The organism is Actinoplanes sp. NPDC051405 (assembly GCF_055586185.1).
Genome location: NZ_JBVJIR010000012.1, coordinates 1 through 112,919 on the forward strand (window position 1 = coordinate 1; position 112,919 = coordinate 112,919).

Here is a 112,919-nt window from a genome sequence, read left to right on the forward strand (position 1 = left end):
GGACCAGGTCGTCGGTGGGCTCACCGCGGCCGGAGTAGCGGTGGGCGAGGTGGCGGGCCAGCGGCAGCCAGGCCTCGATGGCCCGGTCGCGCAGGCGGGCCCGGCGGCGGTCCCCGCGTGGGGTCGCGGCCAGCCGGATCAGGAGCTCGGCGGCGGTTTCGGTACCCAGGGGCTCGGCGGGGCTGGCCGCGGGGTGCGCGTCACTGAGTGTGGTCGATGGGATCGTGACAGCGGTCATCGAGGAGGTCCTCCATCAAGCGGGCAGAGAGCCGTGCCCGCACGCGGCGACCGTTCATTTCTCCTTACGCTAGCTGCTCGGACGAGCCCTGACTAGCCGAAAGTATGAGTGACGTTGCGTGAGTGAATGTGAAGCCAGGCGGTGAACTCCTCGGCCGGCAACGGGCGGGACAGCAGGTAGCCCTGGACCACGTCACAGCCCTCGGCGGCCAGGTAGGCGTACGTGTCGGCGTCCTCCACCCCCTCGGCGACCACCCGCAGGTCGAGCGCGTGGCCGAGCTGCACCGCCGAGCGCACGACCGCCCGGTCCCGGTGGTCCGCGGCGACCCGCTGCACGAACGACTTGTCGATCTTCACCTCGTGCAGCGGCAGCTCCCGCAGCCGGCCCAGCGACGAGTAGCCGGTGCCGAAGTCGTCGATCGAGATCTCCACCCCCAGCGCGTGCAGCCGTTCGAGGGTGGCCAGGCTGCCGGCCGGGTCGGTCAGGATGGTGCTCTCGGTGATCTCCAGCGTCAGCGCCCGCGCCGGGTTGCCGGTCGCCTCCAGCAGCCGGGCCACCAGGTCGGGCAGCGCGGCGTCGAGCAGGCTGTTCGGTGACAGGTTGACCGCGACGTGCAGGTCGTGCCCGGCCCGGGCCCACTCGGCTCGGCTGCGCAGCGCCCGGTCCAGCACGTGCAGGGTCAGCGGCCAGACAAGGCCGCTGTGCTCGGCCAGCGGGATGAACACGTCCGGCGGGATCGGCCCCTGCTCGGGATGGTGCCAGCGGGCCAGGGCCTCGGCGCCGACCACCCGGCCGGTCCGCGGGTCGACCTTGGGCTGGTACGCGACCGCCAGCTCCCCCCGCTCCACGGCCCGGCGCAGGTCGGCGATGAGCGCCAGCCGCTGCGGGCTGTTGCGGTCCAGCTCGCTGTCGTAAAGACGCAGGCCGTGGCTCTCCTTGGCGGCGTACATGGCGACGTCGGCGTGCCGGATCAGGATCTCGGCGTCGTCACCGTGCAGCGGCGCCACCGCGACTCCGACACTGGCGCGCGGTGACAGCACCAGCGGCCCGATCCGGATCGGCTGGTCCACCACCCCGGCCAGTTCCGCGGCGGCGGCCAGGCCCGCCCCCGGGCTGCCGTCGGTGGGCAGCAGCACGGCGAACTCGTCGCCGCCGAAGCGGGCCACCCGGCCACGTCCGTCGAGGTGGGCGCGCAGCCGCTCGCCGACCTCGCACAGCAGCGCGTCACCGGTCTCATGGCCCAGCGCGTCGTTGATCTCCTTGAACCGGTCCAGGTCGAGCACCAGCACCGCCAGCCCCGGTCCGCCGGCGCGCTGGGCCCGCAGCCCGGCGTCGAGCAGGTCGTGGAAGTGCCGGCGGTTGGGCAGCCCGGAGAGCGGGTCGTGCAGCGCCAGGTGTTGCTTCTCGTCGGCCTCGCGGCGCAGCCGGTCGACCAGGTCGGCCCGGCCCAGCGCCGCGCCGGCGTGGTTCGCCAGCGCGCCGAGCAGCCGCAGCTTGGCCTCGGTGAAGCCGCCCGCGTCGGTGAGGCTGTCCGCGACGAGCAGGACCGCCCGGTGTTCGCCGAAGACCAGCGGCACGGCCATCGCGTCGCCCGCCGGGCCGGCCGGGCGCAGCACCGGGGTGCCCAGCAGCGCCGGCCCGAGCCAGGCGTCGGCGCCGGGGCTGCCCAGGCGTACCGCCGGGCGGCGGGACTGCCCGGCCAGCCGGGTGTGCCGCAGCTCGTCACCGTGCGCGACCACCAGTTCCGCCGTGCCCGCCCGCAGCACGTCGCGGGCCCGGTCCAGCACCACCGCGACGAGCTCGTCGATGCCGCCGGCCCCGTCGAGCGCGCGGGTGAAGTTGTAGAGCTGCTCCACCTCGGCGTTGCCGTCGCCCAGCGCGATGTAGGCGCGGTAGGCCAGCAGCAGCACAACGGCCACGATGCCGATGAGTGCCGGCGCCCACTGCGGTTCGGTGGCGGCCAGGAAGCTGATCAGGGCCCCCGTCGTGGTGACGACGACGAGCCAGGTGCTGCGCAGCGCGGCCGGCAGCCGGCGCCACTCCCCCGGGTCGTCGTGCACCGCGATCACGGCGGTGACCAGCACGGCGGCCACCGCGTCGGCGGCGATCATGGCCAGGTAGGCGGCCAGCACGGTCCGCAGCCCGACGCCCTCGGCGGAGATGCCGAGCACGTGCGGCGTGACGGCGTGAAAGACCAGGACGCCGACGCTCGCCTGGACGGCGAGCAGGGCGACGTTGAAGGCCAGCTTGGTGCCGCGCTGACCGCGTACGGCGACCAGCCCGGCCCCGCCGGCCAGGGCCCGGACCAGGATCACCGTGACCGGGTCGAAGCCGAGCAGCCCGAACACCATCGGGAACTCGGAGACGTTGATGCCGTGCGCGCCGCGACGGACCCGGACGTGCACGGTGAAGCCCTCGGTGAGGAAGAACAGCACCGCGAGCCCGGCCAGCCACCACAGCCCGCCGGGCAGCGCGGGCGCGGCGATGCCGTCGGCGGCGAGGACCAGCGCCACGGCGGCGGAGGCCGCGCCCATGCTCGCGGTGAGCAGACCCACCAGGAGCTGAGGACGCGGCCGCCGCCGGCGACGCTCTAGTGCCATGGCTCCCCGGTCCAGCCGGCCGCCGACCAGCTGCGCCCGCTCCAGGACCGGCCCGTCCAGGTCTGTGACGACCAGCTCCGTCCGCTCCAGAGGGCGCTCGACCAGCTGCGCCCCGACCACAGGGCGCCCGACCAGGACCGGCCGGTCCAGATGACCGGGGACCAGGTCTTCGGGCCGGTGTACGTCGAGGCCCAGGTGGTGCCGGTCCAGACGGAGCCGTTCCAGGAGCCGCCGATCCAGCTGCGCTGCGTGGCCGAGGCCTGCGTCCAGACCGGGGCGTTCCAGGGCTGGCCGAAGATGTCGCGTTCGCCGGTCAGCGGGGTGCCGGTGACGGAGTCGTAGACGTAGGCGCCGGCCCGCGAGGCCTCCAGCGAGCCCAGGCCGGTGGCGGCGACGTTGACCTGCCGGGTGTAGGTGGTCCGGGCCCGGGCGGCGCGGGCCACGTTGATCTGGCCCGCCCCGGCCGCGTACGGGTCGCCGCCGATGATCGGGTCGGCGGTGCTGGTCAGCAGCTTCTTGACGTCGTCGGGTCGCAGGCCGGGACGCTGCTGGAGCAGCAGAGCCACCGAGCCGGAGACCACCGCGGCCGCCTGGGACGTGCCACTGCCGCGCAGGAACCGCTGGTCGGGGTCGTCCAGCAGGCTGAGCCGGGCCCCCGGGTAGGTCCGGTCGATGTACGAGCCCGGGCTGCGCAGCGACACCACGGAACGCCCGGCGGCCAGCACGTCGGGGTGGCGCGCCGCGTTGCCCCGGTTGCTGAAGTCCGCGACGACGTCGTCGGTCCGCGGGTCGGTGCCCCGCGGATCGGCCCCGCCGACGGCGATGACGTCCGGGTCGGCGGCCGGCATGGTCAGGTTGTCGGCCGTGAAGCCGTCGTTGCCGGCGGCGACCACGACGACGATCCCGGCCTCCCAGGCCTTCTCGACGGCGAAGGCCAGCGGGTCCAGCGACGCGGGCTGGGTGGACTGGGTGCCGTACGACAGGTTCAGGACTTTGATGTTGAGCCCGGGGTCGTTGCGGTGCGCGACGACCCAGTCGATGCCGGCGATGACCTGGGAGACGTCGCTGGCCCCGTCGGCCGAGGCGACCTTGACGCTGACGATGTGCGCGCCCGGCGCCACGCCGGTGAAGCGGGTGCCGACCGTGAAAGTGGGGTCCTGGCCGGCGATGATGCCGGCCATGTGGGTGCCGTGCCCGAACGTGTCGAGGTGGCGCAGGTTGGCCGCCTGCGACTCGAAGGACAGGTCCGGTCCGTTGATGACCTTCCCGGCCCCGTCGAGGCCTTTGACCGGCGAGACCCCGGAGTCGATGAGCGCCACGCCGACGCCGGCCCCGGTCAGCGCGATGCCGGTGGCGGCGTCACCGTCGTCCGGATTGTCTTTGTCCGCCTTGTCGGCGCCTGCACCCCTGATGACGGTGCTCAGCTTGGTCGTGCCGGTCTGCACCAGCCAGTTCTGGCTCAGCCAGGGCGTGTCCGCGGCCGCGTGGGCGGGGGCGGCGACCGCGAGGGTGCCGGTCACGGTGACAGCGGTGACGGCCAGGGCCGCGAGTTTCCGCATGGATGCTCCTTCGGTGACACCGCTGCCCACGGGTCGGGGAGTCGCCCCTGGGCGCAGTGCCGGTACAGCCGCCCTATCGACCACGACCGCCGGGACTTGAACGGAATCGGCATGGCACCCGTCACGAGCGGGCAGATCCCCGGATGGCACGATTCGACACCGGGTGTGCGTGGGTACACAGACGTCAAACGCACCGGAGACGGAGTACTGGCATGGCCATTCTGGGTATCGACATCGGCGGTTCCGGCGTGAAGGGGGCGCCGGTCGACACCGTGCGGGGTGAGCTGCTCGAGGAGCGGTTCCGGGTCCCGACCCCGCAGCCCTCGGACGTCGGCAGCGTCGTGGAGGCGGTCGCCGAGGTCGCCGCCAAGTTCTCCGGTTACGACCGGGTGGGTGTCACCTTCCCCGGTGTGGTGGTCGACGGGGTCACCCGTACCGCCGCCAACGTCGACAAGTCGTGGCTCGACGCGCCCGCCGCGCAGCTGTTCACCGAGCGGCTCGGCAAGCCCGTGTCCGTGCTCAACGACGCCGACGCCGCGGGCGTCGCCGAGGTTGCCTTCGGCGCCGGGCACGACCAGCGCGGCCTGACGATGATGCTCACCTTCGGTACGGGCATCGGCAGCGCCCTGTTCCTGGACGGCACGCTCATCCCGAACACCGAGTTCGGCCACCTGGAGCTGGACGGCAAGGACGCCGAGCTGCGCGCCTCCGACCGGGCCCGCGAGCAGGAGGACCTGAGCTGGGAGAAGTGGGCCGGCCGGGTCCAGGAGTATCTGCGGCACGTGGAGATGCTGCTGTCGCCGCGGCTGTTCATCGTCGGTGGCGGCGTGAGCAAGAAGGCCGACAAGTGGCTGCCGCTGATCGAGATCCGTACCCCGATCGTGCCGGCCACCCTGCTCAACAACGCCGGCATCATCGGCGCCGCGGTCACCGCCGAGCAGGCCGACGGGCACCCCGGCGCGTTCCCCGTCGACGCCGACCAGCCGAGCTGAGGAGTCCCATGCCGCGCACCATCGCCACCAACACCGAGGTCGGCCGCGAGGAGCTCCTCGAGTTCGTCCGGCCCCGGCATCACGCGATCCTGATGACCACCCGCCGGGACGGGCGCCCGCAGGCGTCGCCGAACACCTGCGGGGTGGACGCCGAGGGCCGCATCGTGATCTCGACGTACCCGGAGCGGGCCAAGGCGATGAACATCCGCCGCGACCCGCGGGTCAGCGTCTGCGTGCTCTCCGACGACTTCGGCGGCCCGTGGGTGCAGGTCGACGGCACAGCAGAGGTCATCGACCTGCCGGAGTCGGTCGAGCCCCTGGTCGAGTACTTCCGGAGCATCTCCGGTGAGCACCCGGACTGGGACGAGTACCGCCAGGCCATGCGTGACCAGGGCAAGTCCCTGATCCGGATCACCGTCGAGCGGTGGGGGCCGATCGCCACCGGCGGCTTCCCGGCCCGCCTGGCCTGACGGCGTCCTCCCGATCGGTCCGGGCCGGTTCTGGTTCGGTGCGACCCCGGCGGGTACGCCTGCCGGGGACACCCCGCCCGACAACCGGCAAAGGAGCCGAGCATGACGGACGTCGCAAGCAAGGGTTCCGCCCCCGACGACCGCCGGGACGTGCTGACCACCCGGCAGGGCCATCCGGTCTTCGACAACCAGAACCAGCGCACGGTCGGCGCGCGCGGGCCGGCGACGCTGGAGAACTACCACTTCCTGGAGAAGATCAGCCACTTCGACCGCGAGCGCATCCCCGAGCGGGTCGTGCACGCGCGCGGCGTCACCGCCTTCGGCCACTTCGAGGCGTACGGCCAGTGGGGTGACGAACCGATCGACCGGTTCACCCGGGCCAAGCTGTTCCAGGAGCCCGGCAAGCGCACCGACGTGGCGCTGCGCTTCTCCACGGTGATCGGCGGGCGCGACTCCAGCGAGGCGGCCCGGGACCCGCGCGGCTTCGCGGTGAAGTTCTACACCGAGGACGGCAACTGGGACCTCGTCGGCAACAACCTGGGAGTCTTCTTCATCCGGGACGCCGTCAAGTTCCCCGACGTGATCCACGCGCTCAAGCCGGACCCGGTGGACTTCGAGCAGAAGCCGAACCGGATCTTCGACTTCATGTCGCAGACGCCTGAGTCGATGCACATGCTGGTCAACCTGTTCAGCCCGCGCGGCATCCCGGCCGACTACCGGCACATGCAGGGCTTCGGGGTGAACACCTACAAGTGGGTCAACGAGGCCGGCGAGAGCGTGCTGGTCAAATACCACTGGATGCCCAAGCTGGGCGTGCGCAGCATGACCGAGGAGGACGCCGCGAACGTGCAGGCGGGCGGGCTCGGGCACGCCACCAAGGACCTGTACGCGGCGATCGGTGCCGGCGACCTCCCCGAATGGGAGCTGCTGGTGCAGATGATGAGCGACGACGAGCACCCGGAGCTGGACTTCGACCCGCTGGACGACACCAAGGTGTGGCCGGAGAACGAGTTCCCGCCGCGGCCGGTGGGGCGCCTGGTGCTCGACCGGATGCCGGAGAACTACTTCGCCGAGAACGAGCAGATCGCGTTCGGCACCGGCGTGCTGGTCGACGGACTCGACTTCTCCGACGACAAGATGCTCATCGGGCGCACGTTCTCGTACTCGGACACGCAGCGCTACCGGGTCGGCCCGAACTACCTGCAGCTGCCGGTCAACCAGGCCCGCAACGCGTCCGTCCGGACCAACCAGCGTGACGGCCAGATGGCCTTCCACCAGGACCTGGCCGGGCAGAACCCGCACGTCAACTACGAGCCGTCGATCACCGGCGGGCTGCGCGAGGCGCAGTACCCGAGCCACGACGAGCAGGGTCCGGTGATCACCGGGCGGCTGACCCGCAAGCGGCTGCCGCGCACGAACGACTACGCCCAGGCGGGCCAGCGCTACCTGCTGATGGAGCAGTGGGAGCGCGACGACCTGGTGCGCAACTTCGTCGATCTGCTGGCCCAGTGCGACCGGCCGATCCAGGAGCGGATGGTCTGGCACTTCCTGCTGGTGGAGAACGAGCTGGGCCTGCGGGTCGGCGAGGGTCTCAAGATCAGCCCGGAGGACGTCCGCGGCCTGCGACCGCTGAACGGCCAGACGCTCACCGACGAGGACCGGGAGCGCCTGGCCCACCTGGGCACCAACCCGCCCCGGGACGTGGCCGGCCTGAAGATGACCCACTGCGTCCCCGACGAACGCGCCAAAGTGATCCGCTAAGCGGCGACGGCTCCCAGCAGATACAGCAGGGTCTCGCGGTGCAGGTCCGCCACCGGTTCGAGCAGGTCCGGGTGGCGGAGCAGGGCCGCGGCCTCCAGGTCGCGGGGGTCCGGGGCGGTCAGCCGGCGGAACTCGCTGGGCAGGTCGCCCGCCTTGCGCGGCCGCGGCCGGGGCCGGCCGTCCGCGACCGGCACCGCCGCGGCCACCGAGTCCACCGCCCGTGCGGCCAGCACCGGGTCGGCCAGCAGGCAGGCGGCCCAGCTGACCGCGACCTCGTCGACCCAGGTGCGCCAGCCCTCGTCCTCGGCCAGCTCGTCGTCGGGCTCGCTGCCGACCCGCCAGTCCAGCACCGCCGAGCCGCCCGGCCCGGCCATGGCGACCAGCTCGGCGTCCACCGGGGTCGGGTAGCGCAGCCACGCGGCGACCGTCACGGCCTGACGGGCCTGGAGCTCGGCCAGGGTGTCCGCGGCCCGGTCGGCGCCGCTGGACGGGTACGCCCGGACCAGCCAGTGCGTGCTCGCCGCGATGACCGGCGACAGCGCGGTGGACGGTCCGGCCATGTGTGCCCCCAAGAGTTGGCGCACACCCCGTCGCGGGGTGCGTCACGCTACCTCTCGGCGGTGGGCGGTCCCGCTTGAGTAGCCTCGCCCCGATGGCAACCCACGGCAACCGACGCGCAACGAGCTTCACGCGGGTCGCCTCCGGCACGGCCTCGCTGGAGCCGGACCGCCACCGGGAGCGGGGCTGGACGCTGCTGGTCGACGGGGTGCCGCAGTCGTACGTCGATCTGGCCGATCCCACCTACCTGGGCTTCGCATACGTGCGCCGGCTGGCCACGGTGCTGCGGTTGGCGGCCCCTGCGGCCGTACCGTTGACCGTCCTGCATCTCGGCGGCGGTGCACTCACGCTGCCCCGCTGGGTGGCCGCGACGCGACCCGGGTCCGCGCAGACGGTGGTGGAACGCGACGGCCTGCTGCTCGCGCTGGTCTCCCGGTCGCTGCCCTGGCCATCCGCCGTCGAGGTCGTGGTGGGTGATGCCCGCGAGTTCGTCGACGACGGCCCGGTCCGGGGGTACGACGTGATCGTGGTCGACGTGTTCGAGGGCGCGGCGATGCCGGCGAGCGTGGCCGGGGTGGGCTTCGCGACGGCCGCCGCCCGGCTGCTGCGCCCGGCCGGGGTGCTGGCGATGAACCTCACCGACGTGCCGCCGCTGTCCTACTCACGCATCCAGGCGGCGACGCTGCGCGCGGCGTTCGGCGACGTGGCCCTGATCGCCCCGCCGGGCATGCTGCGTGGCCGCAAGGCGGGCAACGTGGTGCTCGCGGCGACCCATGGGCCGGGAGTGCTGGACGTCGAGCGGCTCACCCGTTCCGTGGCCCGCGACCCCGAGCCGGCCCGGGTCTGGCACGGCGCGGAATTGAGCGGTTTCCTGGCCGGCGCGATGGCGCGCCTCGACGGGCCGCGCTAATTGCTCTCCGGTAGGTTGGACGCACCGGGTGCGCGGCTGTTTGCGGTTGCTCCATAGCGGAGAAACCTGTCCTGACGGCTGCCCAATTCGCCCGTCGCCGTGCCCGCCCCCGCGCTCGAAGATTACGGTGGAGATCATGACCGGTCGCTTTCCCATCGAAGATGTGACGCCATCGGTGTCCTGTGGCCGCTACCCCGCGAAAGCGGTGGTCGGCGAGCTCGTCCCCATCTCGGCGGTGTCCTATCGGGAAGGCCACCACGCCCTCGGCGTGAACGTGGTATGGCAGGGCCCCGAGGGCGAGGCCGAGCCGTTCACCCGGCTCACCCCGGGCGAGCCCGGCCTGGACAGATGGCACGGCGTGATCAAGCCGGACCGGGTGGGCCGGTGGACGTTCACCATCGAGGCGTTCGACGACCCCTACCAGACCTGGCGCAACGCCGTGACCAAGAAGATCGGCGCCGGGCAGGGGCTCGAGGACCTGGCCAACGACCTCGCCGAGGGCGCCGAACTGCTGGACCTGGCGGCCAAGATCGTGCCCCACGACGAGGAGGAGCGGGTCCGCGACGCGGCCGCCGCCCTGCGCGACCCGCAGCGCTCGCTGTTCTCCCGGGTCTCCCCCGGCCTGGAGCTGGAGGAGCTGCTCTGGCAGCACCCGGTCCGCCAGCTGGTGACCACCACCCGCTCGTACGCGATCTGGGTCGACCGTCAGCGGGCCCTGTTCTCGTCGTGGTACGAGTTCTTCCCGCGCTCCGAGGGCGCCGAGATCGGGCCGGACGCGACCCCGGTCAAGCACGGCACCTTCGCGACCGCCGCCGAGCGCATCCCGGCCGTCGCCGCGATGGGCTTCGACGTGCTCTACCTGCCCCCGATCCACCCGATCGGCAAGATCAACCGTAAGGGCCGCAACAACACGCTGGTGGCCCGCGAGGGCATCGACGTGGGCTCGCCCTGGGCGATCGGCTCCGACGAGGGCGGCCACGACGCGATCCACCCGCAGCTGGGCACGCTGGACGACTTCCGGGCGTTCATCGGCACGGCCCACGAGCACGGCCTCGAGGTCGCGATGGACCTGGCGCTGCAGTGCGCTCCGGACCACCCGTGGGTCACCGAGCACCCGGAGTGGTTCACCACCCGCGCCGACGGCACGATCGCGTACGCGGAGAACCCGCCCAAGAAATACCAGGACATCTACCCGCTGAACTTCGACAACGACCCCAAGGGACTGCGCGAGGAGGTCCTGCGCGTCGTCCTGCACTGGGTGTCCAACGGGGTCAAGATCTTCCGGGTCGACAACCCGCACACCAAGACGCTGAACTTCTGGCAGTGGGTCATCGCCAAGATCAAGGACGTCGACCCGGACGTGCTGTTCCTGGCCGAGGCGTTCACCCGGCCGGCCATGATGAACGGGCTCGGCAAGATCGGCTTCACCCAGTCGTACACGTACTTCACCTGGCGCACCACGGCCTGGGAGATGCGGGAGTACCTCGGCCAGCTCAAGGCCTCGATCGACTGGATGCGGCCCAACTTCTGGCCCAACACCCCGGACATCCTGCACGAGTCGCTGCAGCACGGCGGCCCGCCGATGTTCAAGATCCGCACCGTGCTGGCCAGCATGCTCTCGCCGTCCTGGGGCATGTACTCAGGGCTGGAGCTCTTCGAGCACGTGGCCCGGCCGGGCGCGGAGGAGTACATCGACAACGAGAAGTTCGAGCTGAAGCCGCGGGACTGGGCGGCGGCCGAGCGGGCCGGGCGCAGCCTGGCGCCGTACATCACCAAGCTGAACACGATCCGGCGGGAGAACCCGGCGCTGCACTGGTTGCGGAACCTGGAATTCCACGAGATCGACAACGCCTCTCTGCTGTGCTGGTCGAAGCGGGATCCGGAGTCGGGCAACACCGTTCTGGTGATCTGCTCGTTCGACTCGGCGAACGTGCAGTGGGGCAACACGACACTCGACATGCCCGCGCTGGGCCTGGACTGGCACGAGCAGTTCACCGTGACGGACCAGCTCACCGGGGCGACGTACGAGTGGGGACAGCACAACCCGGTCCGGATCGACCCGTACGTCGAGCCCGCACATGTGTTCGTGGTGCACCCGCGCCGATAGGCAGTACAAGCGATTCAGTTCCTGCGGGGTGGGGTAGGTGAACGTCTGATGGACCTGACGAGCGAACTCGGCGAGAACGTCGAGCACGATCCCGCGGAGGGCAGCCACGTCGAGGACGGTGTGGTCGAGCACCCGACCGCCGACGACTTCGGGCATGCCCGCGCATTGCCGGCCGACCGGACCTGGTTCAAACGCGCCGTCTTCTACGAGGTGCTGGTCCGGGCCTTCTACGACTCCAGCTCGGACGGCTCCGGCGACCTGCGCGGGCTGATCGAGCGCCTGGACTACCTGCAGTGGCTCGGCGTCGACTGCCTGTGGCTGCCGCCGTTCTACGACTCACCGCTGCGCGACGGCGGGTACGACATCCGCGACTTCTACCGGGTGCTGCCGGAGTTCGGCACGGTCGAGGACTTCGTCGCCCTGCTCGACGCGGCGCACAAGCGCGGCATCCGGGTCATCACCGACCTGGTCATGAACCACACCTCGGACTCGCACGCGTGGTTCCAGGAGTCGCGCCGCGACCCTGACGGCCCGTACGGCGACTACTACGTGTGGAGCGACACCAGCGAGCCGTACTCCGACGCCCGGATCATCTTCGTCGACACCGAGGAGTCGAACTGGACGTTCGACCCGGTCCGCCGGCAGTTCTACTGGCACCGGTTCTTCTCGCACCAGCCCGACCTCAACTACGACAACCCGGCCGTGCAGGAAGCGATGATCGACGTCCTGCGCTTCTGGCTGGACCTCGGCATCGACGGCTTCCGGTTGGACGCGGTGCCGTACCTGTTCGAGCGCGAGGGCACCAACTGCGAGAACCTGCCGGAGACGCACGCGTTCCTCAAGCACTGCCGCAAGGTCATCGACGACGAGTTCCCCGGCCGGGTGCTGCTCGCCGAGGCCAACCAGTGGCCCGCCGACGTGGTCGAATACTTCGGTGACGCCGACACCGGCGGCGACGAGTGCCACATGGCGTTCCACTTCCCGCTGATGCCGCGCATCTTCATGGCGGTGCGCCGCGAGTCCCGCTTCCCCATCTCCGAGATCCTGGCCCAGACGCCGGCCATCCCGGACATGGCCCAGTGGGGCATCTTCCTGCGCAACCACGACGAGCTGACCCTCGAGATGGTCACCGACGAAGAGCGCGACTACATGTTCACCGAGTACGCGAAAGACCCGCGGATGAAGGCCAACGTGGGCATCCGCCGGCGGCTCGCCCCGCTGCTGGAGAACGACCGCAACCAGATCGAGCTGTTCACCGCCCTGCTGCTGTCGCTGCCCGGCTCGCCGGTGCTGTACTACGGCGACGAGATCGGCATGGGCGACAACATCTGGCTCGGTGACCGCGACGGCGTGCGTACCCCGATGCAGTGGACGCCCGACCGCAACGCGGGCTTCTCCACCGCCAACCCCGGCCGGCTCTACCTGCCGGCCAACCAGGATCCGATCTACGGCTACCAGTCGGTGAACGTGGAGGCCCAGCGGGACAGCTCGACGTCGCTGCTCAACTGGACCCGCACCATGCTGGCGGTCCGCCGCCGCCACGAGGCGTTCGCCACCGGCTCCTTCCGTGAGCTCGGCGGCTCCAACCCGTCGGTGCTCGCGTTCCTGCGCGAGGACGGCGACGACGTGGTCCTCTGCGTCAACAACCTCTCGCGGTTCCCCCAGCCCATCGAGCTGAACCTGCAGCACTGGAACGGGTACACGCCGGTCGAGCTGACCGGGCACGTGAACTTCCCGCGCATCGGCCAGCTGCCGTACCTGCTGACCCTGCCGGGACACGGGTTCTACTGGTTCCAGCTGTGCGGGTCCGAGGAGAAGCAATGACGCTGCCCTACGCCGAATGGCTCCCCCAGCAACGCTGGTACGCGGGTCGCAGCCGCACCCTCGCCGACGTCAAGCAGGCGTCGTCCACGCCGTTGAAGGACGACCTGGACCTGGTGCTGCTGGACGTCTCGTACACCGACGGCAGCTCCGAGCGCTATCAGGTGCTGGTCGCCTGGGACTCCGGGCCGATCTCGGAATACAGCACCGTGGCGACCATCGGCACGGACGGCGACCGCACCGGCTACGACGGCCTGTACGACCCGGAGGCCGCGACCTACCTGCTGTCGCTGATCTCCTCCGACGCCACGGCCGGGGACATCGTGTTCTCCTCCGAGCCCGGGGCGACCTTCCCGCTGGAGCACGCGTCGCGGGTCTTCGACGCCGAGCAGAGCAACACCAGCGTGATCTTCGAGCAGGAGGCCATCCTCAAGGTCTTCCGCCGGGTCGACTGCGGCATCAACCCCGACATCGAGCTCAACCGGGTGCTCGGCCGGGCCGGCAACCCGCACGTGGCCAAGCTGCTCGGCTCGTTCGAGACCACCGAGGGCGGCGAGCCGTGCCCGCTGGGCATGGTGACCGCGTACGCGCTCAACTCCGCCGAGGGCTGGGCGATGGCCACCGCCAGCGCCCGCGACCTGTTCGCCGACGCGGAGATGGGCGCCGACGAGGTGGGCGGCGACTTCGCCGGTGAGTCGTACCGCCTCGGTGAAGCGGTGGCCTCGGTGCACAAGACACTCGCCGACGAGCTGGGCGCGGGCCCGTCGCCGTTCCCGGTGGACGCGGTCATCGCCCGGCTGGCGACCGCGACCGCGGCCGTGCCCGAGCTGAACGAGTACGTCCCGGCCATCGAGGAACGCTTCCGCAAGCTCACCGGCGAGCAGGTCACGGTCCAGCGGGTGCACGGCGACCTGCACCTGGGCCAGGTGCTGCGGGTGCCGGAGGCCTGGCTGCTCATCGACTTCGAGGGCGAGCCGGGCCAGCCGCTCGACGAGCGGCGGCTGCCCGACTCGCCGCTGCGCGACATCGCCGGCGTGCTGCGCAGCTACGAGTACGCCGCCTACCAGCTGCTGGTGGACCAGGACGACAACGAGCACCTCGCCGCCCGGGCCCGCGAATGGGTCGACCGCAACCGCACCGCCTTCTGCGACGGGTACGCGGCCGCCTCCGGCCACGACCCGCGGGAGCAGGGTGCGCTGCTGGCGGCGTACGAGCTCGACAAGGCGGTCTACGAGGCCGCGTACGAATCCCGGCACCGGCCCGGCTGGCTGCGCATCCCGCTGCGGTCGATCGCGCGGCTCGCCGGCTGATGACCCCGTCCGACCGCCCCGCCACCGCCCTTGACCGGACTGAAGATTTTCTTCTAGGAGTTCCGATGCAGACCACCCCGTCGCCGTCCCTGGCCGGCGATCAGCGCGCGATGAACGCCGTGATGGCCGGCGACACGCACGACCCGCACAGCCTGCTCGGCACGCACCCGAGCGGCGACCACACGGTGATCCGCACGCTGCGCAAGGGCGCCAAGGAGGTCAGCCTCGTCATCGGTGACGAACGCGTCCCGATGACGGCGGTGCACCCCGACGGCATCTTCGCCGCCTCGGTGCCCGGCACGGTGCTCGACTACCGGATCGACGTCGAGGGCACCGTCTGCGACGACCCGTACCGGCATCTGCCCACCCTCGGTGAGCTCGACCTGCACCTGATCGGTGAGGGCCGGCACGAGAAGCTGTGGAAGGTGCTCGGCGCCCAGGCCAAGGGCGACGGCGTCGCCTTCGCCGTGTGGGCGCCCGGCGCCCGCGGCGTGCAGCTGATCGGCGACTTCGCCGGCTGGGGGCCGTTCGACGGCCTGCCGATGCGGTCGCTGGGCAGCAGCGGCGTCTGGGAGCTGTACGTGCCCGGCGCCTCCTCCGGCACCAAGTACAAGTTCAAGATCCTCGGCCGGGACGGCGTCTGGCGCGAGAAGGCCGACCCGCTGGCCCAGCACACCGAGGTGCCGCCGCGCACGGCGTCGGTCGTGTACGAGTCGTCGTACGAGTGGCAGGACGCCGACTGGATGACCCAGCGCGCGACCAAGCAGTGGCACCAGGAACCGATGAGCGCGTACGAGGTGCACCTCGGCTCGTGGCGCCCCGGCCTGTCCTACACGGAGCTCGCCGAGCAGCTGGTCGACTACGTGGTCGAGACCGGCTTCACGCACGTCGAGCTGATGCCGGTCATGGAGCACCCGTTCGGCGGCTCGTGGGGTTACCAGGTCACCGGCTACTTCGCACCGACGTCGCGCTTCGGCTCTCCCGACGAGTTCCGCTACCTGGTCGACAAGCTGCACCAGGCCGGCATCGGCGTCATCCTCGACTGGGTGCCCGCGCACTTCCCCAAGGACGAATGGGCGCTGGCCCGCTTCGACGGCACCCCGCTCTACGAGCACGGCGACTGGCGGCGCGGCGAGCACCCGGACTGGGGCACGTACGTCTTCGACTTCGGCCGGCGCGAGGTCCGCAACTTCCTGGTCGCCAACGCCAACTACTGGTGCGAGGAGTTCCACGCCGACGGGCTGCGGGTCGACGCGGTCGCCTCGATGCTCTACCTGGACTACTCCCGCAAGGACGGCGAGTGGACCCCGAACCAGTACGGCGGCCGGGAGAACCTCGACGCGATCAGCTTCCTGCAGGAGATGAACGCGACCGTCTACCGCAACAACCCCGGCGTGGTCACCATCGCCGAGGAGTCGACGGCCTGGCCGGGCGTCACCCGCCCCACCCACCTCGGCGGCCTGGGCTTCGGCTTCAAGTGGAACATGGGCTGGATGAACGACACCCTCTCGTACATGGAGAAGGAGCCGATCTACCGGCAGTGGCACCACCACCAGATGACCTTCGCCACCGTGTACGCGTGGAGCGAGAACTACATCCTGCCGATCAGCCACGACGAGGTCGTGCACGGCAAGGGCTCGCTCACCGGCAAGATGCCCGGCGACCAGTGGCAGCAGCTGGCCAACACCCGGGCGCTGCTGGGCTTCATGTGGGCCTTCACCGGCAAGCAGCTGATCTTCATGGGCGCCGAGATGGGCGACCAGCGGGAGTGGAGCGAGGAACGCGGCCTCGACTGGGACCTGCTGGCCGACGAGAGCCGCGGCGGCGGCATCCACAAGCTGGTCAAGGACCTGAACAAGGCGTACCGGGACATCCCGGCGCTGTGGACGCAGGACACCACGGCGAGCGGCTTCCGCTGGATCACCAGCGAGGACTCGCAGCACAACACGTTCTCGTTCCTGCGCCTGGCCCCGAACGGCGACACGCTGGCCTGTGTGGTCAACTTCGCCGCGGTCCCGCACGACAACTACCGCATCGGCCTGCCCCGGGCCGGCGTCTGGCGCGAGGTCGTCAACACCGACAGCACCCTGTACGGCGGCTCGGGTGTGGGCAACCTCGGCGAGGTGCACGCGGAGGAGATGCCGTGGCACGGGCTGAACGCGTCGGCGTCGTTGCGCGTACCGCCGCTGGGCGCGGTCTGGCTGCACCTCGAGGGCTGAGCCGCTCTTTGCGAGGAGGCGGCCGAAACTGTCGGTGGCCGGGTCTATGGTGCGAGAAGTCGTTCATTCTCGGCAAAGGAGCCGGCCATGGCAGTGCGCCTCAACCCGTACATCGCGTTCACCGACGGCAAGGCCCGCCCCGCGATGGAGTTCTACCACTCCGTCCTCGGCGGCAACCTCACCATCAACACGTTCGGTGATTTCGGCGCGCCCGATCCGGCGCTGGCCGACAAGGTCATGCACGCCACGCTGGTCACCGACACCGGCATGGTGCTGATGGGCGCCGACGCACCGCCCGGTCTGGAGCACGTGCCGGGCAACGACATCGCGATCAGCCTCAGCGGCGACGAGGCCGACGTGATGCGCGAGTGGTGGGCCAAGCTGGCTGACGGTGGCACGGTCAGCACCCCGCTGGAGAAGCAGATGTGGGGCGACGAGTTCGGCACCTGCACCGACCGCTTCGGCGTGGAGTGGATGGTCAACATCGGCGCGCCCCAGTCCTGATGCTGGACGAGCTGCGCCGCATCTGCACGGCTCTCCCCGAGGTCACCGAGCGGCCCAGTCACGGGGCGCCCACCTGGTTCGTGCGCGACCGGCGGACCTTCGTGACCCTGTGGGAGCACGGCCATCATGACAACGAGTTCCCACACCTGTGGTGTGCGGCGCCGCCCGGAGCCCAGCAGGAGCTGATCGCCGCGGCTCCGGAGCGGTTCTTCCGCCCGCCGTACGTGGGACACCGCGGCTGGCTCGGCGTCCGCCTGGACGGCGACGTCGACTGGGCCGAGATAGCCGAGTTGTGCCAGGACGCCTACGAAACCGTCGCGACGCCGAAGAAGTCAGCCTCCAGGAGGCCGTAAAGGAGGTCGTCCGTCCACTCGCCCTTGCTCCAGGTGTGCTGCCGCAAGAGTCCTTCGCGCTGGAAGCCGGCACGCTCCAGCAACCGGTACGAAGCGACGTTGCGGGCGTCGCACTCGGCCGACACCTTGTGCAGCCCTTTGACCCGGAACAGATGCTCCAGCACCGCCCGCACAGCCTCGGTGGCATAGCCGTGCCCCTGCCGGTCGGGCGCCAGGCTGTAGCCGAGCTGGGCCTGCATCCGGTTGTCATGCAGATTGACGGCGACGTCACCGATGTGCGCCCGCTCGGCGGTGAGCTCAACGGCGTACTGGAACCAGCCGGGCTGATCGGGATCCGCGGCGGCCATGGACTCGATCGCGTAGCGGGCCTTCTCCACCGGGTACGGCGAGTTCCAGGACTGGTAGCGCGCGACCGCGGGATCCGTCCGGTAGGCGGCGAGAGTCTCGGCGTCGGCGGGGCGGAAGCGGCGGAGCACCAGCCGTTCGGTCGTCAGGAGCACGGTTCGAGCGTACGCAGGGATCAGGAGGACGGGATATGCACTCGGGCGGCCGCGAGGGGCTGCTTCGCCACCTGGCTGAGGCAGTCGGGTCGGTCTCGGTCACCCACCCGGCCCGGGTCGCCATCGACGGGCCGCCCGCCGCCGGCAAGACCACTCTCGCCGACGAGCTGGCCGGGGTCCTGCGGGAACAGGGCCGTGAGGTCGTCCGTGCGACGATCGACGATTTCCTTGTCCCTCGGGTCCAGCGCTATCGACGCGGTGAATTCTCGGCCGAAGGCTGTTACTTCGACACCCACGACTACGAAGCACTGAACCGGGTTCTGCTCGATCCGCTCGGCCCGGCCGGAGATCGACGCTTCCGGCACGGGATCTACGACCACACAACGGACGCTGTGCTGTCCCCGCCGACCACGACCGCCTCCGCCGACGCCGTGCTGGTCTTCGACGGCGTCTTCCTCCTGCGCCCGGAACTGATCGGTCAGTGGGACGTGCGCATCTTCGTGTCGACCGCGCTCGAGAAGACCGTGCATCGTGCGGTGATCCGAGAGGGCCGGGTGTCATCTCAGGCCGACATCGAACGGCGCTGGCGCGAGCGCTACATCCCCTCGCAGCAGCTCTACTTCGCGACGGCCCGGCCGACCGATCTTGCCGACATCATCGTGCACAACGACGACCCGCAGCAGCCGGTCTGGGCGGCCCGAACCCGTGAGGGACGCTGACGTGGGGGTCCTCCGGCGGCGGCTCGCCAGCTGCTGCTGGTGTCGATGGTCGCGGGCAGGGCCACCGGGCCGACCGCCGGGAATGACGGGACCGGGCCGACCGCCGGGAATGACAGGACCGGGCCGACCGCCGGGGATGACTGGGTCGGGGCGGCCGCGCGAAATGGAGTGGCCGGGGCCGTGCCGAGCAGCCGATGATGAGCCGACATGAGCAACCTGACGTCGATCGCCGCCCGGGTGGCCGCCGGCGCCACCGTCGAGTTCCGGCCGACCGGCTCGTCGATGGTGCCGCTGATCCGCAGCCGGCAGCTCGTCACGGTCGCGCCCGTCGATCCGGCCGAGGTTGTCGTCGGGGACATCGTGCTGGCCCGCGTGGCGGGCGCCGTCCATCTGCATCTCGTCTCCGCAGTCGACCCGGTCAAGGGCCGCGTGCAGATCAGCAACAACCGCGGCCGGGTCAACGGATGGACCGGCTACGCCCGGGTCTACGGCATCTGCACAGCCGTCGACGGCCGCCCCCGGCCGAGAACCCGCCGGGCGGACGCTCAACCAGGCGCAACAGCCGGCCGAGAGATCGCAGCCGACCCGGAGCGGCCTACTCCTCCTCCACGTCCGCGACGATCACCGTGACGTTGTCCGGTGCCCCGGCCTCCAACGTCCGCGCGATCAGCTCCGCCGCGCACACCTGCCGGTCCGCGTACGACCGCAGCGTAGTAGCGATCACCTCGTCCTCGACATAGTCACTCAGTCCGTCGCTGCAGAGCAGGAACCTGTCCCCCACCCGCACCGGCACCATCCGCCCCGCCGGCCGGAACGGCCCGCCCTGCACCGCCTGGGTCACCAGCGCCCGCTGCGGGTGCCGGCGCGCGTCGTCCGGGGTCAGCACCCCTTGATCCACCAGCGCCTGCACATAAGTGTCATCCCGCGTGATCTGCGTCAACTCGCCGTTGCGGCTCAGGTAGCACCGGGAGTCGCCCACGTTCAGGGCCGCCACCCGGTCTCCGGACAGCATGAGAGTCGTCACCGTGGTGCCCATGCCGTCGCGGGCGTCGTCGTCGGCGACGGCTTCCTCGATGCGCTTGTTGGCTGTTTCCAGCGCCGCGATCAGGTCCTGCAGGGGCTCCCCCGTGTCCGGTTTCGCGTCCACGTCGGCCAGAGCGGTGACCAGGATGTCGCTGGCCAGCTCTCCGGCCGGCAGGCCGCCCATGCCGTCCGCCACGACCAGCAACCGGTCGCCGACGAAGACCGCGTCCTCGTTGTTCGACCGGACCAGGCCCTGATCGGAGGCGGCGACCGCACGAAGCACGACACTCATGTCACAAGACTGCCAAAGGGCTGCGGCGGTGTCTGTAGTACGTAGTACGTAGTGTTGGGTGGTGATGCCGGTACCGATGGTGGGACGAACGGACGCGTTGGACGAGCTCCGGCGCGCCTGGGAGCGTGTCGGCGCCACCCGCAGGTGCGTGCCCGCCGTGATCACCGGGCTGCCCGGCACCGGCAAGAGCACCCTGGTCTCGGCCGCTCTGCAGCTCACGACCCCTCAGGTCGTCCTGTCCGGCTCCGCGCGGCTGCATTCGCCCGCCCCCTACGACTGGCTCGCCGCCGTGCTGGCCGGGCTGGGACCGCGCCCCGGGCTGCCGGTGCCGCCGGACGCGCTGGCCTGGCTCGCCCAGGACCCCGATGTCCCCCGGGAGCGGTACACCCCCGACGCGCTGCTGCGGCTGGCCGTCACGACCGTGCGGACGCTGGTGGGCGGTCGTCCCGCCGTACTCGTGGTCGAGGATCTGCACGCGCTCGATCCGGCCAGCCTGAACCTGATCGGTGAGCTCGCCGCCGCCGATCTTCCGGCCCTGCTGGTCGTGACCAGCCGGCCGCCCGAGGCGGCGGTCTCCCCGCTGCTCACGGCCCGGGTGCTGGCCCGGCTGTCGGGCGCCCCCGGCGCGGTGCGCCAGCATCTGGGTGCGCTGACCGCCGGGCAGGTGAGCCGCATCCTGGCCCACGTGTACGGCGCCAGCTGCCCGTCCCCGCAGGTCGCCGAGGCAGTGTGGCGCCGCACCGGCGGTAACCCGTACCGGTTGAGTGAGCTGCTCGCCACGGCAGGTGGACCGGAGGCGCTGGCCGACGCGCCGCTGCCCGCCCATCTGCGGGAGCAGCCCGAGTTGACCGCCCGGGAGCGGGAGGTGATCGGTTGCCTGGCCGAGGGCATGTCGAACAAGCAGATCGCCCGCGCGCTGGGCATCTCGGTGCGCACGGTCACCGTGCACGTGTCGAATCTGCTGCGCAAGACCGGCGCCGCCTCGCGCACCGAGGCCGCGCTGTGGGCCGTTCAGCGTGACCTCAAGGCCACAGCAGCGTCTTGATCGAGCGGCGCTCGTCCATCGCCGCATAGGCCTCGGCCACCTTCTCCATCGGCAGCTGCAGGTCGAACACCGCGCCGGCGTCCAGGGAGCCGGCCAGCACGTCGGCGAGCAGCTCCGGCAGGTACGGCCGCACCGGCGCGACGCCACCGGCGACCGCGATGTTGTCGGCGAACATCTTCTTGATCGGCAGCTCCGCCCCGCCCAGCGGCACCCCCACGTAGCCGATCCGGCCGCCGGGGCGCACGGACGCCATCGCCTGGGCCATCGACTCTTTGTTGCCCACGCATTCGAGGACGGCGTCCGCGCCCTGGTCGGCGAGCAGGTCGCGCAGTGCCGCGGCGCCGTCGTCGCCGCGTTCGGAGATGACGTCGGAGGCGCCGAACCCGGTCGCCACGTTCTGCCGGTCGGAGTACGACGAGAACGCGATCACCCGGTCGGCTCCGAGGCGGACAGCAGCCAGGACCGCGCACAGGCCGACCGCGCCGTCGCCGACCACCGCGACCGTGCGGCCCGGGCCCACGCCCGCGGAGACAGCGGCGTGGTGGCCGGTGACCAGGACGTCCGAGAGGGCCAGCAGCGCCGGGATCCGCTCGCGGTCAGGATGCTCGGGCGTGGCGACCAGGGTGCCGTCGGCCAGCGGTACGCGCACGTTCTGCCCCTGGCCGCCGTCGAGGGTGCGGCCGTCGGGGTCGGTGCCGCCGTACCACTGGGCCTGGACGCACGAGGTGGTGACGCCCTGCCGGCAGTGCCCGCAGGTGCCGTCGCTGATCGAGAACGGGGAGATGACGAAGTCACCGGCCCGCAGAGTGGCCACGCCCGCGCCGATCTCCTCGACCACGCCGACGAACTCGTGGCCGATCGGGTGCGGGTCGGCCGGCGGCCGCGCACCCCGGAACGTCCACAGGTCGGAGCCGCAGACGCAGGCGGCGACCACCCGCACGATCGCGTCCGTGGGCAGCTGGATGGTCGGGTCCGGACGCTGCTCCCAGCGGATGTCGCGGGGCGCGTACCACATCGCGGCGTGCATTCCCCCGACCTTACCCGCGCCCGGGCCGGGTGATCATCCGTGCGGGATTCGCGGGGCGGCGCGACAAGCACCGGGCGCCTCGGTCACAATCGTGGCGTGACGACCAGCATCCATCAGCGCATTGCGAGTGAGCTCGGGGTCCGCGAGGGACAGGTGACCGCGGCGGTCGACCTGCTGGACGGCGGAGCCACCGTGCCGTTCATCGCCCGTTACCGCAAGGAGGTCACCGGCACCCTCGACGACCAGCAGCTGCGCACGCTCGAGGAGCGGCTCGGCTATCTGCGGGAGCTCGAGGACCGTCGCGCGGCCGTGCTCGAGTCGATCCGCTCGCAGGGCAAGCTCGACGACGCCCTCGAGGCGCAGATCCTCGCCGCGGAGTCCAAGGCCCGGCTCGAGGACATCTACCTGCCGTTCAAGCCCAAGCGCCGGACCCGGGCCCAGATCGCCCGCGAGGCCGGCCTGGAGCCGCTGGCCGACCTGCTGCTCGGCGACGCCACCAGGGACCCGAAGGCCGAGGCGGCGGCCTACGTGGACGCCGAAAAGGGCGTGGCGGACGTGACCGCGGCGCTCGACGGTGCCCGGGCGATCCTGATCGAGCGCTTCGCCGAGGACCCCGACCTGATCGGTGAGCTGCGCGAACGCATGTGGACCAAGGGCCGGCTGATCGCCAAGGTCCGCGAGGGCAAGGAGACCGAGGGCGCGAAGTTCGCGGACTACTTCGACTTCGCCGAGCCGTTCACCAAGCTGCCCTCGCACCGCATCCTCGCCATGTTCCGCGGCGAGAAGGAGGACGTGCTCGACCTGACCATGGAGCCCGAGGAGGGCGCCGATCCCGCTTCGCCGTCGTCATTCGAGGCTTCCGTGGCCGGCCGATTCGGCATCACCGACCACGGCCGGGCCGGAGACCGCTGGCTGCTGGACACCGTGCGCTGGGCGTGGCGGACCAGGATCCTCATCCACCTGGGCGCGGACCTGCGGGTCCGGCTCTGGCAGGCGGCCGAGGACGAGGCGGTACGCGTCTTCGCGGCCAACCTGCGCGACCTGCTGCTGGCGGCCCCGGCCGGCAGCCGTACGACGATGGGCCTCGACCCCGGCTTCCGCACCGGTGTCAAGGTGGCGATCGTCGACTCGACCGGCAAGTGTGTCGCCACCTCGACGATCTACCCGCACGTCCCGCAGAACAAGTGGGACCAGTCGCTGCACACCCTGGCCACGCTGGCCCACGAGCACAAGGTCGACCTGGTGGCGATCGGCAACGGCACCGCCTCGCGGGAGACCGACCGGCTGGCGGCCGATCTGATCAAGCTGCACCCTGAGCTCGGGCTCACCAAGGTCATGGTGTCCGAGGCCGGTGCGTCGGTGTACTCCGCTTCGGCGTACGCGTCGCAGGAACTGCCCGGGATGGACGTCTCACTGCGCGGAGCAGTGTCCATCGCCCGGCGCCTGCAGGACCCGCTCGCGGAGCTCGTGAAGATCGACCCCCGGTCGATCGGCGTCGGGCAGTACCAGCACGACCTGTCCGAGGTGAAGCTGTCGAAGTCGCTGGACGCGGTGGTCGAGGACTGTGTGAACGCGGTCGGGGTGGACGTCAACACCGCGTCGGCTCCGCTGCTGACCCGGGTGTCGGGCATCGGCGCGGGCCTGGCCGAGAACATCGTCATGCACCGCGACGCCAACGGCCCGTTCAAGAACCGCTCCCAGATCAAGAAGGTCGCCCGGCTCGGCCCGAAGGCGTTCGAGCAGTGCGCGGGCTTCCTGCGCATCCCGGACGGCGACGACCCGCTGGACGCGTCCAGTGTGCACCCCGAGTCGTACCCGGTGGTCCGGACCATCCTGGCCACCGCCGGCGCCGACCTGAAGACGGTGATCGGCAACAGCCCGCTGCTGCGCGCCCTGCGCCCGGAGAAGTTCGTCACCGACACGGTCGGCCTGCCGACCGTCACGGACATCCTGCGCGAGCTGGAGAAGCCGGGACGGGACCCGCGCCCGGCGTTCACCACGGCGACGTTCGCCGACGGCGTCGAGAAGATCGCGGACCTGCGCCCCGGCATGATCCTGGAGGGCGTGGTGACCAACGTGGCGGCGTTCGGCGCGTTCGTCGACGTCGGCGTGCACCAGGACGGCCTGGTGCACGTGTCGGCGCTGTCCAACACGTACGTGAAGGACCCGCGCGAGGTGGTCAAGTCCGGCGACGTCGTGAAGGTGCGGGTGGTGGAGGTCGACGAGGCGCGCAAGCGGATCTCGCTGACCATGAAGCTCGAGGACAAGCCGGAGCAGCGCGCGCCGCGTGAGCCGCGTGAGGCCCGGCCGGGTGGTGGTCAGCCCCGGCAGGGCGGCCAGCCTCGTCAGGGCGGGCAGCCTCGGCAGGGTGGGCAGCCCCGGCAAGGCGGCCAGGGCGGCCAGAGCAGCCAGGGCGGTCGAGGTCAGGGCGGTCGAGGCCAGGGCGGTCAGCGGCAGGGCGGCGGGGCGCAGCGCTCCGGCGGCCAGGCGCCCGCCGGCGGCAACAGCTTCGGCAACAGCGCGATGGCCGACGCCCTGCGCCGCGCCGGCCTCACCAAGGACTGACCCCGCGAAAAGGGCCCGGCGCGCTTCCACCGCACCGGGCCGCTCAGCGGTCGATCGGCCAGATCTTGATGTCGTTGAAGGCGACCTGGTACGGCCCCTTCACCGGCGCGCTGCGCTCGGTGAAGATGCCGAGCACGACCCGCCCGCCGCGGATGTCCTTGTCCTGCACCGGTACGGCACCGAGCAGCTCGCCGTCGCGCAGCACCTCGAGGGTCTCGCCGACGACGCTCACCGTGATCACGGTTGCCGGTGCGCCGACGTCGATCGGGCGGTCGTCGAGCGGGAACGTCTTGTAGACCTCGGTGGTGGTCGACTTGTGGGTGCCGACGTACACGTTGCGTTCGCAGACGCGTACCTGATAGCCGCGGTTCTGCGCGAACCGCATCCAGATGGACGCGCAGCTGTCCGGGGTCAGCAGCCGGACCTTGACCTCGGCCTGCACGTCCGGGGGTTCGTAGTCCTCCGGCCCGCGGCAGCGGAAGACGCCGCGGGTCGCGCGGCTGACCACCAGGCCGCCGTCGAACGAGCACCCGGCCTGCTCGTCCTCCAGTGACGTGGCCTGCCAGAGGCGTTGCCCGGTCAGCGGGTCCGAGAGCAGCACGGTCTGCTCGGACTCCTCGACGCGCGGGTCGATCGTGGCGCCGGTGCCGGTGCCGCCCGGCCACAGCGTCGCCACCACCCCGCCGACCGCCAGCATCGCCAGGACCAGCAGGACCACCGCGGCGGGCAGCACCCACGGCCGGCGTGGCGTGGGGTCGTGGGTGAACGGCGTGTCGGGGGCGGCCGGTGAGGTCGGCACCGGCTGGGTGACGATCGAGTTCTCCGAGTAGCCGATCAGGGTGGGCGCCGCGGTGACCTCGGTGAGCAGCGCCGCGGGGTGCACGCCGGTGACCGCCTGCGCCTCCTGCGCGGCGAACCGCAGGCCGGGCTGGTGGTCGAGCGCGGCCCCGGAGGCGGCCGGGCGCTGCGGGCCGTCGACCAGCAGATCCAGCAGCTCACGGGCGCTGGGACGGTTGGCCGGGTCCTTCTCCAGCGCGTGAGCGATGAGGTCGCGCAGGGGGCCGCTGAGCCCGGACAGGTCCGGCGGCTGGGTCAGGATCCGGGCCGCGGTCGCCGGCGGGGAGTCGGCGCTGAACGGGGTGCGGCCGGTGCCCGCGTACGCCACCACGCCGCCCCAGGCGAACACGTCGGCGGCCGGGGTGAGCGGCACGTCCAGGTCGGGGCCGAACCGCTCGGGCGCCATGTACGCCACCGTGCCGACCATCTGGTCGGTGCTGGTGTGCGCGCTGGTCGCCTCCATCGCCCGGGCGATGCCGAAGTCGATGACCTTGGGGCTACCCGGAGCCAGCAGGACGTTGCGCGGCTTGAGATCGCGGTGGATGACGCCGGCGCCGTGGATGGCGGTCAGCGCGGTCGCCACCCCGATCGCCACACTGTGCAGATTGGACGCGGTGAGCGGGCCGCGCTCCTCGACCACTTCGGCCAGGCTCGGCCCGTCGACGTACTCGACGACCAGGTAGGGCTGCTCGTGGTCGGGGTCGGCGTCGAGCACCTCGGCGGTGCAGAACGGCGGCACCTGGCGGACCCGGTTGACCTCGCTGCGGAACCGGCGCCGGAACGCGTCATCCGGCGCGAGGTCGGCCCGGACCACCTTGACCGCGACGAGCACCCCGGCGGCGCTGCGGGCCAGATAGACCGTGCCCATGCCGCCCTCACCGAGCCGGCTGAGCAGTTCGTACGAACCGAGCCGGCGAGGGTCACGCGGGCGCAGCGGGCTGGTCCGCTCGTCCGACATGCCGTTTACTCCTACGCCCCCGCGGCATGACGCCGCCCCACCCCCGACAGGAAAGGTCACCCTATAGGGCCTTGTCATCGCCTGCGAAGACCTGTCCGCCGGTTGGCGCACAACCGACACAGATCACCATCGGCACCGATGCGTCAGGGCGACCGTCAGAAGGACCGGATGTCCACGTCGGCGAAGGTCACCGCGTACGGCGGGTCGGTGTCGACGGCCTCGACGCTCAGGCCCAGCAGCACCTGACCCTGCTCCGGCCCGTCCTTGGGCAGCCGCACCGCGCCGGCGAAGTCACCGCCGCGGAAGACCTGGGCCTCGCCCTCGCGGACCACCAGGTGCACGCGGACCGACTCGCGCAGGTCGATCCGCTGGTCGAGCGGGACCCGCCCGTAGACCCGGCGGTCGTCCGGCCGGTCCGCCGCCACCGACATCTCGTTCTGGCAGACGCGCAGCACCTGCCCGCCGCGCCGCGGGTCCCAGTGGAACCAGATCGCCGCGCAGCTGCCCGCCGACTGCAGCGCGGTGGTCACCTCCACGCCGAAGTCGTCCGCGATCGACTCGTCCGGGCCGACGCACTGGTACGTGCCGCGGTCCACCCGGGCGGCGCGCATCACGCCGCGGGTGAAGCAGTTGGCGTTCTGTTCCCGGATCTCGCTGTCCAGCCACTGGCCGGGCCGGTTCAGCGCGTCCTGGATGATCGGCTCGCCGCCGTCCGGCTCCACCGGGGTCCGGTCCGCGCCGTCGTCGTCCTCGTAGTCGGCCGGCTCGGTGGGCGGCGGGCTCTCCGGGGCCGCTGCCCCGTCCTGCCCGGTGGACTGCTCGACGCCGGCGGCAGCGCCACCGCGCGGGGATCCTCCCGTGATCGACGGATCGCCGGCGCCGCGCTGCGCGTTGAGGACCAGCGCCACCGTGGCCACGCCCGCGACGACCAGCAGGACGGCCAGTACGGCGAGCAGCCGATGGCCCCGCGGCCGTCGCCTACCGGCGGGCACCTCACCGCGGGAGTAGTGGTCGGTGGCGTAGGGGCGGGGCGGGTAGCTGTCGTCGGACTCGACATACCGGGGCACGACCGGCGGGGCCGCGACGACGGGGGCGCTGAACACCGTGGTGCGCTGACGGGCCGGCGGGCGCGCGCCGCGCTGGTCGTCGCCCAGCAGCATGTCGAGCAGTTCGCGGGCGGTCGGCCGCTCCTCGGGGTCCTTCGACAGGGACAGGGCGACGATGTCCCGCAGCGACTCGGGCAGCCCGTTCAGGTGCGGTGGCTGGGTGAGGATCCGGGCCGCGGTCGCCGGCGGCGAGTCTCCGTGGAACGGCGTGCGGCCGGTGCCGGCGTAGGCGACGACACAGCCCCAGGCGAAGATGTCCGCGGCGGCCGTCAGCGGCGTGCCCGGCTCGGAGGAGAAGCGCTCGGGGGCCATGTAGGCGACCGTGCCGACCATCTGGTCCGTACGGGTGTGCTGGCTGGTCGCCTCGAAGGCCCGGGCGATGCCGAAGTCGATGACCTTGGGGCTGCCCGGGGCCAGCAGCACGTTGTCCGGCTTCAGGTCACGGTGGATGACCCCGGCGCCGTGGATGCCGGTCAGCGCGGTCGCCACCCCGACCGCCAGCGAGTGCAGGGCCGCCGCGCGCAGCGGGCCGCGTTCCTCCACCACCTCGCCCAGGCTCGGGCCGTCGACGTACTCGACCACCAGGTACGGCGGGTTGTGGTCCAGGTCCGCGTCGAGCACCTCGGCCGTGCAGAACGACGGCACCTGCCGGGCCCGTTCCACCTCGCTGCGGAAGCGCCCGCGGAACTCCGGGTCGTTGACCAGGGCCGCGTGCACCAGCTTGATGGCCACGTAGTTGTCGTCGCGGTCGGTCGCCAGGTAGACCACGCCCATGCCGCCCGAGCCGAGCCGGCCGGTGAGCCAGTACTCGCCCAGCTGCTCCGGGTCCCCACGGCGCAGCGGAGTCACGCGGTACGCGGTGTCCACGGTCAACTCCCCACTGAGGTACGACGGCGCCGCGACAGCAGGAGCGCCGTCAGGACCAGCGCGGCGAGCAGGAGCACGAACCATCCCGCGCCGAGCCGGCCGACCACACCACTCAACTCGCGCTGGAGATTCGAGGCAAGATTCACGATCGGATCCTGCCCGGAAGTCCTCAGATCCTTGACAAGGCGCAGCTCGTACCATCCGTAGTAGGCCACGTACGCTCCGGCGACGACCAGCACCGCGCCGCCGATCCGGGGCACGAAAGCCGCCGCCCGGCGCAGGCGCGACACCGCGGAGACCCGGACCAGAGCGACGGCGAGGGCGGTCACGCCGATCACGAGACCCATCCCGGCCGCGTAACTGACGAACAGGCCCACCCCCTCGACGGTGGAGCCGGCGCGCAGGCTGGAGACGACGATGGCCAGGAACGGCCCGATCGCGCAGCCGAGCGAGGCGATCGCATAGGCCATGCCGAACAGGACCATCGACGCGGCCGTCCCGGTGAGGCGCGGCGCCCGCATCCCCCGGCCGGGGGCCGGCAGGGACCGCCCGGCGAGCAACCAGCCGCCGAGGATCACCAGCCCGGCCCCGAAGACCACGGTGAGCCACGGCAGCCGGGGCATCAGCCACCCGGTCAGCGGGGCCAGCAGCAGCCCGAACACCCCGAAGACCAGGACATAACCGGTGGTCAGGGCGACCGTGCAGCGCAACGCCCGGCCCACTGCGGCCGGACCGCCGCCCGCGGGTCGCGGCTCATCGCCGGCAACCAGGACCGAGAGGTACGCGGGCAGCAACGCGAAGCCGCACGGGTTCACCGCACCGAGCATCCCGGCGGTCAGCGCGAGCAGCAACGTCGCCCGCACGGCTCACGCCACCAGCGACTTGACCTTGGTGGTCAGCTGCAGATCGTCCAGATAGTCGGTGGTGACGATCCGGCCCGCCCGGTCGAGGATCACGTAGGTGCTCTGCTGTGTGATGCCGAACTTCTTCCACAGCTTGCCCGGCTCGTCGTCCAGGTGCGGCACCGCGCCCACCTCCAGGTCGGCGACGAACTCGTGCATGTCCTTGTTGTTGCCCAGGCCCGCGATGCCGAGGATGTTGAGCCGGCCCGCGTACTCCTGCTGCAGGTCGGCGATCGACATGGCCTCGCTCGCGCAGGTCGCGCACCAGGGCGCCCAGAACCACAGGATCGTCGGCTTGCCGGCCATGGTCGCCGCGTCGAAGGCCTTGCCGTCCAGGGTCTTACCCGTGAACTTCAGCGACGCCGGCACCGTCACGGGCGCGACCGGCTCCGCGGCAGCGCTCGCCGGTGGCGCGGCCGGCGCCGGCTGCGACGCCGCGACCGGCTCGGAGGCCGCCGGGCCACACCCGGCGAGGAGCCCGAGGCAGATCCCGGCGACCAGCCCGGACAGCAGCCGGGTCACTTCTTCACCGCTTCTGTCAGCCGCAGCGCCAGCGCCGGGCACACGTTGACCGCCTTGCGCGCACCGTTCTCCAGCCACGGCGGCAGCGGCGTCTGCGGGAACGCCGGGAAGCCGTTCGCGTCCAGCCGGATGATCTCCGGGGCGACCGCCGAGCAGAGACCGTGACCGTCGCAGCGCGACCAGTCCACCGCGAGCTTCCGCGCCCCCTGATCGGTGTGGTACGGCAGCGGCAGGACGCCGCGCACCTGCTTGCCGCAGCCCTCCCCGTTGGCGTGCAGCTCCACGTCACGGGCGAAGACCTCGAGCGCCGACAGCGCGAACCGGGCCGTGCCGTCGGGGTGGCTGCAGGCACCACGGCCCTTCACCACACCGGCCGCCTGGCGGACGTTCTCCAGCGCGCTGCCGCCCAGCGCCACCAGGGTCACCGCGCGGGCCAGGTCGGGCAGGCCGAGCCGGCACGGTCCGCACTGACCGGCCGACTCCCCGGCCAGGTACTGCGTGACCTGGGCGACCTCGCCCAGCGGGCAGGTCGTCGAGCCGATCGGGATCAGCATGCCAGCGCCCAGCGTGCCGCCGACCTTGGCGAAGCCCTTACGGGAGATGGTCACCGTCTTCGCCGCCTCGGCGCTGATCCACTTGCCGTGGTAGCCGCCGACCAGCAGGCCCGGACCGATGTCGGCCCCGCACATGGTGAGCACGTCCATCAGCGGCGTGCCGGTCGGTGCCTCGATCACGGCGGGCGCGGTGGCCGAGCCCCCGACGGTCAGCATGACCGTGCCGGGCTCCTCGGGGATGCCGACCGCGTTGTACTCCCACGGGCCCAGCCGGGCCGCGATGGCCAGCTGCGAGTACGTCTCGGCGTTGGAGAGCAGGGTGGGCAGCCCGCCGACGCCGTTGTCGCTGGAGCGGACCTTGCGGCCGGGTGGGATGTGCGCCTCGCCGTTGATGCCGCGGACCAGCGCGCCGCCCTCGCCGGAGATGAACCGGTGCGGGACGGTGACGATCCGGGTCGGCACCGGCATCCGGCGCTCGGCCAGGGCCGCGGCCAGCGAATCCTGGCCGATGCCGTCGTCGGCGATGCCGATCACGATCTCCTCGGCGTCGAGCGCGGCGGCGGCCAGGGCCGCGCCGTCCAGGATCAGGTGCGGGCCGCGGGTGAGCACGGCCTTGTCCTTCCAGGACGGCGGCTCGCCCTCGGTGGCGTTGACGACGATCACCGGCGGCAGGTCCTGACGCTGGCAGGAGTCGAGCACCGCGCGCACCTTGCGGGCGAACGGGAACCCGGCCCCGCCGCGGCCGCGCAGCTCGATCCGGTCGGCCAGACCGATCAGCTCACCGCTGGACAGCGCCGCGAAGCCGCCGTGCACCTCCTGGTGCGCGATCAGGTCCAGGCGGCCGTACTCGTCGAAGCCCGCGGTGATCCGCGGTGTCCCGATGCTGGTGACCGGAGGGACCAGATCGGCGCTCAAGACGATGCCCCGCTGCGGGTGGCATCGCCGCGGCGGGCGATCCGGTCGATGGCGCGCTCAGTCACTGTGCTTCCCCTCGCAGCTGACGCCAGTACACGTCGTCAGCCGATTCGTCGGTTCTGCCCCTGCTGCCGCGGCGAGCCCCCCGGCTCGCCGCTCGGGCGGGTTCCGGCTGGGTCGCCCGGCGGGCCCGGCGCGACGCCATGTCGACCAGGGTCGGCGTCTCGTCGGGTTCCAGGTCCGGACCGGCCACCGCGCGCGGCGCCCCGGCCAGGTCCACGAACTCACTGCGGCTGTGTCGTCCCGAGTCGGCGCTGTCGACGTCGGCGCCCCGGTCGCGCCGGGTCCGGGGCGCAGTCTCGACATCGTCGGTGTAACGCGACGAGCGGGACGGCCGCGGCGGCTCGTCGTCCGGGTAGCGGGCGGACCGCCGCCGCGGTGGCGGCGCCTCCTCGTACCGGTCGTCCTCGACGTAGCGCCGCTGCCGCGGTGCCGGGACGTCGTCGTCGGCGGCGTAACGCCGGGAGCGCGGCGCTTCGTCCTCGACGACGCGCCGGGAACGTGGCGCGGGAATGTCGTCCTCGTCGGCGTAGCGCCGGCCGCGGACCGGGGCCTCGTCCTCGAACTCGGTGCCGGCGTAGCGCCGGGACCGGGCCGGGGCCTCGTCCTCGAACTCGGTGCCGGCGTAGCGGCGCGAGCGGGCCGGGGGCTCCTCGGCGTACGGGCCACCGGCCCGGCGGCGGCCCCGCGGCTCGGGCACCTCGTCCTCGTCGGCGTAGCTGCGCAAACCCTCGTCGAGGGCCCGGCGCGACATGGCGCTGGTCGGCTCGTCGAAGCTCTCGGCGGCGCGGCGCTGACGGGGCGCCGGGGCGTCCTCCTCGGCGTAGCGGCGTGAGCGCGGCGCCGGCAGGTCGTCCTCCTCGAACTCCCACCGCTGGGTGGGGGCGTCGTCGAAGTCACGGCGGCGGCGGACCCGCTCCTCGTCGTCGACGCCGCGGCGCGGGCGGCGCCCCGGCTCCGGCGGGACGCTGATCGGCGCGCTCGCGGGGGCACTGACGGGCTTGGCGGCGGTCTCGGCCGGCGGCGGCGCGCCCGTGGCGCGAGCGGCGGGCGTCCAGGTGGCCAGTGCGGCCGACCCGTCGACGACGACCGCGTCGTCGCGGCGGCTCTTGCCCCGGCCCTTGATGCTCGGGGTGGTGGTGGGGACCAGCTTGCCGACCGGCTGGATCTTGCCGGTGCCGGTGCCGGCCTGCGACGCGAAGTCCTTGCGGCGGTTCAGCCGCACGGAGAGGCGCACGGCCAGGCCGACCAGCACCATCAGGATGCAGATGATGTAGGAGACGATCACCCACGGCTTGGCCTCGCGCCCGGCGCCGAGGCCGTGCAGCAGGGCGATCGGCCACATCAGGTACGAGATCGCGTGGATGCCCCGCCACATCCAGGGCTTGCCCTTGCCGACGAAGCGGGACCGGGCGATGCCGGTCCACATCACCATCACCATGATGTAACCGGAGAGGGTGCCGAAGCCGATGAGCATCGTCTTGTTCGGCGCCAGGAACGGGACGAACACGTCCATCACGCCGATGTAGTTCATCGCCACCTTCGTCCACACGTGGAAGAAGAGGGCCACGACCGCGATCACGCCGGTGGTGCGGTGCGCGGACTGCAGCAGCACCCGCTGGCGGATCGACAGGACCAGCCGGTCGGTGGCGACCAGTCCCACCATGATGGTGATCGAGAGCGAGACGAGGGCGACGACACCCACGTAGAACTCGGTGTAGGCGAAGACGTACACGTAGGCCTTCTGGCCGGCCGGGGTCAGCATCGCGGCGGCCCAGAGCGCGGCAAGGACGGAGACGCCGAGCACCGCGTAGGTGATCATCGACGGCGGTGTCCGGCCGCCGGTAGCGCTCATCGGGACGTCCACACGACTGGCGGATCGCTGGTTCATCTTCGTCCGGGCCATAACTCCTCGTTCTCCGCAGCGGTACGGCGTCCGTCCTGGGCGGTCGGGACGCCGGCATCCGTGGGGGATGCCCCGCGCTCATTACTGTCGGGCCGGTCTACCGGCGGCCTGCCCTTCCTCACCCTGTGTGAAAGCCGGTCTCCTGCCCTCCCCCATCTACGTGTGCGGCCTGGGTTCGGATGAACGTTCGGGAAGTTCTTTGCCGCGAAGTTTGCGCGAGCATGCTAGCGATCTCCCTCGGAAGTGCCTTGACCAGGCAAGACACCGTCCAGAAACCCGGGGCTAAGGCAAAAATAAAGTGTTATCGAGGTGGGAATCACCGGTCCGGGGTGAACCTTTCGCGCGGCCCTCCCGAACTACCTCACGTGCGTGCAAGTTGACGCCATAGCGTGAGGAGATGATTGCTGTGCGGCATCGCGCTGCTCTGCTGTGCGCCATCCTGGCCGCCACGGCCGCGACCCTGATCATGCCCGGTCGGGCTTCCGCGGTCGAGCCGGGCTTCCAGGTCGAGATCACCGAGCTGCCCCGCACCTTCACCGCGGGGGCCGACGCACGACAGGTCACCGTGGTCGCCACCAGCGAGCAGAACCGGTGCCTGAAGGTGCGCTGGTCGCTGCTCATCGAGGTGGACGGGCCGGGCCTGGACGAGGTGGAGGTGGCCCGCGACGAGGACGGCGACTTCCCCGTCCAGGTGCAGAACGTGGCCGCCGGCACCGCCCGGATCACCGACGTGCAGCTCGACCCGGGCCAGCTCTGCCGGGGCCGTACGGTGACCGCCCGCTACCAGATCGCCTTCGACGACGAGGCCGAGCCGGGCCGGGTCACCTTCCGCGCGCAGGCCTTCAACGCGGGCCGCACCCTGCTGCAGGAGACGAGCTCGCGCAGCGAGGTCAAGGGCGAGCAGGAGGAGCCGGAGGAGAGCGAGTCGCCCAGTCCCTCGGCCAGCCCGTCACCGAGCGAGTCCGCCGAACCGGAGGAGGCGGACGACGAGGCCACCGCCGAGCCGGAACCCACCGACACGGACGTGGACGTCGCCGCGGTGCCGACCGGCAGCAACAGCGGCACCCCCAGCCTGCTGGGCGCCGGCCTGATCGTCGGCGGGATCCTGGTCTTCCTCGGGGTCGGGCTGCTGCTGCGGCTGCGCATGCGCGGCCGGGCACCGAAACACGGCAGCGATCTGCCGACCGGCTTCTACCCCACCAACTGATCTTCCTCCACAACTTCCTGGGGTAAACCTGCGGAAGACTTCAACCGCAGTTAAGACACCGTCGCGGACAGTAGCCCTAGGGTGGGTCGGGCGCTACGCCCTACTGTGGAGGATTCTTGAAGACCAAGTCTGTCCGTATCTCGGCCGGGGTCGGCGCGGCCGCTCTGGCGCTCGTCGGAATTTCCGCCGGTGTCTCCTTCGCCGACGACAAGCCCGCCCCCGTCTCCGCGGCGAGCGCGGCGGACCGTTTCCTCGGCGGCGCCATCACCGTGCCGGCCAACCTGGTCCCTCCGGCGGGCAACACCCTGACCTCGGTCTTCCGGGCCAAGGGCGTGCAGGTCTACGGCTGCACGGACACCAAGTGGACCCTGATTGAGCCGGCCGCGTCGCTGACCGGCATCACCCTGAGCCCGGTCAAGGTGGCCTCCGCGCTGCACTTCCGCGGCCCGAGCTGGCAATCGCCCGACGACGGCTCGCTGGTCGAGGGCACCGGTCCGGTCTCGGCGCCGTCGGCGACCCCGAACAGCATCCCGCAGCTGCTCGTCACGGCGAAGGCCAGCCGCGGCCCCGGCGTCTTCGGCGACGTCACCTTCATCCAGCGCCTGTCCACGGTCGGCGGCGTCGCCCCGGCCACGGCCTGCACCACCGGCGCGACGACCTCGGTGTCGTACCAGGCGGTGTACCGCTTCTTCAAGAAGAGCTGACCACCGCGAACCACTGACCTTTCCGAGGGGCCGGATGCCGGTGCCCCGCCGATGCGGCGGTGCACCGGCATCTCTCGTCAGGGTTCGTCGAGGCGCAGGACCGTCTCCTCGATCTCCTCGCCGCGGGCGGTCGCGTACGCGACCTCCTTGCCGACCGGCCGGAAGCCCACCTTGCGCAGCACCGCCAGCGAGCCGGCGTTGTCACTGGCCGCCCGGGCGGTGATCGGCCGCACCGGCTCCAGATCGAGCAGCAGCTCCACGGCGCGGGTGGCGATGCCGCGCCCCCACTGGGCCCGGTCCAGCCAGTACGTGATCTCGGTGTCGTCACCGACCGGGAAACTGGCCACCGTGCCGGCCAGCTCGCCGTCGACGGTGATCGCGAACAGCAGGATCTCCGGATCGGTGCGTATCCGGGTGAAGTGCGCGTCGAAGGCGGCCCGGTCGTCGGGATCATCGGCGGTGAACGCAGCCATCCGCACCGCGACGGGATCACGCATCTGGTCGTAGATCAGGTCCAGATCGTCGTCGCGCACCGCACGCAGGCCGAGCTCAGCCATCCGTCGCTCCTGTCCCGGCCCGGATCACCGCGCCGTCGCGTCGTCGCCGCCGGGCCCGCTCACCACCGCACCTGGGATCCGGTGGCGGCAGCCTACCGAACGACCGGCCCTGAGCACTGTCCATCCAGCGGTGAGCAGGACGACACCGGCCGCGGCGAGCGGACCGGGCCCGGTGACCGGCAGCCCCGCCCCGGCCGGCTGCGGCGTGCCGTGGCCCAGAGCGCTGTAGGAGACCCCGCCGTGGCTGACCGCGGCGACGACCACGGTGTAGCGCTTGCCCGCGGTCAGGCCGGTGACGGTGCAGGCCCGCGCGGGGCGGGCGGTGCAGGACCGGCCGCCGTCCAGGGTCCGGCCGGTGAAAGCCACGGCGACGTACGCCGCGATCCGGTCGGCGCCCGGCGTGGCCGGTGCGGCCCAGCTGACCCGCAGACCACCGGGCCGGGCCACGGCCCGCACCCCCGTGACAACCCCAGGAGCCAGCGGTACGGCCCTGAGCACACCGTCACGGGTGCAGTAGACGGCCTGCGAGACGTCCACGGCACAGCTGCGATCGGCCCCGACCGACAGATCGGTGACGATCGGAGCCGGACGCCCGAGCAACAACCGAACCAACGTCGACGTCCGGATCCCGCTACGGTCAACCGGCGCCGCCAAGGCCCGGTCGCTGCTGCCACCGACCGCAAGCTGCCCATGATCGTTGGCGCCCCAGCAGTACGCGGCCCCGCCCCCGGTGAGCCCGCAGGTGGAATCCCCACCGGCGCGCAGCCCGGAGTAGGCACGCATACCGGCCCGCCGCGGCGCAGAGCGGTCACCACCCCGGCCGAGCTGCCCCCGGTCACCGGCACCCCAGCAGTAGGCGGCACCCTTCGGCCCGAGTGCGCAGGCATGGCGGCCCCCGACACTGATCTCCGTGTACGGCCCACCGCCGACCGCAACCGGACTCGGCGCGGGAGCACCGGCGCCGCCGCCGTCCCCGAGCTGACCGTCCGAGTCGGAACCCCAGCACCAGACCTTGCCGCTCTGCTCCAGCGCGCAGGTGCTCTCGTCCCCGGCGGCCAGATCGATGACGCCGGTCAATCCCGGCACCAGCTGCGGATTGGCCTCACTGGTGCCCAGCGTGCCGAAGCCGAGCTGGCCGACGTCGTTGCGCCCCCAGCAGGAGACGGTCAGCTCGACGTCGAGCACGCAGGTGTGCTCAGCTCCGGTGACGACCTGCACGGCGTTCCCGGCGACCTGCGCGGGCCGGCCACGGTCGGCGAAACTGCCGTCGCCCAGCTGCCCCTCGTCGTTGCCACCCCAGCAGTGGACGACCAGCCCCATGGCGGCGTACTCCAGGGTGAGCGCACACGTGTGCACCCTGCCCGAGTGGACGGCGAGGATGCGCGCGGCCTCGGCCAGCTTGCCGGACGCGGTGACCCGCACCGGCCGGGCGGAGTCGCGGGTGGTGCCGTCGCCGAGCTGGCCATGGTCGTTGCCGCCCCAGCACCAGAGATCGGAGTACTGCACGACGGCGCAGGTGTGCCGGCCACCGACGGCGGTGAGGCCGGCGCCGGGGCCGGACTCGGCGGCTGACGGCCCGGGAGCCCAGCCGGTCACCGCGCCGACCGCCGGATCAACCGGCGGCTCACTCGCCGAGCCGGCCTTTCGCTCACCCGCCCGACCGACCGCGGGGTCAGCCGCTCGCTCACCCTGCAAACCGACTGCGGGCCCGTCCGTCGGGCCGGCCGCCGAGCCACCTGCCCGAGCACCGTTCGGACCGACCTTGTGCCCGCCCGTCGGGCCAGCCGCCGGGCCAACCAATCGCTCACCCCGGGGACCCGTCGGGCCTACCGCCGGCGAGCTGACGAGCGGCTCGGGCAGCGGGCGGAGGGCCAGGCCGGCCAGCCGGAGCACCTCAGCCTGGGCCGCGTGGACAGCCTCCGGTCCGGGGTCGGCCTCCGCCCCGGCCGCGGGCCACAGTGGTACAAGGGCGACCGCCGCGACGACCCCGGCGACCCGCCGGGTGAAGATCCACATGCGGCCCAGCGAATCACACGGAATCGCGCCGGACAGCCGGAAAGTACTATTCGTCCTGCCGGGCGTGCGGAGGCCGGCCCGCGTCCCGCTCAGGGATGCAGCCGCCGACGTGTTTCGGGCGGCCAGGCCTGAGGGCGACCGGCCGCCGGGTTGGCAGCATCAGCTCCTGGTCGCGCTCGGGTAGGCCGCCGCCATATGGGGACATCAGCGAGCGACAGACCGCCGGGTCGACAGGGCCAGGCGGGTCGCGCTCAAGGCGCCCGCCGAGGTGTGCCGGATGGGGACCTCCACCGGCGACCCGCTGCCGGGGTCAAACCCGGGCAGCGCTCAGGTAGGCCGTCGCCGCCGTGTGCCGGATGGGGACCTCCATCGGCGACCGGCTGCCGGGATCAAGCCCGGGCAGCGCTCAGGTAGGCCGTCGCCGCCGTGTGCCGGGTCGGGACATCCGCCAGCGACCGGACGTGCGCGTCGAACCGGTCCCGCTCAGCCGGGGTCAGCGCCGTGTCGAGCACCTCCCCGTAGGTCGGCACCAACGGATTCGGCGCTGTGCGGCGGACGGCGGGCCAGTCCGTGATCGGCGGGCCCGGCATGTCGACCTCCGCGCGGTAGTCCAGCCGTACCCCGATGAAGCCCGCCTCCCCCGCCCAGCGCACCAGGTCGCGCTCGTCGAAGTCGAGCATCGCGTCCGCCGCCGACCCCGCCGTGGTGCAGGCGGTGCGGATCTTGGCGATCAGGTCGGCGATCGGCGCGGGGTCCAGGCCGAGCAGGGTGTCGCGGCCCATCCGGGCGGCGAAGTTGTTGATCGGCTCGAAGACGGACAGCCGGCCGCCGGGGCGCAGCACCCGGTACAGCTCGGCGAAGGCCGCCGGCTTGCGGGTCACGTAGATCAGCACCGACCGGGTCGTCACCACGTCCACCGAGGCGTCCGCGACCGGGCTCAGGTCGTCGGCTGCCGCCCGTACGAACGACGAGCGGGCCGGGTCGGCCTGCCGGCGGCACTCGTCCAGCAGGGGCTCGGAGATGTCGCTGAAGATGACCCGGCCGGCCGGTCCGACCCGGTCGAGGGCACCGAGCCCGATCAGCCCGGTGCCGGTGCCGACGTCGAGGACCGTGTCCCCGGGGGATATCGCCGCCCGGTCGAGGACGCCGTCGCGGTAGGCGGTCAGCTGGGGCGCGAACTGGGAGCGCAGGCCGGCCGAGCCGCCGTCGCGGTGCCGCAGCAGCCAGTTGGCCCATCTGTCGGTCGTCACCGGGACACGCTAGCCCCGTGGCTCGTTCGGCGGGGGGCCAGCAGCACGGCCGGTACGAGGGTCACCAGGCTGAGGGTCACCACGTTGCCGGCCTGGTCGATCGGTGCGTAGTGGGCCAGGTGACCGAGGTGGTAGATCAGGTGCGGCACGGAGAAGGCGAGCCAGGCCAGGGCGGTCAGCCGTACCAGGAAGTCGTCGGCGGGCCGGGCCGCCGCGCCCAGGGTGACCACTGCCAGGGCCAGGTAGAGGGCGCCGACGTCGCGGGCCAGGTGTTCGTTGTAGGTGCCGAGCATCGGCAGCCAGTGGTGGCCGGCGCCCGGGAAGGACCGCCACCAGAAGGCCGGCGCCGCGGCCGCCCAGGCGCCCACGAACAGGGCGGTGGCGGCTTGCAGGAGCAGGAGCGTGCGGCGCAGGTTCGCTGTCATGACCCCAGGACGAGCCGGACGGCCCGGTTGTGACAACCGGGCCGTCCGTGTTGGGAGAGGGTCAGAGTGCGGGGTACGCGTTGGCCATCAGCTCGCGGAACTGAGCCGAGAACCACGCGCCGGAGATCGGTGCGTTGGGCAGTGCGCCCGTCATGCTGTTGCCGTTGCGCTCGTTACCGGTGTAGGTCGGGTCGCACATCCGGTCGAAGCCCTTGCCCTCGTTGTTCGGGATCAGAGAGCTGGAGCCGTCCGACTCGCCCGGGGGCTTGACCCAGACGTAGGCGTCGATGCCCGTCTCCGGGGCCGCCTTCGGGCGCTCGCCCAGACCGGCACCGGACTGGTTGCACCAGTTGCCGGCGTGGATCCGGCGGTCGATGCGGGACTGGTTGACGAAGGTGTTCACGTCGGTGGACGTGCTCGCCGCGGTGGGCCGGTTGGCGCCGCCCCAGCCGTTGCGGGAGGTGTCGATCAGCATGCCGATGTTCGAGGCGAACCCGGCCGAGACCAGCTGCTGGCGGAACGCCTGGGCGAAGCTCAGCTCGTCGACGTAGAAGTTCCAGTCGACCCACTTCGACTGGCGCACGGACTGGCCGCCCACCGTCGAGTTGGCCTGGAAGAACGGCTCACGCAGGGCCGAGTAGTTCGCCGTGTTGACGATGAAGCCGGTCACGTTGTTGACGTTGCCGGAGGCGCGAGCGGCCTCGAGCAGGATCTGCGCGGTCGGGCCCGAGTTGGTGTCCCAGCCGATCCAGCCGTGGTGCGCCGCGTCCACGTAGTTGTAGACGTTGCCGATCGCGCCGAGCTTGTTCAGCGCGTAGCCGACGCCCTGCACGTAGCCACCGTTGGACTTCATGGTGGCGCAGGTCGCGACGTTGGTGTTGGTGATCAGGTTCGGCAGCGAGTCGATCTCGATGATGTTGATGATCCGCAGGCCCGCGTACTTCGGGTCGGCCTGGATCGCCGCGATCGGGTCGATGTACTCGGCCTTGTAGCGCGGCAGGTCGTTGACGCCGAGCTCACCGTTGGAGGCGAGCGCCGAGCAGTCCCGGCCGGGCAGGTTGTAGATGACGAACTGGGCGTAGCCGGCGCCCTGGGCGAGAGCCGCGTCCAGGTGGTCGCGCAGGCCCATGCTGCCGTTGGAGCTGCTGCCCGAGGTGCCGGCGATGGCCGCGATGCGGTCCAGCCAGACGGCGGTCGGGTTGCTGGAGACGCGGCTGCCGCCGGGCTCGGCGTCGGCCTTGGCCTTCCACTCCGGGTTCACGTAGCCCTTGGCCCCCGCGTACGGGTTGTCGACCTTGGTGCCGGGCGGCGGCGGGGTGCTGGGGCTGGTCGGCGTCGACGGGGTCGCCGACGGGCTGCCCGGCGTCGACGGGGTGGCCGACGGGCTGCCCGGGGTGGTCGGGTTGCCCGTGCAGGCGGTGCCGTTGAGCGAGAACGAGGCCGGGGTCGCGTTCGTGCCGGAGTAGTCGGCGTTGAAGCCGAACGTCGCCGACGCGTTCGTGCCCAGGTTGCCGGCCCAGGACGGGCTGGCCGCGGTGACCCGCTGCCCGCTCTGGGTGACGGTGGCGCTCCAGCCCTGGGTGATCCGCTGGTTGCCCGCGAAGTCCCAGGTCAGGTTCCAGCCGCCGGAGATCGCGTCGCCGAGGTTGGTCACGGAGACGTTGCCGGTGAAGCCCGTGCTCCACTGGTTTACCGAGTAAGTGACCCGGCAACCCGCGGCGGCGCTGGCCTGCTGCGCCGCGACGGCTATGCCGGCGCCGGTGAGGAGGGTGATCGCGGTGGCGGCCGTCAGGCCTCGCACCAGCGAGTGGGGACGTGGACTCATGCGCAAGCGCTCCTGGAAGACATGGCGACGCCCGGGGCAGGCGTGCCGAGGGGAACGAACTTCCGGCGCGGGGATCGATCGCTGTCGCTGACCACCGCGTGAGGCCCACACTATGGGAGCGCTCCCATGACATCAATACGTAATGGCCGCGAAACTTTTTGTGGATTTCTCGGAGCGTTGCCGATGATGATCTCCATGGAGGAGCTGACGGACCTGATCGTGGCCGCCGATCCGGTCTCCGGCGCCCGCCTGCCGGTACGCCTGGACGCGGTCATCGCCCAGCTCACGGCGGGTGGCCAGGATCGGGCGGCCCGGCTGGCGCGACGGCTGCCGGTCCGCGACGGCGTCCTGCCGGCCGAGGAGATCGACGCGTTGCAGATCCGGGTGCACTGTGAACTTCAGCGGCTCGGTGAGGAGCTGCAACTGCCCCGCCGCATCGCCGAGTGGCTGCTGCGGTGGCGCGCCACGCGGCCCGGGGAGCCGATCCGGGTGGTCGACGTGGGGTGCGGGCTGGGGCACGTGGTGCGCTGGCTGGCGGCGTACGACGCGCTGGGCCCGGGCGCCGACCTGGTGGGTGTCGACCTCAACCGGGCCCTGGTCGGGCGGGCCACCGAGCTGGCCGCCGCCGAGGGACTGCACTGCCGCTTCGTCGCCGGCGACGCGCTCGCCCCGGGGGTCGCCGGGGACGACGGCATGACCACCGTCGTCATCTCCTCGGGCCTGCTGCACCACCTGCCGGCGTCAGCCCTGCCGACATTTTTCGCCGCCCAGCGCGACCTTCAAGTCGCAGCATTCGCACACTGGGACATCGACCCCGGCCCCTGGACAACGGCCGGTGCCTGGATCTTCCACCGGGCCCGGATGCGCGAGCCGGTGTCCCGTCACGACGGTGTGCTGTCGGCCCGGCGCGCTCATCCGGCATCCGTGTTGCTGGCCGCGGCCCGGGCCGGCGCCCCGGACTACCGGCCGGCCTGCGCCGACGGACCGCGCTGGTGGCCGCGGCTGTCGGAGGTGCTGCGCCCGGTCACCGGGACGGCCCCGTGACCACGGCGTGGTGGGTGCCGGTCGCAGGCCGGGCGATGCTCGCGCTCTACCTACCCTTCGGGGCCACCGTGCTGGCCGCGCTGGCCGGTTACGCCGTGCTGGGCTGGCGCCGGCGGTTGCTGGCCAGTGCGCTGATCCTCGGCCCGTTCACCTTCGCCCGGCCGTTCGTCGCGGTGGCCGGCGTCGTGCTCGCCGCCCGGGCCGGTGCCGGCTGCACAGTGCTCGCCGCGGCCGCGGCGGCGGTGATCGCGGCCCTGGCCGTGGAACCGGTCCTGGACCGCTGGTGGGTGGCCGCCGCACGGCGGCGGCCACCCGGGCTCCCTACTGGAACAGCTTCGCCGCGGTGATCGCCGTCTGGATCACGCCGTAACCCAGCAGCACCACGACCAGCGCCCAGGACAGGGCCAGCCGTACGTTCGACGTCTTCATGCCACAGCCTCCTTCTTCTCCTCGCTGCGCGGCTCGTGGAACCGCTCCGGCACCGGCTGCACCAGCAGGTTGGCGATGAAGCCGACGGCCAGCACCCCGACCATGGTGAACAGCGCCGGCTGGTACGCCGACGCGGTCAGCGTGCCCGGCTTGCCCTGCGCGTCCAGGAAGCCGTTGACGATCAGCGGACCGGCCACGCCGGCGGCCGACCAGGCGGTCAGCAGCCGGCCGTGGATCGCGCCGACCTGGTACGTGCCGAACAGGTCCCGCAGGTAGGCCGGCACCGTGGCGAAGCCGCCGCCGTAGAACGACAGGATCACGCCGGCCAGCAGCACGAACAGGCCCACGGCGACGTGCCCGACCGAGGCCAGCAGCGCGTACAGGATCATGCCGACGCCCAGATAGACCATGTAGATCCGCTTGCGCCCGATGAGGTCGGAGGTCGACGACCAGACGAAGCGGCCGGCCATGTTGAACAGCGAGAGCACCCCGACGAACCCGGCCGCCGCGGCCACCGCGACCGCGGACTTGCCGCCGGAGTCCCGGAAGAAGTCCTGGATCATCGGGCTGGCCTGCTCCAGGATGCCGATGCCGGCCGTGACGTTGCAGAACAGCACGATCCAGAGCAGCCAGAAGGCCCGGGTCCGGATCGAGTTGGCCGCCGACACGCTGGCCGTGGTGACCAACGGCTTCTCCTTGACCGAGGCCGGGTCCCAGCCGTCGGGCACCCAGCCGTCGGCCGGTACGCGCATGTTCACGACGCCGAACATCATCACCACGAAGTAGCCGATGCCCAGGGTCAGGAACAGCGCCACGAGCGCACCACCGCCGGCCACCGAGGTCGACACGTTCGGGTCGTAGCCGGAGTCGTAGAACGACAGCAGCTGGCGCGACAGCGGGCTGGCGATCAGCGCGCCACCGCCGAAGCCCATGATCGCCAGGCCGGTGGCCAGGCCGGGGCGGTCCGGGAACCACTTGATCAGCGTCGAGACCGGCGAGATGTAGCCGATGCCGAGCCCGATGCCGCCGAGCACGCCGTACCCGAGATAGACCAGCCACAGCTGTTTGGTGCTGATGCCGAGCGCGCCGACCAGGAAACCGGCGGCCCAGAAGCAGGCCGAGACGAACATCGCCTTGCGCGGGCCGTTCGCCTCGACCCAGGTGCCGCCGACGGCCGCGGACAGGCCGAGCATGACGATGGCGATACTGAAGATGATGCCCACCGACGTCGCGCTGGCGTCGAAGTGGGAGACGAACGAGTTCTTGTAGACGCTGGTCGCGTACACCTGGCCGATGCACAGGTGCACGGAGAGCGCGGCCGGTGGGATCAGCCAGCGGCTGAACCCGGGCGGCGCCACGGAGTGTTGACGGTCGAGCGCGGACAGCATGCGGCGCCTCCCAGCCCTGGTGATGATCTATCGAGGCTCATCATCGACCCGCGGGAAAATTGCTGCAACAAATAGCGGCCCGCCGGACACAGCAGGATGTGATGACGCAGACCGGGCCGACCGACCAGGACCTCTGGACCGCGGTGGCCGCCGGCGACGAGGCCGCCTTCGGGACGCTGTTCGACCGGCACTCGCGCGCGGTCTACAACCACGCCTTCCGGCTCAGCGGCTCGTGGAGTGTCGCCGAGGACGTCACCCAGGCGACGTTCCTGGTCGCGTGGCGCAAGCGCGGGGTGGTCCGGCTGAGCCACGGGACGGCGCTGCCGTGGCTGCTGGTGGTGGCCGGCAACCACGTGCGGACCGAGTGGCGTTCGGCCCGGCGGCGGCGGGCGCTGCTCGGGCGCGTACCGGTGGAGCACGATCCGGATCCGGCCGACGACGTCGCCGGCCGCCTCGACGACGAGCGCGCGATGGGCCGGATCCTCGCCGCCGTGCGGCGGCTGCCGCGGGCGGAACGCGAGGCCGTCGCGCTGTGCCTGTGGTCCGGCGTCGGTTACGCCGAGGCCGCCGCCGCCCTGGGCGTCACCGAGGTCGCGGTCCGCTCCCGGGTGAGCCGGGCCCGGGCCCGGCTCGCCGCCCTGCTCGGCCCCGCAGTCAAGGAGGACCAGCGATGACCGACCTGATCGAACCCCCGGCCGAGCGGGACCTGCCGCCGGCCCGGGCCGTGCGGATGCGCGAGGAACTGCTCGCGGCGGCCCGCGGCCCGCGGCCGCGGATCTCCCGGCGGCTGCTGGTCGCGACCGCGGCGGTGCTCACCCTGGTCGCGGCGGTCGCCGTGACTTCGGAGGTACGGCATGAGGACCGCACCCAGATCCTGGCGATGAGCCCCGGTGAGCTCGATCCGTCGCTGCGCCGGGTGGTGGATCAGTGCCTGGAGTGGATGAAGCCTCGCGAGGGTGCCCCGGACCCCGAGTTCGTGCCGGTGTCGCCGTCGGACGTCACCATCGCCTCCCGCCACGGTTCCTGGACCGGGGTGCTCTTCCTCAACGAGACCGGCTACATGGCCTGCGACGTGCAGCTGGCTGACGGCCACGAGCGGTCGGGCAGCGTGGGCGGCGAGGCGTGGCCGCACCGCGGCTGGCTGCCGGGCCCGGTGCAGCGCCTGAGCCTGTCCTCGACGGAGGCCGACGGCGGCTCGGTCGCGGTGCTCGGGCGGGTCAGCGCCCGGGTGCACCGCCTGGTCCTCGAGCACGGCACCGGACGGACGACGACGGCCCGGCTGCGCGACGGGGCGTTCGGACTGATCTCGCGGACGGACGACGTGCGCGAGGACGCGGAGCTGGTGAGCTACGACGCCGCGGGCCGCGAGATCGACCGGCGGCGGCTCTTCGAGTATTCGGGGCAGTTCCCGCACTGCTACACCGACCCGGCCGGCAAGGTGATCTACGACGGGCCCGGCCCGCGGTGCCTGCCCGCCGATCCCTGGACCCGATAGCAGGCGGCGGGCTCCCGCTGGGAGCCCGCCGCTCGCACCGTTGCTAGTTGCCCGAGGCGTAGAGGTCCTTGATCTCCGCCGCGGACAGGGCCCGGTCGTACAGGTGCACCTGGTCGACAGTGCCGTCCAGGTAGTCGACCGGGTTGCCGCCGAACTTGCCACGGCCGATCACCGTGTTGCCGGTCGGCGCCGCCTGCGGCAGGCAGGCCCCGGTCCGGCCGGCGAGCTCACCGTCGACGTAGAGCCGCAGCTCGCCACGCACGGAGTCGCGTACGCCGGTCAGGTGGTACCAGCGGCCGACCTCCGGCTTGACCGGCCCGAGCGCCCGGACACCCGCGAAGCTCATCGCGAACCGCTGGTCGGCGCCGGAGTACTGCAGGAAGAAGTCGCTGACGCTGGCGCCGTCCTGGCTGACGATCGTCTGGAACGCGCCGTCGGCCTTGTCGAGCTTCACCCACGCGGAGGCGGTGTAGTCCGACGCGGTGTTGAGCACCGGCGCGCCGGTGTCGATGAACTGGCTGGAGCCGTTGAGCTCGACGCCCTGGCCCTTCTTGGCGTCCACATAGCCGGGGTCACCGACCAGAGTGGCGTCGTGGTCGCCCGCGGCGTCCTCGGCGTTGCCGTCCAGCGGGTAGAACGCGACGCCGGTCAGCCCGGGCGTGCCGGGACCCGGCTGCGGGGTGTCACCCGGGGTGCCGTCGGCCTTGGCGATGATCTCCCGGTTGATCGCGCGGACCTGCCGGAAGTCCATCTTGGCGACCTGCCGGTCATAGGTCCAGAAGCCGTTCAGCTCCCCCTCGACGTCGGTGATCTGGGTGTAGATCGCGGCGCTGATCCCGCACGAGCGGGCCGAGGTGAGCACGGCCCGCTGGTTCTCCACGTACTTGCGGGTCAGCGTGGCCGAGTCCGGCGTCATCTCGTACGCCTGACCGTCGCCGAACCACATGTGGTTGGAGGTCTTCAGCCCGAAACCGCCGTGCTCGCCGTCGATCGAGACCCGGTTGTCGTCCGGCGCCGGGGAGGCCGGGCCGAGGTACTGGTGGAAGTCGATGACGTCGCCGCGGCCGGAGTCACCCTTGGAGTTGCAGCAGTTCACGCCGCTGTGCGCGTTGACCAGCCGGCTCGGGTCCTGCTTCTTGACGTCGTCGGCGATGCGGCCGGTGGCGGTGCGGTCCCACTCGCCCCAGCCCTCGTTGAACGGCACCCAGGCGATCACCGAGGTCCAGCTGCGGTGCTCGCGGACCATCTCGTGCAGCTCGGCCTCGAACTGGTCCCGCCACTCCGGCGGGATCGGGCCGGTGTTGGCCGCCGGCATGTCCTGCCAGACCAGCAGGCCCAGCTTGTCGGCCCAGTAGAACCAGCGGTCGGGCTCGACCTTGATGTGCTTGCGGACGGCGTTGAAGCCCATCTCCTTGTGCTGCTGGAGGTCGAACTTGAGCCCGGCGTCGGTGGGCGCGGTGTTCAGGCCGTCAGGCCAGAAGCCCTGGTCGAGGGTGGCCATGTTGAACAGGATCTTGCCGTTGAGGGCGATCCGCAGCTTGCCGTCGGCGCCCTTCCTGGTGCCGATGGCCCGCATGCCGAAGTACGACTTGACGGTGTCGACGGTCCGGCGCCCGTTCAGCAGCGTGACCTCGAGGTCGTACAGGTACGGGTTGTCGGGCGACCACAGTTTGGCCTTGGGGACGGGCAGGCTCAGCTCCGTACCGGTGGCTCCGGTGACCCTGCCGACCACCTTGCCGCCGGCCTTCGCGACGGCCTGGACCGTCAGTCCCTCACCGCGCACGGTCTCGGCCGTCAGCTTGAGCGCCGAGGCCGCCAGGTCCGGCGTGGTGACCAGCCCGGAGATGCTGGAGTCGGCGACCGGCTCCATCCAGACCGTGCGCCAGATGCCCGAGCTGCCCTGGTAGAAGATGCCACGGTCGGAGACCCGGCGCTGCTTGCCGATGGGCTGGCCGGTGGCGTCGGTGAGGTCCTCGGCCCAGACGATGAGCTCCTGCGGGCCGGTCCCCTTGAGCGCGGCGGTGACGTCCACGTCGAACTTGTCGTAGCCGCCGCGGTGGGTGGCCACCTCGGTGCCGTTCACCCACACCTTGGCGTCGTAGTCGACGGCGCCGAAGTGCAGCACCAGCCGCTGTCCCTGCCCGACCTGCCAGCCGGCGGGCACGGTGAACGTGCGGCGGTAGAACATCCGGTCCTCGTGGCGCTGGATGCCGGACAGCGCCGACTCGATCGGGTACGGCACCAGCACCCGCTCGCTCAGCTCCTGGCCGACGGGCGGGGCCTGGCCGACCGCCGCCTTGCCGAACTGCCAGACGCCGTTGAGGTTCTGCCACTTGCTGCGGACCAGTTGCGGGCGGGGGTACTCGGGCAGGGCGTTCTGCGGGCCGACCTGGGCGGTCCAGGGGGTGGCGATCGGCGGGATGCCCTTGTGCCACTGCGGTTCGGCGGCTGCGGCGGGTGCGGCGCCGGCGGCACCCGCGGTACCGATGGCGAGAAGGGTGACGGCGGCGGCGGTGACGGCCCGCCGCGCTGTCCGGGGTGTGGTCATGCGCTGTGGTCCTCTCGGTGGGAAAGAACACGGGCAGCACCGATCCGCACTCGGCCGTCGCGTTCGGACGGACGGCAAGCGCTCGGCGGGACCGCCCAGGAGCAAACACAGTTCAACAAGATTGCTCAGATCCCGTCAAGGCTTGAATGGAAGAAGCTCGATGGTCGTGCCCGCCGGGGCAACCCGTTCAGACTGATGTGCGACGATGCCGCGGTGCCTCAATCGATCTTGGAAGTGATCGCGCTGGACGCCGCGGACGCGCGGGCGGCCAAGGCCGGCGGCGCCGACCGGATCGAGCTGGTCGCCGACATGCGGCGGCAGGGCCTCACCCCGCCGGTCGCGACCTTCGCGGCGGTCCGGGAGGCGGTCGACCTCCCGGTCCGGGTCATGCTGCGGGCCGAGGACGGGTACGCGCTGAGCGACCCCGGCGCCCTGGTCGAGGCGGCGACCGGCCTGCGCGCCGCCGGTGCCGACGAGTTCGTCCTGGGTTTCCTCGACGCGCGCGCCGCGGTGGACCTGGCCGCCGTCGAGGCGGTGCTCGGCGCCATCGAGGGCTGCCGGTGGACGTTCCACCGCGCGCTGGACCACACCGCCGACCGGCCGGCCGCCCGCCGCGCGCTGGCCGGGCTGCCCGGGCTGGACTGCGTGCTCACCGCCGGCAGCCCGGCGACCGTCGAGGAGGGCCTGGCCACGCTCACCGCCGAGGCGGCCTCACCGCCGCGGGTGCTGGCCGGCGGCGGCCTGCGCCGGCACCACCTCGCGCCGCTGCTGGCCGCCGGGGTGGACGCCTTCCACACCGGCAGCGCAGTGCGTCCCGGCGGCCGCTGGGACGCCCCCGTGGACGCCGCGCTCGTCGAGGCCTGGCGCGCTGCCCTGCCCTGAGCCGCCGATCAGCGGCCGGTGACCGACAGGTAGCGGTAGCCGAGCTTGGCCAGGCGCTCCGGGTCCAGGCAGTGCCGGCCGTCCAGCACGACCGGGGTCCGCATCAGCGAGGCGAACTTCGCCCAGTCCAGGTCGAGGTACTCCGACCACTCGGTGACCAGCACGACCGCGTCGCTGTCGTCGAAGATCTCCTCGACCTCGCCGGCCAGGTACGGCACCAGGTCGGGCTGCTCGCGGCGGAAACGCTCGGCGGCGACCGGGTCGTGCAGCCGGATCCGGGCGCCGCGGTCGAGCAGCATCCGGGCGATGTCCAGGGCCGGCGCGTCGCGCATGTCGTCGGTGTTCGGCTTGAACGCGAGCCCGAGCAGCCCGATCTTGCGGCCCTTGAGGATGCGCAGCTCGTCCAGCAGCCGGTCCACGACCAGCCGGCGCTGCATCTGGTTGACCTCGCGGGCGGCGGTGACGATCGGCATGGCGTGGTGGTACTCGGCGCTGGTGGCGATCAGCGCGGCGGTGTCCTTGCCGAAGCAGGAGCCGCCCCAGCCGATGCCCGGCTGCAGGAAGCGTGGCCCGATCCGGGTGTCCAGCCCGATGCCCCTGGTGACCTGCGAGATGTCCGCGCCGACCCGGCCGGCCAGCTGGCCGATCTCGTTGGCGAAGCTGATCTTGAGGGCCAGGAAGGCGTTGGCGGCGTACTTGATCAGCTCGGCCGAGGCCAGGTCGGTCGAGACCATCGGCACCGCGCCGAGCTCCGCCGGTCGCGGCAGATAGGTCGGCGGCGTGAACGTCTGGTTCAGGATCGTGCGGTAGAGCCGGTTGAGCACGTCCAGGCTGCGCGGGTTGTCCGAGCCGACCACGATCCGGTCCGGGTACAGGGTGTCCTGGATCGCCGCGCCCTGGCGCAGGAACTCCGGGTTCGACGCGACCGAGAACTCACCGTCGCTGCGCCGCTCGTGGGTGCGCTCGAACGACTCGCGCAGGATCGAGTCGACCCAGTTGCTGCTGCCGATCGGCACGGTCGACTTGTTGATGACGACGGTGAACTCGCCGTCGATGTGCTGCCCGACGCTCTCCGCGGCCGAGCGCAGATATTGCAGGTCGGGGTTGCCGTCCGGCAGCGACGGGGTCTGCACGGCGATGAACACCACGTCAGCACCGGGCACGGCCGCGCTGTAGTCGGTGGTGAAGGTCATCCGCTCGGCCGAGTCGGCCAGCAGGGCGTCCATGTGCGGCTCGTAGATCGGCGACCGGCCCCCACTGAGCAGGTCGACCTTGGCCTGGTCGAGGTCCAGGCAGGTGACGTCGTGCCCGAGAAACGCCAGGCTGACGCCGGTGGTGAGACCCACGTAGCCGGTTCCTACGACGCACACCTTCATGCCCGCACTTCCCTTCGGTTCGCATCGGGTCCGGGTGTACCCGATCGCTGCACGGTAATCCGTCCTGTCCCGCCGCCGGGTGTCGCGGGATCCTCAGGCGAGTCGGATCACTGCCGATCGAAGCGACTGTGACGGTCAGCAACGACGTGCGTACCCTCGGCGCAGGTAGGCCGACGGTGGCAGTGTCGTCTCCCGGCGACGAGCAGGCTCTGTTGCACAACGACCTGATCGCCGTGATGACCCGCGACATCCCCTCGGTCGCCCACATGCTCGCCATCATCGCCGCGCGCCTCACCCGGGCGTGCGGCCTGCGCGCCGCCTCCGTCTTCACCCTCGACCCCGACGACGGCAGCCTGATCCCGGGGGCAACCCACGGCGCCGCCGCGCCCGGCGACATCACCCTGGCCGGCGCCGTCTTCCGCGTCGCGGCGGGTGCCCCACCGGTCCGCGACGGCGACCGTACGGCGATACGACTGCGCATCGGCGGCCGGACCCTGGGCGTCCTGGTCCTCACCGGTGCCACCATCGCCGCGCTGCGCCCCGAGGTGGCGGCCACCATCGGCCTGCAACTGGCCACCACGCTGCAGGCCCTCGCCGCCGAGCAGGACCACCAGTACGTCGCCCGGGCCAACGCCACCATCCGCGGGCTGTTCGAGCTGGGCACCGCCGCCACCTCGGTCGAGGAGGCCGGCCGGCTGCTGGCCCGGGCCACCGGCGAGGCGTTCCGCACCGAGCGCGCGGCCGTGCACCTGATCGGCCCGGACGGGCGGATCTGCTACGCGGCGGGCGTCGGGATCACCGAGCCGGTCAGCGCCGAGCTCGTCCGCAACCTGAACGGCAAGCTGGCCGCCGACTCGCCGGTCTGGCGCACCATGGCCGCCGGCCACGGCGACCCGACACTGGTCGGTGACGTCACGCAGGCCTCGGTCCGCCCGGGCGGCTTCGTGCAGACCCTGCAGCTGCGCTCGTTCCTCGCCATCCCGCTGATGTCCGCGGCCGGGCCGGTCGGCATGGTGATGTGCGGCGACGCCAGTGGCCCGCGGCGCTGGACCGGACGCGACCACGCGCTGGCCCGCCAGGTGGCCCTGGAGGGCGCGCTGATCGTCGACAGCGCCCGCCTGCGCCAGGCCCAGCAGCGGCACCTGGCCGAGCTGACCCGGCAGGCGTACCACGACGCCCTGACCGGCCTGCCCAACCGCACCTACCTGCTGGAACGCGCCGAGCAGGAGGTCGCCGACGCGCGGGCGACCGGCGGCCGGCTCGCCCTGCTGCTGCTCGACCTGGACGGCTTCAAGCGGGTCAACGACACCGTCGGGCACCACGCCGGCGACGCCCTGCTGCACGCGGTCGGCCGGCGGCTGGAGGGCAGCCTGCGGGAGGGGGACCTGGTCGCGCGCCTGGGCGGGGACGAGTTCGCCATCCTGCTGGCCCGCGATCCGGACGCGGCCGCCGCGAGATCAGCGGCCGAGCGGCTGCACGCGCGGCTGTGCGAGCCGTACGACATCGAGGGCACCCAGGTACGGGTGGGCGCCAGCATCGGCGTCGCCCTGTTCCCCGACGACGCCGACGACATGCCCGCACTGATGCGCGGCGCGGACGCGGCGATGTACCGGGCCAAGCGCGCGGGCGGCGGCGTGCTCTTGAGCGCCCGGACCGCTCCCGGCTAGGCTCGTCCGCAGACAGTCGATACGTATCGACGGCGGGAGGTGAGCCCGGGCATGGTCACCAGCCGGGACGTGGCCCGCCTGGCCGGCGTCTCGCAGAGCACGGTCTCGTACGTGATGAGCGGCCGCCGGTCGATCTCCGCCGAGACCCGCCGCCGGGTCGAGTCCGCCATCGCGGAGCTCGCCTTCCAGCCCAACGCCGGCGCCCGCGCCCTCAAGAGCCAGCGCACCCGGGTGATCGGGCTGGTCGTGCCGTTCGGGCCGGACGCCGACACGTCCGGGCTGCTGCCGTTCATCGAGACCATCGCCCACTGCGCCCGCGAGCAGGACCACGACATCCTGCTGGTCACCCGGGACGAGGGGTCGGCCGGGCTGACCCGGCTGGCGGCCCGCTCCCTGTGCGACGCGATCGTGCTGATGGACATCGAGACGCACGACGCCCGGATCCCGGTCGCCGCCGGGCTCGCCGTACCGGTGATCCTGATCGGCCTGCCCGCCGAACCGCTCGGCCTGCCCTGCGTCGACCTGGACTTCGAGCAGGCCGGCCGGCTGGCCGTGGACCATCTGGCGGCCACCGGGCACGACCGGATCGCCCTGATCGGCCATCCGCGGCCGACCGTGGCGCGGGAGGTCAACTTCGTGGGCCGCTTCCGCCGCGGCGCGACCGCGGCGGCGGCCACCCACGGCCTGCCGTGCGCGGTCGTCGACCAGCCCGAACGGGGGCCGCGCGGCGTTTCGGCGGCCCTGGACGAGGTACTGCGCTCCGGTGACCACAGCATCGACGGCCGGCTCGGCCTCGTGGTGCACGACACCGAGGCGGTGCAGCCGGTGCTGACCGCGGTGGCCGGCCGCGGGCACCGGCCGGGCCGCGACCTGTCCGTCGTCGGCCTGTGCCCGGACGTGCTGGCCACGGGCACCACTCCCCCGGTCACCAACGTCTCCCTCGAACCGCGGGACGTGTCCCGGCGGGCCATGCGCACCCTGTTCCGGCTGCTCGACCGGGACCCCACCGCGGCCGAGCCCGTCGAGCTGATCACGCCGCGCCTCACCCGGCGCCGCACCACACCGCCCGGCTGACGCGCCGGCACCGCTTGGAGATCAGGAGGGACGCACCATGGACCAGATCCGCGTGACCGTGTGGGGCGAGAACCGCCACGAGCGCACCGAGGAACACGTCGCGAGGCTCTACCCGGACGGCATGCACGAGACGATCGCCGCCGGCATCCGGGAGAATCTCGGGGAGGTTGCGGAGGTCCGGACCGCCACCCTGGACGAGCCCGAGCACGGCCTGACCGAGCAGGTGCTGGCCGGCACCGACGTGCTGACCTGGTGGGGGCACGCCGCGCACGGCGAGGTGGCCGACGAGGTGGTCGAGCGGGTGCACCGGCACGTGCTGTCCGGGATGGGCCTGGTGGTGCTGCACTCCGGGCACTGGTCCAAGATCTTCACCAGGCTCATGGGTACGACGTGCACCCTGCGCTGGCGCAACGAGCACGACCGCGAGCTGATCTGGACCGTCGACCCGACCCACCCGATCGCCCAGGGCGTGCCGCACCCGATCGTCGTCCCCGAGGACGAGATGTACGGCGAGTACTTCGACGTCCCGCCGCCGGACGAGCTCATCTTCATCAGCTCGTTCAGCGGCGGCGAGGTGTTCCGAAGCGGCTGCACGTGGCGCCGCGGGCACGGCCGGATCTTCTATTTCAAGCCCGGCGACCAGGACTACCCGGTCTACCACCACCCGGACATCCGGCGGGTGATCGCCAACGGGGTGCGCTGGGCCCGTACCGACCGGCCCGGGCGGGAGCTGCCCGAGCTGCTGCGCTACGACACCTTCTCGGCGCCCACGCACCAAGGCTCGGCCGCATGATCCGGGTGCTGCTGGCCGGCGCCGGCGCGATGGGCCAGGCCTGGCTGGAGGCGATCTCGAACGACCCCGGCGTCGAACTGGCCGGGGTGGCCGACCTGGACCTGGCGGCGGCCCGGCGGGCGGGACCCGGACTGCCGGTCGGCACCGACGTCGCCACGCTGGCCGCCGAGACCGGGGCGGAGGCGGTGATCGATGTGACCGTACCGGTGGCCCACCACGCGGTCACCACCGCCGCACTGTTCGCCGGGTTGTCCGTGCTCGGCGAGAAGCCGGTCGCCGACACGCTGGCCCAGGCGCTGTCCCTGGTGGCGGCGGCGGACGTGAGCGGCCGGCTGTTCATGGTCAGCCAGTCCCGCAGCTGGAATCCGCAGCTGTTCGCGCTGCGGGCGATGACCGGGAAACTCGGCCCGGTCGGCTCGGTCAGCACCGGCTTCCACCGGGCGCCGCACTTCGGCGGCTTCCGCGAGCAGATGGCGCAGCCGCTGCTGGTCGACATGGCGATCCACGCCTTCGACGCCGCCCGGTTCCTGCTCGACGACGACCCGCTCGCGGTCTCGTGCCAGACCTGGAACCCGCCCTGGAGCTGGTACGCCGGCGACGCCTGCGCCGCCGCGGTCTTCGAGATGACCGGCGGCGCCCGCTACGTCTACCACGGCAGCTGGTGCAGCCCGGGCGCGGAGACGTCCTGGAACGGCGAGTGGCGGGTCAGCGCGCAGGAGGGCACGGCCCGCTGGGACGGCGACCACGATCCGGTGGGACCGCCGGTCGACGCGCCGGACGACCGGTACTCGGGCATCGGCGGGGCGCTGCGGGTGTTCACGGAGGCCCTGCGGACCGGGGTGACGCCGATGGGTGAGGTGCACAGCAACGTGCTGAGCCTGGCCATGGTGGAGGCCGCGGTGGACTCTGCGGCGCGGGGACGGCCGGTGCTGATCGACGACGTGCTGGCGCGGGCGCACGAGCAGGCCGTCCGGGACGAGAGCCGGCCGGAGGTCCGGGACGAGCTGCGGAGCTGGACCGACGTGCGGGCTGCCCTTCGCCCGGCCTGATCTTTTCCGGTCGCCGGTCGCTCGTTGCGCTGTGCGCTCGTTGCGCCGTCCGCTCGTTGCGCCGTGCGCTCGTTGCGCCGTGCGCTCGGTCCGTTGTCCACAGCCGACGGTCGTGCGCGGGTTTTCCACAGCCGGTCAGCGGCGGCCGGGGTGAGTGACTAGCGTGCCTGGAGTGAACGCTCTGTCGCGGTTCGTCGTCGCGCACCGTTGGTGGGTGCTGGTGTCCTGGTTGCTCCTCGCCGCCATGGGCGGTTTCGCCGCGCCCAAGGCGACCGCCGCACTGAGCTACGACTTCTCCCTGCCCGGCCAGGACGGCTACGAGACCAACAAGGCGATCACCGAGCGGTTCGGCTCGGGCGGTGACTTCTCGCCGATCCTGCTGGTCATCGCCGAGGCCGGCGATCCCGCCCCGGTGGTGCAGGCGGTGACCGCGGCCGTGCCGGGCGCCCGGATCCTCTCCCCCGCCGACGAGCCGGCGCTCCGGGCGCCGGACGGGCGCACCAGCGTGGTGGTCGTCTATCCCCCGCCCGCGCCCGGCCCGGAGCCGTACGTGGCCGCCCTGCCGGCCCTGCGCCAGGTCGCCGCGTCCGCCGCCGTGCCGGTGACCGTGACGGGCAAGGACGTGCTCGAGTCCGGCGAGGACGGCGAGAGCGGCGGCGCCGACGTGCTGGTCGAGACGATCGCGGGCGGCACCGGCGCGCTGCTCGTGCTGCTGCTGGTCTTCGGCTCGGTGCTGGCGCTGATGCCGCTGCTGATCGCCGCCGCCTCGATCCTGACCACGTTCCTGATCGTCTGGGGCATCACCGGGGTCACCGACGTGTCCTTCATCGTGCAGTACCTGCTGGCGCTGATCGGCCTGGGCGTGGCCATCGACTACGCGCTGCTGATCGTCACCCGCTGGCGTGAGGAGCGCGGTCACGGCCACAGCAACGCCGACGCGGTGATCCGGGCGATGGGCACGGCGGGCCGGTCGGTGTTCTTCTCCGGGGTGACCGTCGCCGTCAGCCTCGCGGCGCTGATCGCGTTGCCCGTGCCGTTCCTGCGCAGCGTCGGCTTCACCGGCCTGCTCATCCCGGTCGTCAGCGTGCTGGCGGCACTCACCCTGCTGCCGGCGCTGCTGCTGGTCATCGGCCCCCGCCTGGACTGGCCGCACCGCCGCTCGACCGACCCGGAGAGCCGGCTGTGGCGGCGGATCGGCGCCGCGGTGGTCGGGCGCCGCTGGGTGTCCATCGCCCTCGCCACGCTCGTCCTGCTGGTGCTGGCCGCGCCGGTGCTCGGGCTGCGGCTGGGCCGGCCGACCAACGAGTCGCTGGCCTCGCAGGGCGGCACGGCGGCGGCCGCGGTCCTCCGGCTCGACGCCTCCGGCATCGGCTCGGGCCTCACCACGCCGATCGAGATCCTGACCCCGGACCCGGCCCGGGTGCGCACCGCGGTGCAGGACATCGACGGGGTGGCCGCCGTGGTGACACCGGCGGCATGGACCCGCGACGGCCTGTCGGTGGTGGATGTGTGGACCCGCGCGGACAGTTCTTCCCCCGAGGGCGCGGACGCTGCCGCCACGGTCCGGGAGGCGGCCGAGCGGGCGGGCGCCCGGGTGGGCGGCACGCCGGCGCAGGACGCGGACTTCATCGACGCGGTCTACGGCAACGCGTGGTGGGTGGTGCTGGCCATCGTGGTGGTCACGTTCCTGCTGTTGCTGCGGGCGCTGCGCTCGGTGGTGCTCCCGCTCAAGGCGCTGCTGCTGAACGTGATCTCGCTCGGGGCCGCGTACGGGATCACGGTATGGATCTGGCAGGACGGCCACCTCACCGAGCTGCTGTTCGACCGCACCGCCTCGGGCGCGATCACCGTGTGGATCCCGATCGCGGTGTTCGCGTTCCTGTTCGGCCTGTCGATGGACTACGAGGTGTTCCTGCTGGCCCGCATCCGCGAGGAATACGACCAGGGCCACGACACCGACGCCGCAACCGTGCACGGCGTGGCCCGCACCGGCCGGCTGGTCACCTCGGCGGCGCTGATCCTGTTCCTGGCGTTCATCTCCCTGGCCCAGGTGCCCACAACGGAGGTGAAGATCCTGGCCACAGCCCTGGCCCTGGGCATCGTGATCGACGCGACGATCGTCCGCGGGGTGCTGGCCCCGGCTCTGGTGGCGGCCCTGGGCCCGGCCAACTGGTGGCGGCCGTCCGGCCGCCGCCCAGCCCCGGCCGCACCGGAGGTGGTGCACAGCGAGACGTAGGCCCGCCCGGACATGCAAATTGCGCCTCCGCGCAGCTCGCCGCCGCCGCGGGCCACGGTCAGGCCACCGTGGCCGTGGCAGCAGCCACAGACGCGAACGACCTTCACGGCCCCATGCCCGCCGGGTGCCCTCGGTAGCCGCGGGTCGCGGCGTGGCCGCGGACGACCATCACGGCCCCAAGCCCGCCCGGTGCCCTCGGCAGCCGCGGGTCGCGGCACGGTCGCAGACGACCCCTCGCCCCCAGCCCGCCGCGTGCCCCCGGTAGTCACGGCACGGTCGCCAGACGACCATCACGGCCCCCAAGCCCGCGGAAGTCCCCGGCGACCGCGGGTCGCGGCACGGCCACGGACGACCATCACGGCCCCAAGCCCGCCCGGTGCCCTCGGCAGCCGCGAGTCGCGGCACGGTCGCAGACGACCCTCGCCCCCCCCCCAGCCCGCCGCGTGCCCTCGGTAGTCACGGCACGGTCGCCAGACGACCATCACGGCCCCCAAACCCGCCCGGTGCCCTCCGTAGCCGCGGGTCGCGGCACGGCCGCAGACGACCCCTGGCCCCCAGCCCGCCGCGTGCCCCCGGTAATCGCGGCATGGTCGCCAGACGACCATCACGGCCCCCAAGCCCGCGGTGCACTCGGCAGCCGCGGGGTCGTGGGCCCACCGTCAGGGGGTGAGGGGCTGGGCGACGTCGTTGGCGTGGTCGGTGATGGCCGCGCCGGTCACGGTGGCTCGGATCGGCAGGAATTCCAGGCAGCGACGGACGGCCGCGCCCACCAGAGGGTTCGGCACCCGCATCGAGATCGTGCAGTGCGGCACCCACCGCCCCGGACGGTAGTGCTCCCAGACCTCGATGCCGTGCCCGGCCAGCCGGTCATGCACCGCGCGGTGCAGTTCGAGCAGTTCCAAGGTCGGGGTGACCCCCAGCCACAGCACCCGCCCGATGAACTGGCCGACGAAATCCAGCTCCAGCGTCAGCCCGCGCCCCACCGCGTACCCCGCCAGCGCCGCCGTCACCGCCTCCGGCTCCAGCCGCCGGGCGGCCGCCAGTGACACGTGCGGGCGGTGGCGTTCGTCGAGCAGGGACGCCAGCGTCTGCACTCCCTCCTCCTCGAGGGCCTGCCACAGCTTGCGCACCCGGCGGGACGCGTCGACGTCCAGATACAGCTCGATCGCCGCCACCACCCGCTCACCCTATGCGGATCACCGGACGCGCCTCGCCAGCAGGTAGGCCCGGCGGCTCGGGAACTCGGCCGGGTCCAGCGGCTCCCGCACCATCGTGGACTCGATCCGGAACCCTGCCGCCCCCAGATCCGCGCGCACCGCGTCCGGGTCCAGGAAGTGCACGTCCACATCCACCTGCGCGCCGAACCAGCTGGTCAGGTGGGTGGTACCACCGGCCGGCACGTCCGGGCCCTCGACGTGGAAGGACACCAGCAGCCGGCCGCCGCCGCGGATGGCCCGGGCCAGTTCACCGAACGCCGCCGCCCGGTCCGGCGGGCTCAGGTGGATGATCGAGTACATCGCCACGGCCCCCGCCCACGCACCGTCGGCGACCGGCAGGGACAGCATCGACGCCACCGTGAACGGGATCTCCGGCGCGCGTTCCCGGGCTATCGCGATCATCTCGGGCGACAGGTCCAGGCCGGTCACGTCCGGGTGCCGGGCCGCCAGGAAACGGGTGACGTGCCCGGGACCGCAGCCGACGTCCGCGACCCGGCCGGTCCCGGCCAGTTCCAGGAACGCGGTCAGCAGCGCCCGGTCCAGGGGTTTGTGGTCAAGCTCGCCGGCGAGCTGGGCATCGTAGGCGCGGGCGACCTTGTCGTAGGTGTCACGCAGGCGCCCGGCCTCGCCCGGACGCGGAACGCCGTCGCTCAGACCAGGACCGCCGTCGCTCGGATGTGGGCCGGCCTCGAGGAAAGGATCGCTCATGCGGCCATCGTCGCCTGCTGGGCGGTGTCGATGCGTGCCCGGGCCAGCTCGTGCGCCGCCGCCAGCGGCGTGATGCCGCGACGCCGAGCCGAGTGCAGCACCGTGGTCAGCGTTCCGGCGATGCCGCGTACCCGGGCCGTGGCCTGCGCTTCCGTCTCCCCGCGCAGTTCCACCCCGGTCGCGTGGACGACGCCGCCGGCACTGACGACGAAGTCCGGCGCCCACAGGATTCCCCGCTCGTGCAGCAGGTCTGCCGTCGCCGGCCGATCGAGCTGGTTGTTGGCCGGTCCGCAGATCTCGGCGCAGCGCAGCCGGGCCACCGTCGCCGCGGTCAGGACCCCGCCGAGGGCCGCCGGCACCAGCACGTCCGCCTCCGCGGCCAGGATGTCGTCGGTCCAGGTGGCACCGAGCTCGGCTGCGAGCTGCCGGCGGCTGTCGTCCACGTCGTTGACCACGAGTTCGGCGCCGGACGCGGCCAGTTCGCGGGCCACGTGCGCGCCGACCCGGCCCAGTCCCATGATCGCGAAACGCCGTCCGGCCACCGGGGCGAGCGCGGCCAGTGCCGACAGCACGCCCTCGGCCGTCGGTCCGGACGAGTCGCCGCTGCCGCCGGCGCCGACCGGGCGGCAGAAGACGTGGTCGGTGCGTTCGGCGATGACGGCCATGTCCTCCGGTCCGGTGCCGACGTCCGGCCCGGTCGCGTAGCCGCCGCCGAGGGACTCGATGGTGTCGCCGACGTCGTGCAGGACGGCCCGCCGCAGCCCGGCGTCGAGCGTCGTTCCCGGGGGCAGAGCCACCACGGTCTTGGCGCCGCCGTGCGGCAGGCCCGCGACGGCGCATTTGGCGGTCATCGCGGCGGAGAGCCGCAGCGCGTCGGTGAGGCCGTCGCGCCAATCCGGGTACGGGGCCAGCCGGCACCCGCCGATGGCCTGACCGAGGGCGCTGGAGTGCACAGCCACGATCACCGGCAGCCCGCTGCGGACACCTCGGCGGGCCACGACCCGTTCGAACTCGTCGAAATTTGATGCGGTAGTCATGCCCGGACCATAGGAGCTCGTTCCGTCCACCGGTCGCAGCTCCGAACTATATTCGGCGAGTGACGGGAGCAACGATCGTGGACGAACTTGATGCGGCGATCATCCGGCATCTGCAGCAGGACGCCCGGCAGACCAACCGGGAGCTGGCCCGGGCGGTGGGCATCGCGCCGTCCACCTGCCTCGAACGCGTCCGGTTGCTGCGGGCCCGCGGTGTGATCACCGGCTACCACGCGGAGATCAGCCTGGCCGCGCTGAACCGGACGGTGCAGGCGCTGCTGCACGTCCAGGTACGCCCGCTGAGCCGCGAGGTGATCGAGAGTTTCAAGACCTCGATCACCTCGCTGCCCGAGGTGCTGTCGGTGTTCGTGGTGGCCGGCGCCGACGACTTCCTGGTGCACGTGGCGGTGCCCAGCGTCGACGCGCTGCACGCGTTCCTGATGGACAAGTTCAGCAAGCGCCGGGAGATCCTCGGCTTCCGCAGCTCGGTGATCTACCAGCACGCCCGCACGATGGTCGTCGAACCCCTCGACGACTGAGACGACTGACCGGCGCGGGCCGGGGTCAGCCGCGGACCGTGGATCCGGCGGCGTCGGTGAGGGCCGCGCAGAGCCGTGGCACCGCGACGCCGATCGGCTCCCGGATCACCTCGGCGGCCAGTTCGTCGTACGGCGTCGGGTCCCGGTTGACGATCACCAGCCGGTTACCGGCGTTGAGGGCCACCGCGCACAACGACGCCACCGGCTCGACCAGCAGGGAACTGCCGATCACCAGCAGCACCTCGCTGTGCGCGGCGATCCGCTCGGCCAGTCCCGCCGTACCCGGGTCGAGGTGTTCCCCGAACAAGACCACCGCGAGCTTGAGGATCCCGCCGCACGCCGGGCACCGGGGGTCGCCGTCCCCGGCGGCGACCCGGTCGAGGGTCGGCCGGCTGGGCGAGCGCTGCCCGCAGCCGGTGCAGACGACCTCGTGCATGCTGCCGTGCAGCTCGAGCACCTTGCGGGCGCTGGAACCGGCCTGCTGGTGCAGCCCGTCGACGTTCTGGGTCAGGATCCGCACGGCCACCGGGGTGCGTTCCAGTGCGGCGAGCGCCCGGTGGGCGGCGTTCGGCTCCGCGCGCCACGCGCTGTGCCCGAGGTACGTGCGCCAGAACCGCTCGCGGACGCCCGGATCGGCCAGGAAGGAGTCGTAGGTGAACGCGTCCACCAGCGCCGGATCACGGGTCCAGACGCCGTCCGGCCCCCGGTAGTCCGGGATCCCGGAATCGGTGGAGATGCCGGCCCCGGTCAGCACCGCGACCCGCGAGATTCCGTCCGTCCAGCTCGTGTTCATGGTCGCCGATGCTAGGAGGGGCAACCCCGGAGGTCGAACGGGTTACGGGTGGCCGGCGTTCGGCTGAGATTCCTCCGTTCCGGTGGACGGTCCCGCGATCCGGGGGCCTGACCGGTTGCGGCGCATACGGTGGGCGGGTGTTCCGAGCCCTGCGCGTCACCCGTACCGGAGCAGGGCTGATCGGTCTGGCCGCCTGCGTCGCCGCCGGCGCCGGCTTCCTGACCAGCACCGGCGACCGCCCGGCGGCAGCGCCGGCACCCGCCGCGCCCTCCCCCAGCGTCGCGGCCCGGACCCCGGAGCCGACCCTGTCGGCAGCGCCGGCCCCGGCCGGCCTGCCGGTGATCGACTACTGGACGGCACCCCGCGGCTTCCCGGCCGACCCGGCGGCGATGTCCCTGACCGCAATCACCGAGGGCCTGCACCCCACCCGCTCGATCCCGGTCTACGACGCGCCCGGCGGCCGGCCCCGCGCCCGGCTCACCCCGGAGATCAGCGGCATGCCCCTGATCCTGCCGATCACCGACCGGCGTTCGGGCTGGGTCGCGGTGCTGCTGCCCACGGCGAACCGCCGGATCGGCTGGCTGCCACCGAAGGGCTGGTCGCCACGGCCGCTGCGCGACCACCTCATCGTCCAGCGCCGCACCCACAAACTGATCTGGCGCCGCGACGGCATCCGCAGGGCCGCCTGGACCGTGACAACCGGCACGGCGGCGACCCCCACCCCGCTGGGCCGAAGCTTCGTGCTGGGCCGCACCCCGACCAGCGGCTCCGCGTACGCGAACGTGGACGCGCTGGCGCTGAGCTCGGTGCCGGAGAACCGCCGGTCCCTGCCGGCGGCGCTGCGGGGCGCGCACACGGGCATCCACGGCTGGTACGACGATGGCGCCTTCGGCCGCAGTGCGTCGAACGGGTGCGTACGGATGCCGCGGGAGGCTCAGCGCACCCTGCTGAAGCACATCGGGCACGGCACCCTGGTCACGGTCGTCGACTGAGACCGGCCGACCGCCTCAGGCGGACCCCCGGATCAGCAGCTCGGTCTCCACCAGCGCCAGCCCGCCCGGCTCGCCCGCCAGCAGCCGCTGCACCTCCGCCACCGCCAGCTCCCCCATCCGCCGCTTGTCGATCGCGATGGTCGTCAGCGGCGGGTCCAGCAGCTCGCCCAGATTCAGGCCGTCGAAACCGAGCAGGGCGACGTCGTCCGGGATGGCCAGGCCCGCTCGGCGGGCGGCCCGGTACGCGCCCAGCGCGATCAGGTCGTTGAAGGCGAACATCGCCGTGAGCTCCGGGCGGGCCGCGTGCAGCTTCTCGAAGCCCGATTCGCCGCCCGCCATGGACTGCTCGACGCCGATGATCGCGTCCGGCGGCACCGTCAGGCCCTGGTCCTCGGCCTCGGCCAGGAAGATCGCCCTGCGGGCCGGGTCGGCCGCGTCCGGGCAGTCGATCATGCCGATCCGCTGGTGGCCGCGGGCGACCAGGTGCCGTACCGCCGCGCGGACGCCCGTCTCCAGGTCGATGTCGACGGCCCCGAAGGCCGCTTCGCGGGCGCGCCGGCTCATGACGACCAGCGGTACGCCCTCGACCGCGGCGGCGACCACGTCGTCCGGCTGGAAGAGGTAGCCGATCAGGGCGTCGACCTGGCCGGCGAGGGAGCGCAGCAGCTGCGGTTCGCGGCCGGGGTCGTCCTGCGTGCTCGCGACCAGGACCTGCCAGCCGCGTTGCTCGGCGGCCTCGAGGACGCCGGCGATCAGTTCGGGGAAGAACGGGTTCACCACGTCGGACACGATCAGGCCGACGGTGGTCGCGCCGGGGCGGACCAGGCCGCGGGCGAAGCGGGACGGGCGGTAGTGCAGTTGCCGGGCGGCGTCCAGGACGCGGCGGCGGGTCTGCGGGTCGATCTCACCCTTGTCGTTGATGGCCCGGGACACGGTCTGGTGCGAGACGCCCGCCAGGCGCGCCACGTCGCGCAAGGTCGCGCGTTTTCCGGCGCCCGCTCCGGCGGTGTCCTGCTGTTCGTCTCCCACGATGACCGCATCGTAAACCGCTGGGGGTTGACGGCCCGGCAGCACCTACGCGACGATCCCGTTAACGGTCACGTGAGCGTTAACGGGACGAGGAGGTCTTGCTCATGGAGGGTGTGGCTCTGCTGCTGAGCGTGCAGGTGACCCGGCGTACCAGCCATTCGGCGCTGCCCGGCGCCGAGGTGCAGGTGCCCCGGGAGAGGTGGCGGTGGGCCAGGGCGGCCCTCCGGCGGATATGGCAGACCGGCTGAGACGTCCACGAACGGTCCAAGGACTCTTTCGACCTTCAGGCGGAAGACCATAGGATGCGCGAGTGACCGATCAGTCCTTTCGGGGTCAAGGGTGATCACCGGCCTGGTGCCGGTCATTGCAGCCACTCTCGTCCTGTTCGGCGTATTGCTGACAATTCGCCAGAAGAACCGTACGGACCGCAAAGAGCAGTGGTGGAAGAGGGTCCAGTGGGCGCTGACGCGGTAGCGTCGAGCGACGATCGGAGACGCTGCATGGGAATGTCGATGCTCATCGCGCTCATCGATTCGTCTCCCGTTGTCGAGCGGGACGACGCCCGGCTGCTTCAGGCGATCATCGATCAGGTCGACCTCTCGTCTTTTTCCTGACCACAGTGAGGAAGTATTCGTGCCGGAGAGCGGGCGCCGACCCACCCGACTCGAGATCATCGCCGCCCGCGCCCAGGTGGCACTGGACCAGAGAATGAAACAAGAAACGGCGCCCTGGTTGACGCGATTGGCGGCCACCCGGCTCGCCGAGGCCGAGCCGCCGCCCCCAGCCACGCCGGGCCCCCGCAACCCGGCTCGATCCGCCGCAGTGCTGCCCCACACCAGTAAGAGGTCACGGGCCTTGGCCAGCCTTCCCGCCCGGCCCATGCAGGGACGCGACGTGCTGGATCTGCAACGACAACTGGTGGCCATGGGCTACGGCGACGACGATCTCATCAACGGCGTCTTCCTGGACAGCACCGAGACCGCGGTCCGGCGCTTCCAGACCGACTTCGACATCCTCAACGACGGCGTCTGCGGCCGGGTCACCCAGCGGGTGCTGAGCTATCTGGAAGAGCAGGGCATCGACAAGGACAACGCCGCGACGGTGCAACAGCGGCACATGATCAGCTTCATCGTCAAAGCCCAGCAGGGCGGCTTCGTCGTCATCGATCTGGTGTCCCGCAGCTCGCAGTTCAACAGTGAGAGCGATGAGCACGCCGCTTCACTGGCCGATTCCTTCATCGACCAGCTCGGCCGGCTGCTCGAGGTGCAGATCGACACCGCGACCGGAATGCAGTCCTGGATGCTCAACAGAACGGACATCGCCACGCAGGACGACGGGCAGGTGGCGTCCTTTGCGAACAGGATCAAAGCCGAATTCATGATCACACTCAGCCTGGCCGATGCCGTGGACACGGTCCCCGGCTGCGCGACGTTCTATTTCGGCACGGCACCCGACGTGTATTCCCATGTCGGCCGGCCCCTGGCGGAAAGCATCCAGCGAGAGATCGTCAGGATCGCGGGAGCACCGGACCGCGGCACCCATGCCGAATTCTCGCACCTCTTCGAGCAGGCCCAGCTGCCCACGATCCGGGTCGAGTTCGCCAATCTCGCGGATGACCGTGATCTTGCCCGGCTCCGGCAAGCGGAATATCTGAATGCCGTTGCGGCGGGGATCGCCTCGGGAGTGAAGCACTTCTACATGCTCGGTCAGAACGGTACGGAGACCCCCCATCTCCCTCTCGGCGCCACGGCCCGGGCCTGAGCCGTCGCGGCCCCGGCGCGCATAGCATTCCTGCGCCCTGGGTAGCGGGACAGGAATGACCACTGTCGCGGCGGCCGGGGGCCGTTCGAGATTTCTGCCGCTGCTGGCCGGTGTGCTGCTGCTCGGCATCGCGGACTCGATGATCGGGCCGTACCTGGTGCTCTTCGGGGCCGACGAGGCGAAGCTGTCGCCGTTCCAGGTCGGGGTCTTTCTGTCGCTGGTCGCGATCAGCGGCCTCGCGGTGAGCACCTGGCTCGGCCGCCGCTACGACCGGTCCGCGAGCCGGTGGCCGGCGTTCGTCGCCGTGGCCGCCCCCGCGGCCGGCTACCTGGCCCTGACGACCACCACCGACTACGCCCTGCTGGCCTTGATCGGCGTCGGCTTGCTCGGGGCCGGGATGGCCGCGTTCCCGCAGCTCTTCACGCTCGCCCGTACCCATCTCGACCGCTCCGGCAGCGACGCCGGCCGCCGCACGCCCGCGCTGCGCTCGGTGTGGTCGCTGGCCTGGGCCATCGGCCCGCTGGTCGGCGCGGCCGTGCTGGCCTGGCGCGGCTACGACGCGCTGATGGCGCTCACCGCGGCCGCCTTCGCACTGGTGGCGCTGCCGCTCGTGGCGCTGGGGCCGACCCCGGCGCCGGTCCGGGCCGCGGCGCCCGAGGCCGGACGGGAACGGCTGAGCCGGTCGATGCTGCTGATCGCCGGCAGCTTCACGCTGTTCCACACCGCGATGCTGGCCGGGTCGGTCGCGCTGCCGCTCTACGTCACCCGGACGCTGGCCCGCCCGGACAGCGACGTGGGGCTGCTGTTCAGCATCTGCGCGGTGGTGGAGATCCCGGCCGCCCTGAGCGTCATGCTGCTGCCCGCCCGGGTCGCCAAGCGCGGCGTGATCCTGCTGGGCATGCTGCTGTTCACCGCCTACTTCGTGCTGGTGGCGATCAGCGACGGCATGCCGCTGCTGATCGCCACCCAGGTCGCCCGCGGCGTCGCGCTGGCGGTGGTGGGCGCGCTCGGCATCACGTACGTGCAGGACCTGCTGCCGCACGCCACCGGCCGCGCCACCACGATGTACGCCAACACTCTGACCATCGGCTCGCTGATCTCCGGCGTCCTGGCCGGCGCCACCGCCCAGGCCCTGGGTTACCGGTCCGCACTGCTGCTGTGCGGTGCGCTCGCCGCCGGCGGGTGTGCCCTGTTCGCCGCGGCCCGGGTCAGCGAACCCGGCGCAACACGTCCAGCAGGAACCATTCGTCCTCGTGATGGATCCGGCGTTCCAGACCCGGCCGAGCCGCCAGCGCGGCGTGCACATTGAGGCCGTCGTGGTTGCCGCCGGTCTGCTGGTCGCGGAAGTGCACCGAGACCAGGTCGCCGTCCGGCTCCAGGCGCTGCACCAGGCCGTCGAGCGTGGCCTCCAGGTCGTCGGCGGACAGGTAGTAGAGCAGATCGCCGAGCACGATCAGATCAAAGGTGGCGTCCGGCAGGCCGGCCGGAAGCATGGCGTTCTCCACCCGTACGTGGGGGAAGTCGCGCACCTGCTCACGGGCTGACTCCACCGCCTCGTCCACGCAGTCGACGGCCAGGATCTCGTCGCACCGCTCCGCGAGCATCCGGGTCAGCAGCCCGATCGAGCAGCCCGGCTCGTACGCGCTGCGGTACCGCTCGCGCGGCAGGCTGGCCATGGTCACCGCGTACTTGCGCCGGTTGTGCCAACTCGTGGCGACGTCCCAGGGATCGGTCTTGGCCAGGTACAGGCCGATGAAGTGCTCTTGGGAGACAGTCTCGGCGGGCGGCCGGGCTGTGTCTGCTTCTGTCACGCCGAGATTGTGCCCGAAGCCCGGGCGCGGTCCCCGGTCACCCTGAACAGTTCGCACGTCATGTCGTAGTAGCGGTCCGTGCGGCCCAGGTGCGTCATGCCGAGCCGCCGGCAGAGCTGCTGGGAAGCGACGTTGTCCGGATGAGTGACGGCATGAACGGCCTCCAGACCCGCGTCGAAGGCGTACGCCAGTACCGCCGCTGCGGCCTCGCGGGCGTACCCGTGGCCCCACGCATCGGGGTGGAAGTACCAGCCGATCTCTGTGTCGGCGCTGTCCGGCAAGGCGACCAGCAGCAGCGTGCCGAGCAGCTTCGCGTCATCACGGTCCTCGACCGCCCACACCGCGTGCACGCCGTCAGCCCGGCCGCGCCACCGGGCGATGGTGGCCAGGGCATCGGCGCGGTCATGCAGCAGTCTGGGCTGCGCGCCGATGAACCGCTGCACTTCCCAGCGTGAGCACATGTCCAGCACGAAATCGGCGTCGTCCTCGCGCCACTCCCGCAGCCGGAGACGCTCAGAGGTCAGGGAGTCCATGAACGCATTTTGACAGGACGCGGTAGCGTACGGAATCGAAGTCCACTAGTTGACTATGGGATTGGTTGTCGTCGTGATCTTCCGGATCGATCGTCGGACCGGGACCGCCGTGTACGCCCAGCTGATGCAGCAGGTGCGCCAGGCGATCCGGATGGGCCGGCTGGCGCCCGGTGACCAGCTGCCGACCGCTCGTGAGGTCGCCGAGAGCGCCCGCATCAATCCCAACACCGTCCTCAAGGCGTACCGGGAGCTGGAGGTGGCCGGGCTCGTGGAGGCGCGGCAAGGGTCCGGCACGTTCGTCCGGGAGCACCTGGCGCCGCTGCCCGACAACCTCGAGGCGTTGCGGCGTGAGCTGGCCGCCTGGGCCACCCGGGCCCACGCAGCCGGTCTCGATGTCTCCGACATGCAGGCACTGGTCGCCGAGGTGGCAACGGGGACGGTTCCGGCCGGAGAGGAGACGGCCCGTGTCGGCTGACCGCAGACCGCCGGCGCTGGACGTCGACGGGGTCACCCACAGCTTCGGCCGGCGGCGCGCGCTGGACGACTGCTCGTTCACGGTGCCGGCCGGTGCGGTCACCGCGCTGGTCGGGCGCAACGGGGCGGGCAAGAGCACGCTGCTGCGCGCCGCCGCCGGGCTGCTGCGCCCGGACGGCGGCCAGGTGCGGGTGTTCGGCGAGCCCGCCGGTGACGGCTCACTGCCCCGGATCGGGTACGTGGCACAGCAGGCACCGTTGTATCCGATGCTGACAGTGGCGCAGACCCTCGCCCTCGGCAGCCGGCTCAACCCGCGCTGGGACCCCGCGTACGCGCAACGACTCACCGACGACGCGGCTCTGCCCGCCGCGGCTCGCGTGGGCACCCTCGCACCGGGGCACCGCAGCCGCCTGGCGGTGGTGATGGCATTGGCCAAGCGCCCCGATCTGCTGTTGCTGGACGAGCCGCTGGCCCCGCTCGACCCGGTCGCCCGCGCGGAGGTCGCCGGGACGATGATGGCCGACGTCGCCGAGCGCGGCACGACCGTGGTGCTATCGTCGCATGTGGTGGCCGACATCGACGGCGTCTGCGACCACGTCGTGGTGCTGGCCGAGGGGCGGGTACGCCTGGCCGCCGAGGTGGAGGCGGCGCTGGCCGGCCATCTGGTCGCGGTGGGCGCCGGCATCGAGTTCAGCGCGTTCGACAGCTCAGAGGTCGTCGAGGTGCGCGCCGCGGGCGCTGACGCCACCGCCCTGATCAGACCGGCCGGGTCAGCCCCGGCCGGAGGCCTGGCTTGGCACCGGCCCACGTTGGAAGAACTGCTCCTCGGCTACCTGAGGGCGGCCGGACCGGAGCCGACGCGAAAGGTCCCCACCGCATGAACTGGCTCGCCCTGCGTCTGCTGCGGCCGTACCTGACCGTCGCGGCCGCTCTGAGCGCGGTCTCGACGGCGTTCGTCCTCGTCGGCGCCCGCGTCATCCAGCAGCAGGTAGACGCGCACGGCATCGTGATCGAGGCCTACGCGCCGGACCGCACCGGCCTGTGCGAGCAGGCCGTCAGCTGCCTGCCCGCGGGCGCGGCGACGAACCTGGGACAGGCCATCGCGCTCGTCGCCGCGTTCGTGCCGTTGCTGATCGCGCTGATCCTGGGCGTGCCGCTGTTCGCCCGGGAGCGGGACGAGTCGACCGACGCCTTCGTGCTCACCCAGTCGGTGCCCCGGTCGCGCTGGCTGTCCGCCAAGCTCTTCTGGGCCCTGACGGCCGGCGCGCTCGGCACGGCCGCGGTCGCGATCACCTTCCGCCTGGCGGCCGCCCGGTACGCGCTGGTCGTCGACGGTCTCGGCTACGGCCTGCTGCGGGAGGTCCACAAGAACAGCATCGGCTTCATGGTGATGCAGACGGTCTTCATCACCGCCCTGGCCGGCATGGTCGGGCTGGCCGGCGGTCGCACGCTGCGCACCTTGGTGGTGTCCGTCGTGGCGTGGCCGGTGGCGCTCGTCGTCGCGCAGCTCGGTGGCCTGCTGCTCGGGCTGCTGGCCTACCTGCTGACGTCCTGGTCCGGGACGCTCTCCCAGCTGCTCGGGACACAGACCGAGAACGAGACCGCCGCCTTCGCGGCCCTCGCCCTCGCGGCCGGAACCGGCGTCGCCGTGCTGATCGGACGACGGATCCTCACCGGTACCACGGCCCGATCCTAGGTGTTCCGGGCGGCCACGAATCAGCGCACGTTGTCGAGCATTCTCTGTATCTCGCCGATGACCATCGCCGGTTGATCAGTCTGGATGTGGTGACGCGAGTCGACGTACCGCAACTCGCCCCGGGGTAGTCGTTCGGTGAAGTCCTGCAGTGCCTTCTTCCTGGCCGCCAGCTCGGCTTTCCTGACCTCCAGCTCCAGCTCGGCCGGCGGGTAGCCCAGGTCGGTCGCGGCCAGGACGAGGACGGGGACGGCCGGGATTTTCGCCACAAGCGCGTCAGCCTGCGGCAGTGTCTCCAGGAAGTCCACATGCTCGGAATTCTTCGCCAGCGCGGCCAGCCCCGCCGAGCGTTCCGGTTCGGGGACCAAGGCGTATTGCTCGGCCTGGTCCGGCAGGGAGGGATCGATCAGCACCAGCCCGCCTATCCCGGCGGGATAGGTACCTGCGTACATGGCCACCAGGAGCCCGCCGAGCGAATGCCCGACCAGGATGTACGGCGCGGGCAGGGCGGCGACGTCGAGCAGAGCGTGCAGGTCACGAACGCTGTCCTTGCCGGTGTGCCGGGCCGCGACCCGATCACTGACCCCCGCGTTCACCCGGTCATAGGCGCAGGTCCGGACATCAGGAAACGCCTCGGCGACGCCGGTCTGGAACCACGTTCCCAGATTGTCGCCCAGCCCGTGCTCGAACACGATCGTGGGTGACCCGGTGCCCCGGCAGCGGAGGTTGAGTTCGTACCCGCCGACATCCGCCCGCGTGGAGACCCAGCTCGCGGTGGCCTGCGCCGATGCCGCTCCCACCCGCACGGTCGTGCCGGACAGTGCCTTGGCGACGAGAGCGGATTCCGACGTCGTCGGTCCTAGACGAAGGCGCTCAGGCCGGTCACCGCGCGGCCCACGATCATCGTGTTGATCTCGCGGGTGCCCTCGTACGAGTACAGCGCCTCGGCGTCGGCCACGAAGCGGCCGATGTCGTAGTCCAGCACGATGCCGTTGCCGGCCAGGATCTCGCGGGCCCAGCCGACCACCTCACGCATCCGGGTCGTCGTGTACGCCTTGGCCAGCGCCGAGTGCTCGTCGCGGAACTCGCCCGCGTCCTGCAGCTGGGTCAGCCGGACCACCATGCCCAGCGACGAGGTGACGTTGCCGAGCATGCGGACGAGCAGGTCCTGGACCAGCTGGAAGGAGCCGATCGGGCGGCCGAACTGCTCGCGCTCCTTGGCGTAGGCCAACGCGATCTCGTACGCCGCCAGCATGACCCCGACCGCCTGCCAGGCCACCCCGCTGCGGGTCTGCCGCAGGATCTTCGCGGTGTCCTTGAAGGTGTTGGCGTTCTGCAGCCGGTCCGCCTCGGGCACCACGCACTCCGTGAAGGTGATGTCGGCGTTCTGCACGATCCGCAGGGCGATCTTGTTCTCGATCTTCGTGGCGGTGAAGCCGGGGGTGTCCTTGCCGACGACGAAACCCTTGACCTGGTTGTCGGCGACGTCGCGGGCCCAGACCACGGTCAGGTCGGCGAAGGTGGCGTTGCCGATCCAGCGCTTCTGCCCGTTCAGCACCCAGTGGTCGCCGTCGCGGCGGGCCGTCGTGCGCAGGCCCGCGGCCACGTCCGAGCCGCCGGTCGGCTCGGTCAGGGCGAACGCCCCGATCTTGTCGAAGCCGGCCATCGCCGGCAGCCAGCGTTCCCGCTGCTCGGGCGAGCCGCAGGTCTCGATGCTGCCCATCGCCAGCCCGGCGTGCACGCCGAAGAACGTCGCCATGGAGGCGTCCGCGTGTCCCATCTCCATCGCCAGCCAGCCGGAGAGCAGGTTCGACTGCTTGCGCCCGGCCAGGGCCAGCCCGGCGAAGCCCTTGATCAGCTGGTACGGGAACTCGGCGCGGGCCCAGTGGTCGTTCGCGATCGGCACGACCTCGGCGGCCAGGAACGCGCGGACCCGTTCGACGACGGCGGCCTCCTCGGCGTTCAGCAGGTCCTGAAAGCGGTACAGATCTCCTACCAGCAGCTCCGACATGGGATTCGTATACCCAGGTGACGGCCTCACTAGACTGTGACTCCATGCTCACCATGCAGGACGCCCTCGCCCGCCTCACCGCGTACTGGACCGATCAGGGCTGCCTGGTCGTGCAGCCGATGAACACCGAGGTCGGCGCCGGGACCCTGAATCCCGCGACCTTCCTGCGGGTGCTCGGGCCGGAACCGTGGCGGGTCGTCTACGTCGAGCCGTCCGTGCGCCCCGACGACTCCCGCTACGGCGAGAACCCGAACCGGTTGCAGACCCACACCCAGCTCCAGGTGATCCTCAAGCCCGATCCCGGCAACCCGCAGGAGCTCTACCTGGGCAGCCTCACCGCGCTCGGCATCGACGTGGGCGCGCACGACGTGCGGTTCGTCGAGGACAACTGGGCTGCCCCCGCACTGGGGGCCTGGGGCCTGGGCTGGGAGGTGTGGCTGGACGGGCTGGAGATCACCCAGTTCACCTACCTCCAGCAGGCCGGCGGGGGGAATCTGGACCCGCCGTCGGTGGAGATCACCTACGGCATCGAGCGGATCATCATGGCGCTGCAGGGCGTCACTCATTTCAAGGACATCGCGTACGCCCAGGGCGTCAGCTACGGCGAGGTCTTCGGCCAGGCCGAGTACGAGATGTCCCGCTACTACCTCGACGACGCCGACGTGGCGACCAACCGCCGGCTGCTCGAGCTGTACGCGGCCGAGGCGCAGCGGCTGATCGACGAGGGCCTGCCGGTGCCCGCGCACACGTACGTGCTCAAGTGCTCGCACGCGTTCAACGTGCTCGACTCGCGCGGCGCGGTGTCCACCGCCGACCGCGCCGCCGAGTTCGCCCGGATGCGCCGCCTCGCCGGTGAGGTCGCCCGGCTGTGGATGGCCCGCCGCGACGAGCTCGGTCACCCGCTCGGCCTGGTCAGCCCGCTGCCCCCGGCCGCCGCTTTCGAGGCCGCTCCGGCCGGTGACACGCCGCGGACGCTGGTCTTCGAGGTCGGCACCGAGGAGATGCCGCCCAGCGAGGCCCGCGCCGCCCGCACCCACGTGCAGCGCGAGCTCACCGAACGGCTCGGCGGCACCCGGCTCGCGTACGGCGACGTACGGGTGCACGCCACGCCGCGGCGGCTGATCGCCGTGGTCACCGAGGTCGCCGCCCGCGAGCAGGACCACGTCCGTACGGTCAAGGGCCCCAAGGCCGGTGCGCCGGCGAAGGCCGTCGAGGGTTTCGCCCGCTCCCAGGGTGTGCCGGTGGAGTCGCTGGAAACGGCCGAGCTCAACGGCGTACAGCATCTGGTCGTGCGCCGGCAGGAGGCCGGTCGCGCGGCACCCGCCGTGCTGGCCGACGTGCTGGCGAAGGTGGCCGGCAGCCTGCGCTCGGCGAAGAACATGCGCTGGAACGACCCGCAGCTCGCCTTCACCCGGCCGATCCGCTGGCTGGTCGCGCTGTGGGGCGACGAGGTGGTCCCGCTCGCCGTGTCCGCGCTGCTGGCCGGGCGCGAGACGCGGGTCCTGCGCACCGCCGCGCAGCCGGCGATCAGCGTGACCTCGGCGGAGACGTTCATGGAGACGCTCGCGGTCAACGGGATCGTCGCCGACGCCGAGGACCGCCGCGAGCTCATCGTCACCGGCGCGCAGGACCTGGTCTGGGACACCGGCCGGATCGACGTCGCGGGCGAGAGTGCGCTGATCGACCAGATCACCTACCTGGTGGAGCAGCCGACGCCGCTGCTCGGCACCTTCGACGAGAAGTATCTGGAGCTGCCCGCCGCGGTGCTCACCACGGTGATGCGCAAACACCAGCGGTACCTGCCGGTCCGCGACGCCGACGGCACGCTGCTGCCGATGTTCGTCACGGTCGCCAACGGCCCGGTCGACGTCGAGCGGGTCCGCACCGGCAACGAGGCCGTGCTGCGCGCCCGCTACGAGGACGCGGCGTTCTTCTACCGCGCCGACCGGCAGACCCCGCTCGCGGCGATGCGCGACAAGCTGCAGCGGCTGACCTTCACCGACAAGCTGGGCTCGATGGCCGACCGGGCCGCGCGGATCGCCGAGCTGGCCGTTTCGCTGGCCCCGCGGCCATCGGCCACTCTGGAGCGCGCCGCGCAGCTGGTCAAGTTCGACCTCGGCTCGCAGCTGGTCACCGAGATGACCAGCCTGGCGGGCATCATGGCCCGCGACTATGCGCTCAACGCCGGCGAGACCCCCGCGGTCGCACAGGCGGTCTACGAGGCCGAGCTGCCGCGCAGCGCCGGCGACGACCTGCCGGCCTCGGTGCCGGGCGCGCTGCTGTCGCTCGCCGACCGGCTCGACCTGGTGGCCGGGCTGGCCGCGACGGTCGGGCTGCCGACCGGCAGCAGCGACCCGTTCGCGGTACGCCGGGCGGTGCTCGGCCTGCTCGCCGTGCACCGCGCGCACCCGGAGCTGACCGGCATCGACCTCACCGCCGCGCTGGCCGCCGCGGGCGCCCTGCAGCCGGTCGAGGTGCCGGATGCGGTGCTCGCGGACGCCGGCGAGTTCCTGGCCAGGCGCCTGGAGCAGGTGCTGGTCGAGGAGGGCCACCCGGTGGACCGGGTCCGGGCGGTGCTGCCGCACGCGGGCCGGCCGGCCTTCGCGGACCTGCTGCTCGCGCAGCTGGGCCGGCTGATCGCCGACCCGCAGTTCCTGGCCCTGGCCGAGGCGATCCAGCGGGCCCGGCGGATCGTGCCGGACGGCACGCCGGCGCAGTACGACCCGGCGGTGCTCAAGGAGCCGGCCGAGGTCACGCTGCACGAGACGGTCCAGGCCGTACGCGGTGAGCTGCCCGCCGACGCCGACCTGAGCCGCTTCACCACGGTCGCGGGACCGCTCACCACCCCGGTCAACGCGTTCTTCGACGACGTCTTCGTGATGGCGGACGACCCGGCGCTGCGCTCGGCCCGGCTCGGGCTGCTGGCCACGGTCCGCGACCTGGGCGCCGGCCTGCTCGACTGGCCGCAGCTGCGCCTCTGAGCCGTTCGGTCAGGCGGCGCGGGGCAGGCGGTCGGGCAGGGTCAGCGTGACCCGGTCGAGGCGCTCGCCGTCCACCGCGTACTGGGCGTGCAACGCGAAGCCGGCCAGCATCCAGCGGTCCCACGGGCCGTAGTCGCCCAGGAAGCGGTCCCGGTACGGGTCACCCTGCTCGTCGGGGTGACCCAGGGCCGCCCACAGCTGCGTGCGCCGCGGGATGCTGCCCGCCCCGCCCGGGATCTCACCCTGGAACGAGGTGAATCCGTCGTCGCCGTGGAAGTGCAGGAAGACCGTGGTGACCAGGCCGTGCGCGTCGGCGGCGAGCTCCACCCCGGCGTCGCGGGACAGGTACGAGCGGGAGAGCCCGGAGCCGACCGCCGCGCCGGACCGCGGGATGAGGCCGTACTCCTGGCAGATCTGCTGGACGCGCGCCTCGAGCACGGTGCGGCCGAGCAGCAGGGTCAGGTCGGTGCGCCCGACCGGCCGGGGCGCGACCGGCTGGTCCGGGACCGGCTCGGCAACCACCCGTGCGGGTGACGGCGCGGCCGCCGGCGGGGCGGGCGGTGAGGTGGGCAGTCCGACCGGATCGACGTTGGCCCGGCGGGCGTGGGCCGGCTCGAAGAGGGGCTCGTTGGAGCCGCCGGGACGCGGGCCGGTCTTGGTGCCGTACCGGTCCTCGGGCCGGGCGGGCCTGGTCACGGCCTCCCCGGCCTGCCGATTCTGATCGGCGCGACGCTCGAGAAATCCCATGGTGACACTCCACGAAGGCTTTTCACTGTGAGCGTTCGGACCACAACCCTAAGCCGATCTTCGCCGGAACCTCAAGGGGACGAAGGGGCAGCGGACCGGACCATCTGGACGACCATGACGTTCCCCGCGCCCCGTCCCGGTACACCCTGCCCCGTGAAGTGATCATCACCGACGGTTCCTCACGAGGCGTTTGCCCGGCCGCCACGGCGACTTCGCCTGCCGGTCGGAGTGATCGCCTGAACTCGCTGCGGGGAGGCCCGGCGACGGTCGCCGGCGGATCCCGTGGAGGAACCGTGGCAGATCGCCGACAGGTGCTGCGCTTCGGCGCGCTGGCCGCCGGCGTACCGGCTGTGCTCGGGGCGGCGGCCACGCCCGCCCTCGCCACCGTCGAGCTCGGCGGGCACGGCGGTGGGCGGGGCCCGCTGGTCGTGGGCCACCGGGGCGCGTCGGGCTACCGGCCGGAGCACACCCTGGCCTCGTACGAGCTGGCCGCCCGGATGGGCGCCGACTTCATCGAGCCCGACCTGGTCATCACCAAGGACCGCGTCCTGGTCGCCCGGCACGAGCCGGAGATCGGCGGCACCACCGACGTCGCGTCGCGGCCCGAGTTCGCCGCCCGCAAGCGCACGGTGCTGCTGGACGGGGTGTCGGTGACCGGCTGGTTCACCCACGACTTCACCCTGGCGGAGCTCAAGACGCTGCGCGCCGTCGAGCGCATCCCTCAGCTGCGCCAGCACAACACGCTGTACAACGGGCTGTTCGAGGTGCCGACCTTCCAGGAGGTGCTGGACCTGCGCAAGCGGCTCTCCCGGGAGCTGGACCGCGAGATCGGCGTCTTCCCGGAGACCAAGCACCCGACCTACTTCCGCGGCCTGGGCCTGGAGCTGGAGGCGCCGCTGGTACGCGCACTGCGCCGCAACGGGCTGGACCGGGCCGACGCCAAGGTGTTCGTGCAGTCGTTCGAGGCGACGAACCTGGCCGCGCTGCGCACCCGGTACAAGCTGCGGGCGCCGCAGGTGTTCCTGACCAGCGCGTCCGGCCGGCCGTTCGGCGACCCGAAGACCTACGCGGAATACCTGACCCCGGCGGGCCTGCGCGGGCTGTCCCGCTACGTCGACGGCATCGGACCGGACAAGGCCCAGGTGATCCCGCGCCGGGCCGACGACACCCTGGGTACGCCGACCAGCCTGGTCACCGACGCGCACGCGGCCGGACTCAAGGTCATCCCGTACACGTTCCGGGCGGAGAACCAGTTCCTGCCGGCCGACTACCGGACCGGCACCGACGCGGCGGCCTGGGGCCGGGCCATCGACGAGCAGGTGACGTTCCTGCGGACCGGCCTGGACGGCCTGTTCACCGACCAGCCCGACATCGGCGTGCTGGCCCGCGCCGCCGCCCTCGCCCGCGTCTGAGCCCGCCCGGCTCCGACCTCGCCCGCAGCCGACCTGGCCGCGGTGGGGCGGGCCGCGGCGGGGCGGGCCGCGGCGGGGCGGGCCGCGGCGGGGCGGGCCGCGGCGGGGCGGGGCGCGGCGCGGCGCGGCGCGGCGGGGTCAGCCGGCCAGCCGGCGGACCAGCTCGGTGCGGGAGCGCACCCCCAGCCGGGCGAAGACGTTCCGCAGGTGGTGGTCGATCGTGCGGGGGCTGAGGAAGAGCTGCTGGGCGATCTCCCGGTTGGTGGCCCCGTCGGCCACCAGCCGGGCGATCCGCTCCTGCTGAGCGGTCAGCTCCCGGGCCCCGGCCGGATCCGGCGGCACGGGGGCCCCGGCCGCCCGCAGCTCCACATCGGCCTGCGCGGCCCACGGCCCGGCCTGCAGCAGCCGGAACGTCTCGACCGCACTGTGCAGGTGCTCGCGCGCAGCCCCGGGCCGCCGCCGACGCCGCAGGTCACGGCCGAACAGCAGCTCGGTGTGCGCCCGGGCGAAGTCGGCGTCCCCGCGGTCGTGCTGGCGCAGCGCCTCCCGGAAGTGTTCCTCGGCGGCCTGGGGCTCCGCGGAGCGCAACGCCCGGCACCGTGACCGCAGCGCCAGCCAGGCCGGTTGCCCGGTCCCGGCGGTCCACCGGTCGAACGGCTCGAACGCCCGGTCCAGCGCCGCCGTCCGCGCGTCGGAGCCGGACATGCGAGTGGGCGGGTCGCAGCGCCACACCGCCTCGACCAGGTGCGGGGTGGCCGCCACCTGCACGATCAGGTTGCCCCGGGCGCTCGCCGCGACGACCAGGGCGCCCAGCCGTTCGACCGTCCGGCGGGGCCGGCCCTCGACCAGGTCCAGCAGCGCGAGCGCCCACTGGCACAGCGCCCGCGCCTCGCCGGGGCCCTGCACGGTGTCCCCCGCGCCGGCCTCGCGGATCCGCAGCACACAGCTCTCCCGGTCGCCGACCAGCGCGGCGAGCACCGCCAGGACGCCGAGCTGGCTGCGGACCAGGGCGGGCTGGCCGGTGGCCCGGGCCAGGGCGGCGCCCTCGGTGGCGGCGGTGGTGGCGGCCTCGTAGTGCCCCTCGGCGAGCCCGGCGTACGCGGTGATCTCCAGGGCCTGCGGCACCAGGGTGACCTCGCCGCGGTCGCGGGCCAGGGTGATCGCCCGGCCGGCCAGCGTGCGGGCGCGGGAGTCGTCGCCGACCAGGATTCCGGCCCCGGCGGCGCGGATCAGGGCCGCGGGCTCCTCGACGCGGGCGGCGAGCCGGAGCACGTCGCGCAGGCGGGCGAACGCGGTGTCGTGCTCGCCCGCGTACATGTCGGCGAGCCCGGCGACCTGCTGGTAGGCCAGCGCCACCGGGGCCGGTTCGTCGCCGCGGCGCAGGGCCAGGGCCCGCCGGGCGACCACGCGGTAGTGACCGTGATCCCCGGCCAGGTGCACCGCCTCCCCGGCGAGCAGCAGGGCTTCGAGCGCGGCCGGGACGTCGTCCGGCACCAGGTGCGCGGCCGCGTCCAGCAGCATGTCGCGGGCGGTGGCCGGGTCACCCTCACGGAGTTCCATCTCGCCGGTCAGGCCGCCGGCCCGGGCCCGCGCCCGCGGGCGCCGGCTGACCCGGCGCAGCAGCATTCCGGCCTGTTGCCGCTCCCCCGCCAGCCACGCCTGCCGGGCGGCGGCGACCATCGATCCGGCGGCCGCGTCCGGGTCCGCGGTCAGTTCGGCGGCATACCGGTACGCGGCCGACGCCGTCCGCGGTGGACCGTCAGCGGCGGCCGTGAGCAGGTCGCGGGACAGGTCCTCGTCGGCTCCCACGGCCGCGGCGGCCCGGTGCACGAGCCCGCGCAGCCGTTCGCCATGCCGGTCGAGCACCACGGCGAGCAGGCTGTGCGCCGCGCGCCGGGCGGCCAGCGGAGCGTCGTAGTAGACGACTGCGCGCAGCACCGCGGGCGTGAACTCCACGGCGCCGGAGGTGACCGAGACCAGGCCGGCCTGCTCGGCGACCGCGAGGGATTCCGCGGCCCCGGCGGCCAGCAGTTCGCCGGGAGCCAGGTCCGGGTCCGTGGCGGCGAGCAGCAGCGCGTGGCGGGTGCGCGCCGGCAGCACAGCGAGGGCGGCCCGGCACCGGCGGCCGAGCGGGCCGGCGGCGGGCAGGGTGCAGGGTGGTGGCTGGGTGCCGCGTACCTGCTCCGGGGTGAGGGTCCCGGCGACCTCTTGCAGCACGGCCGGGTCGCCACCGGCCAGGGTGAGCACCGCGGCGGCGACCTCGGCCGGCAGGCCCGGGACCAGCTCGGCGAGCAGGGCCCGGAGCGCCACGTCGTCACGCGCGGCGTCCCGGCCGTACCGGAAGGCTTCTTGCACTATCGGTGCAATTACCATGCGACACAGTGTCGGCCGGTCCGCCCGCGCAGGCAAGACCGCTGATTTCATCGATGTGTCAAAAGTGTTGCCGATCAGGCCGGCTTGATCCAGTCGAAGGTGCGCTCGACGGCGCGCCGCCAGTTGTCGTACTCGCGGTCGCGGACGGCCGGGTCCATCGCCGGCATCCACTGGGCCGCGCGGTGCCAGTTGCGCCGCAGGTCCTCCAGGTCCGGCCAGTGCCCGACGGCCAGGCCGGCCGCGTACGCCGCCCCGAGCGACACCGTCTCGCTGGCCAGCGGGCGGACCACCGGCACGTCCAGGACGTCCGCGATGAACTGCATGAGCAGATTGTCGGCCGTCATCCCACCGTCCACCTTGAGCGTGGTCATGGCCAGGCCGGAGTCGGCGTTCATCGCGTCGACCACCTCGCGGGTCTGCCAGGCGGTCGCCTCCAGCACCGCCCGGGCCAGGTGACCCTTGGTGATGTACGAGGTCAGCCCCACGATCACCCCGCGCGCCTCGCTGCGCCAGTGCGGGGCGTACAGGCCGGAGAACGCCGGGACGATGTAACAACCGCCGTTGTCGTCGACGGTCCGGGCCAGCGTCTCGATCTCGGGCGCGGTGGCGATCAGTTCGAGCTGGTCACGGAACCACTGCACCAGCGAGCCGGTGATCGCGATCGAGCCCTCGAGGGCGTACTGGGCCGGTTCGCCGGCGAGCTGGTACGCGACCGTGGTGAGCAGCCCGTGCGTCGAGCGGACGAGCTCCGTACCGGTGTTGAGCAGCAGGAAGCTGCCGGTGCCGTACGTGCATTTGGCCTCGCCCGGGGTGAAGCAGGTCTGCCCGAACAGCGCCGCCTGCTGGTCGCCCAGCGCCGCCCCGATCCGCACCCCGGGGAACGCCGCGGTGGCCGTGCCGAACACCCCGACCGACGGGCGCACCTCGGGCAGCATGGCCCGCGGCACGCCGAAGAACTCGCACGCCTGCTCGGACCATTGCAGGGTGCGCACGTCGAGCAGCATGGTCCGGCCGGCGTTGGTCACGTCGGTGACGTGCAGCCCGCCGGTCAGGTTCCAGATCAGCCAGGTCTCCATCGTGCCGAACAGCACGTCCCCGCGTTCGGCGCGTTCCCGCAGGCCGGGGGTGTGGTTCAGGATCCAGGTGAGGCGCGGGCCGGAGAAGTAGGTGGCCAGCGGCAGCCCGCTGCGGTGCTGCACCTCGTCCGCCCCGGGCTCGCCCAGCAGGGTGTTGACCAGGGTGTCGGTACGGGTGTCCTGCCAGACCACGGCCCGCCCGATCGGCACCCCGGTGCGCCGGTCCCAGAGCACCGTGGTCTCCCGCTGGTTGGCGATGCCGACCGCGGCGACCTGGTCGGTGCTGATCCCGGCCCGGCTCAGCGCGAGCGGGGCCAGCCGTTCCACGTTGCGCCAGATCTCCGCCGCGTCGTGCTCGACCCAGCCGGGCCGCGGGAAGTACTGCTTGTGCTCCTGCTGGGCCAGGGAGACGAGCTGGCCGCGCCGGTCGAAGACGATGCACCGCGTCGACGTGGTGCCCTGGTCGATCGCGATGACGTAGCTCTCGGTCATGGTCCCTCCCCTGCCAAATCGGGCTTTTGCATGGGTTTTCCGCCGCGGGTCAGCTCAGTGCCGGGCGGCTCCGAGGTCCCGGGAGACCGCGCGGGCGGCGTCCCGGACGTAGCCGACCAGTCGCGGGTGCGGCCGGTACCTGGTGTCGCAGATCCGTTCGACGAGCCCCGAGATGCCGATCGCGCCGACCACCAGGCCGCCGTACCCCCGGATCGGCGCGGCGATCGCCGCCTGCCCGAGGGTCAGCTCCTCGATCTCGGCCGCCCAGCCGGCCGCGCGTACCTCGTCGAGGGCGAGGGCCAGCTCGCGCGCGGCCACCACCGTGCGCCGGGTGAACTGCTCCAGCTCCCCCGGCGCCCCGGCCGACCGGTACGCGAGCAGCACCTTGCCCAGGGCGGTGGCGTGCAGCGGCAACAGCGCGCCGATGTCCAGGGTCTGGAACGTGTCGTCGGGCCGGAAAACGTGGTGCACGACCAGCACCCGTCCCTCCAGGACCGTGCCGATCCGGACGGCCTCCCCGCTGCGCGCGGCCAGCGGGTCGGCCCAGTTGATCGAGCGGGAACGCAGTTCGTTGATGTCGAGATAGCTGGTGCCCAGGTGCAGCAGGGCGGCGCCGAGCTGGTAGTGCCCGGACGCTTTGTCCTGTTCGACGAAGCCGACGACCTGCAGTGTGCGCAGGATGCCGTGGGTGGTGCCCTTGGCCAGATCGAGGGACCGGGCGATCTCCCCGAGACCGAGGCGGCCCGTGCCACCGGCGAGCATCCGCAGGATCGCGGCTGCTCGTTCGATGGACTGCACCGTCCCCGGCATGTTTCGGATGCTATGCCAATCCGTTACCGCGTGGTCACGTCCGACGTTCGACAATGCCGAACGGCGTTCATTGCCCGCCCCCGGTGCGCCTCCCTAGCGTCTGAGCACATCAGACCCTGGAGGGCACATGGCAGAACGTCTGAAGATCCCGGGACTACTCGGCGAATGCGCCGCCGAGTTCGCCGGGACCATGATCCTCATTCTCTTCGGCGTCGGCGTCGTCGCTCAGGTGGCGGGCGGCGGCATCGGCGACCACGACAGCATCGCCTGGGCGTGGGGGCTGGGCGTCATGCTCGGCGTCTACGTCGCGGGCCGGATCAGCGGCGCGCACCTCAACCCCGCCGTCACCATCGCGCTCGCGGTCTTCAAGGGCTTCGAGTGGCGCAAGGTGGCCCCGTACTCGCTCGCGCAGTTCCTCGGCGCCTTCGTCGCCGCCCTGCTGGTGCGGTGGAACTACACCGAGGTGCTGCACGCGGCCGACCCCGGACTGACCGTCAAGACCCAGGGCGTCTTCTCCACCCTGCCGGGCAACGGGACATTACCGGTCAGCGAGTGGGGTGCGCTGCGCGACCAGGTGATCGGCACCGCCATCCTGCTGTTCCTCATCCTGGCCATCACCGACGCGGCCGGTACGCCACCGGCAGCCAACCTGGCGCCGTTCGTCATCGGCCTGCTCGTGGTGGCCATCGGCATGGCGTGGGGCACCAACGCCGGCTACGCGATCAACCCCGCGCGTGACTTCGGACCGCGACTCGCCAGCTTCTTCACCGGTTACGGTGGCGCGTTCCGCGACCAGACGGGTTATCTGTACTTCTGGATCCCGATCGTCGGGCCCATCGTGGGCGGGATCCTCGGCGCCGGGCTCTACCAGGGCCTGGTCGGCCGGTTCCTGCCGTCCGCGGCCCCCCAGGAGCCGGGCGAGCTCCCGACCCCCCAACCCGAGCGCGTGGAGGCAAACCGTGGCTGATTTCGTCGGTGCTGTCGATCAGGGCACCACCAGCACCCGCTTCATGATCTTCGATCACGGCGGCAACGAGGTCGGCCGCCACCAGCTCGAGCACGAGCAGATCCTGCCGCAGGCCGGCTGGGTCGAGCACAACCCCATCGAGATCTGGGACCGGACCGTCTCGGTCATCCGTACCGCCATGCAGAAGGCCAACCTCCAGGCCAGTGACCTGGCCGCCCTGGGCATCACCAACCAGCGCGAGACCACCGTGGTCTGGGACCGGCGCACCGGGCGGCCCTACTACAACGCGATCGTCTGGCAGGACACCCGCACCGACCGGATCGCCTCGGCGCTGGACCGCGACGGACGCGGCGACGTGATCCGCCGCAAGGCCGGGCTGCCACCGGCGACGTACTTCTCCGGCGGCAAGATCCAGTGGATCCTGGAGAACGTCGACGGGGTCCGGGAGGCGGCCGAGCGCGGCGACGCCGTCTTCGGCAACACCGACAGCTGGCTGCTCTGGCACCTCACCGGCGGGGTCGAGGGCGGCAACCACATCACCGACGTGACCAACGCCAGCCGGACCATGCTGATGAACCTGGAGACCCTGGACTGGGACGACGAGCTGCTCGGGTTCTTCGACATCCCGCGGCAGATGCTGCCGGAGATCCGGCCGTCGTCCGACCCGAACACCTACGGCATGGCCCACGCGCCGGGCCCGCTGGGCGGCGACGTCCCGCTCACCGGCGACCTGGGCGACCAGCAGGCGGCCATGTTCGGCCAGGTCTGCTTCGCGCCCGGCGAGGCCAAGAACACCTACGGTACGGGCAACTTCATGCTCCTCAACACCGGTACCGAACTGGTCCGCTCGGACAACGGCCTGCTCACCACGGTCTGCTACAAGTTCGGCGACTCGGCCCCGGTCTACGCCCTGGAGGGCTCGATCGCGGTGACCGGCTCGGCCGTGCAGTGGCTGCGCGACCAGTTGCACATCATCAACTCGGCGGCCGAGAGCGAGACCCTGGCGTCGTCGGTGCCGGACAACGGTGGTGTGTCCTTCGTGCCGGCGTTCTCCGGGCTGTTCGCGCCGTACTGGCGCTCGGACGCGCGCGGCGCGATCGTCGGGCTGTCCCGGTTCAACACCGACGCGCACATCGCCCGGGCCACCCTCGAATCGATCTGCTACCAGAGCCGGGACGTGGTCGAGGCGATGGCGCAGGACTCCGGCGTGACGCTGGACGTGCTGAAGGTGGACGGCGGCATCACGGTCAACAACCTGTGCATGCAGATCCAGGCGGACGTGCTGGGCGTGCCGGTGAGCCGGCCGGTGGTCGCCGAGACCACCGCGCTGGGGGCCGCGTACGCCGCCGGGCTGGCGGTCGGCTTCTGGAAGAACACCGACGAGCTGCGCGAGAACTGGAACGAGTCGCAGCGCTGGCAGCCGGCCTGGTCCGAAGAACAGCGGGAAAAGGGGTACGGCCAATGGAAGAAGGCCGTCCAGCGCACTCTCGATTGGGTAGACGTTGACTGACACGACCCTCTCACCGGCCGGCCGGGAAGCGGCACTGACCGCCCTGGCCGGCGACGAGGTCGACGTGCTCGTCGTGGGTGGCGGGGTGGTGGGCGCCGGCAGCGCCCTCGACGCCGCCACCCGCGGTCTTTCCGTCGGCCTGCTCGAGGCGCGCGACTTCGCCTCGGGCACGTCCAGCCGGTCCAGCAAGCTCATCCACGGCGGCCTGCGCTACCTGGAGATGCTGGACTTCGGGCTGGTCCGCGAGGCACTGCGGGAACGCGGCCTCATCCTGACCCGGCTGGCGCCGCACCTGGCCCGGCCGGTGCCCTTCCTCTATCCGTTGCAGCACCGCGGCTGGGAGCGCCTGTACGCCGGCGCCGGGGTGCTGCTCTACGACACGATGGCCGCGGCGGCACCCGGCCTGCCCCGGCACCGGCACCTGTCGCGGCGTGGCGCGCTGCGGGCCTGCCCGGCGTTGCGCCGCGACGCGCTGGTCGGCGCGCTGCAGTACTACGACGCGCAGATCGACGACGCCCGGCACACCATGTTCCTGGCCCGGACGGCCGCCGCGTACGGCGCGCACGTCGCGTCCCGTACCGAGGTGGTCGGTTTCCTCCGCGAGGGTGAGCGGGTCACCGGCGTACGGGTGCACGACCTGGAGCACGACCGCACCTTCGAGGTACGCGCCCAGCAGGTCATCAACGCGACCGGCGTGTGGACCGACGACACCCAGGCGCTGGTCGGCGAGCGCGGCCAGTTCCACGTCCGCGCCTCCAAGGGGATCCACCTGGTGGTGCCCCGCGACCGGATCCAGTCGAACACCGGGCTGATCAGCCGCACGCCGACCAGCGTGCTGTTCATCATCCCGTGGGGCCGGCACTGGATCATCGGCACCACCGACACCGACTGGGCGCTGGACAAGGCCCACCCGGCGGCGTCGAGCACGGACATCGACTACCTGCTGGACCTGGTCAACAAGGTGCTCGCCACCCCGCTCACCCGCACCGACGTGCAGGGCGTCTACGCCGGGCTGCGCCCGCTGCTGTCCGGCGAGTCGGAGTCGACGTCGAAGCTGTCCCGCGAGCACACCGTGGCCAGCCCGACGCCGGGACTGGTCGTGGTGGCCGGCGGCAAGTACACGACGTACCGGGTGATGGGCCGCGACGCGGTCGACGCCGCGGTGCACGGGCTGGGCCGCTCGGTGCCGCGTTCCTGCACGGAACGGGTGCCGCTGCTGGGGGCGGAGGGCTACACCGCCCTGTGGAACCGCCGCCGCCTGCTGGCCGAGGAGTCCGGGCTGCACGTGGCCCGCATCGAGCACCTGCTGGGCCGCTACGGCTCACTGGTGCACGAGATCCTGGAGCTGATCGCCGGCGACAAGGACCTGGCCCGGCCGGTCGAGGGCGCGGAGGACCACCTGCGCGCCGAGCTCGCGTACGCGGCCAGCCACGAGGGGGCCCGGCATCTGGAGGACGTGCTCACCCGGCGTACCCGGATCTCGATCGAGACCTTCGACCGGGGTCTGGCCGCGGCGCCGGTGGCGGCGGAGCTGATGGGTGCGGTCCTCGGCTGGTCCGAGGAGCAGCAGCAGCGGGAGGTCGAGCACTACCGGCTCCGGGTGGAGGCCGAACGGGCCTCGCAGGAACAGCCCGACGACGAGACGGCGGACGCGGCCCGGCTGGGCGCCCCGGACGTCGTGCCGCTGCAGATGCAGTGACGGGCGGTTGATAGACGGAGATGAACGGCCGGTTCTGCGGTGCGCGACCTGGGCGCATCCGCAGGACCGGCCGTCCCCGTCGACCCGCCCTGGTCCGGTCATCGCCGGCGACGCTGCCTCAGCACTCGTCGTCGAGCGCGCTGGTGCCGTACGGTCCGGCGGCGACGCCCGGCGGCTGAGCAATCAGCGCCTCCCCGACCCGGCCGCCAGGTATTCGCCGCCGCAGGCCTCGGCCAGCCCGGCGCCGAAGAGCGCGGCCGGGGTGTAGGCGCCCGGCCGTCCGTCACCGGCGAGCAGCCGGCGGGCGATCTCCGCGGGCACCGCGCCGGTGTACGCCTGAGCCTCGCCGAGCCGCAGCCAGCCCTCCCGGGTCTCGCCGTCCGCCCAGGTCACGACCGCGTGGCCCCAGGAGTGCTCGCGCGGGCGGTCCGCCGCCTTGACGCGTGCCCCGGCGAGCCGGCGTTTGGCGAACTCGCGCAGCGGCGCCCAGTTCAGCAGCGCGAGGGCAGCGGCAGCACCGCCCGGACCGCAGGCGCGGAGGGAGCCTCGCTGGACGCGGAGACCACGAAGCGGGCGCCGCTCGCCCGCTGGGCCGCGAACAGCTCGCCGAGCGGCATGCTCGCCGTGGTCACCTCGGTGCCGTCCGGCAGGGTGAGGCGCCGGGCCTCGCCGCCGATCCGGGCCGGGGCCGGCCGGCCGTCCGCGATCTGCCGGCCCTGGAAGCGGCCGCCGCCGGGGACGCCGGGCAGGCCGTCCAGGATGGTGCCGGCCGGGGCCGCCCCGACGACCCCGGCCTCGATCGCCAGCGAGGGCACCATGTCGACCCGGATCCGCAGCGGGGCGGGACGGTCCGCGCACAGCTTCACGACGACGCTCTCGGTGGCGGTCACGCCGAACCCGGCGCCGGTGACGAGGGTGCGACCGGCCGTGGTCGCCGCGTCGTGCCGGCCGAGCGTGGTGGAGACCGCGGCGACGTCGTCGGCCAGGTCGACGTAGTGGCTGCCGGGCAGGCAGGCGCCGATGATCGGCCCGGCCGTCGTGGTGAACGGCCCGACCGTGCTGATGACCACGGCCGGGCGCTGCCGCCGGATCTCCGCGGCGGTGGCGTCGACCGAGCCGGCCACGACCGTCCGGCTGCCGGTCGGCTGCGCGGCGGCGGCCAGGCGGCTCGCGTCCCGCCCGACCAGGACCGCGGGCACACCGCGCCGGGCCCGCCGCTCTCGAGCTCTTCGCCGAGCAGGGCTTCGCCGCGACGACGGTCCCGCAGATCACCGCCCGGGCCGGGCTCACCACCCGCACGTTATTCCGGCACTACGCCGACAAGCGCGAGGTTCTGTTCGCCGGTGAGCACGAACTGCCCGAGCTGGCGCGCCGCATGATCGCCGAGGCGCCCCCGGCGGCCGACCCCCTCGCGCTGATCGTCGGCGCACTGCGGACCGTGGCGGACACCTGGTTCGAGGGCCGGCGGGACGAGGTGCGCCGGCGGCGTGAGATCGTGCGCTCCGACCCGGGCGTGGGCGAGCGGGAGCTGCGCAAGCGTGCGGGCATCCGCGAAGCGATCAGCACGGGCTTCCGCGAGCGGGGGTGCCGGCGATGACCGCGGCGCTGCTCGCCGAGACCGGCGTGACTCTGCTGCACGTGTCGATCCAGCAGTGGCTCGGCCAGGACGACGACCGGCCGCTGTGGCACTTCGCCGAGGCGGCGCTGGCCGCACTGCGGGCAGCGCCGCACGTTCCGGATACGGCAGTGACCGCGACGGGAATGTCCGCCGCGGCCACGCTCACCGGTGTATCCACTGTCCGATCAGGACGGCCTAGAGAACGGCCGCACGCTTGACTGCCACCACACTCAGCCGCCGGGCCACTGCCTCGTGCCCGTCGCCGGTCTCCCAGCCGGTGTCGGCCACGACCACGACGGCGCGACCGGTCCGGGCCACCACCACATAGGTGTCCTTGTTCGTCTCGGCGTAGTCGATGTACTCCCGGCGCCGCAGCAACAGCGACTCGTCCCCGGCCACGCCCGTGCCGACGACAGACCATCCGTGGCCACAGGTCGCCACAGCCTTGCGCAGCTGCGTCAGATACCGGTGGGCACCGTCGGACGCGTACGTCGCCACGTCGTTCACGATCACCGACGGGCGGTTGTCCACGCCGATCATCGCCTGCACGGTCCGGTGCTCCCGGCGCAGCCCGGCCGAGGAGTACGGGCCACACGGCTGCGGCGGCTGCAACGCGGCCCAGTAGTCGTCGGTGACCGTCGTGGTGTCCGCCCCGTTCAGATCCGCCGGCTGGAGCATCGCGGCGGCCGGCACGGCGTAGTTCGGCGCGGACGCGATGCGGTAGGTGAGCATCGTCGGCCGCTGATGGCGCGCGGCCCGCCCGATCAGCGCGACACAACCGGCAGCACCCGCACCGCCGTTACGGAACAGCTTCTCGTAGTTGCCCCGGGCGTCGGTGACCACGTTGTTGATCGCACCCCCGTCGAAGTCACAGTTGCTGTCGTACGCGGTGGCCAGCGCCTTCGACCGCAGCGGCCGCCCGGTGTCGGTGTAGTAGGCGCGCCCGTGGATCCGGAACCCGCCCCCGTCCAGCAGCGAGTAGCGCAATGTCACGGCGGGCCGGTGGGTGCCCCGTACCCGCAGCTTGGGGGACGCGGTCCCGGACAGCGCCTTGGTGACCGTGTTGCCGGCCGTGTCCGACGCCCCGGCCGACACGATCCGCACGGTGCCGTTCCAGGTGGACGGGACGTTGACGGTCGCGCTCCAGGTGCCGTCGGCCGCCGTTCCCGAGGTACGCGTCAGCACCGGCCGCAGCTTCGACTGGAAGCCTGGGACGGGCCCGAGGGTCAGCTGCGGGGACGGGCTCATGTCGTGCGGGTTGTCCAGCACACCGGACGGGTCGGTGAGGCGCAGGGACACCCGTACGGGGACGACGGCGAGCCCCCGGACCGCGACGGACGAACGGGAGAACCGGACGTCACGTATCTGCGGCGGTGACTTGTCGGCCGAGATCAGGGCCGGGCGGTGTGCCGTGGCGCCGGCCCAGGCGGGCGGTGCTCCGGTGGCGACCAGCGCCCCGGACAGCACGACGGCGACGGCAAGGGATTTCGGTACGGGTGCAAGCATGTCGGGCTCCGCTTCATGAGTGGACGGTCAGCAAGTTCGTCCACCGGTTCGCCCGTGATGGTTCGCTACTGTCGCCTACCTGACTGTCCCCGTACGGCTACGGAACGTGGCACGAGCGGGGGACATCCGGCCGTGCACCCCGGATGCATACTGAGCGCGGAGAGGACGCGCTATGCACGCTCCCGATGTCGAAGACCTGGCCCGCATCGCCTCCGCCGGCGATCTGGCCGCCCTCAATGTGCTCCTGGTGACGGTCCGCCCCGAAGTGCTGCGGGTCTGTGCCCGCCTGCTGCCCAACCGCGAGGACGCCGAGGAGGCGTGCCAGGACACCCTGCTGGCCGTCGCCCGTGGCCTGCCCCGTTTCGAGGGCCGCAGTGCCTTCCGGACGTGGATGTACCGCCTGGCCACCAACCGGGCCCGCTCGGCGTACCGCAGATCCCGCCCGGCCGCGGCGGCCGACAGCACCGACGTGCTGGCCGACGTGGCCGACCCGCGCCGGACCAGCATGGTCGCGACGACCCGGCTGGACCTGCTGGACGCCCTGGCCCGGCTGCGGCCGGAGCTGGCCGAGTCGGTGGCGCTGCGCGACGTGCTGGACCTAAGCTACGCCGAGATCGCGGCGCTGCACCAGGTGCCGGAAGGCACCGTGAAGTCCCGCATCCACCAGGCCCGGCGGGAGCTGCGCAAGCTGCTGACAGCCTGATGGGGCCACCGCGAGCGGTGACCCCATCATCGGCAGTGCTGTGCCGTCTGGTTACTCGTTCAGCGAGCAGGTGCCGAACTTCTCGAGACCCTCGGGCTTCGGCGCGTTGCGGCCGATCGCCGTCTCGATCCGGTTGAGGGTCGCGACCCGCTTGTCGGCCAGCGGGCCGAGGATCGCGTTCTGGATGAACGCCGGGCCGCCCTGGCCGACGCTCGACGCGATCCGCGCGTTCGCCTCGGCAATCTGGGTGTCGAGCAGCTCCAGGTTGCGGGTGACCTCGGCCGCCGCCTGCGCCGGGATGGCCGGCAGGCCGGTCACGTCGGGGCAGTTGACAGTCGGCGTGGCACCGCCCGCGGCGTCGTCGCCAGCGGCACCGTTGTCCGCCGGGACCTCGGTGGGCTCGGGAGCGGCCTCGCCGCCACCGTTCTCGTTCAGCGAGCAGGTGGCCAGGCCGTCCACGTCCAGCACCGGCTTCGCCGCGTTGCGGCCGATCGCCGTCGCCATCCGGTTGATGGTCGCGACGCGCTTGTCGGCCAGCGGGCCGAGGATCGCGTTCTGGATGAACGCCGGGCCGCCCTCGCCCTGGCTGCTGATCAGGCGCTTGTTGGCCTCGGCGATCTGCGTGTTCAGCAGGGCCAGGTTGCGCTCGATCTCGGCCTGGGCCTGCGCGGGCACGGCGCCCAGCTCCCCGGCGACCTCGGGACAGTTCACGGTCGGGGCGCCACCGGCCTCGCCGCCGTCGGCGCCGGAGTCGTCACCGCCGGCCGGGGGCACCTCGGTGGGCTCGGGGGCGGCGGTTCCGCCGCCCTCGTTCAGCGAGCAGGTGGCCAGGCCGTCCACGTCCAGCACCGGCTTCGCCGCGTTGCGGCCGATCGCGGTGGCCATCCGGTTGATGGTCGCGACGCGCTTGTCCTGCAGAGGCCCGAGAATCGCGTTCTGGATGAAGTTCTTGCCACCCTCGCCCTGGCTGGTGATCAGGCGCTTGTTGGCCTCGGCGATCTGCGTGTTCAGCAGGGCCAGGTTGCGCTGGATCTCCGCCTGGGCCTGCGCCGGCACGGCACCGAGGGCACCGGCGACGGCCGGGCAGTTGACCGTGGGGGCGGTGGATTCGCCGGCGGATGCCACACCCAGGCCGACGCCGACGAGTGCCACGGCGACTGCGCCTACACCGGCGATCTGCCAGCGCCGGGCGGGAGTACGGGAGCGATTCATTCTGTCGCCTGAGCCTTCCTGTCGTAGGACCTCGGTCCTCAATACGGAAGCGCTCCCAGAATGGATCAAAACAATTTTCAGACCTCCGGCAACGGGCCGGCCGACCCCACGATCTCCCAGCTGACGCCCGGTGCCAGCCGGTACGGACCGGTCGCCACCAGGGCACCGATGGCCTTGCGGAGCCGGGAGACCTCAGCCCGTACGGTCACCACGTGGGCGTCGTCGCCGTAGAGCGCGCGACTGAGCCGGCCGGCGCTCAGTCCCTGCGGGCCGGCGGCGTGCAGCAGCGTCAGGATCTCGGCGTGCCGGCGGGTCAGCGGCGCGCGCCACAGCGAGTCCTCCCCCGCCACCGACAGCACCGGTGCGCCCGTACGGTCCAGCGAGGCCCGGATGCCGGCCGCCGGACCGGCCGGGCGCACGATCCAGCCCTCGGCGAGCCGCTCCGGCAGGCACAGTCCGAGACCCGGCACGGCCAGAGCGGTGTCCGCCCGGGGCACGGCGATCCGGTCGCGGACGGCCACGCCCGCGTGGTGCGCCACCCAGCCGTGGTCGTCGACGACCAGCAGCGGGCCCGTCGCGGTGCTGACGACGTGCTCGGCCGAGCGGCGCAGGCGGTCCAGCCGGGCCGCGTGGTGACGCCACAGCTGCGACTCGGCCAGCCGTACGCCGGTCTCGACCAGCGCCGCGATCGCCGGGTGCAGGGTGAGCGCCGGACCGCTGACGTCGACGATGCCCAGCAGCTCCCCGGTGCGCGGGTCGTGGATCGGGTGGGCGCTGCAGTACCAGGCGTGCTGCGCCTGCTCGAAGTGCTCGGCGGAGAACAGCTGCACCGGCGCCGCCTCGACCAGCGCGGTGCCGATGGCGTTGGTGCCCACTGTGGACTCGGTCCAGGTCGCGCCCTCGCCGAACCCGAGCGTGTCGGCGCGGCGCAGCACGGCCGGTCCGCCGACCCGCCACAGGATCACCCCGTCGGCGTCGGTCACCACCAGCAGGGCGACGTGCTGGATCACCTGGGCCAGCTCACCGACGATCAGGTGCAGCGGGGACTCGCGGCGGCGGCGTTCGATCTCTTCCCGGGGATGCGGGTCGCGGGCGTTGGCGCCGTCCGGATCGAGCCCGGTGCGCAGGACCCGCGACCAGGAACGGGCGACCACGGCCCGGGGCCGGGCCGGCGCGCTGCGGCCGCCGAGGACCGCGTCGTGCACCCGGACCAGCTCGCGGGCGTGCCGGGACAGATCCGTGCCGGGCCGGACCGCGCTCAGCTCGCCCACGCCCGGCCTCCTCCCGACCCGGCGAGCGTAACCCGCTCACTGTGACCGCCGCCACACCCGTGGTGTGCAACTCCTTGCAACCCTGGTGCGGCGCGGGCGCCGGTCGTGTGCTGGCAGGCATGACAGAGACACGAGAGCGGGTCCAGGCGTGGCTCACGGCGTTCGAGGCCGCGCTGCACGACCGGGACATCCCGCGGGCCGCCGCCCTGTTCGGCGCCGACAGCTTCTGGCGCGACCTGGTCGCGTTCTCCTGGAACATCACCACGGTGGAGGGCCCGGACGGCGTGACCGACCTGCTCACCACCCGCCTCGACGACGTGGACCCGGGCGGCTTCACGATCGACGGCGAACCGGCCGAGGCCGACGGGGTCACCGAGGCGTGGCTGCGCTTCGAGACCCGCGTCGGGCGCGGCACCGGTCACCTGCGGCTGCGCGACGGCCGGGCCTGGACGCTGCTGACCACGCTGCGCGAGCTCAAGGGCTTCGAGGAGGGCCGGCCGCAGGGGGTCGAGCACGAGCTGCGGCCCGGGCGCCGCTCCTGGCGCGAGGAGCGGGAGACCGAGGAGCAGACCCTGGGGTACGAGCGCCAGCCGTACGTGGTCGTCATCGGCGGCGGGCAGGGTGGCATCGCCCTGGGCGCCCGGCTGCGGCAGCTCGGCGTACCGGCGCTGGTGCTGGACCGGCACGAGCGCCCCGGCGACCAGTGGCGCGGACGCTACAAGAGCCTCTGCCTGCACGACCCGGTCTGGTACGACCACCTGCCGTACCTGCCGTTCCCGAAGAACTGGCCGGTGTTCGCGCCCAAGGACAAGATCGCCGACTGGTTGGAGATGTACACCCGGGTCATGGAGGTGCCGTACTGGTCGAAGGCGGAGGTCCGCTCGGCCCGCTACGACGCCGAGGCGGGCCGGTGGCAGGTCACGGTGGACCGCGACGGCGAATCCGTGGAGCTGCGCCCGGCCCAGCTGGTGTTCGCCACCGGCATGTCCGGCAAGGCCAACTATCCGAGCCTGCCGGGCCAGGACGTGTTCCGCGGCGAGCAACACCACTCCAGCCGGCATCCCGGCCCGGAGGCGTACCGGGGGCGCAAGGTGGTGGTGATCGGCTCGAACAACTCGGCCTTCGACATCTGCGGGGCGCTGTGGGAGCACGACGCCGACGTGACCATGGTCCAGCGTTCCTCGACGCACATCGTCAAGTCCGCGTCGCTGATGGAGATCGGGCTGGGCGCGCTCTACTCCGAGGAGGCCGTCGAGGCGGGGGTCAGCACCGAACGGGCCGACCTGATCTTCGCGTCGCTGCCGTACCGGATCATGCATGAGTTCCAGATCCCGCTGTACGAGCAGATGGCCGAACGCGATCACGATTTCTACACCCGCCTGGAGAAGGCCGGCTTCCAGCACGACTGGGGCGACGACGGGTCCGGGCTGTTCATGAAGTACCTGCGCCGCGGCTCCGGCTACTACATCGACGTGGGCGCCGCCGAGCTCGTCGCGGACGGCCGGATCAAGCTCGCCCACGGTCAGGTCGACCACCTGACCGAGACGTCCGTGGTGCTGGCCGACGGCACCGAGCTGGAGGCGGACCTGGTCGTCTACGCCACCGGCTACGGCTCGATGAACGGCTGGGTCGCCGACCTGGTCGACCGGGAGACCGCGGACCGGGTCGGCAAGGTGTGGGGCCTGGGCTCGGGCACCACCAAGGATCCCGGGCCGTGGGAGGGCGAGCAGCGCAACATGTGGAAGCCGACCCAGCAGGAGAACCTGTGGTTCCACGGCGGCAACCTGCACCAGTCGCGGCACTATTCGCTCTACCTGGCCCTGCAGCTCAAGGCGCGCTACGAGGGCCTGCCGACGCCCGTCTACCGGCTGGCCGAGGTGCACCACCCGGGCTGACCCCGCCGGGTCCGGTCGTGCGGGCCCGGCGTCCACCGGGCCCGCACGATCGGGGTCAGTCGCCCTCGGGCGGGTCGACCAGCGGCCAGCCACCGGCGGCGAGCCGGGCCGAGACCCGGACCACGTCCTCGGGCGTGGCCTCCTGCAACAGCGACGAGCTGATCATCTGCTCGATGTCGGCGGTGCTGATCGGGTCGTCACCGGCGAGCACGGACTGGTCCGCGAGGTCCACGGCGATCTTGCGGACCTCCTCCTCGGTCAGCTTGCGGCGCAGCACCCCGAGCAGGGCCACGTAGTCCCCGCGCGGCACACCGGTCGGGTAACCGGCGCGCAGCCACTCGACGGCCCGGGTCATGAAGTTCGAACGGGAATCGGTCACGGACGCCCCCGGTCACTTGTCCACGATGGTCGGGTAGAGGTGCTCAAAGCTCAGCGCCTTGCCGAAGCCGCTGGCCACGATGAACGTGATACCCAGCACGACGCCGAGCACCACGATCGCGAACAGCAGATAACCGGTCACCGTGCCGATCGGGTGCGCCCTGGGGCCGGACACCCCCGACTCGTGCACCTCGGCGTCGCCGCCCGCGCCGTAGGCCAGGGAACGGATGCCCAGGGCGAACAGGGCCGGCAGCCCGGCGCCGAGGACGATGCTGGCCAGCAGGACTTTCCACGCGCCCTCGAGGGCGAATCCCAGGTTGTGCATGTCGCAGGCCCTCTCAGCTCGCCGTGCCGGCGGGGACGCGGTCGGCGGCCGGCGCCGCTTCCCACTCGTCGTTGACGTTGTTGTGGTCGACCGGTGTGCGGCGCGACCGCAGATACATGCCGAGCGCGGCGGCGACGAGGATCGCGGTCACCGCGATCGCGCCGGCGAGCCCGCCGCCGAGCAGGTCGGTCACCCACCACATCAGGGCGCCGACGAGCGCGGCGGCCGGCAGGGTGATGAGCCAGGCGGCGACCATGCGCCCGGCGACCCGCCAGCGCACCCGCGCCCCGGGCCGGCCGACCCCGGAGCCCAGGATCGAGCCGGTGGCGACGTGCGTCGTGGAGAGCGCGAAGCCCAGGTGGCTGGAGGACAGGATCACCGCGGCCGCGGCGGACTCGGCGGCCAGGCCCTGCGGCGGGGCGATCTCCACCAGGCCCTTGCCGAGCGTGCGGATGATCCGCCAGCCGCCGAGGTAGGTGCCCAGCGCGATGGCCAGGGCGCAGGAGGCCTTCACCCAGAACGGAATGTTCCCGGTGTCGGTCCAGTCGCCCGCGGCGATCAGGGCGAGGGTGATGACGCCCATGGTCTTCTGCGCGTCGTTGGTGCCGTGGGCCAGCGAGACCAGCGAGGCGCTGCCGATCTGGCCCCAGCGGAAGCCGTTGTCGGTGAAGCGCTGGGCGACGCCCACGGTGAGCCGGTAGATCAGCCAGGTGCCGGCGGCGGCGACGGCACCGGCGATGACCGGCGACATCAGCGCCGGCAGGATGACCTTGCCGATGACGCCGTCGAGCTTGCTGCCGTCGCCGTTCCAGTTGACCCCGGCCCAGCCCAGGCCCGCGATGCTGGCGCCGATGAGGCCGCCGAACAGCGCGTGCGACGAGCTCGACGGCAGGCCGAGCAGCCAGGTCAGCAGGTTCCAGACGATGCCGCCGACCAGGCCCGCGAGGATGATCAGCAACAGCGCCGAGCCGCCGTCGGCGAGCAGCTCCGGCTTCGGCGTGCCGTTGGAGTTCTGGATCTTCACCACGGCGTTGGTGACGGTCAGCGCGACCTCGACGGAGAGGAAGGCGCCGATGAGGTTGAGGATGCCGGAAAGGGCGACGGCGACCTTCGGCCGGAGGGCACGGGTGGCGATGGAGGTGGCCATCGCGTTGGCGGTGTCGTGGAACCCGTTCGTGAAATCGAACCCGAGGGCGGTGATGACCACCAGGGCGAGAATCACGGAAGTCTCTGTCACACGCCGATGGTCGCGCCCCGGATCAACCTGCAAAAGGGGTGGTCCGGCAACGCGTGGGAAATTTCATCAGCGTTGCCGGAGCCGCCGCCGGAAGGTCACCGAACGCTCACCGGCCGCCAGGTTTGCCTCAGAAAGCCTCCGCGTCGGCCGTGCGGATCGCCTCCACCAGGATGCCCAGGCCCTCGCGCGCCTCGTCCTCGGTCAGCGTCAGCGGCGGGCCCATCCGCAGCACGTTGCCGTACAGGCCGCCCTTGCCGACCAGCAGGCCGCCCTTGCGGCACTCGTCGAAGACGCGCATGGTCGCGGCCGGGTCCGGCTCGGTGGTGCCCGGCCGGACGAATTCGATGCCGATCATCAGGCCGCGGCCGCGGACCTCGCCCACGATCTTCGTCCCCGCGGCCGCCGCGCCCAGCCCTTCGAGCAGGATCGCGCCGGTGCGCTTCGCATTGGCCTGCAGGTCGTGGTCGAGCACGTAGTCCAGCACGGCGTTGCCCGCGGCCGTGGAGACCGGGTTGCCGCCGAAGGTGGAGAAGCTGGTCGCCGGGACCGCGTTGACCAGTTCCGCGCGGCCCACCACGCCGGCCAGCGCGAAGCCGTTGCCGATGCCCTTGGCGAAGGTGATCAGGTCGGGCTGCACGTCGTGCGCCTGATAACCCCAGAAGTGCTCACCGGTACGGCCCCAGCCGGTCTGCACCTCGTCGGCGATCAGCAGGATCCCGTGGTTGTCGAGCTCCTTCTTCAGCGCGCCGAGCAGCCCGTCCGGGGCGTGCACGAAGCCGCCGACGCCCTGGATCGGCTCGGCGATCAGCGCCGCGACGTCGCCCGCGGTGGTGGTGGCCAGCACCTCGCGCAGGTCCTCGACCGCGGCGTCGATGTGCTCGCTGTCGGACAGGCCCTTCATCCGGCCGCGCAGCCGTTCGCCGGAGTGCAGCCAGGACACCGAGATCGGGCTGAGCGCACTGGCGGACCAGCTGCGGTGCCCGGTGATCGCCATCGCCGCGAAGGACCGGCCGTGGTAGCTGTTGCGGATGGCCAGGATCTGGTTGGACCGGCGGAAGTTGGTGGTGAACAGCAGCGCGGCCTCGTTGGCCTCGGTGCCCGAGTTGGTGAAGAAGACCCGGGCGTCCGGGATGCCGGAGACCCGGGCGATCTTCTCGGCCAGCTCGACCTGCTGCCGGATCAGGTACAGGGTCGAGCTGTGCACGATGCCGGTGGCCAGCTGGCGCTCCACGGCCTCGCGCACCTCGGCGATGTCGTAGCCCAGCATGTTGGTCAGCACGCCGCCGAAGAAGTCCAGGTAGCTGCGGCCGTTCGCGTCGGTCACCCGGCGGCCGGAGCCACTCACCAGCTCGATCGCGTCGTCGCCGTAGTAGGTCGTCACCCAGGAGGGCAGCACGGCCTGGTGCCGGGCGAGCAGGTCATCGGTCACGGGGTCCTCCAAGGGAGTCAGCGCCAGCCCCGCGGGTGCGGGCGGGAACGGGGGCCGCTGCCGCGCGCGGACGCGCCGGCGGCGGAAGCAAGAGTCCGGGCCAGGGAGTCGAAGTCGTCGCGGACCAGCCCGGCGGTGACCCGGACGTGCTCTACGCCGAGCCCGGTGACCTCGAACGGCGCGCCCGGGGCGACCGCGATGCCGTGTGCGGCCAGGGCGAGCATGGCCATCTGCTGATCCTCGACGGTCAGCCAGAGATTGATGCCGTCCGCGGCGGTCGCCGTGGCGCCGTGCGCGGCCAAGGCGGTGAGCAGGGCTGACCGGCGCTCGGCGTAGGCCTGGCGGGCGGCGGCGACCTGGGCGATCGCGTCGGCGTCGGTGAGCAGGTCGAGCAGCACCGCCTGGAGCAGGCGGCTGGACCAGCCGGGCCCGAGCAGCCGCCGGTCGGCCACCGCGGTGATCAGCGGCGCCGGACCGGCCAGGGCGGCCAGCCGCAGGTCCGGGCCGTGGCTCTTGGAGAAGCCGGCGACGTGCACCGTCCGGTCCGGCAGCCGGCTGCCCAGGCTGACCGGGGGCGCGGTGGCGATGTCGCCGGCGTGGTCGTCCTCGACGATCGTGACCTCCGGGTACGCGGCCAGCGCGTCGGCGAGCTCACCGGCCCGGCGCGCGGTCATGCTGATCCCGGTCGGGTTGTGCGCCCGCGGCTGCAGATAGACCGCGACCGGGTCGTACGTCTTCAGCGCCTCCCCCAGCGCGTCCGGGCACATCCCCTGCTCGTCGATCGGCACCCCCACCACGGTGGCCCCGACCGCCTCGAGCAGGTCGAGCACCGGCGGGAAGGCGGGGTTCTCCACCACCACGTGGTCGCCGAAGCGGACCAGGGTGGCGGTCACCCGGTCCAGGGCGTCCAGCGCCCCGTCGACCACGGTGAGCTGATCCGGCGGGTACGGCCAGCGCTGCCGCAGCACCTGCTCCAGCGGCGGCAGCACGGCGGCGTCGAGGTAACTCGTGGTGAGCCGGGCATCCCCGACGCGCTTGAGCGACTCGGTGACGCTGGGCAGCAGGTCGTGGTCGGGCACGCCGGTGGAGTAGTCCCGGGCCACCCCGGTCAGCAGGCCGTGCAGCTGGGCGTACCGCAGGCGCTGGCGGGGCAGGACCGGGGCAGCGACGAACGAGCCGGACCGGCCCCGGGTCTGGATCGCCCCGGCCCGGCTCAGGCTGCGCCAGGCCTCACTCACCGTGGTCGGGCTGACCCCGAGCTCGCGGGCGACGTCGCGCACGGTGGGCAGCCGCGCCCCGACCGGCAGCTCACCGGCGGTGACGAGCCGGCTGACCGCCGCGGCGATGCCCCGGGCGCTGCGGTCGTCGACCGCGCCCGTGATGAGCCCCAGCAAACCGCCCGACCTCCCGCCGCCGCCCGGCGCGCTTCTTACGTCGCCGAAACATTTGGTTACACGCGAGCAATTGTCCGCCCGTGGTTGTGTCATTAGTGTCCTACGACATCAACCCCGGATGTCAAGCGATGAGCTGGGGACGATGACAGCGGGTGGACGGACGATCACAATCGTGGGGTGACCCACGCCACCACTGATTTCAGAGAGGGGCCGCAGCGATGAGCAACGTCATCCGGGCCGCCCTCGTCCAGACCAACTGGACGGGCGACAAGGAATCGATGATCAAGGCGCACGAGGACTACGCTCGCGACGCCGCCGCCCAGGGCGCCAAGGTGATCTGCTTCCAGGAGCTGTTCTACGGCCCCTACTTCTGCCAGGTCCAGGACAAGGCCTACTACGAGTACGCCGAGTCCATCCCCGGCCCGACCACCGAACGCTTCCAGGCACTGGCCGCCGAGCTCGGCATGGTGATGGTCCTGCCGATGTACGAGCAGGAGCAGCCCGGCGTCCTCTACAACACGGCGGCCGTGGTGGACGCCGACGGCTCGTACCTCGGCAAGTACCGCAAGCACCACATCCCGCAGGTCAACGGCTTCTGGGAGAAGTTCTACTTCCGCCCCGGCAACCTGGGCTACCCGGTGTTCGACACCGCGGTCGGCAAGGTCGGCGTCTACATCTGTTACGACCGGCACTTCCCGGAGGGCTGGCGAGCCCTGGGCCTGAACGGCGCGCAGATCGTCTTCAACCCGTCGGCGACCAGCCGGGGCCTGTCGTCGTATCTGTGGCAGCTGGAGCAGCCGGCCAGCGCGGTGGCCAACGAGTACTTCATCGGCGCGATCAACCGCACCGGTGTCGAGGAGCTCGGCGACAACGACTTCTACGGCCAGTCCTACTTCGTCGACCCGGAGGGCAAGTTCGTCGGCGCGGTCGGCGACACCCACAACCCGGAGCTGATCGTCCGCGACCTGGACATGGACCTGCTCACCACCGTCCGGGACCGCTGGCAGTTCTACCGCGACCGCCGGCCCGACAGCTACGACGGGCTGGTAGCGCCGTGATCGACTGCACCGAGCTTCGCCGACCGGAAGCGACCCACGGCCCGGACAGCGAGGGCCAGGAGAGCACGGCTAAGGAGGCACAGTCGTGACCCCGTCCAACCGCCCCGCCACCGCCCTTGACCGGACTGAAGGCAGCTACCTGATCAAGGGCGGGACGGTGGTCGGGTCGACCGGCCCGATCCCGGCGGACGTCCTCGTCGACGGCGAGAAGATCGTCGCCCTCTACGCCCCGGGGGCAGCGCCGCACCAGGACGAGACCATCGACGCCACCGGCAAGTACGTGATCCCGGGCGCGGTCGACGCGCACACCCACATGGAGCTGCCGTTCGGCGGTACGCACGCCAGCGACACCTTCGACACCGGGACCCGGGCGGCGGCCTTCGGCGGCGTCACCACGATCATCGACTTCGCGGTGCAGCGCTACGGCGAGGTCGTGCAGGACGGGCTGGCCGCCTGGCACGCCAAGGCCGAGGGCAACTGCCACATCGACTACGGCTTCCACATGATCCTGGGCGGCGTCACCGACGACTCGCTCAAGGCCATGGACCAGCTCGTCACCGACGAGGGCATCTCCAGCTTCAAACTGTTCATGGCGTACCCGGGGGTGTTCTACAGCGACGACGGGCAGATCCTGCGGGCGATGCAGAAGGCCCGCGACAACGGCGCCATGATCATGATGCACGCGGAGAACGGCCCGGCCATCGACGTGCTGGTCAAGCAGGCCCTGGAACGCGGCGAGACGGACCCGATCCACCACGGCCTGACCCGGCCGCAGGAGCTGGAGGCCGAGGCCACCAGCCGGGCGATCTGGCTGGCCAGCGTGGCCGCGGACTGCCCGCTCTACATCGTGCACCTGTCCGCGTCCAAGGCCCTCGAACAGGTCGCGGCGGCCCGGGACCAGGGGCGCAACGTCTTCGCCGAGACCTGCCCGCAGTACCTGTACCTGACGCTGGAGGACCAGCTGGGCGCGCCGGGCTTCGAGGGCGCCAAGTGGGTCTGCTCGACGCCGCTGCGCAGCAAGCACGAGAGCCACCGGGCCGACCTGTGGCGCGGCCTGCGCACCAACGACCTGGCCGTGGTCTCCACCGACCACTGCCCGTTCTGCATGAAGGACCAGAAGGAGCTGGGCCTGGGCGACTTCTCCAAGATCCCCAACGGGATCGGCAGCGTCGAGCACCGCGTCGACCTGCTCTATCAAGGTGTGGTCGACGGCAAGCTGTCGCTGGCCCGCTGGGTGGAGACGATCGCCACGACCCCGGCCCGGATGTTCGGCATGTACCCGCGCAAGGGCGTCATCGCCCCCGGCTCGGACGCCGACATCGTGCTGTACGACCCGGCCGGCCGTACCCGGATCAGCGCGGCCACCCACCACATGAACATGGACCACTCGGCCTGGGAGGGCTGGGAGATCGACGGCAAGGTCGACACCGTCATCTCCCGCGGCACGGTCGTCGTGCGCGGCGGCGAATACCTGGGCCGTAAGGGCCATGGTCAGTACGTCCGCCGGGGACTCTCGGACTACCTGGTCTAGGGGGCCACATGCGCGAGATCAGACACTGGATCGACGGCGCCGCCGTCGAGGGCACCAGCGGCCGGCAGCTGCCGGTCTGGGACCCGGCCACCGGCGAGCAGCAGGCGTACGTCGTCGCGGCGACCGCGGCCGAGACGGCGCACGCGGTGGCCGCGGCCAAGGCCGCCTTCCCGTCCTGGCGGGCGGCGTCGCTGTCCCGCCGGGCCGAGGTCATGTTCCGCTTCCGCGAGCTGGTCGACGCGAACCGCAAGGAGATCGCGTCGCTGGTGAGCCAGGAGCACGGCAAGACGGTCGCCGACGCGGGCGGCGAGCTGGCCCGCGGGCTGGAGAACATCGAGTTCGCCGCGGGCGCGCCGCACCTGCTCAAGGGCGGGTACAGCGAGCAGGCCTCGACCGGGGTGGACGTCTACTCGATCCGGCAGCCGCTCGGGGTGGTCGCCGGCATCACGCCGTTCAACTTCCCGGCCATGGTCCCGATGTGGATGTTCTGCAACGCCCTGGTCTGCGGCAACACCTTCGTGCTCAAGCCCAGCGAGAAGGACCCGTCGGTCTCGCTGCTGCTGGCCGACCTGCTGCGCCAGGCCGGGCTGCCGGACGGCGCGTTCAACGTCGTGCAGGGCGACCGGGAGGCCGTCGAGACGCTGATCGCCCACCCGGACGTGCAGGCGCTGTCGTTCGTCGGCTCCACACCGATCGCCAGGTCGGTCTACGAGCAGGGCAGCCGGGCCGGCAAGCGGGTGCAGGCCCTGGGCGGCGCGAAGAACCACATGGTGGTGCTCCCGGACGCCGACGTCGGCGCGGCCGCGGACGCCGCGGTCAGCGCCGGGTACGGCTCGGCCGGCGAGCGCTGCATGGCGGTCTCGGTCGTGGTGGCGGTCGGCGCCGTCGGTGACCCGCTGGTCGCCGCGATCAAGGACCGGATCGCCCGGATCACGGTCGGCCCGGCCAGCGACCCGGCGGCCGAGATGGGCCCGCTGATCAGCCGCGAGCACCGCGACAAGGTGGCCGGCTATCTGGCCGGCGCCGGCGGTGCCGAGGTGGTCGTCGACGGACGGGACGCGCCGATCAGCGAAAGCCCGGGCTTCTTCCTGGGCGCGTCGCTGGTCGACAAGGTGCCGACCGACTCGCCGCTCTACACCGACGAGATCTTCGGGCCGGTGCTGTCGGTGGTCCGGACCGACAGCTACGAGCAGGCGCTCGAGCTCGTCAACAACAACGAGTACGGCAACGGCACGGCGATCTTCACCCGCGACGGCGGGGCGGCGCGGCGGTTCCAGTACGACGTCAACTGCGGCATGGTCGGCGTCAACGTGCCGGTGCCCGTACCGGTGGCCTACTACAGCTTCGGCGGCTGGAAGAGCTCGCTCTTCGGCGACCTGCACATGTACGGCCCCGAGGGCATCCAGTTCTACACCCGCAGCAAGGTGGTCACCTCACGCTGGCCCGACCCCGCCTCGTCCACGGTCGACCTGGGCTTCCCGGAGGTGCGGTGAGCATGGACATCGGTGTCGTCCTGCAATGCGACCCACCCGCCCGGGAGGTGGTGGAATGGGCGAAGAAGGCGGAGGAGCTGGGCTACAGCCACGTGTGGACGTTCGACTCGCACGTGCTGTGGCAGGAGCCGTTCGTCATCTACAGCAAGATCCTGGCCGACACCGAGCGGGTGATCGTCGGCCCGATGGTGACCAACCCGGGCACCCGGGACTGGACCGTGATCGCGTCCCAGTTCGCCACCCTCAACGAGATGTACGGCAACCGCACCATCTGCGGGATCGGCCGCGGCGACTCGGCCCTGCGGGTGCTGGGCCTGCGACCGAACTCGCTGGCCCAGCTGCGCGAGAGCATCGGCGTGATCCGCGGCCTGGCCAGCGGGGAGACGGTGTCGCTGCGCGGTCAGCAGCTGCGGTTCGCCTGGGCACCCGACAGCCGGCTGGACGTGTGGGTGGCGGCGTACGGGCCCAAGGCCCTGGCCCTGACCGGTGAGGTGGGTGACGGCTACATCCTGCAGCTCGCCGACCCGGACATCGCGGCCTGGATGATCAAGGCGGTCCGGGCCGCCGCGGAGCGGGCCGGCCGCGATCCGGCGGCCATCAAGTTCTGCGTCGCCGCGCCCGCCTACGTCGGTGACGACCTGGCCCACCAGCGGGACCAGACCCGCTGGTTCGGCGGCATGGTCGGCAACCACGTCGCCGACATCGTGGCCCGCTACGGCGCCGACGGCGCGGTGCCGCAGGTGCTGACCGACTACATCAAGGGCCGGCAGGGCTACGACTACGCCGAGCACGGCCGGGCCGGCAACTCGCACACCTCGTTCGTGCCGGACGAGGTGGTGGACCGGTTCTGCGTCCTCGGCCCGGTCGAGGCGCACCTGCAACGCCTGGAGGAGCTGCGGGCCATCGGGGTCGACCAGTTCGCCCTCTACCTGCAGCACGACGACAAAGAGGCGACCCTGCGGGCGTACGGCGAGAAGATCATCCCGGTGGTCGCGTGAGACGTGTGCTCAGCGCCGGCGCCGGCCTGGTCGTGCTCATCGCCCTCTGGGAGGGCTACAAGGCGGTCGGGAACCCGGACGGCACCGTGCTGTTCGGCGTCCGGATCCTGCCCCGGGCCGACGACCTGTCGATGCCGCACGTGTGGGAGATGCTCAGCCGGCTCGGCCGTCCGGAACTCACCGGCGGCCGGCCGGTCTGGCAGGCGGTGCTCAGCGCCAGTTTCTTCACGCTGGGGATCACCACGGTCGGCTTCGCGGCCGGCGCGGTGATCGGCCTGCTGCTGGCGGTGGCCATGCAGCGGTTCCGGATCGTCGAGCGGGGTCTGCTGCCGTACGTGATCCTGTCGCAGACCGTGCCGCTGGTCGCGCTCGCGCCGCTCATCGCCGGCTGGGGCGGCACGGTCTGGCCGGAGTGGATGACGGTCGCGGTCATCGCGGCGTACCTGGCCTTCTTCCCGGTCGCCGTGGGCATGCTGCGCGGTCTGCAGTCGCCGCAGGCGGCTGGGGTCGAGCTGATGCGCAGCTACGCCGCCGGGTGGTGGCGCACGCTGGTCAAGCTGCGCCTGCCGGCCTCACTGCCGTACCTGTTCCCGGCCCTGCGGCTGGCCGGCGCGGCCGCCGTCGTGGGCGCGGTGGTCGGTGAGATCTCCACCGGTACGCGCGGCGGCATCGGCCGGCTCATCATCGAGTACTCCCGGGAGGCCACCAGTGATCCCGCCAAGGTCTACACCGCCATGCTCGGCGCGGCCCTGCTCGGGCTCGTCGTCGCCGCCCTGGTCAGCCTGCTGGAACTGCCGCTGATGCGGCACCGACGACGCGTATCGGTGGTGACGATGTGACCGCGGTATCCCTGACCGGAGTGTCCAAGATCTTCAACCCGGGCCGGCCCGACGAGGTCACCGCCCTGACCGGCATCGACCTGGCCATCCCGGCCGGCCAGTTCGTCTCCCTGATCGGGCCGTCCGGGTGCGGCAAGAGCACCCTGCTGCGGCTGATCGCCGACCTGATCCCGGCGACGGCCGGGACGGTCGAAGTGGCCGGCAAACCGGCCGCCCGGGCCCGGCTGGACCAGGAGTACGGCATCGCGTTCCAGCAGGCCGGCCTCTTCGAATGGCGCACGGTGCAGCGCAACGTGGAGCTGCCGCTGGAGTTGCGCGGCGCCTCCCGGGCCGAGCGCAAGGCCCGGGCCACGGAGATGCTGGCGCTGGTCGGGCTGGCCGACTTCGCCGGGCACTATCCGGCCCAGCTCTCCGGCGGCATGCAGCAGCGCGTCGCGATCGCCCGGGCCCTGGCCGTGCACCCCCCGCTGCTGCTGATGGACGAGCCGTTCGGCGCGCTCGACGAGATGACCCGCGAGCGGTTGCAGTCGGAGCTGCTGGCGATCTGCGCCCAGACCGGCACCAGCACGGTTTTCGTCACGCACTCCATCTCGGAGGCGGTGTTCCTGTCCGACCGGGTCGTGGTGATGTCGCCGCGGCCGGGGCGGATCACCGCGACGATCGACGTCGAGCTGGGCACGCGCGACGACGCGGCCCGGCAGTCCCCGGCGTACTTCGCGGCGATCACCGCGGTCCGCCGCGCGTTGCGGGGCACGGGGCCCGGCGTGGAAGCGGGGCCGGGCGTGGACGCCGGTGCGGCGCCGGAAGCTGTGGGGGCGGAGGGCGCCGCCGCGGTTGCGGCGCCGTCGCCCCGTACCTCCGAAGCGACCGCGCCGTGAATCTCCTGCGCCGCGTCGCCCCGCCGGTCCTGCTCGGGATCCTGGCGCTGGTGGCGTGGGAGCTGACCGTCACGCTCGGGCGGATCGCGCCGTTCATCCTGCCGGCGCCGTCGGCGATCTGGCACGAGCTGGTCGTGCAGCGCCAGAACGTGTGGGAGGCCGGGCTGGCCAGCGGGCTCAACGCGCTCGTCGGGCTGACCTGGGGCACGGTCGCCGGGGTGCTCGCCGCGATGGCGGCCAGCCGGTTCCGGATCCTCTCCGAGGTGTCCGTCCCGCTGGCCGCGGTGCTCAACGCGCTGCCGATCATCGCGCTGGCCCCGATCCTCAACAACATGTTCGAGTCGACCTCGAGCGTGCCCCGCCGGCTGGTCGCCGGGATCATCGTGTTCTTCCCGGTCTTCATCAACACGCTGCGCGGCCTGCGCGAGGTCGACCCGACCCACCGGGAGCTGATGACCAGCTACGCCGCCGGCGGCTGGACCTTCACCCGGCTGGTCCGGCTGCCCGGCGCGCTGCCCTTCGTCTTCACCGGCCTGCGACAGGCGTCGTCGCTGGCCGTCATCGCCGCGGTGGTCGCCGAGTACTTCGGCGGACTGCAGGACGGGCTCGGCGCGCGGATCACCTCCGCCGCCGCGTTCACCGCGTACCCCCGTGCCTGGGCCTTCGTGGTCGGCGCCTGCCTGCTCGGACTGTTCTTCTACCTAGCCACGCTCCTGCTGGAGCGGATCGCGATGCCCTGGAAAACCCGCCTCATCTCGTAGGAGTTCGTGTGCGTCGTCCCTTGTTCGCCACCCTCATCGCCGCCGTGCTCACGCTGAGCGCCTGCGGCACCGCCGACACCCCCACGACGACGGCCCCGGGCGCCAGCGGCGGCGCCCTGACCCCGATCAAGCTGCAGCTGCAGTGGTTCTACCAGGCCCAGTTCGCCGGCTACATCGCCGCCGTGGACCAGGGCTTCTACAAGGAGCAGGGCCTCGACGTGCAACTGCTCGAAGGCGGTGTCGACATCGTGCCGCAGACCGTGCTGGCCCAGGGCAAGGCCGACTACGCGGTGGCCTGGGTCCCCAAGGCGCTGGCGTCGCGGGAGCAGGGCGCCGGCATCACCGACGTCGGGCAGATCTTCGCCCGCTCCGGTACGTACCAGGTGGCCTGGAAGGACAGCGGCATCACCAAGGCCGCCGACCTGAAGGGCAAGAAGGTCGGCAACTGGGGCTTCGGCAACGAGTTCGAACTGTTCGCCGGCATGACCAAGGCCGGGCTGGACCCGGGCAAGGACGTCACGCTGGTGCAGCAGCAGTTCGACATGCAGGCGCTGCTCAAGAAGGAGATCGACGCCGCCCAGGCGATGAGCTACAACGAGTACGCCCAGCTGCTGGAGGCGACGAGCCCGGCGACCGGCAAGCTCTACACGCCCGAGGACTTCGCCATCATCGACTGGAAGACCGAAGGCTCGTCGATGCTGCAGGACGCGGTGTGGGCCAACACGGACAAGCTCAGCGACCCGGCGTACCAGCAGCAGACGGTGAAGTTCCTGGCCGGCACGATCAAGGGCTGGGCGTACTGCCGCGACAACGCCGAGGCGTGCCGCGACCTGGTGGTGGCCAAGGGCTCCAAGCTCGGCAAGAGCCACCAGCTCTGGCAGATGAACGAGGTGAACAAGCTGGTCTGGCCGGCGACCGGTGGTGTCGGCACGATCAACGAGGCGGACTGGAAGCAGACGGTCGACCTGTCCCTGACCACGAAGAACCAGACCGGCGACACGGTGCTGACCAAGCAGCCGGAAGGCCTGGCCTTCACCAACGACTACATCAAGCAGGCCCAGGACCAGGCCAAGGCGGCCGGCGTGGACATCAACGGCGCGGGCTTCCAGCCCCAGACGGTGACCCTGACGGCCGGCGGCGCGTAGCCACTGCCGATCCCCCGGGCCCGGCCGTCACCCGACGGCCGGGCCCGTTCGCGCTCTACTGGGTGCTCAGGCGGGCCGCGAACGCCACCGCCGCTATGTCGCCCTTGCGGAGCCGTTCCGCCGCGTCCGTCTCCCCCAGGGTGGTCAGGCGGTGGGCGGCCGTGCTGATCAGGGCCTCGTTGCCGCCCAGCAGCTTGCGGGCCAGGTTCGCCTGCAGCGGGGTCAGCTCCGCGTACGCGCACTTGTCCAGCGCCGCGATGGTCTGCTCGTCGAGGGTGCCGGCCAGGGCCCGTTCCGTGACGATGCGCAGCAGCCAGGACGGCCACCAGCTGTACTTGCCGATCAGGTGGCCGGAGCGGATCGCCTCGCGCGGGGTCTGGCCGCCCTCCAGCAGGCGCAGGGTCATCGGGATGTCGAAGCGTTCCAGGCGCAGCGCCGTGACGAACAGGCGGTACAGCTTCTTCTCGTCCACCAGGGTCTCGGCCGCGGCGGCCGCCGCCGCGTAGTCGCCGCGCAGGGCCAGGTCGACGATCGCCGCCTCTTCGGTGGCGATCGCGGCTCCGGTCGCGCGTTCCCGGATCCGGTCCAGGGTGCGCGACAGCCGTTCGGCGGCCTCGCGGCCGTGCTCGGCGCGTTCGGCGCTCGCCGGGCGCTCCAGCTGGCGGACCACCGCGTCCGCGGCGATCTTGACCTCGCGGCGGAGCAGCGGAGCCTTGATGTACGGGCCGACCAGGTCGCTGAGCCCCTCGACCAGGTAGGCGGCGTCGAAACGGTCGGACGCTTCGAGGAACTGCGCCCACCACTGCTCCAGGTGCACCCCCACGCCTACCAGGGTGGCGCAATCGGGGCCGTGATGCGGGCGGAACGGCCGAGGTCACCGCCGTGGGTGACGGCGGTGACCTCGGTCGCTGGTTACCTCAGCTCTCGGTCGGGTCGAGGACGACCTCGTCCGTCCCGGTCTGCGGCGGGGTGCCGGAGTCGGTGTACGACGCCACGAACACCGCGTTCAGGTTCTCCGCACCGGCGTGACCCGGGTCGAGGAACGTCTGGATGGAGCCGCTGCAGCCGGTGGCCGTGGACAGCGGGTGACCGTGCTGGTCGTGGCCCAGGATGAAGGTCACGGTGACCCTCGAGCAGTCGACCGGCTGGTCGTCCACCACGGTGACCTGGTAGCTCACCGTGTCACCGAAGGCGAACGGCTGGTCCGGGTTCGGCGTGGTGGTCAGGGTGACCTGCGGGGCTGCCGTGCCCACCGGGAGCAGCACCTCCGCGGACGCCCAGCGGCCGGTCGGGTCGGTCACCTTCAGCGTCGGCCGGTAGTTGCCGTTCTCGGTGAACGTGTAGACCGCGTTGGGGGCCCGGGAGTCGACGATGCCGTCGGCGTTGAAGTCCCAGGCGTAGCGCAGGCTGTCGCCGTCGGGATCGGTGGTGCCGGCGCTGGAGAAGGTCACCGTGAGCGGCGCCTCACCGCGGACCGGCGTGGCCGTGATCTTCGGCAGCGGGGTGCGGTTGCCGCGGACGTAGTCGATGCGGGCCAGCTGCGCCTCCGGGTTCTCGGAGAAGTAGCCGTCGCCGTACTCGAGCACGTACAGCGAGCCGTCCGGGCCGAACTCCAGGTCCATCGGGTTGTCGAAGATGACCGACGGCAGCACCTCACGGATCGCGGTGACCTCGTTGTCCGCGCCGAGCGTGAACTCCTGCACGTAGTCGCGGGTCCACTCGTAGAACAGCGGCTTGCCGTCGTAGTACTTCGGCCACTTGGTCGCCGACTTGTTCTTGGCGTCGAAGTCGTACGCCGGGCCGCCCATCGGGCCGATGCCGCCCGTGCCCAGCTCCGGGAACTCCGTCGAGGCCGCGTACGTGTAGATGACCTCCGCCTTCTGCACCGGCGGCAGCTTGCGCTTGCCGGTGTTGTTGGGCGAGTCGTTGACCGGCGCCGCGCAGTTGAACGGCTGGCCGGAGGTCCGGGTGGCGAAGTCGAAGTCGACGTACGGCATGTCGGGCGCGACGCAGTACGGCCAGCCGTAGTTGGCGGGCTTGTCGATGGCCATCCAGCGGCCGTGCCCGGCCGGGCCCCGCGCGGGGTTGGGGCTGTTCGCGTCCGGCGAGTAGTCACCGACGTACGCGACGTCGGTCTTCTTGTCGACCGCGAATCGGAACGGGTTGCGCAGGCCCATCGCATAGATCTCCGGGCGGGTGTACGCGGTGCCCGGCTTGAACAGGTTGCCCTTCGGGATGGTGTAGCTGCCGTTGGCGCCGACCTTGATCCGCAGCAGCTTGCCGCGCAGGTCGTTGGTGTTGCCGGCGGTGCGCTGCGCGTCGAAGGCCGGGTTGCGGTCGGCCCGCTCGTCGATCGGCGTGTAGCCGTCGGAGGCGAACGGGTTGGTGTCGTCACCCGTGGACAGGTACAGGTTGCCCTTGCTGTCGAAGTCGATCTTGCCGCCGACGTGGCAGCAGATACCCCGGTCGGTGGCGACCTCCATGATCTTCTGCTCGCTGGCCAGGGCCAGCGTGTTGCCGTTGAGCTTGAACCGCGACAGCCGCATCACGCCCTTGAACGGGGCGAAGTCGGCCGCGGTGCCGTTCTCCGGCGCGTTGCCCTCGTTGACCGCCGGCGTCGCCGGGTTGTCCATCGGCGTGTTCAGCGGCGGCGAGTAGTAGATGTAGACCCACTTGTTCTGCTTGAAGTTCGGGTCGATCGCGACGCCCTGCACACCCTCCTCGTCGTGGAGATAAACGGGGATCTTGGCGGCCAGGATGTTGCGCCCGCTCTTCGGGTCGTTGATGCGTACCTCACCGGTGCGCGCGGTGTGCAGCACCCGGCGGTCCGGCAGCACGGCCAGCGCAATCGGCTCGCCGGGGAAGTCGTCCAGGGTGACCTTCTGGAAGTTCGCGTCCGGCGGCGGCTCGGCCGGGGCCTTCGCGGCGGCCGGTCCGGACGGGACGGTCAGGGCCGTCGTGAGCAGAGCCAGCACCGGTACGGCAGTCAGCAATCGCTTCTTCATACAGCAGTCCCCTCAGAACCGGAGGTTGTCGAGGTACCGGAAGCCGACCTCCGCGGTGGTCAGCGCGTCGGCGGGGGTACGCGGCGGGCTGCCCGCGTCGTCACGTTCCACGATGTACTCGACCAGGCCCGCCTCGCGGGAGTGCTCGAAGATGCGGCCGAAGTCGATCAGGCCGGCGCCGGGGTCCTCGAAGCCGCTCGAGACCGCCATGTCCTTGACGTGGACCTGGCGGATCCGCCCCCGGTTCTCGTGGATGAGGTCCACGGGGTCGTTCGCACCCCGCCAGGCCCAGTACAGGTCGACCTCGAAGTGCACCAGTCCGGGATCGGTCTCGCGGGTCAGGATGTCGAAGCCGGTGCGCTTGCCGCCGTCCTGCGGCAGGAACTCGTTGTGGTGGTTGTGGTAGCCGAAGCTGAGCCCGGCCTTGCGGGCGAGCGCACCGGCCTTGTTCAGGTCCCGGGCGAAGGCTTTGTAGACGGAGCCGTCGCGGATCGGCCCGTTGGCGTCGGTGCCGAAGTACGGGTGCACGATGTACTTGTTGCCGACGATCTGGGCGTCCTCGAGGGCAGCCTGCCAGGTCGAGGCGTTGAACGGTTGCGGGATGCCGACGTGGCCGGAGGTCGCGCGCAGCCCGGCGGCGTCCAGGGCGGCGCGGAACTGGGCGGCCGTGCGGCCGACGAAGCCGGCGTGCTCGACCCGGGTGTAGCCGATCTCGGCCAGCTCGGCCAGGCTGGCGGCCAGGTCGATATTGAGCTGGTTGCGGAGGGTGTAGAGCTGCACGCTGATCTTGTCGCGCGGCACCCGGGCGAGCCGGCGGCCGCCCTTGGACGCCTCGGCCGGTGAGGCCAGGACGGCGGAGCTGCCGACCACGGCGGCACCGGCCGCGGCGGCGCCCAGAAGATGACGGCGGCTGACGGTGGACTCGTTCTGCATCGCTTGCACTGCCTCCCGGTAGGTGGTGCGGGAATGACGTGGGCGCACGGCATCGGCCGCTCGGGCGGCGGCTCTCGGGGAGCCCTGCGCCACGTCGGAGCACTTTTGTTGCATCGAAGTCGTTCGCTTGCTGATGTTAATGGTTTGTTTCGCTCAAGTGGCGAAAAGAATCTTCGAAATATGCAAAAGTTTGGCTGTGGCACGCGATAAGCGCCCGCCAAAGCCGTGGATCAGACGATGGGGACAGGCCGGACATCGCCCGTTCCGAAAGCCTTCGCCCAGCTCACCGACTTCTGATCGGTGGTTGTGGACGGTCACATGCCCACCGTGCCCGGCCCGGCCGCGCGGGACAAGCGGTATACGTCAGGCCGTGACGGCGCGACGCTGGGCGGCGAGCAGCCGGGTGAACTCCTCGGCGGGCATCGGCCGGGCCAGGTGGTAGCCCTGGCCGAGGGTGTATCCCAGCAGGCGCAGCTGCTCGGCCTGGGCCTCGTTCTCGATGCCCTCGGCCACCGTGTCCAGGCCCAGCGCGTTCGCCAGCTGGATGACCGCGCGGGCCACCGCCTGGCTGGCGTCCCGGCCGGCCCCGGCGTCCTCGATCTCGATGCCGTCCACGAAGGACTTGTCCAGCTTGACGATCGCCGCCGGGAACGAGCGCAGCAGGCTCAGCGACGACTCACCGGTGCCGAAGTCGTCCAGGGCCAGCGCCACGCCGAGCCGGTCGAGCTCGTGCAGGGTGCGCGACACCTGGCTGCCGCGCAGCACCGCGGACTCGGTCAGCTCCAGCACCAGGCGGTCGGTGGGCAGGCCGGAATCGGCCAGTGCGGCCAGCACGTCGCTGACGAAGTCGGGATCGTGCAGCTGCCGCGCCGAGACGTTGACGCCCGGCTTCTGCAACGCGTCCGGGCCGAACTCGGCCAGCCACGCCGCCATCTGCCGGCATGTCTCGCGCAGCACGAAACGGCCCAGCTCGACGATCAGGCCGGTGCGCTCGGCGACCGGGATGAACTCGACCGGCGACACCGGGCCGCGGACCGGGTGGTCCCACCGCACCAGCGCCTCGACGCCGATGATCTTGCGGTCGGCCAGCCGGATCACCGGCTGGTAGACGACCCGGAACTCGCCCTCGTCCAGGCCCCGGCGCAGCTCGCCGCCGAGCTGGATGTGGGCCAGGATCGGCTCCTCCATGCCCGGCACATAGCGTACGTAGCCGGCCTTGCCGTGGCCCTTGGCGGCGTACATGGCCACGTCGGCGTCGCGCAGCACGCTGTCGAGCGTCGCGCCCGGCGCCGCGGTCGCGATGCCGATGCTGGCCTGCACCAGCAGCCGGTGCTCGCTGATCGGCCGGGTCAGCGCGTCCAGCACCCGCTGGGCGACGGTCTCCCCCACCGTGGTGCCGCCGGTGAGCAGCACGGCGAACTCGTCGCCGCCGATGCGCACCGGCAGGCCGTCGGCCCCGCACTGCTCGCGGAGCACGTCCGCC

99 protein-coding genes and 1 pseudogene (1 of these 100 running past the window's edge) are annotated in these 112,919 nt (G+C 72.0%); 51 read left to right on the forward strand and 49 right to left on the reverse strand.

Translation table 11 applies throughout. From position 1 onward, the window contains the following. The 3 genes and pseudogenes from ACZ6S4_RS24820 to ACZ6S4_RS24830 all read right to left on the reverse strand — a co-directional run. Nucleotides 1-238: pseudogene (locus ACZ6S4_RS24820) on the reverse strand (RNA polymerase sigma factor SigF); the annotation flags it as partial. A gap of 92 nt (nucleotides 239-330) precedes the next feature. Continuing rightward, nucleotides 331-2,838 (reverse strand): putative bifunctional diguanylate cyclase/phosphodiesterase, encoded by a 2,508-nt coding sequence (locus tag ACZ6S4_RS24825; protein ID WP_465477191.1) that lies wholly within the window; start codon nucleotides 2,836-2,838, stop codon nucleotides 331-333. Beyond that, entirely contained in the window at nucleotides 2,829-4,397 is a 1,569-nt protein-coding gene (locus ACZ6S4_RS24830; RefSeq protein ID WP_465477192.1) for a S8 family serine peptidase, read from the reverse strand. Before ACZ6S4_RS24830 ends, ACZ6S4_RS24825 begins: the two co-directional genes overlap by 10 nt. A gap of 212 nt (nucleotides 4,398-4,609) precedes the next feature. Here ACZ6S4_RS24830 and ppgK point away from each other — a divergent pair, with 212 nt between their 5' ends. The 3 genes from ppgK (at nucleotide 4,610) to ACZ6S4_RS24845 (ending at nucleotide 7,620) form a co-directional block, all read left to right on the forward strand. Beyond that, nucleotides 4,610-5,389: a polyphosphate--glucose phosphotransferase gene (ppgK, locus tag ACZ6S4_RS24835; RefSeq protein WP_465477193.1), complete on the forward strand. Its 780-nt coding sequence runs from the start codon at nucleotides 4,610-4,612 to the stop codon at nucleotides 5,387-5,389. Nucleotides 5,390-5,397: 8 nt separating this feature from the next. Continuing rightward, nucleotides 5,398-5,859, forward strand: a complete 462-nt coding sequence (locus tag ACZ6S4_RS24840) for a PPOX class F420-dependent oxidoreductase (protein ID WP_465477194.1) — start codon at nucleotides 5,398-5,400, stop codon at nucleotides 5,857-5,859. Nucleotides 5,860-5,961: 102 nt separating this feature from the next. After that, nucleotides 5,962-7,620, forward strand: a complete 1,659-nt coding sequence (locus ACZ6S4_RS24845) for a catalase (RefSeq protein WP_465477195.1) — start codon at nucleotides 5,962-5,964, stop codon at nucleotides 7,618-7,620. Here ACZ6S4_RS24845 and ACZ6S4_RS24850 read toward each other — a convergent pair. Beyond that, nucleotides 7,617-8,180, reverse strand: coding sequence for a hypothetical protein (locus tag ACZ6S4_RS24850; RefSeq protein WP_465477196.1), 564 nt, complete (start codon nucleotides 8,178-8,180; stop codon nucleotides 7,617-7,619). The two genes, ACZ6S4_RS24845 and ACZ6S4_RS24850, sit on opposite strands and share 4 nt — an antisense overlap. Before the next feature lie 92 nt (nucleotides 8,181-8,272). On the opposite strand from ACZ6S4_RS24850, the gene ACZ6S4_RS24855 reads away from it, so the two are divergent. The 7 genes from ACZ6S4_RS24855 (at nucleotide 8,273) to ACZ6S4_RS24885 (ending at nucleotide 17,402) form a co-directional block, all read left to right on the forward strand. Continuing rightward, a complete protein-coding gene (locus ACZ6S4_RS24855) occupies nucleotides 8,273-9,088 on the forward strand; it encodes a spermidine synthase (protein ID WP_465477197.1) in 816 nt (271 codons plus the stop codon). Nucleotides 9,089-9,224: 136 nt separating this feature from the next. Then, nucleotides 9,225-11,195, forward strand: coding sequence for an alpha-1,4-glucan--maltose-1-phosphate maltosyltransferase (locus tag ACZ6S4_RS24860; RefSeq protein ID WP_465477198.1), 1,971 nt, complete (start codon nucleotides 9,225-9,227; stop codon nucleotides 11,193-11,195). A gap of 48 nt (nucleotides 11,196-11,243) precedes the next feature. Beyond that, entirely contained in the window at nucleotides 11,244-13,019 is a 1,776-nt protein-coding gene (gene treS, locus ACZ6S4_RS24865; RefSeq protein ID WP_465477199.1) for a maltose alpha-D-glucosyltransferase, read from the forward strand. After that, the gene (locus ACZ6S4_RS24870) at nucleotides 13,016-14,326 is read left to right on the forward strand and encodes a maltokinase N-terminal cap-like domain-containing protein (protein WP_465477200.1); all 1,311 of its coding nucleotides are present in this window, start codon (nucleotides 13,016-13,018) and stop codon (nucleotides 14,324-14,326) included. The genes treS and ACZ6S4_RS24870 overlap by 4 nt, the downstream gene beginning before the upstream one ends. Nucleotides 14,327-14,436: 110 nt before the next feature. After that, nucleotides 14,437-16,545: a 1,4-alpha-glucan branching protein GlgB gene (glgB, locus tag ACZ6S4_RS24875; protein WP_465477433.1), complete on the forward strand. Its 2,109-nt coding sequence runs from the start codon at nucleotides 14,437-14,439 to the stop codon at nucleotides 16,543-16,545. Nucleotides 16,546-16,632: 87 nt separating this feature from the next. Beyond that, nucleotides 16,633-17,049, forward strand: coding sequence for a VOC family protein (locus ACZ6S4_RS24880; RefSeq protein ID WP_465477201.1), 417 nt, complete (start codon nucleotides 16,633-16,635; stop codon nucleotides 17,047-17,049). Next, the gene (locus ACZ6S4_RS24885; RefSeq protein ID WP_465477202.1) at nucleotides 17,049-17,402 is read left to right on the forward strand and encodes an MmcQ/YjbR family DNA-binding protein; all 354 of its coding nucleotides are present in this window, start codon (nucleotides 17,049-17,051) and stop codon (nucleotides 17,400-17,402) included. The genes ACZ6S4_RS24880 and ACZ6S4_RS24885 overlap by 1 nt, the downstream gene beginning before the upstream one ends. On the opposite strand, the gene ACZ6S4_RS24890 is transcribed toward ACZ6S4_RS24885, so the two are convergent. Then, nucleotides 17,354-17,902: a GNAT family N-acetyltransferase gene (locus tag ACZ6S4_RS24890; RefSeq protein WP_465477203.1), complete on the reverse strand. Its 549-nt coding sequence runs from the start codon at nucleotides 17,900-17,902 to the stop codon at nucleotides 17,354-17,356. The two genes, ACZ6S4_RS24885 and ACZ6S4_RS24890, sit on opposite strands and share 49 nt — an antisense overlap. A 35-nt stretch (nucleotides 17,903-17,937) precedes the next feature. On the opposite strand from ACZ6S4_RS24890, the gene ACZ6S4_RS24895 reads away from it, so the two are divergent. Together ACZ6S4_RS24895 and ACZ6S4_RS24900 are read left to right on the forward strand one after the other, a co-directional pair. Continuing rightward, nucleotides 17,938-18,621: a nucleoside/nucleotide kinase family protein gene (locus tag ACZ6S4_RS24895; protein ID WP_465477204.1), complete on the forward strand. Its 684-nt coding sequence runs from the start codon at nucleotides 17,938-17,940 to the stop codon at nucleotides 18,619-18,621. 207 nt (nucleotides 18,622-18,828) lie between these two features. After that, entirely contained in the window at nucleotides 18,829-19,251 is a 423-nt protein-coding gene (locus ACZ6S4_RS24900) for a hypothetical protein (protein ID WP_465477205.1), read from the forward strand. On the opposite strand, the gene ACZ6S4_RS24905 is transcribed toward ACZ6S4_RS24900, so the two are convergent. Continuing rightward, nucleotides 19,217-19,936: a PP2C family protein-serine/threonine phosphatase gene (locus tag ACZ6S4_RS24905; RefSeq protein ID WP_465477206.1), complete on the reverse strand. Its 720-nt coding sequence runs from the start codon at nucleotides 19,934-19,936 to the stop codon at nucleotides 19,217-19,219. The genes ACZ6S4_RS24900 and ACZ6S4_RS24905 overlap by 35 nt on opposite strands. 76 nt (nucleotides 19,937-20,012) lie before the next feature. Here ACZ6S4_RS24905 and ACZ6S4_RS24910 point away from each other — a divergent pair, with 76 nt between their 5' ends. Beyond that, a complete protein-coding gene (locus tag ACZ6S4_RS24910; protein WP_465477207.1) occupies nucleotides 20,013-20,981 on the forward strand; it encodes a LuxR C-terminal-related transcriptional regulator in 969 nt (322 codons plus the stop codon). On the opposite strand, the gene ACZ6S4_RS24915 is transcribed toward ACZ6S4_RS24910, so the two are convergent. Then, on the reverse strand, nucleotides 20,959-22,008 hold the full coding sequence (locus ACZ6S4_RS24915; RefSeq protein ID WP_465477208.1) for a zinc-dependent alcohol dehydrogenase family protein: 1,050 nt from the start codon (nucleotides 22,006-22,008) through the stop codon (nucleotides 20,959-20,961). The genes ACZ6S4_RS24910 and ACZ6S4_RS24915 overlap by 23 nt on opposite strands. 96 nt (nucleotides 22,009-22,104) lie before the next feature. On the opposite strand from ACZ6S4_RS24915, the gene ACZ6S4_RS24920 reads away from it, so the two are divergent. Beyond that, nucleotides 22,105-24,573: a Tex family protein gene (locus tag ACZ6S4_RS24920; RefSeq protein WP_465477209.1), complete on the forward strand. Its 2,469-nt coding sequence runs from the start codon at nucleotides 22,105-22,107 to the stop codon at nucleotides 24,571-24,573. Between the two features lie 43 nt (nucleotides 24,574-24,616). Here the strand turns inward: ACZ6S4_RS24920 and ACZ6S4_RS24925 are convergent, their stop codons facing one another. From ACZ6S4_RS24925 to ACZ6S4_RS24950, 6 genes are all read right to left on the reverse strand, one after another. Further along, nucleotides 24,617-26,368, reverse strand: a complete 1,752-nt coding sequence (locus tag ACZ6S4_RS24925; protein WP_465477210.1) for a serine/threonine protein kinase — start codon at nucleotides 26,366-26,368, stop codon at nucleotides 24,617-24,619. A 155-nt stretch (nucleotides 26,369-26,523) separates the two neighbouring features. Beyond that, a complete protein-coding gene (locus tag ACZ6S4_RS24930; RefSeq protein ID WP_465477211.1) occupies nucleotides 26,524-28,341 on the reverse strand; it encodes a serine/threonine-protein kinase in 1,818 nt (605 codons plus the stop codon). A 2-nt stretch (nucleotides 28,342-28,343) separates the two neighbouring features. Beyond that, nucleotides 28,344-29,168 carry a cytochrome c biogenesis CcdA family protein gene (locus ACZ6S4_RS24935; protein WP_465477434.1) on the reverse strand — a complete coding sequence of 275 codons (825 nt, stop codon included), beginning with the start codon at nucleotides 29,166-29,168 and terminating at the stop codon, nucleotides 28,344-28,346. A 39-nt stretch (nucleotides 29,169-29,207) separates the two neighbouring features. Then, nucleotides 29,208-29,765, reverse strand: coding sequence for a TlpA family protein disulfide reductase (locus ACZ6S4_RS24940; RefSeq protein WP_465477212.1), 558 nt, complete (start codon nucleotides 29,763-29,765; stop codon nucleotides 29,208-29,210). Beyond that, the gene (locus ACZ6S4_RS24945; protein ID WP_433718789.1) at nucleotides 29,762-31,234 is read right to left on the reverse strand and encodes an NADH-ubiquinone oxidoreductase-F iron-sulfur binding region domain-containing protein; all 1,473 of its coding nucleotides are present in this window, start codon (nucleotides 31,232-31,234) and stop codon (nucleotides 29,762-29,764) included. Before ACZ6S4_RS24945 ends, ACZ6S4_RS24940 begins: the two co-directional genes overlap by 4 nt. A gap of 61 nt (nucleotides 31,235-31,295) precedes the next feature. After that, on the reverse strand, nucleotides 31,296-33,149 hold the full coding sequence (locus ACZ6S4_RS24950) for a ferric reductase-like transmembrane domain-containing protein (RefSeq protein ID WP_465477213.1): 1,854 nt from the start codon (nucleotides 33,147-33,149) through the stop codon (nucleotides 31,296-31,298). Between the two features lie 448 nt (nucleotides 33,150-33,597). Here ACZ6S4_RS24950 and ACZ6S4_RS24955 point away from each other — a divergent pair, with 448 nt between their 5' ends. Both ACZ6S4_RS24955 and ACZ6S4_RS24960 read left to right on the forward strand, forming a co-directional pair. Further along, nucleotides 33,598-34,407, forward strand: a complete 810-nt coding sequence (locus ACZ6S4_RS24955) for a hypothetical protein (RefSeq protein ID WP_465477214.1) — start codon at nucleotides 33,598-33,600, stop codon at nucleotides 34,405-34,407. A 116-nt stretch (nucleotides 34,408-34,523) separates the two neighbouring features. Next, on the forward strand, nucleotides 34,524-35,111 hold the full coding sequence (locus tag ACZ6S4_RS24960; RefSeq protein WP_465477215.1) for a DUF3455 domain-containing protein: 588 nt from the start codon (nucleotides 34,524-34,526) through the stop codon (nucleotides 35,109-35,111). A 77-nt stretch (nucleotides 35,112-35,188) separates the two neighbouring features. Here ACZ6S4_RS24960 and ACZ6S4_RS24965 read toward each other — a convergent pair whose 3' ends face one another. From ACZ6S4_RS24965 to ACZ6S4_RS24985, 5 genes are all read right to left on the reverse strand, one after another. After that, nucleotides 35,189-35,668: a GNAT family N-acetyltransferase gene (locus ACZ6S4_RS24965; protein WP_465477216.1), complete on the reverse strand. Its 480-nt coding sequence runs from the start codon at nucleotides 35,666-35,668 to the stop codon at nucleotides 35,189-35,191. A gap of 24 nt (nucleotides 35,669-35,692) precedes the next feature. Next, nucleotides 35,693-37,264, reverse strand: coding sequence for an RCC1 domain-containing protein (locus ACZ6S4_RS24970; RefSeq protein WP_465477217.1), 1,572 nt, complete (start codon nucleotides 37,262-37,264; stop codon nucleotides 35,693-35,695). 809 nt (nucleotides 37,265-38,073) lie between these two features. Further along, on the reverse strand, nucleotides 38,074-38,934 hold the full coding sequence (locus tag ACZ6S4_RS24975) for a methyltransferase domain-containing protein (RefSeq protein WP_465477218.1): 861 nt from the start codon (nucleotides 38,932-38,934) through the stop codon (nucleotides 38,074-38,076). Next, a complete protein-coding gene (locus ACZ6S4_RS24980) occupies nucleotides 38,931-39,359 on the reverse strand; it encodes a hypothetical protein (RefSeq protein WP_465477219.1) in 429 nt (142 codons plus the stop codon). The genes ACZ6S4_RS24975 and ACZ6S4_RS24980 overlap by 4 nt, the downstream gene beginning before the upstream one ends. 61 nt (nucleotides 39,360-39,420) lie before the next feature. Then, nucleotides 39,421-41,184 (reverse strand): glycoside hydrolase family 6 protein, encoded by a 1,764-nt coding sequence (locus tag ACZ6S4_RS24985; protein WP_465477220.1) that lies wholly within the window; start codon nucleotides 41,182-41,184, stop codon nucleotides 39,421-39,423. A 195-nt stretch (nucleotides 41,185-41,379) separates the two neighbouring features. On the opposite strand from ACZ6S4_RS24985, the gene ACZ6S4_RS24990 reads away from it, so the two are divergent. Together ACZ6S4_RS24990 and ACZ6S4_RS24995 are read left to right on the forward strand one after the other, a co-directional pair. Continuing rightward, nucleotides 41,380-42,228: a methyltransferase domain-containing protein gene (locus ACZ6S4_RS24990; protein WP_465477221.1), complete on the forward strand. Its 849-nt coding sequence runs from the start codon at nucleotides 41,380-41,382 to the stop codon at nucleotides 42,226-42,228. Further along, entirely contained in the window at nucleotides 42,225-42,575 is a 351-nt protein-coding gene (locus tag ACZ6S4_RS24995) for a hypothetical protein (RefSeq protein WP_465477222.1), read from the forward strand. The genes ACZ6S4_RS24990 and ACZ6S4_RS24995 overlap by 4 nt, the downstream gene beginning before the upstream one ends. Here the strand turns inward: ACZ6S4_RS24995 and ACZ6S4_RS25000 are convergent. Both ACZ6S4_RS25000 and ACZ6S4_RS25005 read right to left on the reverse strand, forming a co-directional pair. Next, nucleotides 42,550-42,657, reverse strand: coding sequence for an MFS transporter small subunit (locus ACZ6S4_RS25000; protein ID WP_433718808.1), 108 nt, complete (start codon nucleotides 42,655-42,657; stop codon nucleotides 42,550-42,552). The genes ACZ6S4_RS24995 and ACZ6S4_RS25000 overlap by 26 nt on opposite strands. After that, complete coding sequence (locus ACZ6S4_RS25005) at nucleotides 42,654-44,045, reverse strand: OFA family MFS transporter (protein WP_465477223.1); 1,392 nt, start codon at nucleotides 44,043-44,045, stop codon at nucleotides 42,654-42,656. Before ACZ6S4_RS25005 ends, ACZ6S4_RS25000 begins: the two co-directional genes overlap by 4 nt. 101 nt (nucleotides 44,046-44,146) lie before the next feature. On the opposite strand from ACZ6S4_RS25005, the gene ACZ6S4_RS25010 reads away from it, so the two are divergent. Next, entirely contained in the window at nucleotides 44,147-44,719 is a 573-nt protein-coding gene (locus tag ACZ6S4_RS25010; RefSeq protein WP_465477224.1) for an RNA polymerase sigma factor, read from the forward strand. Then, complete coding sequence (locus ACZ6S4_RS25015) at nucleotides 44,716-45,540, forward strand: hypothetical protein (protein WP_465477225.1); 825 nt, start codon at nucleotides 44,716-44,718, stop codon at nucleotides 45,538-45,540. Before ACZ6S4_RS25010 ends, ACZ6S4_RS25015 begins: the two co-directional genes overlap by 4 nt. A gap of 43 nt (nucleotides 45,541-45,583) precedes the next feature. Here the strand turns inward: ACZ6S4_RS25015 and ACZ6S4_RS25020 are convergent, their stop codons facing one another. Beyond that, the gene (locus ACZ6S4_RS25020) at nucleotides 45,584-48,088 is read right to left on the reverse strand and encodes a LamG-like jellyroll fold domain-containing protein (RefSeq protein ID WP_465477226.1); all 2,505 of its coding nucleotides are present in this window, start codon (nucleotides 48,086-48,088) and stop codon (nucleotides 45,584-45,586) included. A 213-nt stretch (nucleotides 48,089-48,301) separates the two neighbouring features. Here ACZ6S4_RS25020 and ACZ6S4_RS25025 point away from each other — a divergent pair, with 213 nt between their 5' ends. Continuing rightward, complete coding sequence (locus ACZ6S4_RS25025) at nucleotides 48,302-48,970, forward strand: copper homeostasis protein CutC (RefSeq protein WP_465477227.1); 669 nt, start codon at nucleotides 48,302-48,304, stop codon at nucleotides 48,968-48,970. A gap of 8 nt (nucleotides 48,971-48,978) precedes the next feature. On the opposite strand, the gene ACZ6S4_RS25030 is transcribed toward ACZ6S4_RS25025, so the two are convergent. Beyond that, the gene (locus ACZ6S4_RS25030) at nucleotides 48,979-50,346 is read right to left on the reverse strand and encodes a UDP-glucose dehydrogenase family protein (RefSeq protein WP_465477228.1); all 1,368 of its coding nucleotides are present in this window, start codon (nucleotides 50,344-50,346) and stop codon (nucleotides 48,979-48,981) included. 176 nt (nucleotides 50,347-50,522) lie between these two features. Here ACZ6S4_RS25030 and ACZ6S4_RS25035 point away from each other — a divergent pair, with 176 nt between their 5' ends. From ACZ6S4_RS25035 to ACZ6S4_RS25055, 5 genes are all read left to right on the forward strand, one after another. Then, the gene (locus ACZ6S4_RS25035; protein ID WP_465477229.1) at nucleotides 50,523-52,013 is read left to right on the forward strand and encodes a diguanylate cyclase domain-containing protein; all 1,491 of its coding nucleotides are present in this window, start codon (nucleotides 50,523-50,525) and stop codon (nucleotides 52,011-52,013) included. Between the two features lie 51 nt (nucleotides 52,014-52,064). Further along, nucleotides 52,065-53,087 (forward strand): LacI family DNA-binding transcriptional regulator, encoded by a 1,023-nt coding sequence (locus ACZ6S4_RS25040; RefSeq protein WP_465477230.1) that lies wholly within the window; start codon nucleotides 52,065-52,067, stop codon nucleotides 53,085-53,087. Between the two features lie 37 nt (nucleotides 53,088-53,124). Beyond that, nucleotides 53,125-53,880, forward strand: coding sequence for a ThuA domain-containing protein (locus tag ACZ6S4_RS25045; protein WP_465477231.1), 756 nt, complete (start codon nucleotides 53,125-53,127; stop codon nucleotides 53,878-53,880). Continuing rightward, the gene (locus ACZ6S4_RS25050; RefSeq protein ID WP_465477232.1) at nucleotides 53,877-54,929 is read left to right on the forward strand and encodes a Gfo/Idh/MocA family protein; all 1,053 of its coding nucleotides are present in this window, start codon (nucleotides 53,877-53,879) and stop codon (nucleotides 54,927-54,929) included. The genes ACZ6S4_RS25045 and ACZ6S4_RS25050 overlap by 4 nt, the downstream gene beginning before the upstream one ends. 172 nt (nucleotides 54,930-55,101) lie before the next feature. Further along, nucleotides 55,102-57,165 (forward strand): MMPL family transporter, encoded by a 2,064-nt coding sequence (locus ACZ6S4_RS25055; protein WP_465477233.1) that lies wholly within the window; start codon nucleotides 55,102-55,104, stop codon nucleotides 57,163-57,165. Between the two features lie 659 nt (nucleotides 57,166-57,824). Here the strand turns inward: ACZ6S4_RS25055 and ACZ6S4_RS25060 are convergent. Genes ACZ6S4_RS25060 through ACZ6S4_RS25070 form a run of 3 tightly spaced genes read right to left on the reverse strand, consistent with a single transcriptional unit; the run spans nucleotide 57,825 to nucleotide 60,127 of the window. Further along, nucleotides 57,825-58,343 (reverse strand): 2'-5' RNA ligase family protein, encoded by a 519-nt coding sequence (locus ACZ6S4_RS25060; RefSeq protein ID WP_465477234.1) that lies wholly within the window; start codon nucleotides 58,341-58,343, stop codon nucleotides 57,825-57,827. Nucleotides 58,344-58,361: 18 nt separating this feature from the next. Next, a complete protein-coding gene (locus ACZ6S4_RS25065; protein WP_465477235.1) occupies nucleotides 58,362-59,090 on the reverse strand; it encodes a class I SAM-dependent DNA methyltransferase in 729 nt (242 codons plus the stop codon). After that, nucleotides 59,087-60,127, reverse strand: coding sequence for a Glu/Leu/Phe/Val dehydrogenase family protein (locus ACZ6S4_RS25070; protein WP_465477236.1), 1,041 nt, complete (start codon nucleotides 60,125-60,127; stop codon nucleotides 59,087-59,089). Before ACZ6S4_RS25070 ends, ACZ6S4_RS25065 begins: the two co-directional genes overlap by 4 nt. 59 nt (nucleotides 60,128-60,186) lie before the next feature. Between ACZ6S4_RS25070 and ACZ6S4_RS25075 the strand changes: the two genes are divergently transcribed. Next, complete coding sequence (locus ACZ6S4_RS25075; RefSeq protein ID WP_465477237.1) at nucleotides 60,187-60,663, forward strand: Lrp/AsnC family transcriptional regulator; 477 nt, start codon at nucleotides 60,187-60,189, stop codon at nucleotides 60,661-60,663. Between the two features lie 25 nt (nucleotides 60,664-60,688). Here the strand turns inward: ACZ6S4_RS25075 and ACZ6S4_RS25080 are convergent, their stop codons facing one another. Continuing rightward, complete coding sequence (locus tag ACZ6S4_RS25080) at nucleotides 60,689-61,456, reverse strand: SIR2 family NAD-dependent protein deacylase (RefSeq protein WP_465477238.1); 768 nt, start codon at nucleotides 61,454-61,456, stop codon at nucleotides 60,689-60,691. Between the two features lie 137 nt (nucleotides 61,457-61,593). Between ACZ6S4_RS25080 and ACZ6S4_RS25085 the strand changes: the two genes are divergently transcribed. Next, nucleotides 61,594-62,448 carry a L,D-transpeptidase gene (locus tag ACZ6S4_RS25085; protein ID WP_465477239.1) on the forward strand — a complete coding sequence of 285 codons (855 nt, stop codon included), beginning with the start codon at nucleotides 61,594-61,596 and terminating at the stop codon, nucleotides 62,446-62,448. A gap of 15 nt (nucleotides 62,449-62,463) precedes the next feature. Here ACZ6S4_RS25085 and ACZ6S4_RS25090 read toward each other — a convergent pair whose 3' ends face one another. After that, a complete protein-coding gene (locus ACZ6S4_RS25090) occupies nucleotides 62,464-63,477 on the reverse strand; it encodes a LacI family DNA-binding transcriptional regulator (RefSeq protein ID WP_465477240.1) in 1,014 nt (337 codons plus the stop codon). A 104-nt stretch (nucleotides 63,478-63,581) separates the two neighbouring features. Here ACZ6S4_RS25090 and ACZ6S4_RS25095 point away from each other — a divergent pair, with 104 nt between their 5' ends. From ACZ6S4_RS25095 to ACZ6S4_RS25105, 3 genes are all read left to right on the forward strand, one after another. Further along, the gene (locus tag ACZ6S4_RS25095) at nucleotides 63,582-63,725 is read left to right on the forward strand and encodes a hypothetical protein (protein ID WP_465477241.1); all 144 of its coding nucleotides are present in this window, start codon (nucleotides 63,582-63,584) and stop codon (nucleotides 63,723-63,725) included. 385 nt (nucleotides 63,726-64,110) lie between these two features. Next, nucleotides 64,111-65,238, forward strand: a complete 1,128-nt coding sequence (locus ACZ6S4_RS25100) for an N-acetylmuramoyl-L-alanine amidase (protein WP_465477242.1) — start codon at nucleotides 64,111-64,113, stop codon at nucleotides 65,236-65,238. Nucleotides 65,239-65,293: 55 nt separating this feature from the next. Then, entirely contained in the window at nucleotides 65,294-66,547 is a 1,254-nt protein-coding gene (locus ACZ6S4_RS25105) for a sugar efflux transporter (protein WP_465477243.1), read from the forward strand. On the opposite strand, the gene ACZ6S4_RS25110 is transcribed toward ACZ6S4_RS25105, so the two are convergent. Continuing rightward, nucleotides 66,447-67,049: an SAM-dependent methyltransferase gene (locus tag ACZ6S4_RS25110; protein ID WP_465477244.1), complete on the reverse strand. Its 603-nt coding sequence runs from the start codon at nucleotides 67,047-67,049 to the stop codon at nucleotides 66,447-66,449. The genes ACZ6S4_RS25105 and ACZ6S4_RS25110 overlap by 101 nt on opposite strands. Next, a complete protein-coding gene (locus ACZ6S4_RS25115; RefSeq protein WP_465477245.1) occupies nucleotides 67,046-67,582 on the reverse strand; it encodes a GNAT family N-acetyltransferase in 537 nt (178 codons plus the stop codon). The genes ACZ6S4_RS25110 and ACZ6S4_RS25115 overlap by 4 nt, the downstream gene beginning before the upstream one ends. A gap of 55 nt (nucleotides 67,583-67,637) precedes the next feature. Between ACZ6S4_RS25115 and ACZ6S4_RS25120 the strand changes: the two genes are divergently transcribed. From ACZ6S4_RS25120 to ACZ6S4_RS25130, 3 genes are read left to right on the forward strand one after another with little or no spacing between them, the layout of a single operon-like run. Continuing rightward, nucleotides 67,638-68,057 (forward strand): GntR family transcriptional regulator, encoded by a 420-nt coding sequence (locus ACZ6S4_RS25120; RefSeq protein ID WP_465477246.1) that lies wholly within the window; start codon nucleotides 67,638-67,640, stop codon nucleotides 68,055-68,057. Beyond that, nucleotides 68,047-68,937 carry an ATP-binding cassette domain-containing protein gene (locus tag ACZ6S4_RS25125; protein ID WP_465477247.1) on the forward strand — a complete coding sequence of 297 codons (891 nt, stop codon included), beginning with the start codon at nucleotides 68,047-68,049 and terminating at the stop codon, nucleotides 68,935-68,937. The genes ACZ6S4_RS25120 and ACZ6S4_RS25125 overlap by 11 nt, the downstream gene beginning before the upstream one ends. Beyond that, nucleotides 68,934-69,752 carry a hypothetical protein gene (locus ACZ6S4_RS25130; protein ID WP_465477248.1) on the forward strand — a complete coding sequence of 273 codons (819 nt, stop codon included), beginning with the start codon at nucleotides 68,934-68,936 and terminating at the stop codon, nucleotides 69,750-69,752. Before ACZ6S4_RS25125 ends, ACZ6S4_RS25130 begins: the two co-directional genes overlap by 4 nt. A 20-nt stretch (nucleotides 69,753-69,772) precedes the next feature. Here the strand turns inward: ACZ6S4_RS25130 and ACZ6S4_RS25135 are convergent, their stop codons facing one another. After that, complete coding sequence (locus tag ACZ6S4_RS25135) at nucleotides 69,773-70,549, reverse strand: alpha/beta fold hydrolase (protein WP_465477249.1); 777 nt, start codon at nucleotides 70,547-70,549, stop codon at nucleotides 69,773-69,775. Nucleotides 70,550-70,608: 59 nt separating this feature from the next. Next, entirely contained in the window at nucleotides 70,609-71,760 is a 1,152-nt protein-coding gene (locus tag ACZ6S4_RS25140; protein WP_465477250.1) for an acyl-CoA dehydrogenase family protein, read from the reverse strand. Nucleotides 71,761-71,804: 44 nt separating this feature from the next. Here ACZ6S4_RS25140 and ACZ6S4_RS25145 point away from each other — a divergent pair, with 44 nt between their 5' ends. Then, entirely contained in the window at nucleotides 71,805-74,741 is a 2,937-nt protein-coding gene (locus ACZ6S4_RS25145) for a glycine--tRNA ligase (protein WP_465477251.1), read from the forward strand. A gap of 9 nt (nucleotides 74,742-74,750) precedes the next feature. Here ACZ6S4_RS25145 and ACZ6S4_RS25150 read toward each other — a convergent pair whose 3' ends face one another. Further along, complete coding sequence (locus ACZ6S4_RS25150) at nucleotides 74,751-75,488, reverse strand: hypothetical protein (RefSeq protein WP_465477252.1); 738 nt, start codon at nucleotides 75,486-75,488, stop codon at nucleotides 74,751-74,753. A 293-nt stretch (nucleotides 75,489-75,781) separates the two neighbouring features. On the opposite strand from ACZ6S4_RS25150, the gene ACZ6S4_RS25155 reads away from it, so the two are divergent. Next, nucleotides 75,782-76,900, forward strand: coding sequence for a glycerophosphodiester phosphodiesterase (locus ACZ6S4_RS25155; RefSeq protein WP_465477253.1), 1,119 nt, complete (start codon nucleotides 75,782-75,784; stop codon nucleotides 76,898-76,900). Nucleotides 76,901-77,038: 138 nt separating this feature from the next. Here the strand turns inward: ACZ6S4_RS25155 and ACZ6S4_RS25160 are convergent, their stop codons facing one another. The 3 genes from ACZ6S4_RS25160 to ACZ6S4_RS25170 form a co-directional block, all read right to left on the reverse strand. Continuing rightward, nucleotides 77,039-79,273: a LuxR C-terminal-related transcriptional regulator gene (locus ACZ6S4_RS25160; RefSeq protein ID WP_465477254.1), complete on the reverse strand. Its 2,235-nt coding sequence runs from the start codon at nucleotides 79,271-79,273 to the stop codon at nucleotides 77,039-77,041. A 74-nt stretch (nucleotides 79,274-79,347) separates the two neighbouring features. After that, nucleotides 79,348-80,841, reverse strand: a complete 1,494-nt coding sequence (glpK, locus tag ACZ6S4_RS25165) for a glycerol kinase GlpK (RefSeq protein WP_465477255.1) — start codon at nucleotides 80,839-80,841, stop codon at nucleotides 79,348-79,350. A gap of 54 nt (nucleotides 80,842-80,895) precedes the next feature. Next, nucleotides 80,896-81,651, reverse strand: a complete 756-nt coding sequence (locus tag ACZ6S4_RS25170; RefSeq protein WP_465477256.1) for an IclR family transcriptional regulator — start codon at nucleotides 81,649-81,651, stop codon at nucleotides 80,896-80,898. A gap of 127 nt (nucleotides 81,652-81,778) precedes the next feature. Here ACZ6S4_RS25170 and ACZ6S4_RS25175 point away from each other — a divergent pair, with 127 nt between their 5' ends. From ACZ6S4_RS25175 to ACZ6S4_RS25185, 3 genes are read left to right on the forward strand one after another with little or no spacing between them, the layout of a single operon-like run. After that, nucleotides 81,779-82,618 carry an MIP/aquaporin family protein gene (locus tag ACZ6S4_RS25175; RefSeq protein ID WP_465477257.1) on the forward strand — a complete coding sequence of 280 codons (840 nt, stop codon included), beginning with the start codon at nucleotides 81,779-81,781 and terminating at the stop codon, nucleotides 82,616-82,618. Then, nucleotides 82,611-84,128, forward strand: a complete 1,518-nt coding sequence (gene glpK, locus ACZ6S4_RS25180) for a glycerol kinase GlpK (protein ID WP_465477258.1) — start codon at nucleotides 82,611-82,613, stop codon at nucleotides 84,126-84,128. Before ACZ6S4_RS25175 ends, glpK (ACZ6S4_RS25180) begins: the two co-directional genes overlap by 8 nt. Beyond that, a complete protein-coding gene (locus tag ACZ6S4_RS25185) occupies nucleotides 84,121-85,827 on the forward strand; it encodes a glycerol-3-phosphate dehydrogenase/oxidase (RefSeq protein WP_465477259.1) in 1,707 nt (568 codons plus the stop codon). Before glpK (ACZ6S4_RS25180) ends, ACZ6S4_RS25185 begins: the two co-directional genes overlap by 8 nt. A gap of 183 nt (nucleotides 85,828-86,010) precedes the next feature. Here ACZ6S4_RS25185 and ACZ6S4_RS25190 read toward each other — a convergent pair whose 3' ends face one another. Further along, complete coding sequence (locus ACZ6S4_RS25190) at nucleotides 86,011-86,220, reverse strand: hypothetical protein (RefSeq protein WP_465477260.1); 210 nt, start codon at nucleotides 86,218-86,220, stop codon at nucleotides 86,011-86,013. Nucleotides 86,221-86,318: 98 nt separating this feature from the next. Beyond that, the gene (locus ACZ6S4_RS25195) at nucleotides 86,319-87,026 is read right to left on the reverse strand and encodes a hypothetical protein (protein WP_465477261.1); all 708 of its coding nucleotides are present in this window, start codon (nucleotides 87,024-87,026) and stop codon (nucleotides 86,319-86,321) included. A 176-nt stretch (nucleotides 87,027-87,202) separates the two neighbouring features. On the opposite strand from ACZ6S4_RS25195, the gene ACZ6S4_RS25200 reads away from it, so the two are divergent. After that, entirely contained in the window at nucleotides 87,203-87,424 is a 222-nt protein-coding gene (locus tag ACZ6S4_RS25200; RefSeq protein WP_465477262.1) for a hypothetical protein, read from the forward strand. Continuing rightward, a complete protein-coding gene (locus ACZ6S4_RS25205) occupies nucleotides 87,421-87,663 on the forward strand; it encodes a hypothetical protein (protein WP_465477263.1) in 243 nt (80 codons plus the stop codon). The genes ACZ6S4_RS25200 and ACZ6S4_RS25205 overlap by 4 nt, the downstream gene beginning before the upstream one ends. Here the strand turns inward: ACZ6S4_RS25205 and ACZ6S4_RS25210 are convergent. Then, entirely contained in the window at nucleotides 87,641-88,951 is a 1,311-nt protein-coding gene (locus tag ACZ6S4_RS25210) for a hypothetical protein (RefSeq protein WP_465477264.1), read from the reverse strand. The two genes, ACZ6S4_RS25205 and ACZ6S4_RS25210, sit on opposite strands and share 23 nt — an antisense overlap. A gap of 172 nt (nucleotides 88,952-89,123) precedes the next feature. On the opposite strand from ACZ6S4_RS25210, the gene ACZ6S4_RS25215 reads away from it, so the two are divergent. Further along, nucleotides 89,124-89,654: an RNA polymerase sigma factor gene (locus ACZ6S4_RS25215; protein WP_465477265.1), complete on the forward strand. Its 531-nt coding sequence runs from the start codon at nucleotides 89,124-89,126 to the stop codon at nucleotides 89,652-89,654. Between the two features lie 51 nt (nucleotides 89,655-89,705). Here the strand turns inward: ACZ6S4_RS25215 and ACZ6S4_RS25220 are convergent, their stop codons facing one another. Together ACZ6S4_RS25220 and ACZ6S4_RS25225 are read right to left on the reverse strand one after the other, a co-directional pair. Then, on the reverse strand, nucleotides 89,706-90,866 hold the full coding sequence (locus tag ACZ6S4_RS25220) for a hypothetical protein (protein WP_465477266.1): 1,161 nt from the start codon (nucleotides 90,864-90,866) through the stop codon (nucleotides 89,706-89,708). A 77-nt stretch (nucleotides 90,867-90,943) separates the two neighbouring features. Beyond that, complete coding sequence (locus ACZ6S4_RS25225; RefSeq protein WP_465477267.1) at nucleotides 90,944-92,137, reverse strand: helix-turn-helix domain-containing protein; 1,194 nt, start codon at nucleotides 92,135-92,137, stop codon at nucleotides 90,944-90,946. Between the two features lie 119 nt (nucleotides 92,138-92,256). Between ACZ6S4_RS25225 and ACZ6S4_RS25230 the strand changes: the two genes are divergently transcribed. After that, complete coding sequence (locus ACZ6S4_RS25230) at nucleotides 92,257-94,032, forward strand: NAD(P)-binding domain-containing protein (protein ID WP_465477268.1); 1,776 nt, start codon at nucleotides 92,257-92,259, stop codon at nucleotides 94,030-94,032. A gap of 55 nt (nucleotides 94,033-94,087) precedes the next feature. Here ACZ6S4_RS25230 and ACZ6S4_RS25235 read toward each other — a convergent pair whose 3' ends face one another. The 5 genes from ACZ6S4_RS25235 to ACZ6S4_RS25255 form a co-directional block, all read right to left on the reverse strand. After that, entirely contained in the window at nucleotides 94,088-94,411 is a 324-nt protein-coding gene (locus ACZ6S4_RS25235; protein ID WP_360831594.1) for a DUF3349 domain-containing protein, read from the reverse strand. Nucleotides 94,412-94,423: 12 nt separating this feature from the next. Next, nucleotides 94,424-94,735, reverse strand: a complete 312-nt coding sequence (locus ACZ6S4_RS25240; protein ID WP_465477269.1) for a hypothetical protein — start codon at nucleotides 94,733-94,735, stop codon at nucleotides 94,424-94,426. Between the two features lie 13 nt (nucleotides 94,736-94,748). Beyond that, nucleotides 94,749-95,972, reverse strand: a complete 1,224-nt coding sequence (locus tag ACZ6S4_RS25245; protein ID WP_465477270.1) for an inorganic phosphate transporter — start codon at nucleotides 95,970-95,972, stop codon at nucleotides 94,749-94,751. Between the two features lie 127 nt (nucleotides 95,973-96,099). Continuing rightward, nucleotides 96,100-97,401, reverse strand: coding sequence for an aspartate aminotransferase family protein (locus ACZ6S4_RS25250; protein ID WP_465477271.1), 1,302 nt, complete (start codon nucleotides 97,399-97,401; stop codon nucleotides 96,100-96,102). Between the two features lie 17 nt (nucleotides 97,402-97,418). Next, nucleotides 97,419-98,795 carry an aminotransferase-like domain-containing protein gene (locus ACZ6S4_RS25255; protein ID WP_465477272.1) on the reverse strand — a complete coding sequence of 459 codons (1,377 nt, stop codon included), beginning with the start codon at nucleotides 98,793-98,795 and terminating at the stop codon, nucleotides 97,419-97,421. Between the two features lie 218 nt (nucleotides 98,796-99,013). Between ACZ6S4_RS25255 and ACZ6S4_RS25260 the strand changes: the two genes are divergently transcribed. From ACZ6S4_RS25260 to ACZ6S4_RS25295, 8 genes are all read left to right on the forward strand, one after another. Beyond that, nucleotides 99,014-99,853, forward strand: coding sequence for a nitrilase-related carbon-nitrogen hydrolase (locus ACZ6S4_RS25260; RefSeq protein WP_465477273.1), 840 nt, complete (start codon nucleotides 99,014-99,016; stop codon nucleotides 99,851-99,853). A gap of 85 nt (nucleotides 99,854-99,938) precedes the next feature. Beyond that, the gene (gene hydA / locus ACZ6S4_RS25265) at nucleotides 99,939-101,384 is read left to right on the forward strand and encodes a dihydropyrimidinase (protein ID WP_465477274.1); all 1,446 of its coding nucleotides are present in this window, start codon (nucleotides 99,939-99,941) and stop codon (nucleotides 101,382-101,384) included. Between the two features lie 8 nt (nucleotides 101,385-101,392). Further along, nucleotides 101,393-102,877, forward strand: coding sequence for a CoA-acylating methylmalonate-semialdehyde dehydrogenase (gene mmsA, locus ACZ6S4_RS25270; protein WP_465477275.1), 1,485 nt, complete (start codon nucleotides 101,393-101,395; stop codon nucleotides 102,875-102,877). A gap of 2 nt (nucleotides 102,878-102,879) precedes the next feature. Beyond that, a complete protein-coding gene (locus tag ACZ6S4_RS25275; RefSeq protein ID WP_465477276.1) occupies nucleotides 102,880-103,875 on the forward strand; it encodes a TIGR03842 family LLM class F420-dependent oxidoreductase in 996 nt (331 codons plus the stop codon). After that, a complete protein-coding gene (locus tag ACZ6S4_RS25280; RefSeq protein ID WP_360825742.1) occupies nucleotides 103,872-104,714 on the forward strand; it encodes an ABC transporter permease in 843 nt (280 codons plus the stop codon). Before ACZ6S4_RS25275 ends, ACZ6S4_RS25280 begins: the two co-directional genes overlap by 4 nt. After that, a complete protein-coding gene (locus ACZ6S4_RS25285) occupies nucleotides 104,711-105,592 on the forward strand; it encodes an ABC transporter ATP-binding protein (RefSeq protein ID WP_465477277.1) in 882 nt (293 codons plus the stop codon). The genes ACZ6S4_RS25280 and ACZ6S4_RS25285 overlap by 4 nt, the downstream gene beginning before the upstream one ends. Next, nucleotides 105,589-106,353, forward strand: coding sequence for an ABC transporter permease (locus ACZ6S4_RS25290; RefSeq protein ID WP_465477278.1), 765 nt, complete (start codon nucleotides 105,589-105,591; stop codon nucleotides 106,351-106,353). Before ACZ6S4_RS25285 ends, ACZ6S4_RS25290 begins: the two co-directional genes overlap by 4 nt. Nucleotides 106,354-106,361: 8 nt before the next feature. Continuing rightward, entirely contained in the window at nucleotides 106,362-107,498 is a 1,137-nt protein-coding gene (locus ACZ6S4_RS25295) for an ABC transporter substrate-binding protein (RefSeq protein WP_465477279.1), read from the forward strand. A gap of 55 nt (nucleotides 107,499-107,553) precedes the next feature. Here ACZ6S4_RS25295 and ACZ6S4_RS25300 read toward each other — a convergent pair whose 3' ends face one another. From ACZ6S4_RS25300 to ACZ6S4_RS25315, 4 genes are all read right to left on the reverse strand, one after another. After that, complete coding sequence (locus tag ACZ6S4_RS25300) at nucleotides 107,554-108,321, reverse strand: hypothetical protein (protein WP_465477280.1); 768 nt, start codon at nucleotides 108,319-108,321, stop codon at nucleotides 107,554-107,556. 94 nt (nucleotides 108,322-108,415) lie between these two features. Further along, nucleotides 108,416-110,503 (reverse strand): PQQ-dependent sugar dehydrogenase, encoded by a 2,088-nt coding sequence (locus tag ACZ6S4_RS25305; RefSeq protein WP_465477281.1) that lies wholly within the window; start codon nucleotides 110,501-110,503, stop codon nucleotides 108,416-108,418. Nucleotides 110,504-110,515: 12 nt separating this feature from the next. After that, nucleotides 110,516-111,436: a sugar phosphate isomerase/epimerase family protein gene (locus ACZ6S4_RS25310; RefSeq protein ID WP_465477282.1), complete on the reverse strand. Its 921-nt coding sequence runs from the start codon at nucleotides 111,434-111,436 to the stop codon at nucleotides 110,516-110,518. 363 nt (nucleotides 111,437-111,799) lie between these two features. Continuing rightward, nucleotides 111,800-112,919, reverse strand: the 3' portion of a protein-coding gene (locus tag ACZ6S4_RS25315) for a putative bifunctional diguanylate cyclase/phosphodiesterase (RefSeq protein ID WP_465477283.1). Its footprint extends 1,181 nt past the window's final position; 1,120 of the gene's 2,301 nt are visible here — the last part of the coding sequence; the start codon falls outside the window, past its right edge — the gene reads right to left on this strand; it ends in the stop codon at nucleotides 111,800-111,802.

What these genes read in the sequence shown, in the direction of transcription:
- ACZ6S4_RS25065 (WP_465477235.1), bottom strand. Translation starts at nt 59,090, where the DNA reads ATGAGCGATCCTTTCCTCGAGGCCGGCCCACATCCGAGCGACGGCGGT.
- ACZ6S4_RS25210 (WP_465477264.1), bottom strand. Translation starts at nt 88,951, where the DNA reads ATGCTTGCACCCGTACCGAAATCCCTTGCCGTCGCCGTCGTGCTGTCC.
- ACZ6S4_RS24895 (WP_465477204.1), top strand. Translation starts at nt 17,938, where the DNA reads ATGCACTCGGGCGGCCGCGAGGGGCTGCTTCGCCACCTGGCTGAGGCA.
- ACZ6S4_RS25095 (WP_465477241.1), top strand. Translation starts at nt 63,582, where the DNA reads ATGGAGGGTGTGGCTCTGCTGCTGAGCGTGCAGGTGACCCGGCGTACC.
- ACZ6S4_RS24965 (WP_465477216.1), bottom strand. Translation starts at nt 35,668, where the DNA reads ATGGCTGAGCTCGGCCTGCGTGCGGTGCGCGACGACGATCTGGACCTG.
- ACZ6S4_RS25010 (WP_465477224.1), top strand. Translation starts at nt 44,147, where the DNA reads ATGACGCAGACCGGGCCGACCGACCAGGACCTCTGGACCGCGGTGGCC.
- ACZ6S4_RS24935 (WP_465477434.1), bottom strand. Translation starts at nt 29,168, where the DNA reads ATGCTCGGTGCGGTGAACCCGTGCGGCTTCGCGTTGCTGCCCGCGTAC.
- ACZ6S4_RS25115 (WP_465477245.1), bottom strand. Translation starts at nt 67,582, where the DNA reads ATGGACTCCCTGACCTCTGAGCGTCTCCGGCTGCGGGAGTGGCGCGAG.
- glgB (WP_465477433.1), top strand. Translation starts at nt 14,437, where the DNA reads ATGAACGCCGTGATGGCCGGCGACACGCACGACCCGCACAGCCTGCTC.
- ACZ6S4_RS25045 (WP_465477231.1), top strand. Translation starts at nt 53,125, where the DNA reads ATGGACCAGATCCGCGTGACCGTGTGGGGCGAGAACCGCCACGAGCGC.
- ACZ6S4_RS24855 (WP_465477197.1), top strand. Translation starts at nt 8,273, where the DNA reads ATGGCAACCCACGGCAACCGACGCGCAACGAGCTTCACGCGGGTCGCC.
- ACZ6S4_RS24845 (WP_465477195.1), top strand. Translation starts at nt 5,962, where the DNA reads ATGACGGACGTCGCAAGCAAGGGTTCCGCCCCCGACGACCGCCGGGAC.
- ACZ6S4_RS24925 (WP_465477210.1), bottom strand. Translation starts at nt 26,368, where the DNA reads ATGTCGGACGAGCGGACCAGCCCGCTGCGCCCGCGTGACCCTCGCCGG.
- ACZ6S4_RS25170 (WP_465477256.1), bottom strand. Translation starts at nt 81,651, where the DNA reads ATGCCGGGGACGGTGCAGTCCATCGAACGAGCAGCCGCGATCCTGCGG.
- ACZ6S4_RS24900 (WP_465477205.1), top strand. Translation starts at nt 18,829, where the DNA reads ATGAGCAACCTGACGTCGATCGCCGCCCGGGTGGCCGCCGGCGCCACC.
- ACZ6S4_RS25040 (WP_465477230.1), top strand. Translation starts at nt 52,065, where the DNA reads ATGGTCACCAGCCGGGACGTGGCCCGCCTGGCCGGCGTCTCGCAGAGC.
- ACZ6S4_RS25140 (WP_465477250.1), bottom strand. Translation starts at nt 71,760, where the DNA reads ATGTCGGAGCTGCTGGTAGGAGATCTGTACCGCTTTCAGGACCTGCTG.
- ACZ6S4_RS24830 (WP_465477192.1), bottom strand. Translation starts at nt 4,397, where the DNA reads ATGCGGAAACTCGCGGCCCTGGCCGTCACCGCTGTCACCGTGACCGGC.
- ACZ6S4_RS24840 (WP_465477194.1), top strand. Translation starts at nt 5,398, where the DNA reads ATGCCGCGCACCATCGCCACCAACACCGAGGTCGGCCGCGAGGAGCTC.
- ACZ6S4_RS24985 (WP_465477220.1), bottom strand. Translation starts at nt 41,184, where the DNA reads ATGAGTCCACGTCCCCACTCGCTGGTGCGAGGCCTGACGGCCGCCACC.
- ACZ6S4_RS24885 (WP_465477202.1), top strand. Translation starts at nt 17,049, where the DNA reads ATGCTGGACGAGCTGCGCCGCATCTGCACGGCTCTCCCCGAGGTCACC.
- ACZ6S4_RS24990 (WP_465477221.1), top strand. Translation starts at nt 41,380, where the DNA reads ATGGAGGAGCTGACGGACCTGATCGTGGCCGCCGATCCGGTCTCCGGC.
- ppgK (WP_465477193.1), top strand. Translation starts at nt 4,610, where the DNA reads ATGGCCATTCTGGGTATCGACATCGGCGGTTCCGGCGTGAAGGGGGCG.
- ACZ6S4_RS25130 (WP_465477248.1), top strand. Translation starts at nt 68,934, where the DNA reads ATGAACTGGCTCGCCCTGCGTCTGCTGCGGCCGTACCTGACCGTCGCG.
- ACZ6S4_RS24825 (WP_465477191.1), bottom strand. Translation starts at nt 2,838, where the DNA reads ATGGCACTAGAGCGTCGCCGGCGGCGGCCGCGTCCTCAGCTCCTGGTG.
- ACZ6S4_RS25120 (WP_465477246.1), top strand. Translation starts at nt 67,638, where the DNA reads ATGGGATTGGTTGTCGTCGTGATCTTCCGGATCGATCGTCGGACCGGG.
- ACZ6S4_RS24915 (WP_465477208.1), bottom strand. Translation starts at nt 22,008, where the DNA reads ATGCACGCCGCGATGTGGTACGCGCCCCGCGACATCCGCTGGGAGCAG.
- ACZ6S4_RS24850 (WP_465477196.1), bottom strand. Translation starts at nt 8,180, where the DNA reads ATGGCCGGACCGTCCACCGCGCTGTCGCCGGTCATCGCGGCGAGCACG.
- ACZ6S4_RS25080 (WP_465477238.1), bottom strand. Translation starts at nt 61,456, where the DNA reads ATGAACACGAGCTGGACGGACGGAATCTCGCGGGTCGCGGTGCTGACC.
- ACZ6S4_RS25305 (WP_465477281.1), bottom strand. Translation starts at nt 110,503, where the DNA reads ATGAAGAAGCGATTGCTGACTGCCGTACCGGTGCTGGCTCTGCTCACG.
- ACZ6S4_RS24955 (WP_465477214.1), top strand. Translation starts at nt 33,598, where the DNA reads ATGATTGCTGTGCGGCATCGCGCTGCTCTGCTGTGCGCCATCCTGGCC.
- ACZ6S4_RS25230 (WP_465477268.1), top strand. Translation starts at nt 92,257, where the DNA reads ATGACAGAGACACGAGAGCGGGTCCAGGCGTGGCTCACGGCGTTCGAG.
- ACZ6S4_RS25150 (WP_465477252.1), bottom strand. Translation starts at nt 75,488, where the DNA reads ATGGGATTTCTCGAGCGTCGCGCCGATCAGAATCGGCAGGCCGGGGAG.
- ACZ6S4_RS25105 (WP_465477243.1), top strand. Translation starts at nt 65,294, where the DNA reads ATGACCACTGTCGCGGCGGCCGGGGGCCGTTCGAGATTTCTGCCGCTG.
- ACZ6S4_RS25070 (WP_465477236.1), bottom strand. Translation starts at nt 60,127, where the DNA reads ATGACTACCGCATCAAATTTCGACGAGTTCGAACGGGTCGTGGCCCGC.
- ACZ6S4_RS25000 (WP_433718808.1), bottom strand. Translation starts at nt 42,657, where the DNA reads ATGAAGACGTCGAACGTACGGCTGGCCCTGTCCTGGGCGCTGGTCGTG.
- ACZ6S4_RS25005 (WP_465477223.1), bottom strand. Translation starts at nt 44,045, where the DNA reads ATGCTGTCCGCGCTCGACCGTCAACACTCCGTGGCGCCGCCCGGGTTC.
- ACZ6S4_RS25145 (WP_465477251.1), top strand. Translation starts at nt 71,805, where the DNA reads ATGCTCACCATGCAGGACGCCCTCGCCCGCCTCACCGCGTACTGGACC.
- ACZ6S4_RS25175 (WP_465477257.1), top strand. Translation starts at nt 81,779, where the DNA reads ATGGCAGAACGTCTGAAGATCCCGGGACTACTCGGCGAATGCGCCGCC.
- ACZ6S4_RS25050 (WP_465477232.1), top strand. Translation starts at nt 53,877, where the DNA reads ATGATCCGGGTGCTGCTGGCCGGCGCCGGCGCGATGGGCCAGGCCTGG.
- mmsA (WP_465477275.1), top strand. Translation starts at nt 101,393, where the DNA reads ATGCGCGAGATCAGACACTGGATCGACGGCGCCGCCGTCGAGGGCACC.
- ACZ6S4_RS24905 (WP_465477206.1), bottom strand. Translation starts at nt 19,936, where the DNA reads ATGAGTGTCGTGCTTCGTGCGGTCGCCGCCTCCGATCAGGGCCTGGTC.
- ACZ6S4_RS24910 (WP_465477207.1), top strand. Translation starts at nt 20,013, where the DNA reads ATGGTGGGACGAACGGACGCGTTGGACGAGCTCCGGCGCGCCTGGGAG.
- ACZ6S4_RS25240 (WP_465477269.1), bottom strand. Translation starts at nt 94,735, where the DNA reads ATGCACAACCTGGGATTCGCCCTCGAGGGCGCGTGGAAAGTCCTGCTG.
- ACZ6S4_RS24880 (WP_465477201.1), top strand. Translation starts at nt 16,633, where the DNA reads ATGGCAGTGCGCCTCAACCCGTACATCGCGTTCACCGACGGCAAGGCC.
- ACZ6S4_RS25220 (WP_465477266.1), bottom strand. Translation starts at nt 90,866, where the DNA reads ATGAATCGCTCCCGTACTCCCGCCCGGCGCTGGCAGATCGCCGGTGTA.
- ACZ6S4_RS25310 (WP_465477282.1), bottom strand. Translation starts at nt 111,436, where the DNA reads ATGCAGAACGAGTCCACCGTCAGCCGCCGTCATCTTCTGGGCGCCGCC.
- ACZ6S4_RS24860 (WP_465477198.1), top strand. Translation starts at nt 9,225, where the DNA reads ATGACCGGTCGCTTTCCCATCGAAGATGTGACGCCATCGGTGTCCTGT.
- ACZ6S4_RS24950 (WP_465477213.1), bottom strand. Translation starts at nt 33,149, where the DNA reads ATGAGCGCTACCGGCGGCCGGACACCGCCGTCGATGATCACCTACGCG.
- ACZ6S4_RS25015 (WP_465477225.1), top strand. Translation starts at nt 44,716, where the DNA reads ATGACCGACCTGATCGAACCCCCGGCCGAGCGGGACCTGCCGCCGGCC.
- ACZ6S4_RS24870 (WP_465477200.1), top strand. Translation starts at nt 13,016, where the DNA reads ATGACGCTGCCCTACGCCGAATGGCTCCCCCAGCAACGCTGGTACGCG.
- ACZ6S4_RS25020 (WP_465477226.1), bottom strand. Translation starts at nt 48,088, where the DNA reads ATGACCACACCCCGGACAGCGCGGCGGGCCGTCACCGCCGCCGCCGTC.
- ACZ6S4_RS25200 (WP_465477262.1), top strand. Translation starts at nt 87,203, where the DNA reads ATGATCGCCGAGGCGCCCCCGGCGGCCGACCCCCTCGCGCTGATCGTC.
- ACZ6S4_RS25205 (WP_465477263.1), top strand. Translation starts at nt 87,421, where the DNA reads ATGACCGCGGCGCTGCTCGCCGAGACCGGCGTGACTCTGCTGCACGTG.
- treS (WP_465477199.1), top strand. Translation starts at nt 11,244, where the DNA reads ATGGACCTGACGAGCGAACTCGGCGAGAACGTCGAGCACGATCCCGCG.
- ACZ6S4_RS25215 (WP_465477265.1), top strand. Translation starts at nt 89,124, where the DNA reads ATGCACGCTCCCGATGTCGAAGACCTGGCCCGCATCGCCTCCGCCGGC.
- glpK (WP_465477255.1), bottom strand. Translation starts at nt 80,841, where the DNA reads ATGACCGAGAGCTACGTCATCGCGATCGACCAGGGCACCACGTCGACG.
- ACZ6S4_RS25275 (WP_465477276.1), top strand. Translation starts at nt 102,880, where the DNA reads ATGGACATCGGTGTCGTCCTGCAATGCGACCCACCCGCCCGGGAGGTG.
- ACZ6S4_RS25160 (WP_465477254.1), bottom strand. Translation starts at nt 79,273, where the DNA reads ATGGTAATTGCACCGATAGTGCAAGAAGCCTTCCGGTACGGCCGGGAC.
- ACZ6S4_RS25030 (WP_465477228.1), bottom strand. Translation starts at nt 50,346, where the DNA reads ATGAAGGTGTGCGTCGTAGGAACCGGCTACGTGGGTCTCACCACCGGC.
- ACZ6S4_RS25260 (WP_465477273.1), top strand. Translation starts at nt 99,014, where the DNA reads ATGAGCAACGTCATCCGGGCCGCCCTCGTCCAGACCAACTGGACGGGC.
- ACZ6S4_RS24980 (WP_465477219.1), bottom strand. Translation starts at nt 39,359, where the DNA reads ATGACAGCGAACCTGCGCCGCACGCTCCTGCTCCTGCAAGCCGCCACC.